This window comes from Psychroflexus planctonicus, assembly GCF_014640195.1.
GTDB lineage: Bacteria > Bacteroidota > Bacteroidia > Flavobacteriales > Flavobacteriaceae > Psychroflexus > Psychroflexus planctonicus.
Genome location: NZ_BMGM01000013.1, coordinates 1 through 98444, shown reverse-complemented (window position 1 = coordinate 98444; position 98444 = coordinate 1). Strand labels below are relative to the sequence as shown.

Annotated in this window: 81 protein-coding genes, 3 tRNA genes and 1 pseudogene; 42 read left to right on the top strand and 43 right to left on the bottom strand. The window is 33.5% G+C overall.

The window, feature by feature from the left end; all coding sequences use genetic code 11:
- Window positions 1–109: 109 nt before the first annotated feature.
- From IEV72_RS13000 to IEV72_RS12960, 9 genes and pseudogenes are all read left to right on the top strand, one after another.
- Window positions 110–1048, top strand: a pseudogene (locus tag IEV72_RS13000) (IS3 family transposase); the annotation flags it as partial.
- Window positions 1049–1312: 264 nt separating this feature from the next.
- On the top strand, window positions 1313–4603 hold the full coding sequence (locus IEV72_RS12995; protein WP_188459554.1) for a helicase-related protein: 3291 nt from the start codon (window positions 1313–1315) through the stop codon (window positions 4601–4603).
- Window positions 4604–4609: 6 nt separating this feature from the next.
- Entirely contained in the window at window positions 4610–7876 is a 3267-nt protein-coding gene (locus tag IEV72_RS12990; RefSeq protein WP_188459553.1) for an Eco57I restriction-modification methylase domain-containing protein, read from the top strand.
- Window positions 7877–7904: 28 nt separating this feature from the next.
- The gene (locus IEV72_RS12985) at window positions 7905–9248 is read left to right on the top strand and encodes an ATP-binding protein (protein WP_188459552.1); all 1344 of its coding nucleotides are present in this window, start codon (window positions 7905–7907) and stop codon (window positions 9246–9248) included.
- A gap of 435 nt (window positions 9249–9683) precedes the next feature.
- Entirely contained in the window at window positions 9684–10328 is a 645-nt protein-coding gene (locus IEV72_RS12980) for a hypothetical protein (RefSeq protein ID WP_188459551.1), read from the top strand.
- A 7-nt stretch (window positions 10329–10335) separates the two neighbouring features.
- On the top strand, window positions 10336–13278 hold the full coding sequence (locus IEV72_RS12975; protein WP_188459550.1) for a DUF8426 domain-containing protein: 2943 nt from the start codon (window positions 10336–10338) through the stop codon (window positions 13276–13278).
- A gap of 6 nt (window positions 13279–13284) precedes the next feature.
- Entirely contained in the window at window positions 13285–14568 is a 1284-nt protein-coding gene (locus tag IEV72_RS12970; RefSeq protein WP_188459549.1) for an McrC family protein, read from the top strand.
- Complete coding sequence (locus IEV72_RS12965; RefSeq protein ID WP_188459548.1) at window positions 14555–14770, top strand: hypothetical protein; 216 nt, start codon at window positions 14555–14557, stop codon at window positions 14768–14770. Before IEV72_RS12970 ends, IEV72_RS12965 begins: the two co-directional genes overlap by 14 nt.
- 238 nt (window positions 14771–15008) lie before the next feature.
- Window positions 15009–15545 carry an HD domain-containing protein gene (locus tag IEV72_RS12960; protein WP_188459547.1) on the top strand — a complete coding sequence of 179 codons (537 nt, stop codon included), beginning with the start codon at window positions 15009–15011 and terminating at the stop codon, window positions 15543–15545.
- A 708-nt stretch (window positions 15546–16253) separates the two neighbouring features.
- Here the strand turns inward: IEV72_RS12960 and IEV72_RS12955 are convergent.
- The 5 genes from IEV72_RS12955 to IEV72_RS12935 form a co-directional block, all read right to left on the bottom strand.
- Window positions 16254–16595: a hypothetical protein gene (locus IEV72_RS12955; RefSeq protein WP_188459546.1), complete on the bottom strand. Its 342-nt coding sequence runs from the start codon at window positions 16593–16595 to the stop codon at window positions 16254–16256.
- A 3-nt stretch (window positions 16596–16598) separates the two neighbouring features.
- Window positions 16599–16901 (bottom strand): helix-turn-helix domain-containing protein, encoded by a 303-nt coding sequence (locus tag IEV72_RS12950; RefSeq protein ID WP_188459545.1) that lies wholly within the window; start codon window positions 16899–16901, stop codon window positions 16599–16601.
- 83 nt (window positions 16902–16984) lie between these two features.
- Window positions 16985–17908, bottom strand: a complete 924-nt coding sequence (locus IEV72_RS12945) for a hypothetical protein (RefSeq protein ID WP_188459544.1) — start codon at window positions 17906–17908, stop codon at window positions 16985–16987.
- A 96-nt stretch (window positions 17909–18004) separates the two neighbouring features.
- A complete protein-coding gene (locus tag IEV72_RS12940; protein WP_188459543.1) occupies window positions 18005–19225 on the bottom strand; it encodes a site-specific integrase in 1221 nt (406 codons plus the stop codon).
- Between the two features lie 261 nt (window positions 19226–19486).
- A tRNA-Ser gene (locus IEV72_RS12935) sits at window positions 19487–19571 on the bottom strand.
- Between the two features lie 177 nt (window positions 19572–19748).
- Here IEV72_RS12935 and IEV72_RS12930 point away from each other — a divergent pair.
- Entirely contained in the window at window positions 19749–20786 is a 1038-nt protein-coding gene (locus IEV72_RS12930) for a M28 family metallopeptidase (RefSeq protein ID WP_188459542.1), read from the top strand.
- Window positions 20787–20869: 83 nt separating this feature from the next.
- On the opposite strand, the gene IEV72_RS12925 is transcribed toward IEV72_RS12930, so the two are convergent.
- From IEV72_RS12925 to IEV72_RS12915, 3 genes are all read right to left on the bottom strand, one after another.
- Entirely contained in the window at window positions 20870–23389 is a 2520-nt protein-coding gene (locus IEV72_RS12925; RefSeq protein WP_188459541.1) for a M14 metallopeptidase family protein, read from the bottom strand.
- A 79-nt stretch (window positions 23390–23468) separates the two neighbouring features.
- Complete coding sequence (locus IEV72_RS12920) at window positions 23469–23849, bottom strand: PUR family DNA/RNA-binding protein (RefSeq protein ID WP_188459540.1); 381 nt, start codon at window positions 23847–23849, stop codon at window positions 23469–23471.
- Window positions 23850–23922: 73 nt separating this feature from the next.
- Window positions 23923–25680, bottom strand: coding sequence for an ABC transporter ATP-binding protein (locus IEV72_RS12915; RefSeq protein ID WP_188459539.1), 1758 nt, complete (start codon window positions 25678–25680; stop codon window positions 23923–23925).
- Between the two features lie 265 nt (window positions 25681–25945).
- Between IEV72_RS12915 and IEV72_RS12910 the strand changes: the two genes are divergently transcribed.
- From IEV72_RS12910 to yajC, 3 genes are read left to right on the top strand one after another with little or no spacing between them, the layout of a single operon-like run.
- A complete protein-coding gene (locus IEV72_RS12910) occupies window positions 25946–26914 on the top strand; it encodes a transcription antitermination protein NusB (protein ID WP_308420179.1) in 969 nt (322 codons plus the stop codon).
- 51 nt (window positions 26915–26965) lie between these two features.
- Window positions 26966–27448, top strand: a complete 483-nt coding sequence (locus tag IEV72_RS12905; protein ID WP_188459538.1) for a DUF1573 domain-containing protein — start codon at window positions 26966–26968, stop codon at window positions 27446–27448.
- A gap of 6 nt (window positions 27449–27454) precedes the next feature.
- Window positions 27455–27757, top strand: a complete 303-nt coding sequence (yajC, locus tag IEV72_RS12900) for a preprotein translocase subunit YajC (RefSeq protein WP_188459537.1) — start codon at window positions 27455–27457, stop codon at window positions 27755–27757.
- 97 nt (window positions 27758–27854) lie between these two features.
- On the opposite strand, the gene IEV72_RS12895 is transcribed toward yajC, so the two are convergent.
- Together IEV72_RS12895 and IEV72_RS12890 are read right to left on the bottom strand one after the other, a co-directional pair.
- Window positions 27855–28859, bottom strand: coding sequence for an alcohol dehydrogenase (locus IEV72_RS12895; RefSeq protein WP_188459536.1), 1005 nt, complete (start codon window positions 28857–28859; stop codon window positions 27855–27857).
- A 210-nt stretch (window positions 28860–29069) separates the two neighbouring features.
- Window positions 29070–36452 carry a fibronectin type III domain-containing protein gene (locus IEV72_RS12890; RefSeq protein WP_188459535.1) on the bottom strand — a complete coding sequence of 2461 codons (7383 nt, stop codon included), beginning with the start codon at window positions 36450–36452 and terminating at the stop codon, window positions 29070–29072.
- A 521-nt stretch (window positions 36453–36973) separates the two neighbouring features.
- On the opposite strand from IEV72_RS12890, the gene rplS reads away from it, so the two are divergent.
- The 8 genes from rplS (at window position 36974) to IEV72_RS12850 (ending at window position 43887) form a co-directional block, all read left to right on the top strand.
- Window positions 36974–37345 (top strand): 50S ribosomal protein L19, encoded by a 372-nt coding sequence (gene rplS, locus IEV72_RS12885; RefSeq protein WP_188459534.1) that lies wholly within the window; start codon window positions 36974–36976, stop codon window positions 37343–37345.
- A 203-nt stretch (window positions 37346–37548) separates the two neighbouring features.
- Window positions 37549–39771 (top strand): NADP-dependent isocitrate dehydrogenase, encoded by a 2223-nt coding sequence (locus IEV72_RS12880; protein ID WP_188459533.1) that lies wholly within the window; start codon window positions 37549–37551, stop codon window positions 39769–39771.
- A 266-nt stretch (window positions 39772–40037) separates the two neighbouring features.
- The gene (locus IEV72_RS12875; protein ID WP_188459532.1) at window positions 40038–40436 is read left to right on the top strand and encodes a VOC family protein; all 399 of its coding nucleotides are present in this window, start codon (window positions 40038–40040) and stop codon (window positions 40434–40436) included.
- Window positions 40437–40531: 95 nt separating this feature from the next.
- Window positions 40532–41458, top strand: a complete 927-nt coding sequence (locus IEV72_RS12870) for a septum formation inhibitor Maf (RefSeq protein ID WP_188459531.1) — start codon at window positions 40532–40534, stop codon at window positions 41456–41458.
- A 2-nt stretch (window positions 41459–41460) separates the two neighbouring features.
- The gene (locus tag IEV72_RS12865) at window positions 41461–41979 is read left to right on the top strand and encodes a mechanosensitive ion channel domain-containing protein (protein ID WP_188459530.1); all 519 of its coding nucleotides are present in this window, start codon (window positions 41461–41463) and stop codon (window positions 41977–41979) included.
- Window positions 41980–42042: 63 nt separating this feature from the next.
- Complete coding sequence (locus tag IEV72_RS12860) at window positions 42043–42252, top strand: membrane or secreted protein (RefSeq protein WP_188459529.1); 210 nt, start codon at window positions 42043–42045, stop codon at window positions 42250–42252.
- A 9-nt stretch (window positions 42253–42261) separates the two neighbouring features.
- Window positions 42262–43353, top strand: a complete 1092-nt coding sequence (locus IEV72_RS12855) for a glycosyltransferase (protein ID WP_188459528.1) — start codon at window positions 42262–42264, stop codon at window positions 43351–43353.
- The gene (locus tag IEV72_RS12850; protein ID WP_188459527.1) at window positions 43354–43887 is read left to right on the top strand and encodes an RNA polymerase sigma factor; all 534 of its coding nucleotides are present in this window, start codon (window positions 43354–43356) and stop codon (window positions 43885–43887) included.
- 15 nt (window positions 43888–43902) lie between these two features.
- Here IEV72_RS12850 and IEV72_RS12845 read toward each other — a convergent pair whose 3' ends face one another.
- Together IEV72_RS12845 and IEV72_RS12840 are read right to left on the bottom strand one after the other, a co-directional pair.
- On the bottom strand, window positions 43903–44655 hold the full coding sequence (locus tag IEV72_RS12845; RefSeq protein ID WP_188459526.1) for a T9SS type A sorting domain-containing protein: 753 nt from the start codon (window positions 44653–44655) through the stop codon (window positions 43903–43905).
- A 112-nt stretch (window positions 44656–44767) separates the two neighbouring features.
- Window positions 44768–47155: a heavy metal translocating P-type ATPase gene (locus IEV72_RS12840; protein WP_188459525.1), complete on the bottom strand. Its 2388-nt coding sequence runs from the start codon at window positions 47153–47155 to the stop codon at window positions 44768–44770.
- Between the two features lie 157 nt (window positions 47156–47312).
- On the opposite strand from IEV72_RS12840, the gene IEV72_RS12835 reads away from it, so the two are divergent.
- The 4 genes from IEV72_RS12835 to IEV72_RS12820 are packed head-to-tail and all read left to right on the top strand — an operon-like array spanning window position 47313 to window position 52536.
- Complete coding sequence (locus tag IEV72_RS12835) at window positions 47313–48551, top strand: M48 family metallopeptidase (RefSeq protein ID WP_188459524.1); 1239 nt, start codon at window positions 47313–47315, stop codon at window positions 48549–48551.
- 18 nt (window positions 48552–48569) lie between these two features.
- Window positions 48570–50783, top strand: coding sequence for a RelA/SpoT family protein (locus IEV72_RS12830; protein WP_188459523.1), 2214 nt, complete (start codon window positions 48570–48572; stop codon window positions 50781–50783).
- A gap of 19 nt (window positions 50784–50802) precedes the next feature.
- The gene (locus IEV72_RS12825) at window positions 50803–51258 is read left to right on the top strand and encodes a Fur family transcriptional regulator (protein ID WP_188459522.1); all 456 of its coding nucleotides are present in this window, start codon (window positions 50803–50805) and stop codon (window positions 51256–51258) included.
- Window positions 51259–51264: 6 nt separating this feature from the next.
- On the top strand, window positions 51265–52536 hold the full coding sequence (locus tag IEV72_RS12820) for an adenylosuccinate synthase (RefSeq protein WP_188459521.1): 1272 nt from the start codon (window positions 51265–51267) through the stop codon (window positions 52534–52536).
- An 82-nt stretch (window positions 52537–52618) separates the two neighbouring features.
- On the opposite strand, the gene IEV72_RS12815 is transcribed toward IEV72_RS12820, so the two are convergent.
- The 14 genes from IEV72_RS12815 to IEV72_RS12750 form a co-directional block, all read right to left on the bottom strand.
- Window positions 52619–53419, bottom strand: coding sequence for a T9SS type A sorting domain-containing protein (locus IEV72_RS12815; protein ID WP_188459520.1), 801 nt, complete (start codon window positions 53417–53419; stop codon window positions 52619–52621).
- A 194-nt stretch (window positions 53420–53613) separates the two neighbouring features.
- Window positions 53614–54843, bottom strand: coding sequence for a T9SS type A sorting domain-containing protein (locus IEV72_RS12810; protein WP_194428407.1), 1230 nt, complete (start codon window positions 54841–54843; stop codon window positions 53614–53616).
- 185 nt (window positions 54844–55028) lie between these two features.
- Complete coding sequence (locus IEV72_RS12805) at window positions 55029–55880, bottom strand: hypothetical protein (RefSeq protein ID WP_194428406.1); 852 nt, start codon at window positions 55878–55880, stop codon at window positions 55029–55031.
- A 6-nt stretch (window positions 55881–55886) separates the two neighbouring features.
- Window positions 55887–56771 carry a hypothetical protein gene (locus IEV72_RS12800; RefSeq protein ID WP_188459517.1) on the bottom strand — a complete coding sequence of 295 codons (885 nt, stop codon included), beginning with the start codon at window positions 56769–56771 and terminating at the stop codon, window positions 55887–55889.
- A 526-nt stretch (window positions 56772–57297) separates the two neighbouring features.
- Window positions 57298–57816 carry a DUF6705 family protein gene (locus IEV72_RS12795; protein WP_188459516.1) on the bottom strand — a complete coding sequence of 173 codons (519 nt, stop codon included), beginning with the start codon at window positions 57814–57816 and terminating at the stop codon, window positions 57298–57300.
- 56 nt (window positions 57817–57872) lie between these two features.
- Window positions 57873–58394 carry a DUF6705 family protein gene (locus tag IEV72_RS12790; protein WP_188459515.1) on the bottom strand — a complete coding sequence of 174 codons (522 nt, stop codon included), beginning with the start codon at window positions 58392–58394 and terminating at the stop codon, window positions 57873–57875.
- A gap of 15 nt (window positions 58395–58409) precedes the next feature.
- Window positions 58410–59768 (bottom strand): hypothetical protein, encoded by a 1359-nt coding sequence (locus IEV72_RS12785; protein WP_188459514.1) that lies wholly within the window; start codon window positions 59766–59768, stop codon window positions 58410–58412.
- 549 nt (window positions 59769–60317) lie between these two features.
- On the bottom strand, window positions 60318–61622 hold the full coding sequence (rimO, locus tag IEV72_RS12780) for a 30S ribosomal protein S12 methylthiotransferase RimO (protein ID WP_188459513.1): 1305 nt from the start codon (window positions 61620–61622) through the stop codon (window positions 60318–60320).
- Window positions 61623–61859: 237 nt separating this feature from the next.
- The gene (locus IEV72_RS12775) at window positions 61860–62183 is read right to left on the bottom strand and encodes a DUF6122 family protein (protein WP_188459512.1); all 324 of its coding nucleotides are present in this window, start codon (window positions 62181–62183) and stop codon (window positions 61860–61862) included.
- A gap of 95 nt (window positions 62184–62278) precedes the next feature.
- Window positions 62279–63607: a TonB-dependent receptor gene (locus IEV72_RS12770; protein ID WP_188459511.1), complete on the bottom strand. Its 1329-nt coding sequence runs from the start codon at window positions 63605–63607 to the stop codon at window positions 62279–62281.
- A 79-nt stretch (window positions 63608–63686) separates the two neighbouring features.
- Window positions 63687–64436 carry a hypothetical protein gene (locus tag IEV72_RS12765; protein ID WP_188459510.1) on the bottom strand — a complete coding sequence of 250 codons (750 nt, stop codon included), beginning with the start codon at window positions 64434–64436 and terminating at the stop codon, window positions 63687–63689.
- Window positions 64420–64989 (bottom strand): RNA polymerase sigma factor, encoded by a 570-nt coding sequence (locus IEV72_RS12760; RefSeq protein ID WP_188459509.1) that lies wholly within the window; start codon window positions 64987–64989, stop codon window positions 64420–64422. Before IEV72_RS12760 ends, IEV72_RS12765 begins: the two co-directional genes overlap by 17 nt.
- Before the next feature lie 124 nt (window positions 64990–65113).
- Window positions 65114–65950: an alpha/beta fold hydrolase gene (locus tag IEV72_RS12755; protein ID WP_188459508.1), complete on the bottom strand. Its 837-nt coding sequence runs from the start codon at window positions 65948–65950 to the stop codon at window positions 65114–65116.
- Between the two features lie 61 nt (window positions 65951–66011).
- A complete protein-coding gene (locus IEV72_RS12750; RefSeq protein WP_188459507.1) occupies window positions 66012–66416 on the bottom strand; it encodes an acyl-CoA thioesterase in 405 nt (134 codons plus the stop codon).
- A gap of 166 nt (window positions 66417–66582) precedes the next feature.
- On the opposite strand from IEV72_RS12750, the gene dnaA reads away from it, so the two are divergent.
- From dnaA to IEV72_RS12715, 7 genes are all read left to right on the top strand, one after another.
- Window positions 66583–68013 (top strand): chromosomal replication initiator protein DnaA, encoded by a 1431-nt coding sequence (gene dnaA / locus IEV72_RS12745; RefSeq protein WP_188459506.1) that lies wholly within the window; start codon window positions 66583–66585, stop codon window positions 68011–68013.
- A complete protein-coding gene (locus IEV72_RS12740; protein ID WP_188459505.1) occupies window positions 68013–68486 on the top strand; it encodes a low molecular weight protein-tyrosine-phosphatase in 474 nt (157 codons plus the stop codon). The genes dnaA and IEV72_RS12740 overlap by 1 nt, the downstream gene beginning before the upstream one ends.
- A complete protein-coding gene (locus IEV72_RS12735) occupies window positions 68473–69201 on the top strand; it encodes an SAM-dependent methyltransferase (protein ID WP_188459504.1) in 729 nt (242 codons plus the stop codon). The genes IEV72_RS12740 and IEV72_RS12735 overlap by 14 nt, the downstream gene beginning before the upstream one ends.
- Before the next feature lie 68 nt (window positions 69202–69269).
- Window positions 69270–71645 carry a TonB-dependent receptor gene (locus IEV72_RS12730; protein ID WP_229731922.1) on the top strand — a complete coding sequence of 792 codons (2376 nt, stop codon included), beginning with the start codon at window positions 69270–69272 and terminating at the stop codon, window positions 71643–71645.
- Between the two features lies 1 nt (window position 71646).
- Window positions 71647–72462 carry a DUF4249 domain-containing protein gene (locus IEV72_RS12725; protein ID WP_188459503.1) on the top strand — a complete coding sequence of 272 codons (816 nt, stop codon included), beginning with the start codon at window positions 71647–71649 and terminating at the stop codon, window positions 72460–72462.
- The gene (murQ, locus tag IEV72_RS12720) at window positions 72462–73271 is read left to right on the top strand and encodes an N-acetylmuramic acid 6-phosphate etherase (RefSeq protein WP_188459502.1); all 810 of its coding nucleotides are present in this window, start codon (window positions 72462–72464) and stop codon (window positions 73269–73271) included. The genes IEV72_RS12725 and murQ overlap by 1 nt, the downstream gene beginning before the upstream one ends.
- Window positions 73264–73485, top strand: coding sequence for a DUF6095 family protein (locus IEV72_RS12715; protein ID WP_188459501.1), 222 nt, complete (start codon window positions 73264–73266; stop codon window positions 73483–73485). Before murQ ends, IEV72_RS12715 begins: the two co-directional genes overlap by 8 nt.
- 109 nt (window positions 73486–73594) lie before the next feature.
- On the opposite strand, the gene IEV72_RS12710 is transcribed toward IEV72_RS12715, so the two are convergent.
- From IEV72_RS12710 to IEV72_RS12700, 3 genes are read right to left on the bottom strand one after another with little or no spacing between them, the layout of a single operon-like run.
- Window positions 73595–74176 carry a DUF6252 domain-containing protein gene (locus IEV72_RS12710; protein WP_194428405.1) on the bottom strand — a complete coding sequence of 194 codons (582 nt, stop codon included), beginning with the start codon at window positions 74174–74176 and terminating at the stop codon, window positions 73595–73597.
- 55 nt (window positions 74177–74231) lie between these two features.
- On the bottom strand, window positions 74232–75554 hold the full coding sequence (locus IEV72_RS12705; RefSeq protein ID WP_188459499.1) for an MFS transporter: 1323 nt from the start codon (window positions 75552–75554) through the stop codon (window positions 74232–74234).
- A gap of 9 nt (window positions 75555–75563) precedes the next feature.
- Window positions 75564–76415: a M48 family metallopeptidase gene (locus tag IEV72_RS12700; RefSeq protein ID WP_188459498.1), complete on the bottom strand. Its 852-nt coding sequence runs from the start codon at window positions 76413–76415 to the stop codon at window positions 75564–75566.
- A gap of 149 nt (window positions 76416–76564) precedes the next feature.
- Here IEV72_RS12700 and msrB (IEV72_RS12695) point away from each other — a divergent pair, with 149 nt between their 5' ends.
- From msrB (IEV72_RS12695) to IEV72_RS12675, 5 genes are all read left to right on the top strand, one after another.
- On the top strand, window positions 76565–77044 hold the full coding sequence (msrB, locus tag IEV72_RS12695; protein WP_188459497.1) for a peptide-methionine (R)-S-oxide reductase MsrB: 480 nt from the start codon (window positions 76565–76567) through the stop codon (window positions 77042–77044).
- Window positions 77045–77050: 6 nt separating this feature from the next.
- Entirely contained in the window at window positions 77051–77434 is a 384-nt protein-coding gene (gene msrB / locus IEV72_RS12690; RefSeq protein WP_188459496.1) for a peptide-methionine (R)-S-oxide reductase MsrB, read from the top strand.
- 4 nt (window positions 77435–77438) lie between these two features.
- A complete protein-coding gene (locus IEV72_RS12685; protein ID WP_188459495.1) occupies window positions 77439–77969 on the top strand; it encodes a hypothetical protein in 531 nt (176 codons plus the stop codon).
- Between the two features lie 116 nt (window positions 77970–78085).
- Window positions 78086–79198, top strand: coding sequence for a PQQ-dependent sugar dehydrogenase (locus IEV72_RS12680; RefSeq protein WP_188459494.1), 1113 nt, complete (start codon window positions 78086–78088; stop codon window positions 79196–79198).
- A gap of 180 nt (window positions 79199–79378) precedes the next feature.
- Entirely contained in the window at window positions 79379–81790 is a 2412-nt protein-coding gene (locus tag IEV72_RS12675; RefSeq protein WP_188459493.1) for an alpha-ketoacid dehydrogenase subunit alpha/beta, read from the top strand.
- 17 nt (window positions 81791–81807) lie between these two features.
- On the opposite strand, the gene IEV72_RS12670 is transcribed toward IEV72_RS12675, so the two are convergent.
- From IEV72_RS12670 to IEV72_RS12645, 6 genes are all read right to left on the bottom strand, one after another.
- On the bottom strand, window positions 81808–83346 hold the full coding sequence (locus IEV72_RS12670; protein WP_188459492.1) for a PH domain-containing protein: 1539 nt from the start codon (window positions 83344–83346) through the stop codon (window positions 81808–81810).
- Complete coding sequence (locus IEV72_RS12665; protein WP_229731921.1) at window positions 83339–83872, bottom strand: PH domain-containing protein; 534 nt, start codon at window positions 83870–83872, stop codon at window positions 83339–83341. The genes IEV72_RS12670 and IEV72_RS12665 overlap by 8 nt, the downstream gene beginning before the upstream one ends.
- A 2-nt stretch (window positions 83873–83874) precedes the next feature.
- Window positions 83875–84462, bottom strand: coding sequence for an SPOR domain-containing protein (locus IEV72_RS12660; protein WP_188459491.1), 588 nt, complete (start codon window positions 84460–84462; stop codon window positions 83875–83877).
- Window positions 84463–84772: 310 nt separating this feature from the next.
- Window positions 84773–86113: a hypothetical protein gene (locus tag IEV72_RS12655; RefSeq protein WP_188459490.1), complete on the bottom strand. Its 1341-nt coding sequence runs from the start codon at window positions 86111–86113 to the stop codon at window positions 84773–84775.
- A gap of 82 nt (window positions 86114–86195) precedes the next feature.
- Window positions 86196–87029, bottom strand: a complete 834-nt coding sequence (locus IEV72_RS12650) for a 1,4-dihydroxy-2-naphthoyl-CoA synthase (RefSeq protein WP_188459489.1) — start codon at window positions 87027–87029, stop codon at window positions 86196–86198.
- A gap of 12 nt (window positions 87030–87041) precedes the next feature.
- Window positions 87042–87563 (bottom strand): cysteine dioxygenase, encoded by a 522-nt coding sequence (locus IEV72_RS12645; protein ID WP_188459488.1) that lies wholly within the window; start codon window positions 87561–87563, stop codon window positions 87042–87044.
- Between the two features lie 89 nt (window positions 87564–87652).
- On the opposite strand from IEV72_RS12645, the gene IEV72_RS12640 reads away from it, so the two are divergent.
- Window positions 87653–89023 carry a pyridoxal phosphate-dependent decarboxylase family protein gene (locus tag IEV72_RS12640; protein ID WP_188459487.1) on the top strand — a complete coding sequence of 457 codons (1371 nt, stop codon included), beginning with the start codon at window positions 87653–87655 and terminating at the stop codon, window positions 89021–89023.
- Here the strand turns inward: IEV72_RS12640 and IEV72_RS12635 are convergent.
- From IEV72_RS12635 to IEV72_RS12605, 7 genes are all read right to left on the bottom strand, one after another.
- A complete protein-coding gene (locus IEV72_RS12635; RefSeq protein ID WP_188459486.1) occupies window positions 89020–89577 on the bottom strand; it encodes a thioredoxin family protein in 558 nt (185 codons plus the stop codon). The genes IEV72_RS12640 and IEV72_RS12635 overlap by 4 nt on opposite strands.
- 48 nt (window positions 89578–89625) lie before the next feature.
- Entirely contained in the window at window positions 89626–90042 is a 417-nt protein-coding gene (locus tag IEV72_RS12630) for an arsenate reductase ArsC (protein WP_188459485.1), read from the bottom strand.
- A gap of 11 nt (window positions 90043–90053) precedes the next feature.
- Entirely contained in the window at window positions 90054–91064 is a 1011-nt protein-coding gene (arsB, locus tag IEV72_RS12625; RefSeq protein ID WP_188459484.1) for an ACR3 family arsenite efflux transporter, read from the bottom strand.
- A gap of 3 nt (window positions 91065–91067) precedes the next feature.
- Window positions 91068–91556 (bottom strand): DUF6428 family protein, encoded by a 489-nt coding sequence (locus IEV72_RS12620; protein WP_188459483.1) that lies wholly within the window; start codon window positions 91554–91556, stop codon window positions 91068–91070.
- An 11-nt stretch (window positions 91557–91567) separates the two neighbouring features.
- A complete protein-coding gene (locus IEV72_RS12615; RefSeq protein WP_188459482.1) occupies window positions 91568–91900 on the bottom strand; it encodes an ArsR/SmtB family transcription factor in 333 nt (110 codons plus the stop codon).
- Window positions 91901–92028: 128 nt separating this feature from the next.
- Complete coding sequence (locus IEV72_RS12610; protein WP_188459481.1) at window positions 92029–93582, bottom strand: OmpP1/FadL family transporter; 1554 nt, start codon at window positions 93580–93582, stop codon at window positions 92029–92031.
- 24 nt (window positions 93583–93606) lie between these two features.
- Window positions 93607–94863, bottom strand: a complete 1257-nt coding sequence (locus IEV72_RS12605) for a hypothetical protein (protein ID WP_188459480.1) — start codon at window positions 94861–94863, stop codon at window positions 93607–93609.
- Window positions 94864–95000: 137 nt separating this feature from the next.
- Here IEV72_RS12605 and proS point away from each other — a divergent pair, with 137 nt between their 5' ends.
- The 4 genes from proS to rpsT all read left to right on the top strand — a co-directional run bounded on the left by proS (window position 95001) and on the right by rpsT (window position 96976).
- Window positions 95001–96479, top strand: coding sequence for a proline--tRNA ligase (gene proS / locus IEV72_RS12600; RefSeq protein WP_188459479.1), 1479 nt, complete (start codon window positions 95001–95003; stop codon window positions 96477–96479).
- Between the two features lie 62 nt (window positions 96480–96541).
- A tRNA-Glu gene (locus IEV72_RS12595) sits at window positions 96542–96613 on the top strand.
- A 22-nt stretch (window positions 96614–96635) separates the two neighbouring features.
- A tRNA-Glu gene (locus tag IEV72_RS12590) sits at window positions 96636–96707 on the top strand.
- 17 nt (window positions 96708–96724) lie between these two features.
- Complete coding sequence (rpsT, locus tag IEV72_RS12585; RefSeq protein ID WP_188459478.1) at window positions 96725–96976, top strand: 30S ribosomal protein S20; 252 nt, start codon at window positions 96725–96727, stop codon at window positions 96974–96976.
- A gap of 630 nt (window positions 96977–97606) precedes the next feature.
- Here the strand turns inward: rpsT and IEV72_RS12580 are convergent.
- Window positions 97607–98444, bottom strand: an 838-nt coding sequence (locus IEV72_RS12580; RefSeq protein WP_229731918.1) for a T9SS type B sorting domain-containing protein, incomplete at its 5' end; no start/stop codon positions are given.

The following is a 98444-nucleotide window of genomic DNA, read 5'->3' as shown; positions in this document are numbered from 1 at the left end:
ATATTGACTATCTAGAAAAGATGATAGAGTTAGCTAAACAGGAATATGATATCGACATCAAAAAAAACTCAAACACCCCACACTCTGGTGGTTCCAAGACCACAAAGAAGAACTAAATTATAGTCTCAATGCGCTTTATCGTTGTTTGAATATTAGTAAGCAAGCTGTTTTTCAAGCAAGACAAAGACAACTAAATTTTGACACCGAACTTATGGAATCAATTAGTCAAGCAGATATAATGCGAAAAGATCACCCAGGTTGTGGGGTAGAGAAAATGTACAAAACACTCAAACCTAAATATATGGGTAGAGACAAGTTTTGCGAGATTTTTATGGACTTAGGTTATCGTATACGAACTATTAAAAACTACAGGAGAACAACTACACCAACACATTTAAAGTATCCAAATTTAATTGAAGGAATGATGGTTACAAGACCCAGTCAAGTACTTCAAAGTGACATTACTTATTTTGATATTGAAGATGAATTTTATTATTTAGTTTTCATAATAGATGTCTACACTAGAGAGATAATAGGCTATAATGTAAGCAATAACATGCGTAAAGAGAGTAACATAAAAGCTTTGAAGATGGCTTTAAAACAGATAAACCCTTCTGATAGAAGGAACATGATTCATCACTCAGACCGTGGTTCTCAATATGGAAGTGATGCTTACAAAAAAATGCTTAAAAATGCTGGTATAAAACTAAGTATGGGATTAATAGCTCAAGATAATGCCTTTGCAGAGCGAGTGAATGGCACTATAAAAAACGAGTATTTAAAGCTATGGCATATCAATAACCTTAAAACTTTAGAAGCTAAAACAAAGAAAGCAGTAGAACACTACAATACCAAAAGACAGCATGATAGTCTAAAAGGAAAAACACCAAAAGAGTTTAAAAATTATTTTTTAAGTTTGAATACCCAAAAAAGACCGAAGGTGATTATTTATGCCGATGGTAATTATAAAGTCAAGGTGGCATTGAGCCACCATGACTTTAACCCAAAAGAAGAGCCTCAGGCTCATAATTGTCCGATAGAATTATGAAAAAAGTAAATTAGTATATTAACCAAAACGGTCAATGCTATTTAGGGAAGTTCAAACAGCCAACAGCTAAATACTAATAGCCAAAAACTAACACCCCAAATTAAATTTCCCCATTTTGCATTAATTTCATACATTTATAAACAAAACTAGTCCAACAAACAAATTAAATTTTATGAACAGTCAGATCATAACACAATTTGTCCTTTAATGAGCATAATTCCAATCACATAATTATATCTTTATTTAAAACAACCAACACCATACATGTCCACAAAATTTTTCACCAACCAAGATAAAAATACACTATTTAATAAGTTTAAAGGCGTATTTGATAACAACAAAGATATTGAGTACTTCGATGCTTTGGTGGGCTACTTTAGAGCATCAGGTTACTTCAAAATTAGACCACTTTTAAACGATGTACCAAATATTAGAATCTTAGTCGGAATTAATGTTGATCAAATTTTAGCTAAATATCAATCCAAAGGTTTGCTATTTCAAGGGGACGCTAACCAAACCTTAAAAGAGTTTCTCGCTGAAACTAAAAAGGACATTCAGCAATCTCAATATTCAGCTGACATTGAAAATGGTATTCTTCAATTTATCGAAGACATCTGTACCAAGAAAATTGAAGTAAAGGCACACCCTTCAAAAAAGTTGCACGCCAAAATATATATATTCAAACCAGAAAATTGGAGCGAGCACAAAACGGGTTCGGTTATTACAGGTTCATCGAACCTGACTGATGCTGGTTTAGGTAGTGGTAATGAAGCTGACTTCAACTACGAGTTTAATGTTAAACTACAAGATTATGAAGACGTAAAGTTTGCTAGTGAAGAGTTTGAAAGGCTTTGGATGGAAGGAATCAGTATTTTACCAGTCGAAATTCAACGCATCAAAAAAGAAACTTATCTAAATGATGAATTTACTCCTTTCGAAATCTACATGAAGTTTCTAATTGAGTATTTTGGTAAAAGCGTTGAATTCGACCCGAATTCTATTACTGATTTACCGGATGGCTTCAAGCGTTTATCTTATCAAGTAGATGCGGTTAATCAAGGTTTTCAACTTTTACAAGACCACAACGGTTTCTTCTTGAGCGATGTGGTTGGTTTAGGAAAGACAGTAGTAGGTACGCTTATTGCTAAAAAGTTCTTTTATGCTAACGATTTTCCAAGTCATATTTCAAATATACTTGTAATAGTACCACCAGCTTTAAAACCGAACTGGGTAGAAACCTTAGATAAATTCGGTTTACAGAATTACAAAATCATTACCAACGGTAGTTTACACAAACTCACCAATGCCAAAAAATACGATTTAATTATTGTAGATGAAGCACATAAATTTAGAAACGACAGTGCAGAAGCTTATAACGAGCTTCAAAAAATCTGTAAAACATCCACAAACAGAAGGCTAACCAATGGCGGTTATGCCCGTAAAAAAGTAATGCTGATTTCGGCTACGCCACTAAACAATCGACCTGCGGATATCGCCAACCAAATTTATCTTTTTCAAGATTCAAAAGACAGTACCCTAGAAGTTTCTAACCTACAGCACTTCTTCAGAAAACGCATCGATGTGTACGATAAGCTGAAAAAGGAAACTGACATTAAACTCGTACAAGAAAAAGTAAAAGAAATCTACGCAGATATTAGAGAAAAAGTCATTAAACCACTTACCATTAGGCGTACACGTACCGACTTAAAAGTACATGACATGTACGCCGAAGATTTAAAGCAACAAGACATCGTTTTTCCTGACATCGAAAAACCGAGAAAAATATTCTATAAGCTCGACGAGCAGTTAGATGAATTGTACGACCAAACCATGCACTTACTAAGTCATAAAACAGAAGGCATTCAGTACTACCGATACCAAGCTATTAAATACCTAAAACAACCGAAACGAAGCAAATATAAAAACGCAGATGTGGCTTCTTCAGCCTTAAAAAAGTTGATGCGAACGCTTTTGGTAAAACGAATAGACAGTAGCTTTTATGCTTTTAAAAAGTCATTACAACGCTTTACAGATGCTACCGAAGTCATGTTGAAAATGTTTGAAAATGAACGGATTTACATTGCTCCAAACATCAATGTAAACGAATTGCTCATGGATGATAGAGAAGATGAACTCATCGAAAAAATATCCAACCTTAAGCTAACCGACCCAAGCATCACCATTTGTGAACCTGATGATTTTGAAGATGAATACTTAGAAGGTTTAAAAGCAGATTTTGCCATTTTAAAATCGCTAAATCAACAATGGCAAAAAGTAGAACAAGACCCTAAATTTGATGAGTTTTTGTATCGCTTACAAAAGGAATTATTCGATAAAAAAATCAATCACAGCAAGAAATTAGTGGTTTTCTCTGAAGCCAAAGACACTACAGATTATATCAAAGCAAAATTAGACGAAGCGGGAATTAAGGATGTACTAGAAGTAACTAGTAAAAACAGAGACAAGGTGGAAGGCATTGTTAAAGAAAATTTTGATGCCAACATCCCTAGAAACGAATACAAAAGCAAGTACAACATTATTATTGCAACCGAAGTACTGGCTGAAGGCATCAACCTTCACCGCTCTAATGTGATTGTCAACTACGATACGCCGTGGAACTCAACTCGATTAATGCAACGCATTGGTAGAGTAAATAGGATTGGTTCGGTAGCATCGCATATTTATATCTACAATTTTTATCCTACCCTAAAGGTGAATGATGATATTGAATTGGAAAAAAGAGCCATCATGAAGCTTCAGGCTTTTCACTCGGCTTTGGGCGAAGACAGCGAAATCTATTCACCAGATGAAGAAACTCAAACCTTTGGTTTGTTTGATCAAGATGTCGATGAGCAAAAAGATGAAAAACTCGCTTTTTTAATGGAACTTAGAAAGTTTAAAGCAGAAAGCCCGGAAGAGTTTAGGCGCATCAAAAATATGCCGATAAGAGCACGTGTAGGCAGGAACAGAAAAATACTAAGCCATACCAGTATTTGTTTTATGCGAAACCACAGAAGAGATGCTTTTTATTGGGTAAAACCAGACCTAAAGATTGAAGAATTATCCTTTGTAGAAACTGCTCACGAATTTAAAACCGACCCACCCGAAAAAGCAATCAATTTGCCAGAATTCCATCATGAACACGTGCAGTTGGCCCACAAAGATTTTGAAGAGCAAATCATGAAAGACATTACCGCCGCTCAAGTAGTTGACACAACGCAAGGTCCCAACGAAAAAAGAGCCTTGGCTTACCTTGATAAATTTATGGTCATCCCTTTTGTTACTGATGCCGAAAAAGAAAAAATAAAAGCTGCCAAAACGGCCATTAAAATGGGAAAATTCCAAAAACTTCAACGGGAAGTCAACAAACTTAAACGCGACACCAACAAAGTGAAATTAAAACCGGTGGAGTTGGTAGATGCACTTTTAAGAATTATTGATAATTATCCATTAGCCAGCCTGATGCAAGAAAATAATCCCGCCATAAGTGTCAAATCATTTGACCATTATAAGCCGGAAATCATTATCTCCCAATCCTTCGACTATAAAAAATAAAATCCTATGGAAATTAAAGAACTGAAAAAGCTACTTCAACAGCCGTATAAAACAGATAACTGGAAAGAATTACTTTCGCATGTCTTTGATCATGTTCAATTTTTAAGCGTTCCCCAAATTGTACCTAATGATGACGACCGTATAAAAGAACTAAAACAATACGGTACCGTTCAATTATCTGATAATAAAAACCTGGCGCTATTTGAGCTAACATTGAACGATAACGTTAACTTAATTCGCAACCGAGTAGGTCTAAACGAAGTGGTGAAAAAGTACATCGATCAGGATAGCTTCCATGGTATTTTATCGGTTTTTGAACAAGGTAAAGAAGACTATAGGTTTACCTTCACTGCACGCGACACAGAATTTGATGAAGACGAAGGCTTTATTGATAAAGACACCGACACCAAACGCTTTACCTATATTTTGGGTAAAAATGAAAGCTGTAGAACGGCTGCAGAACGCTTTGACCAACTCAGTAAAATTGAAGAGAAAAACTTAAAAGCAGTTGAAGATGCCTTTAACGTAGAAAAACTCAGCAAAAGCTTTTTTAACGACTATGTCAAGGAATTTGACAAACTCGTGGCTTATATCAAAAGTAAACCTACCTACTATCAAGCCGTATTTGAAAAAGAAGAAAGCGCCGCTAGAAATTACGTAAAAAAATTCATGGGGCGATTGGTGTTCCTTAAGTTTATTCAGAAAAAAGGCTGGTTAGGCGTTCCTGTGGAAGAAAAAGGCTGGAAAAATGGCGACTTTAATTTCCTAGAAAATCAATACAAAAATTGTGAAACCAAAAGCTTGTTTGTAAGCCAGTTTTTAAATCCACTCTTTTATGAAGCTTTAAATGTTGGCAACAGAAAAAATGACGAATTCCAGCAACGTGGCTACAAAATACCTTACTTAAGCGGTGGCTTATTTGAAAATGAAAACCCAAAAGACAACCGAGTTGATTTTGATGAACAAGAGCTCAATAGTTTATTCGATTTTTTTGAACGTTATAATTTTACCATCGATGAAAACGATGTTAACGACAAAGAAGTAGGAATTGACCCTGAAATGCTGGGCCATATTTTTGAAAACCTACTAGAAGATAACAAAGACAAAGGCGCGTTTTATACCCCAAAGGAAATTGTACGCTACATGTGCCAAGAATCCTTAAAAGAGTACCTAAAAACCTATTTAGAGAAAGCCAAACAATGGCCGGAAGATACCCAACAAGCAGAAGAACTCCACAACCAACTTAGCGCTTTTGTAGAAAAAAAAGAGACGGCTAAAATGTCGCGTTACGATGTGGCCATGGCCACCGCTTTACGAGATGTAAAAATTTGCGACCCTGCCATTGGCTCCGGAGCTTTCCCTATGGGTTTACTCAACGAAATTTTTATGTTGATCAAGGAGCTTCACCACGAAAGCCCCGACACCGTTGGCGACATTTGGAAGATGAAAGGCAAAACCTTTGAAGCCAATACCGTAAAGCTAAACATCATTCAAAACTCCATTTATGGAGTAGATATAGAGCCGGGTGCTGTAGATATAGCACGATTGCGTTTTTGGCTTTCCTTGATTATTGAAGAAGACGAACCCAAACCCTTGCCCCACTTAGATTATAAAATTGTAGTGGGCAACTCACTGGTAAGCAAACTAGACGATACCATTATAGACATTGATTGGGAGCTAACCGAAAACACGTCACAAACCAATATATTTGGTAACGAACACCTAGAAAGACGCAAAGAAATTCTCAACCAAATTACCGCTAAACAAAAAGAAGTTTTTAAACCCAATAGCCAAGAAGAGCAACTCAGCCTAGAAATACGAAACTTAAAAATAGACCTGATTAGCAACCAATTGGAATTGATGATAAAAACCGACGGCTTAGAAACCCCACCCAACCCAAGAGATAAAAAACAAAAACAACGCACCGAAAAATGGTTACAAACCAAAGCTTGGAAAAACCAAATTAACAAACTCACTCGGCTTAAAAAAACAGAAAACGACTTAGACTTTTTTGATTGGAAACTAGACTTTCCAGAAGTTATGAATCCTGAAATTAACGCTGAACCAGGTTTTGATATTGTGATAGGAAATCCGCCGTATATTGATTCTGAATCAATGATTAATTCAGGAATGGAATCTGATAGATCTTTTTTAACTGAAAAACTTGAATCTTGCAAGGGTAATTGGGATATCTACATTGCTTTTTTTGATATTGCTTTTAATATGCTTAACAGAAATGGTAATTTAATATATATAACTCCTGATAAATGGCTCTCAAGAACTTTCGGTAGCTCTTTAAGACAAAATTTGTTGAATAATTTTTTAAGTGTTTTAGAGTCAGGTAGAAAAGTTTTTAAAACAGCAAAAGTTGACAGCATAATAACACATGTTTCAAAATTATCAACACAATATTTGGTACTTAAAGGATATGAAAATAAAAAATTTGTTATCAAAAACACTTTTTCAAAAGATAAAATAAGTAAACCTTATGCATTGGACTGGTTGTTTTCAAATCAACTAAATATCATTTACAAGCTTGAGAGACCAAACTTTAAGATGTCTGATTTTTTTGAAATCGAAAGTGCTTGTGCAACATCGGATGCTTATTTATTGAAAGAGATTTTATTTGATTTAGATTTAGAATCTGATTTTGATTCAACAAAACATTATAAGGTAATTAATACAGGTACATGTGATAAATATCTATATAAATGGGGAGTTAAAGAAATGAAATATCTTAAAGATAAATATTTATACCCCGTTGTATTAAAAGATGATTTCAATAAAATTTTTAAAAATTCATATTTAGACAAAACAGGAAAAACTAAGTTAATTACAAAAGGGTTGACACTTTTAGATACAAGTTATGATAAAGAAGGTAATATCATACCAGGAAAAAGTACAATTGTAACTTCATGCAAAAATGAATCTGAATCTAAAATTGAATTTGCATTAGGCTTATTAAACAGTAAAGTCGCACTTTTTTACATAAAAGAAAAGTATAGTGGCTCTAGTTACAATACGGGAATAAATTTTAATAAAGTTATGTTTCAAAATTTATTTGTACCGGACTGTATTAATCATGATAAGGTAATTAATGAAGTGAATTTAGTTTTAAATACATGTATTGACAGTGTAAGTGAAGAATATTTGAATAAAATTGATGATATTTTTTACAAACTTTACGACCTAACCTATGAAGAAGCCTTAATTGTAGAGCCTGAGTTGGCGGAGCGTTTAAGCAAAGAAGCGTATAATGCCCTAGAGATTTAAGCTTATAAGCAAAAGCAACTTAAACTAAATGACCAAAGAAGCCCAAAACATAGAGTGGAAAGAAACCTGGCATAATTCATATTTGAAGTGGATATGTGGTTTTGCTAATGCGCAAGGCGGTACCTTGTGTATTGGCAAAGATGATGATGGCTATATAAAGCACGTGGCAAAAGCCAAGAAACTTTTGGAAGATATTCCTAATCAGGTAAGAGACCTTTTAGGCTTGATGGTAGATGTGAATCTACATACGGAAGATGGAAAGGATTATTTAGAAATTGTGGTAGAACCCTATCCTTTCCCAATAAGTTTGAGAGGCAAATACTATTACCGCTCCGGGAGCACACTACAAGAATTGAAGGGAGCTGCTTTAGCAAAATTTTTGTTGCAGCGCCAAGGTAAAAAATGGGATGGCGTACCGGTGCCTTATCTTACCGCAGAAGACCTTAAAAATAGCAGCTTTGATTTTTTCCGCAAAAAAGCCGCTAAAAGCAAACGATTAGAACCTGAAGATTTAGAAGGTACCAACCAAGAATTGTTAGAAAGTTTGCAACTGTATCTGGAAGATGAAAAAATGATGAAACGTGCTGCCGTTTTGCTTTTTCACCCGAAACCAGAAAAGTATGTGACAGGCGCTTTTATTAAAATCGGTTTTTTTGAAAACGAAGCAGATTTGATGTATCAAGATGAAGCTCACGGCAATGTGTTTGAGCAGATAGAACAAACCATGGATTTGCTTTTTACCAAATACATCAAAGCCATAATTACCTATGAAGGCATTTCACGAGTAGAAACTTACGAATATCCTAAAGAAGCCATAAGAGAAGCTTTACTTAATGCAATAGCTCATAAAGATTATTCGGGGGGCGCGCCTATACAAATCAAGGTGTACAAAGACCGAATACTGATTTGGAACGATGGGCAATTACCCGAAAATTGGACGGTAAATAATTTATTAAAGAAACACGCTTCAAAGCCTTATAACCCAGATATTGCTAACACCCTATTCAGGAGCGGTTATATTGAATCTTGGGGAAGAGGCATTGAGAAAATGATGAATTACTGTTTGGAAGCTGGAATTCCCGCACCCACCTATTTCTTTGAAGCTTCTGACTTTTTGGTTGAGTTTAGAAAGGATATTTACAATGAAGAAAATTTGATGAGTTTGGGTTTAAATAAAAGGCAGGTTAAAGCAATGCTTTACACAAAAGAAAAGGGGAAAATTACAAACAGCGATTATCAAGAGTTGAATGCGATATCAAAATCTACCTCAACTAGAGATTTATCAAATTTAGTAGATAAAGGGCTGATTAAAGTTAAAGGTAGTGGTAAAAGAGATATTCATTATGTATTGAACCATAAAAACCTTAAATGAGTTCTAATTGAACCAAATGAACCAAAAATGAACCAAAATTTTTTAAAAAATATTCGTTTACAAAACTAACAATGGTAAATTACTGAAGTGTAAAAGAAAATAGAAAAAGACATTTATTAAGTAATCAAATCCTAAATGTCGTACAAATTTTTGTTTGACTTAAATAAATAGATTAATGGACGCACAAAGGGCTCAAATATGCCAAAGTAAACATACGGAAAGCTGTAATTACTATGTTTATAAGTATATTATGGTTTTTATAAAGGACTCACAAAGGGCTCAATGATGTTTAAAAGTTAAGACTTAATAATTTGATAAATGCAATACTTGGCAATAAAGAACCTAATAAAAGAAACACACAAGTAAGATTATCCTACTTAGAATGAAATGATTTAGTGTATTACTGCTATCCATTGAAAGCAATAACATGAACAGATGAAAAATTACGAAATTACATTTAAAAATGGCTTAATAATAGATAAAAAAACAGGCAAGCGTCTTCATCTAAAACCTTTTGAAACCTACTATCTCCAAGGTGATGATGATAGTTTTCTTTTGGATGATTATGTAAAAGATGATTATGAACCACTCAATAGTGAAGAAAAATTAGAGTTTCTTCAAAATAAATACAAGAAATTTGAGCTAGCACCTTTAGCACCAAATGGTACAAAACTTATATTCAGAATTGGTCTAGGGAAGAGAAGCCAGGAAGATACTGCAAGTGAATATCTTTTTGAAGCCATTATACAGGAAGATTTATATATTAAAAATAAATTTAAAAGTAACTCATGGTCTTTGTGCGATTGTGTATGTAAATGCACAGAATTATTAGAAGGTGATTTGGGTTTTCCTTTTCAGGCTATTGAAGCTAACTCTTTAAGCGAATTATTTGCCAATGTAGTGAGCACCTATTTCAACAAGAAACGCTCTACAGCCTGCAATGCTTTTAAAACTTATTACATATTGCCTAAAGACAAAGCACCTTCATTAGCCTGGTATAAAAATGCGAAAGGTTCAAATCTCGATACAAAAAGAAAAGCCATTAAAATAAAGCAAAAACTTAATACGATAAGAAAATAAACACAGCATGGTATTTCAACCCGATAAAATCAAAAGAGAACACATTCTTAAAGCCATAAAAAGTATTAAGGACGGAAACCAAAATGTCAAAGCTTCAACAAAATATGATATAATTTTTGAAGGGAACACCTACCCGCCAAAAGAAGTAATGCGATTAGCACATCAATTTGCAACTGGCGAATACGTATGGAAAAAAAGCGGTGGTGAACCAACTAATAGTTACATCAGAGCACTTGGATTTGAAGTTATAAACAAAGGAAAAGAAGAAAAACAAAACACCAACTACTGGATTTTTCAAGGCAATCCCGAAATATTTGATTTTGAAACTGCATTATCAGAAAACTCTTTAAATAACTTTACAGTCTCTGCCCATAAGAATAACATTAAAATTGGTAATAAAGTCATCATCTGGTTATCTGGTAAAAATGCAGGTTGTTATGCATTGGCTGAAGTAACATCAGAACCATCCGTAAATCAAGATAGCAAAGATGATGTACATTGGAAGGTAGAAAACAAAAACCAGCTAAAAGCAGGCATACAAGTAACCCATAACCTAATCAACAGCCCTGTGTTATGGGAAAGCATAAAAAAACATCCTGATTTTACGGCATTTAAAGCAGGAAACCAAGGTTCAAACTTTCGTGCAACCCAAAAAGAATACAACAGCATCCTAGTTATGGCAAATCAAAATCAATATACCTGGGTACAAACCCATAAAGACATAGTACAGTTTTTAAAAACACAAAAAGAGAACCAACTCGGCTTAATCGACCTATTACAATCAATAGGTATTGATCCATTTAACGACCAAGATGTGGGCGGGAAACAAATACCGTTGCAGGAAATAGACCCCTTTACTTTTTTTGCTTACATCTACAAATATGGGGGTGTAAAACGATTAAAGCTACTGCAAAAATTAGCTGAAAAGTTAAGCGCTCATTACCCTACAGATGAAAAAGGAATTCCATCGGCTAATGCACAGAAAGTATGGTTTTTCCCTTATAAAGACATTCGCCAAAACAACGAAGTTGAAAAATTATGGGAGTTCTTTTTTAGCGCATTAGATCATTCCATTACCAATGAATTATTTGCTGAGGTTCTACAAATTAAAAATGTAGGGCTAACGAAAATAACAGAAGGTCTGTTTTACATCATGCCAGAAGAGTACTTTCCTGTGAATGGTCCTACTCGCCCTTTTTTAGAACATAAGTTTAGCATTGATCCAAAATTCAAAAACTACACAGAATACAAAGCCATTTTAGAGCAACTTAAAGCAAAATCAAACAAGCCATTTTACCAATTATCCTACGAAGCATGGCATTGGAATGATCATTTTCAGAATTCAGAAGTTTCACCTAATAATACAAACACTATGCAAACACCACTTAATCAGTTGTTTTTTGGCCCACCGGGTACTGGAAAAACCTATTCAACCATTGCTGAAGCCGTAAAAATTATAGACCAAGCTTTTTATGAAGCAAATAAAAATGACAGAGATGCTTTAGTAAAAAGATATAGAGAGTCTATCATTACCGATTGGGAGAATACCAAAGGCCAAATTGCCTTTTGCACCTTTCATCAATCCTTTACTTACGAAGATTTTGTAGAAGGCATAAAACCAAAAACCACACAAGAGAAAAACATTTATTACGATGTAGAACCAGGAATCTTCAAACGCATTTGCGACTTAGCCCAGAGCAGTAAAAGTTCTAACAAAGTAAAAACCGAAGGAAAATTCAATTGGTCTCACAGTGATTTTAGAAATGCATTTTTCTATAAAATTAGTTTAGGAGAAGCCAACAATCCACAAGACAAAGAGATTTTTGAATTCTGTAAAGAAAATGGATACATAGCCATTGGTTTTGGTGGTGCAATAGATTATGTGGGCAAATCAGAATCAGAAATTAAAGAACTCTGTAAGGATAACGACCCCAACGATTCTGCTGGAAGTCAATTGAGTGCATTTATTCATGGGTTATCCGTTGGTGATTATGTAATTGTAAGCAAAGGAAATTCTTATGTTAGAGCCATTGGAAAAGTGGTAGGAGAATATGAATATCATGACGATTTTCCTATCGATTACAACCATTTTAGAAAAGTAGAATGGGTTATGATAGATAATGTGATTCCCGTAAAAGATTTGTATTACAAAAAATTTAGCCAACGTAGCATCTACAAACTTAACCACAATGAAATACGAGAAGACTTCTTTGTGCAAGAAAATGATACGCTGCTGTATAAAGAAGACATAGAAGAAAACATAAAGCCTTATGTCATTATTATTGATGAAATAAATCGTGGGAATGTGTCTTCCATTTTTGGAGAATTAATTACGCTTATAGAGCCAGACAAAAGAGCTGGAGCAAGTGAAGAGTTAAAAGTTATTTTACCCTACTCTAAAGAAGAGTTTAGTGTACCAGATAATGTGTACATCATTGGCACTATGAACACCGCAGACCGTTCTATAGAAGCGTTAGACAGTGCGTTAAGAAGAAGATTCAATTTTAAGGAAATTAATCCTAAACCCAATAAAATAGATGAACTTCTGGAAGATAAAGCTACTTGGAAATCAATTCGTCTCTCAGATGTTTTAACAAAAATAAACAACCGAATAACCTTGCTAATTGATAAAGACCATCAAATAGGTCATTCCTATTTTCTTAAATTAAAAGATACCACTAGTGCAGATTATGTAGCAGTTTTAAAAAATATTTTCAAATCTAATATCATACCCTTATTACAAGAATACTTCTTTAACGACTACATTAAAATTGGTATGGTTTTAGGTACAGGGTTCATTCAAATTAAAGACCAAGAAGAAAGCCCATTTGCAGAAATAGAAAATACTTTAGAAGACGACTACAGCGACACTAAAGATTTCATGTTTATAGATTTAGATCAATTAAACGACGAAGAATTTGAAGAAGCCTTGATGCGTTTGTTAAACTAAAAAATAATGAGCAATTCCTTACGTTTTTTTGAATTTCAGAAAATTGCCTATAAAGGGAAATGGCAAAATACGTTGTTTACAGAAGACCTTCATAAAGCTTTTGAAGCTTATTATACCAAAAATCCAGACACTCCTTTTTTTGAATTGATTCCGTATGGAGTAAGATTCAAACAATATGTAGGAGCCATCCAAATAGGTAAAACTACCATTGAAGTACTTCCAAAAATAGGTAAAGAAGGGAATGAAGAAACCTGGCAAAAAGTATTGATAGACATGCTAAAAACCTGTCACTTACTAACTGCAAAACAAACAGGAGATGCACACCTAAAATTAAAATCAAATTCCATTTTAGATTTGTACTTCGAAATGTACATTCTTGAATTAGAAAACCTATTGCACAAAGGTTTAATTAAAAAATACAAACCCAATAGCGGTCAACAAAAAGCTTTAAAAGGAGCTTTAAAATTCTCTAAGCATCTGAGTAAGAATATAGTTCATAAAGAACGTTTCTACTTAAATTATACTGAATATACCAAAAATCATTTATTGCATCAAATTCTTTTTGTAGCCCTAAAAGTAGTTAACCATATCTCATCAAGCCCTTTGCTAAAGGATAGAATTGGTAGAATTCAATTGCTATTCCCAGAAGTAAATTCATTAAAAACAAATAAAAATCACTTTACCAAAATAGCCAATTCAAGAAAGCATAAACCCTATGAAAAAGCCATTAGCATAGCGGAGCTAATTCTATTGAACTACAGACCCGACATCAAATCAGGCAATCGAGATTTACTCGCACTAATGTTTGATATGAATATGTTATGGGAAGAATATGTGTTTAGATTGTTAAAGAAAATACACTCCAAAGAATACAGAATTCTAAGTCAACAAAAAAAATTGTTTTGGCATAAAAATCAGAAAATAAAACCAGATATAGTTATGGTGGAAAAATCATCAAACAAAACCTTTGTTATTGATACAAAATGGAAAGTTCTTCAAAAAAACAGACCGAGTGACGATGATTTAAAACAAATGTACGTGTACAACCATCATTGGTCAGCATACAAAAGTATTCTTCTGTATCCTAAATCAAAGCTACAGCAATCTGTAGAAGGTAATTTTGCCTTACCAATGCAGAATCAAACCCACACATGTCAATTACTATTTGTGGATGTGTTAGAAAATAATCAACTAAATAAAAACATAACCAATCAAGTTATTGAAGCTCTAGAAATAGAAGATAAAAGTCAAACTAAATTACCTAAGAAAAACTATAATGAAAGAATTTAAAAAAGGAGAATTTGAAAGCTTTGCATTTAATGGGCTTTTTGAATCTAATAACAAAACATACCTTAGTCTATCTAAATATGATAAGCATACGTTTAGAGCTACAGCCTATGATTATCAATCAGAATGGGAAGAATCCAACTTGCCAGAAATAGTTAAATGTTACGTAGCAGATGTAGATTATAGGGGGTTACCACGCTGTTAGAATAATATACGATGGCTTTGAAGATGTAAACCTATTTGAAATCGAAAAAGAGTATTACATCCTATCACAAAAGCTTCAAGAAATCAAAATACAAAAAAACCTTTTGAAAAGTATGTTTCTATTTCATCAAAAAAATAATGAAGTAGAAGATGTACTTCAGCAATTAAGGTAAATTGAAAAAAGAATAAATAAAATTCAAGGTGTTGCTATTAAAGACGCTTAACTTTAAAATTTTACTATGACTCAAGAATTATATCAAAAAGCGATAAAATTCGCTGGTATAAAACACAAGCATCAAAAAGTACCAGGAACAGAAGCAAACTATTTATTGCACATATCAAATGTGACCATGGAAGTAATAATTGCCAATAAGCAGAATAATGACTTCGATTTAAATTATGCTGTTCAATTAGCCCTACTCCATGATACCTTAGAAGATACCGACACCACTTTTTCAGAAATTGAAGAAATTTTTGGAAAAAAAATAGCACTTGGTGTAAATGCATTGACTAAAAATGAAGACTTCGCATCAAAAGAAGAAAAAATGATAGATAGTTTAAATCGGATCAATGCATTAGAAAAAGAAGTGGGTATAGTAAAACTAGCAGATCGCATCACAAATTTGCAAAAACCACCACAAAATTGGTCAATCCAAAAAATTAATAATTACCTATCTGAATCTAAATTATTAAGTGAAAAGCTTAAAAATAAAAACACATACCTAAACAAAAGGCTCTTAGATAAAATTCAGGACTATCAAAAATATAGTGCATAATATTCCTTAACTGAATATTTAAAAAAGCTGGAGTCAACCTATAATTACAACACACGTATTTCTCAGTTTGTACGTACCTAATCCAACAATAAGAAATAACAACAATTTAATCTATCACTAAGGTGTTATTCTACCAATACGTCTAAAATACGATAGGATATAATCAAGAAGTGAGAAAAGATTGCATTTTGATAAAAATAGTTTGATAACATGATAAAAGCTAAAAAATCAATTTAATCCCCGAATGCATTAATTGTTTTTAAATATTGATGTGCGCTAAAAAGCCAGAATTGAAAATTTTTTAGTGTATTTTATCTTTGGAAAGTTATTTATAAAAACAAACATTATTTCTAAAAATAATTATTGGATTAAGAAATAACTTTAAGTCAATCAATAATCATTTCTTTAGAATTGATAATCTTAATTTAAGACATAGAGCTAGTAAGCTTAAGCCACATAAAATTAATAGGTTTTACAATAATTAAACTGTTTACATACACAGACTTTCAATAAGCTTACATAATAATTGTCTATTTCTCCTGTAAATGGCTATCTTCTGTATCACGATTATAATAGTATAAAACACCAAAGCCTACAATCACAATAGCTGAAAGCAAAATTATGGTGTTTAAGTTTCTTAAATCATTATTCTCATTAATCAGTGATGCCTTGTTTGATGTCTCATTGACCATATTATATAAGCTAGGATCAATTATTTCGTATGATTTTGACATAAGATTCTGTATAGGTTAATATAAAGTTATAAATGCAATAGCCTCTATTAGTTTCAACTTCGCATAGACCAGTATAAATTTTAAAATCATAGCCCTTGCCTCTTAGAAATTCTTTGTGAAATTCGGCTTTTTTTTTGCCTTTCATGATATCATTTAAAATCTTGAAGTTGGTGTTCAATGGCTTATCTACCGAAGCCTTTTCTCTTCTTAGTTTATTTGCCTTCATGTTATGATAATCTATTCTATTTTTAGAATTTGCAAATCGTTGATTTTTACGTTTTGGCTCAAATTCTTCGTTTGTAAATGGATCTTTCATGTTTTAAAGATTTACCGAATTTTCTTTTAAGATAGAATTGATTTTTTTCTTTTCATAAAGAAAGATCTCTCCAATCTTAGTGTAGGGTAAGAGTCCTATTTCCCTATATTTAATTATGGTATTGCTTGAAAATCCAAATAACTTTTTCAAGTCACTATTTCTATAATATTTGGACTCTGAAGAAGTTGTAGAATTGCTTGTAATTACAGAGTCTAAATGATCTAATTTTTTTACAATTGGATCAAGCAAATATTTAATCGTTTTGACTGTTGGAATTCTTAATTCCTCTTTATTATCTAATGACATATGTATATTTTTTAATTTATATGCCACTAAGTAAGGAATTAATTAACTAAAAAAAGTAAGTTATTAGCGAATTCGGAGCGAGATTAATCCTTGATATTTTTTTTTCTCATTTGAAGTTTTAAAATTAATTTATCAATGAAATCTCTATGTAGTTTTGGACCTGGTCTTGATTTATAGATAACTTCAGAATACTCCCTATTAAAAGTTTTAATCCTAATTCTTTCTTTTTTATGATTTCGAAAAGTAAAATTAGCCTCAACAAATTTTTTCATTTCGAGTTCGTTTTTGTTATCGCTCGTTTCATCAAAAACTAAATAATCTTCTTCCAATAAGATTCTAAAAAAATGCGCCACATCTTTTTTGCTAAGATTAAAGTGACCAAGACGATTTTTATTCTTTTTGACCGCAGATCTCACTTGATCTTCAATGTTTATGTTTTTAAAATCTATAAAATCAACATTATTCAAAATTTCAGAAATATATCCATGCAAATCCCATAGGGCACTTTTGTAGTTGTTTAACGCATACAACAACAAGCCTTTTTCAAAATCTTCCTTAGTTTTTAATCCGTTTAGTTTATTTGAAAAGTGATTAAGGTAACCAATCAGAACTGGATTTTTTTCATAAGCGAGCTCATTTTCATTTGAATAGTTTTCGAATAACGATGCATTAGAAGCTGGCTTTTCCTCAGAATCATCCTTAGTGAAGGTGATATTAGGATATGTTTCAAAAAAATTTAATGAGTTAAGGTCATAATTTTTTAGCCTATCGTATTTATTATATATTCTACGGGATAAGTCTTCTAAAAATTCTTTTTGCTTAAGTCCATACTTTAATTGTTTAGCGATCAAATTTTTAATACTGCCTATCTTATCTTCATAGAAATATTCGTCAATTTCATTCACCCAAGTATCATTAAGCATATAAGTTTCATAAGTTTCATTATACTTAATTTTTAATTTTAAGAGTTTAGTTAGGTTTAAGTCTACTTGATACTTATAATTCATAATTTGAGTAGTTTAACACAAATATACTACAGACTAAACAGAAATTGCAAATGGTCGAAAAAAGTAGAATTATTTACTTAAAATTCCAACATTTTTTTATTTATAAATAGCTTTCAATTTGTCCATATCATCATTTACACTAGAATCCAAAACTTTAGCATAGTGTTGCGTTTGTTTAATGTTGGAATGTCCCATCATTGCTGATAAATTTTCAATTTTGATACCATTACCAAGCGTAACTGTTGTAGCAAATGTATGTCTCGCTGTGTACCATGTCAGCTTTTTGTGAATGCGACAGAGGTCAGCTATTTCCTTTAGATATGCATTCATTTTTTGATTAGATAACTTTGGGATTAATCCTTCTTGTAAACCATCATATTTTTTGATTATTCTTAAAGTAATAGGAAGAACAGGAACGTTGGCTCTTATCCCAGTTTTTTTTCTTTCAGTCACAATCCAAAAGTCGCCTTCATTATTCTTAATGAGGTTCTTTTTGGTTAAGGCTTGAGCGTCAACAGGTGCGTAGCCTGTATAGCAACTAAACAGAAATATGTTTTTAACTCTTTCTAATCTTTCTATGCGAAATGTTTTCTCTTCAATTCTGTTAAGTTCATCGGCGGTGAGATAAACAGCGTCTTTAACTTTTAGCTTTCCGTCGTATTTTCTAAAAGGATTTTTAGAGATGATGTCTAACTTCATAGCATAATTACAAACAGTTTTAAAATTTTTAAAATATTTTACAACTGAATTATTTTTAATGCCAACTTTACCCTTGTAAACACTTTCATACTTTAGGTAAGATTCAAGATTATAGATAAATGTTCCGTCTACTGAGTTTATAGATATGTTATCTTTGCTGTATTGTTTCTTAATAAACGCTTCAATAAGAGACTTACATCTTTTATATTTTTGTAAAGATGCAGATGAACGCTCACCAGCATCTACTTTTCTTTCAAATGATTTATTGTGAATATCAAAAACATCTAAGAGCCCTATTTCTTTCTTTTTCTTCTTTGGTTTCCCGATGATTTCTTTTCTAATATCATGTAAATCAACTATTGCATTTGCTCTTATTAATTGATTTATTTTTCGCTCAAAATTTAGATCCAAAGCATCAAGAGAAGCTTTAATAACTTTTTCTTTTTCGAGCTTCAATGGATTTCTTAGCTTATTAGTGAAGTTCCAGCGTTTTGCCGTTATACTTTGCTTAGTACTCATGGTGATGCGCTGCTGCTGGTATTTAATTTTTGCATAAATAGGACACTCACCATTTTTCTTGGTCTTGTCAGACTTGATAAAATAGATAATTTGTAGCATTTTTTTGTTTTTAAATTAACTCAAAATTGATTTAAAAACATCTTGAATCCTAGTGATATCAGCGAATTCGCAGCGAATACTTTAGATTTAGTTACCCTATTTATTGGAATCGAACCTAAATTGCAATAGGGTAACTCATAGGGTAACTAAACTATGATATTTTATGTTTCTTTTGAAAGTATTGAAAAAAAGAAAAACCCTTTAAAGACTGACTTTAAAGGGTTTTTTGATCGATTAAGTTTCTTTTGAAACTCCAAAAAGCGGAGAAAGAGGGATTCGAACCCCCGGAGGTGTGACCCTCAACAGTTTTCAAGACTGCCGCATTCGACCACTCTGCCATTTCTCCAGACAAAACCTATTGGCATTTGCGGTTGCAAATATACATCCCTTTTTTAATTTACAAAACAAATTTACTGAGTTTAATTTTTTGTTTTTTACTAGGTAGATTTTTTACTAATTCTTGTTCTACTTTTTACAAAAACCCATTACTTTAGTCCAAACATTTACAACAAAAATATTTTTCATGAAAAAACTAGGTTTATTAATCTTTTCTATTAGCCTATTTATGGCTTGTAGCAGTCAGCCCAAGACACAAAGCGATGCACAAGAAACTCCAGTTTCTCCCCTTGCATACGCAGAGAGTATAAGTACAGAAGAATTACAGAATTATTTATACGAATTTTCTTCTGACGAATACGAAGGAAGAGATACAGGAGAAGAAGGACAAAAAAAAGCAGCTGACTATTTAGTTAATTACTACACAGAAAATGGTATTTCGCCAGGAAATTCAAATTCGTACTTACAAGAAATCCCAAGTAGCTATTTTGATGATCGTTTTAACGATTCTGAAAATGTTTTGGCTTTTATTGAAGGAAGTGAAAAACCAAACGAAATTGTAGTTCTAACCGCGCATTACGATCACGTTGGTATAGACGATGAAGGAAACATATACAACGGTGCAGACGACGATGGCTCTGGAACAGTAGCTTTAATGGAAATTGCTGAAGCTTTTCAGTTAGCTAAAAATGAAGGAAATGGCCCTAAACGAAGCATTTTAATTTTACATGTAACTGCAGAAGAAAAAGGTTTATTAGGCTCAAAATTTTATGCAGAAAATCCTGTTTACCCTTTAGAAAATACAATTAATAACTTAAATATAGACATGATTGGTCGAGTAGATACCAACTACGCAACTAAGCCTGAAGACGAGCAAGAATACATTTACCTGATTGGTGCAGACCGTTTAAGTACAGAATTGCACGAAATTGCAGTTACACAAAATGAACTTTTTACCAACTTAGACTTAGACTTCACTTATAATGCAGAAGATGAACCGATGCGTTTATACTACCGAAGCGATCACTATAACTTTGCCAAAAATGGTATTCCATCAATCTTTTTCTTTAGCGGTTTACATGAAGATTACCATAAACCAACCGATACCGCAGATAAAATTAATTACGAATTATTGCAAAAAAGAACTCAATTGGTTTTTCATATCGCTTGGGAAGTAGCCAACCGAGATGAGCGATTAGTGGTAGATGTTTCAGAAGAAGAATAGCAAGAATTAAATTGATAAAAAAATCTCCAATTCATGATGTAATGAGTTGGAGATTTTTTTAATTTTATTAACCTGAGTTCAATTTACATCTCTCCACTAAAGAAAATAGCATTCATCATCAATTTTGTGGTGCCTAACCAAAATGCTCTAAAGTTGGGGTTATCTGTAAAATAAAATACTTTGCCCCTTCCAAAACCTGCTGTTTTAAAGGCTGAAGTTTCTTGAAGTAATTCTAAATTCTCATCACTGATGTAACCACTTAACAAAGGATTGGATGTGTATTGCATAGGATTGTTGAAGCTATTTTTATCTGGTTCAACAAACTGAGTTGTGTTTCTAAAAACTGCCATTGTAGAATTCATATATCCGTAAGCAATGGGGTGAGAACGATCTAATTCTACTTCAAAAATAGCGCCGCCAATCCGTTGAGCTCCATAGTAGTTTCTACGGTTTTCAAAATCTATATTTTTTGCTACTTGATTTTCCGATTTTCGGAATTCAACATTCAACAAATCATTAGTATTTAACCAATTAATCGTATTTCTAAAGCTGATTAAATGACCTCCGCTCCTAACCCATTCTTTAATTTTATCTGAATTAGCGCTTAAAGCACTTCCATACGCATTTGGAATAATTAAGTGAGTATATTTAGACAAATCTACTCTGGAAAAATTGCGTGTATCTAATTTTGTTACAGGAATTTCATAGCGGAAATCTAATAAATGCCAAATTTCGCCTGCGTCTCCAACACTAACGCCATCGCCAAGCATCAGGGCAATTTTAGGTTGTTTTAAGGTGCCAAAACTCGGACTTCCCAAATTTACACCTTCGGTTAATCCAGTTTGCAAAGGAGTAATATGCACTGCGTTTTCTTCAACAAGATTTACTAAAATTGAATGAATTTCAGCGGAAGATAATTCTTGGTTTTGCACGGGAATTAAGATACTCCCGTAATCAAATTCATTTGAAGCTGCTTGAAATTGTTTAGTAGCTACTCTTGGCCTAAGGCCTTTTTCTAAAAGCTGATAAAGGACTTTTGGTGAATTAAAATCAGACCAACGCAATACATAGGCATATTCGCTTTTTTCTAATTTTGGTAATCTAGGAACTGAAAAATCTTCAACAGGATCACCCAATTTTTTTGCTGAAAAATCAGCATTAACTTCAACTCCAAAAGAATGTTTAAAGCTGAAGGCAGAAACATCGTAAAATAAAGAGTCTTTAAACTGAGTTCGATCTTCAAACATAGCTTCTAGCAACTTGGACTGAGTTTGCTTTTTAGGAACCACAAAAGCTTCATTTTTAGCTATACTTTTTCCGTTGAAACTTACGTCATTTTTAGGTCTATAAACTTCAATTTGGTGCTGATGTAAAATTTTCCCTAGTTCATTCAACAAAAACGGATCCTTTTCTTTGGTAATTAAATACGCATTATCATCTGCGTTTTTAAAAGATTCTTGATAAAACTGACGTTGAAAATTAAGTAGTTCATCTTTTAACTCCACACTTGCTTTTAAAGTAGAAAGCGAAGTAAGAAACTGATTTTTTATGGTAAATGGAAAACTCAAATTACCAAAATCTGTTTCCTGGAGATGACCACGCGAGCTGGCTTGTTCAAACAAAATTCCAACGCTTCCATTAATGTCTGGAAAAGTGGAACCTTTACCATAATAAAAATCATCAAAACTTTCTTTGCTATAGTAAAACGAACCTGCATCGTCTAAAATATCTGCATGGTAGTTTGCAATTTTCTGAGTAAGCTCTTGATTTTTTGGAGGCGTTAACGGATGCGTTCTTTCTGGAATTCCTGGTTGAAAAAAGAAAGTAGAGTTACTTCCCATTTCATGATGATCTGTGAGCACATTGGGCTGCCAATCATGAAAAGTGACAATTTTTGCTTTAGATGAAGGATGCTGAACGGGCAACCAATCTCGATTTAAATCGAACCAATAATGATTTGTCCTTCCTCGTGGCCAGGTTTCTGAAAATTCTCTATCGTTGGGGTCAGGATTTAAATTTTCACTTTTATTGGTATTTACCCAATTAGCAAAGCGTTGTAAACCATCAGGGTTGAAACTAGGATCCAATAAAATAACCGCTTCATTTAGGTATTTATCTATTTCTGCTCCTTCGGCTGCTGCCAAATAATAAGCATAAATTAATGCGGAGTTGCTTCCGCTTGCTTCGTTTCCGTGTACTGAATATCCTTGATTAACTACAACCGCAAGATTTTCGGTTGAAGATGACTTGCTTTTCAAGAAATTCTTACGTTCACTTTTTATTTCGTCTAGCTTCTTATGATTTTCATCTGAAGTGATTGTGAGTAAAATAAGCGGTCTATTTTCATAAGTGAAGCCTCTATTTTCTATTTTAATCCTTGGTGAAGATTCCGCTAGAGCGTACATGTACTGCAATAAACGATCGTGACTTACATGTTGATTACCAGGTGTAAAATGAAGAATTTTTTCTGGTTTGGGAATTTCAGGGTTGTACGAAACATCTGTTGGCAAGTAGTACGCTAAGTTAACATTGGTTTGCGCAAAAATTGAATTGCTGATCGTTAAAAACAAAAAAAGACTAAGAACGCGTATTTGTATTTTCATTGAATATATTTTAGGCTAAAAATAAAGAAACCGTTTCTAATTAAAGAAACGGCTTATGCATTTACGAAAAGTTTAATCTTTATATGTCTTCAAAACTAAGGTCTGTAAACTTATCTTTAGCAGTTGTGTGGTTATCTGAAACTAAATCTGCTTCTTTTTCTGTATTGTAATCAGGTTGGTGGCGGTCGCTTATTACTTCTTCTCCTTTTTCACTTACAATAAAGTTGGTAGCTTCATCTAGTGCGTTTTGAAAGTTTTCAAAATCTTCTTTGTACAAGTAAATTTTATGTTTTCGGTAAAAAAAAGAACCATCATCGTTGGTAAATTTCTTGCTTTCGGTAATGGTTAAGTAGTAGTCGTCTGCTTTTGTAGAGCGAACATCGAAAAAATAAGTTCTTCTTCCAGCTCGAATTACCTTTGCAAAAATTTCGTCATTCTTCATCGTTCCATTATCACTCATGATATCATGTTTAGGTTATATGTGTTTACTGTCTTCAAAAAAAACAAAAAACTAAACAATTACCAAAGAATATTTAATTTTCTTTTTGACTGAGCTGCTTATAGTACAATTCTTTATAGTAACCATTCTTTTTCATAAGTGTGTCATGATTACCTTGTTCTAAGATTTCGCCATCTTCTAAGATAATAATATGGTTAGCATTTTTCACAGAAGAAACTCGATGACTAACAACCACAGCAGTTTTATTTGCTGAAATTTCCTGAAGTTTTCTAAAAATTTCTTCTTCGGTTTCAGTATCAACTGCAGAAAGGCAATCGTCAAAAAGTACGATTTTAGGATTTTTAATAATAGCCCTAGCAATAGAAACTCTTTGTTTTTGTCCACCAGAAAGGGTAATTCCGCGTTCACCTAAAACGGTATCATATTGTTTAGGAAATTCCATTATATTATTATGTACAGCTGCGTTTTTTGCTGCTTCAACTACTTCTTCCTGGGTTGCTTCTGCTCTACCAAATCGAATGTTATCTACAATAGATTCGCTAAATAAGAATGCGTCTTGTGGTACGTAACCCGTGCTGTTTCGTAAACTTTCTAAATGAATAGCATCAGCTGGTTTTCCATCGATCAAAACTTGTCCACTAGTTGGATCGTATAATCTTCCTATTAATTCTAAAATAGTAGACTTACCGCTTCCTGTTTTCCCTAAAATAGCAAGTGTTTCTCCTGGATTTACTTCAAAAGAAATATTTTTAAGCGCTGTAATGTTGGTGTCTTCATAAGTAAAAGTTACATTCTTAAAAGCAATCCCGCCTTTAATTTCTTCTTTTACATTGGAGTGGTTTTGAACACTAGGTTCTTGGTCTAAAAATTCATTAATTCTTTTTTGTGAAGCAGCCGACTGTTGCACCATAGATGTAATCCAACCTACCGAAGCAACTGGCCAAGTTAGCATATTTACATAAAGTAAAAATTCAACAATTACACCTAAAGATTCTATTTCTCCATCAATATAACGAGTTCCGCCAATATAAATCACCAACAAATTACTAACCCCAATTAACAATGCCATTAAGGGAAAAAAGAAAGCTTGTACTTTTACTAAGTCTATGTTTTTTTGTCTGCTTTCTTCAGATAAATTTTCGAAATCTGAAGCTACCATGGGTTCCATTCCGTAAGATTTAATTACACTTACACCACTAAAACTTTCCTGAGTAAAGGTGTTTAAATTAGATAACACACGCTGAACAATAGTACTACGGTGATTAATGGCAACACTTAATTTATATATGGCTACAGATAGAATAGGAAGTGGAATTAATGTATAAAGCGTTAAAACTGGTGCGGTTGAAACCATGTAGGAAATTACCACTACAAAGAGTGTAAAAGTCATAACGCCATACATTAAAGCTGGACCAACATACATGCGTACTTTAGAAACATCTTCACTAATGCGGTTCATTAAATCTCCGGTTCTATTTTTTTTATAAAAATTGAGAGAAAGACGTTGGTATTGATCGTAAATTTCATTTTTAAGGTCGTACTCAATCTTTCTTGAAACCACAATAAAAGTCTGGCGCATAAAAAAAGTAAGTATAGCTGAAATAGCCGCTGCACCAATAATTACGCCTATATTAAAAAGTAATTCTGATTTTGCCGCTGCAGGATCAGTAATTTCGCCATCAGTCCAGGCCTTAATTATGTCTGTAGATTTACCAATGAATCGCGGTGTAAATAAAGTAAATATTCTTGCACCAACAGTAATTACAAAGCCAAGAATGAGTTGCCATTTATACTTAACAAAAAATTTATTTAAATACTTTAATTCTTTCATTTATGGCTTTTGAAATGCAGGCGCAAAGGTAAACTAAAATAAAAAAGGCTAAAGCATGATAACATTTATTTAGAAGCTTCGGCCTTACACTAAAAAAAACTAATCAAATTATGCTTAATGTCAATATTCAAAAAATCTAATTTGAGTGAAGTATAAGCTGATTATCAAGCTGCAAAGAAACGGTGCTCATCAATCTTGCCATAAGTATTTCAAAAAATGAAAAAAATAAAATTTCCTACATCGTTTGTTGTTTAAAATGCTAATTTTGCCAGCTAAAATTTACGTTCTATACATGTTAACTAGAAGACATATACGCGCAAAAGTAATGCAATCTATTTATGCTTTTAAGCAGAGTAAAAGCGAACAATTAAACCAAGAAGAAAAGTTTTTGAAAAAGAGTATGGAAGACATGTACGATCTTTTCCTGCTCAATCTTCAACTCCTTGTAGAAATACAAAACAAAGCTGAAAAATACCTAGAAATTGTTCAAAAAAAGCACCTAGCTACTGCTGAAGAACGAAATCCAAACTTAAAATTTTTGAGCAACTTGGTAATTGAAAAGCTGAAAGATTCTGATGCGCTTATCAATGAATTAGAAAAAAGAAAATTGAAGCATTGGCATTTAGATGATGAATACCCCGCTGCCATCTGGGATAGTTTAAGAACATCTGAAATATACGAAAGCTACGTTCAAACCCATACTAACGATTTTAAGGAAGACAAAGAATTTGTTGTCCAATTTTTTAAAAAAATAGTAGCACCTACTGATCGACTATACGACTATTATGAAGATCAAAAACTGACTTGGGTAGACGATTTGCCAATTGTGAATACGAGCATTTTGAAATTTTTACAAAAAATAAAAGCAAATGATGAAAATTTAAGCATTCCTAGTCTTTTTAAAAATTTTGATGATGAACAATTTGGGAAGCAGCTGTTTCAAAAAACCATGCTTAATGAAGATGAATATTTAGCAGACGTAAAAGGAAAGACTCCAGGTTGGGATCAAGACCGTTATGCTGAGTTAGACCGTGTGCTAATTACTATGGGATTATGTGAGTTTGTGAAATTCCCAAGCATTCCTGTAAAAGTAACTATTAATGAATATCTAGAATTGGCTAAAGAATATTCAACACCAAGAAGTAGTATTTTTATAAACGGTGTCTTAGATAAGTTAGCAAAAGAATATAAAGCTTCGGGCAAAATTAATAAAATAGGTCGTGGACTTATGTAGTCCTTAAAATATTATTACTTTTGCGAATAATTTAAATTAAAATTTAAACTCATGAAAAAGTTATTGTTAATTGGTGTTGCCATCGCAACCTTTTCGTTTACCGCCTGCCAAGAAGAAGCAGCAAAAAAAGTTGATGAAGAAAAAGTAGCAGAAGCATCTGAGCGCGACGCTCAGCAAGCAAAATTTCCAACCATGGAATTTGAAGAAAAAGAACATGATTTTGGAAATGTAGAAGAAGGTGATGTTGTAGAGCACGTTTTTAAATTTACTAATAACGGAGACGCTCCTTTAATTATTACAGATGCAAAAGCTTCTTGTGGTTGTACTGTACCAAGCTACCCTAAAAACGAGCCAATCGCAGCAGGTGAAACTGGTGAGATGACTGTAAAATTTAATACTAGAGGTAAACCAAATCAGCAAATGAAGCAAGTACGTATTACTGCTAATACTGAATCTGGAAGAGAAGCAATTAGAATTAAAGCTTTTGTAAACCCTAAAGGTGGTAATAAAGCGACTGGATCTCCAGTACAATAAATTTATATGGAAGGAATACAAAGTTTATTGCCGTTTGTTTTAATTTTTGCGGTTGTCTATTTCTTTATGATTAGACCGCAAATGAAACGCCAGAAGCAAGAAAAAAAGTTTGCAGAAGAACTTAAAAAAGGTGATAAAGTAATCACAAAAAGCGGATTGCACGGCAAAGTTGCAGATTTTAGCGAAAAGTTAAACGCTGTTATTATTGAAACAGGAGCAGGTAAAATGACTTTTGATAAGTCTTCTATCTCTCACGAACTTTCGGCTAAATTAAATGCACCTAAAAAAGAAAAAGAAGATAAAAAGTAATTTATTTTATACTTCAAAATTTAAAGCCATCTCAAATTGAGATGGCTTTTTTAGTTAAAATACATTAGGATTTTAATATTTGAATGGTATCAAAGCATTATGGCTTAAGTACCACACGAAATCTTGATTTGTTGTTAATCATTCTTTCGTAAGCTTCATTTACGTCTTCTAATTTATATTCTTCGATCATGGTTTTGGTTTTGAACAAGGCACTAAAATTCAGTGTATCTTCAGAATCAGTTGGAGTTCCACTTGGCCAGCCCGCTACCGATTTTCTTCCCATTAGCATTTGCATAGGATTTACTTCTACAGGTTCGGGTGTTGCACCTACCATTAGTAATTTCCCGTCAATGCCAAGACCACCTAGCACCGAAGTCATTGCTTTTCCACTAGGTGCAGTACCTAATATTAATTTAGCACCACCTAGTTCTTTCAATTTTTCTGCTGCATCAACCGATTTAGCATTGATAAAATGATGAGCGCCAAGTTGAGTAGCTAATTCTTTTTTATCGTCGCTGGTAGAAATGGCAACTGTTCTCATTCCCATTTTATTGGCATATTGAATAGCCAAATGTCCTAAACCACCTATTCCTTGTATGGCAACTAAATCTCCTGCCGTAATTCCAGCGTTTCTAAGCGCATTAAAAACTGTTATTCCTGCGCAAAGCAATGGAGCAGCTTCTTCAGGTTTCAAATCATCTGGCACAGCTACTAAAGCTTCTTGTGGTGCACACATGTATTCTGCATAACCGCCATCATAAGAAATACCGCTTACTTTAGCATTTTCACAAGAAATGAAATCACCTCTTCTGCAAGGTTCACATTCAAAACAATGCCCACCATGCCAACCAACTCCTACGCGTTGATTTTTAGTCCAAATATTTACATTTTCTCCAACATCTTCAACGGTACCAATAACTTCGTGACCTGGCACTCTTGGGTATTCAATACCTGGAAATGTACCGTCTTTTACAAATGCATCGGAATGGCAAATGCCACAGGCTTGTACTTTAATTAAAACTTCGTTAGCTTTTGGAGAAGGTTTATCTATATCTACTACTTGAAATTCTCCTCCTGCTTCTTTGATTTGAGCTGCTTTCATTGTTGTTAAATTTTAAATTAATATAAAGCAAATGATTTTTAGCTCTCATTTTAATAGATTGTAAAACTTGGTGAAATCTATTTTTCAAATTCTAGAAATAAAAAACAGTTCTAAAAATCACTTTGTTGATTTCTCAATGTATGATTTTTAGAACTGTTTTTAGTTAATAAGTCTTTAAAGTCTAAGAATTATAAAAGCTTAGCGACTAAACTATTTTTTTATAAATGCTTCAACATAAGTTTTACCGTCAATTGTCACTTTTGCAAAATATTGACCACTCTCTAGATTACTAACAGGAACAGCTACTGAATTTTGGTTGTGTTTTTGTTTGTAAACTTGTTGACCTAACATATTGTAAATAATGATATCTTCAATGCTTTCCGGTGCTTCAACATTAAGCATATGGCTAGCCGGGTTTGGGTATAGGCTAATTTGAAGCTTATTGAAATCTTGATTAGAGAAATTGCTATCTAAAAATATTTCAAAAGTACCTTCAACTGAAGCATCAAAATTGACTTGTACGTAATAGGTTTCACCTTGGGTTAAACCTATTGGTGAAACTATGCTTTCTCCATTAGTTCCTGTTCCTACTCCACAAGCTACTTCAATTAAACTGGTTAAATCTGTACAATCATCCGGCTCTTCATAAACAGCAACATCTGCTGTACCTGAATTGTTGATACTTTGTATAACTATATCCGTATCATTTGACGAAGGAGCTACATAAGAAAACCAAACGGTGCTTTCTACATCTGCTTCAAAACAACTTGGAGTTGGCTCGTTGGTTTGCACTGTAGCATTTGTATTATCTCCAATTATAGTTGAGAATTCTGGAATAAAAGTTGGATTACATATATCATCATTAGGTGGCAATTCTGAAGTATCTAGAGTAGTAAATGCAAAACTATCTCCAGGAATTGTAAACTGTGTCCCACAATCGGTTACCACATTTGCTAAATAGCTAGTGTTGGGTTCTAAACCATCTATTGCAATTTCAGTTATAGAAGGGTCTACATCATCTGTTGCATAAATTGGAAATCCAGTTACGGTTTCACGTATCTCCCATGTGTATTCAACAACAGGAGAATCTGATGGCGGATCCCAACTCAAAAAGATAGATGTTTGACTAATATTACTAGCAATTATATTTTCTGCTGGCTGACAAGCATTCAATGCATCGGTTGTGCTAAATGAAAATGGAGCAGATAAGTTGCTATTGCCAGTATCGCAGTTAGCTTGTACATAAGCTTCGTAATCTGTTTCAGGATTTAAGTTATCTAGATCTACACTCGTTTCTTCTGTCGTGCCTGTAAAAGCAGGTGTATCAACTCCTGGCATGTCTCCTGCATTGTAAATAAACCAAGTATACCCACCAAATGTTAAGTTTTCTGTGTCATCAGTGATGGCTTCCCAACTAAGTGTTGCACTTGTATCGGTGACCAAAGAAACTTCAAAATTGTCTGGCGTTTCGCAAGCTAAATTCTCAGTTGTGAATACAATTGGTTCAGAAAATTCACTAAAATTAACTGAACAATCACTTTCTAACACCACTTGGTAAGTAGTGTTTTCGGTAAGCCCATCTATAATTACACTTGTTTCACCAGAATCTACACTTCCAAGGTCTAGAGCAGAACCTTCTTCAGGTATATCAGTTTCATCAAAAATATACCAAAAATATCCATTTGTTGCTAGTTCAACTTCACTCCAAGATAAGGTGATTTGATCAGGGCCAATGTTTGTAATAGTAATATCTGATGGTGCTTCACATTCAGGGTCTAAAGTGGTAAAAGTAAATGGACCAACAAAGTCACTAAATCCAAACGAACAATTGTTACGGATGTATACATCATAGGTAGTACTAGGATCTAAATCATCTGAAAAACCACTTGGAGTTGCTGTACCCCAACTTGTTACCGCATTAGAATAATCTGGACCTTCGCCTTGATTATGCACAACATACGAATAAAAACCTGGATCATCAGGAGATGTAGACCAACTAAATAATACAGATGTTTGTGTAATTTCATCAAATTGAAAGTCATCTCCACTTGGCTCAGAACAATCTCCAGTTGTACTAAAGGCAACTGCTAAAACAAAATCGCTTTCTACAATATCACAGTCTGATTGAATGTAAAAATTATAATCCGTTAACTCCGTTAAACCTGTTACGGTTACAGAAGTTTCTCCAACACCTAGACTTCCACTAGAAACGGGGTTATCTTCATCTGGATTTTGGTTAGCTTCATAAACTTCCCAGTTATAACCATTCAATGCATTAGAAAAATCGTCCCAGCTGAATGAAGCTTCAGTTATTAAAACTTCATCTGCTACTACATTTTGTGGTGCTTCACAAGTTCCAAAAGTGGTGAAATCTACAGGAAGCGTAAGTTCACTTTCACTAAATTCACATTCGGCTTGAACATAAACTTGATAAGCTGTATCTAAAGTTAAATCAGAAACTGTAACAGACAATTCGCCAGCTTGAGTCGTGCCTTCTACCAATGGGTTGTCTACTTCTGGATTGTCTCCTGCTAAAAATACAAACCAATTGTAACTTAATTGGGTAGCATCTGTTTCTTCCCATGAAATGTTAGCTGTAGTTTGTGTAACATCTGAGACTTCAACATTTGTAGGATCTGGGCAAATTGGTGGTGTACAATTAGAAGTAAAACTGAAAAGCGTTTCACCAGGGTTAATACTTTCACTTGAAGAATTGTAAATTTCTTCGTTGAATGGGTCGGTTATACTAATGTTTACATCTGCTGAAACACTTCCAGCTTCATTCCAAACTAACTCCGTATTTACATCTTGACACAAGTTGATGACTTCATCAAACTCAGCTCCTGTATTGAAGCTTTCGCCTAAGGTAGCTACTAAAATTCCATCTTGGAAAACTTGCATTGTTGCACCATTCCATCCGTTTCCAGAATCGCTTGATAAAGAGTAAGTGTAAGCACATTTATCTTCTTCTTCACACACTTCGGTAGAAAAGGTAACCGGAATTGAAAGTTCGCTAATTTCACTATTTAAGCAACTGGATTGTACGTACACATCGTAAGTTGTTGCAGGGCTTAAATTATCTAAAGCAACATTAAGATTACTTGAAGAATTTCCCGAAATAATGGCATTATCTGTTTCTGGATCGCCACCATTTAAATACACAAACCAATCGTATCCGTTAATTGCAGACTCATCTTCGTCATAAGATAGTAAGGCAGAATCGGTTTGAACATTTGAAACATTTAAGTTTAACGGTGCATTACAGACTGGTAATTCGTCTACACGTAAATCGTCTATTGCAAAAAAGATTGAGCTACCAGCACTTCTAGTGGCTACAAAACGAATATTTACAGTTTGGTTTTCAAAAGCAGCTAAATCAAATACTTCGCGTTCAAAATCATCTGATAAATTATTTTGTTCTTCTTCTGTATAAGTTTTAAGATTAGTCCAATTATCTGAAGAGACTTCTTTAATTTCTACATCGTAGGTGCCTACATTATTTCCTGTAAGTAAATAAAAGTAATTTAAACTAGGGTCTTCTAGATTTGATAAATCTAAGACTGGCAATTCAATAATAGCCTGATCTCCAGAATTTCCAAACTGATTGGTTATTATAATGAAGTTATCGCCAACGGGATTATTAATAAAATTATCTGAAAAAGCAAGCCAAGAATAAGTACCTAACTCAAATTCTGGATTTCTACTCCAGCAATCACCAATACTTTCATCACCTGAATTTTGTGGTGACCAATCGCTGCTTTCAAAATCTACTAAATAGGGAGTATCTAAAGGATTACATGGGGTTTTAAAAAACAAAGGATCGGATGCTGAACTAACACCTGTAAAACCACAATCTGAACGAATAAAAGCTTTGTAATCTGTATTTTCTGCTAAGCCAGATACAAGAACTGAATTCACTTCAAAATTTGTGCTTCCATTAGCTACTGGCGATGTGTTTTGCGGATTATCGGCTGCATTAAATATAAACCAGTTATAACCACTTATTGCACTACCAATATTATCCCAAGATAATTCTACCGAGTCGGTCGTAACTTCTACTAAATCAAAATTTAAAGGAGGAAAACAACCGTCGGGTGAATCACAATCTGAGGTAAAAGTTGTCAATGATGTATTTTGACTTCCTTCTCCAGGGTCTTTTTCATAAACTTCTTCATCAAATGGGTTTAGGATTGTTACACCAACTTCGTTTGCAAAAGAACCACCCGAGTTCCAAAACAATTCAATATCGGCATCATTACATAAATTAACCGTTTCTGTGAAATTATTTCCTGAAGTAAAACCTTCTCCCAATACGGCAACTTCAACTCCATTTTGAAGAACGGACATGGTATTTCCATTCCAACCATCGCCAAATGAATCGAATAACTCAAAGGTGTATTCACAGGTTTCACTAGCATCACAAACTAATGTACTAAAAGTTAAAGGAATTGAACGATTTGAAAATTCATCTTCATCACACTCAGCAATTACATAAGCCTGATAAGTAGTATCTGCATCTAAGCCTGTGATTACAGCAGTTGTTGTGTTAGAAGGAGTAGTGCCTTCTGCTACCGGAGTAGCATTTTCAGGATCGGTTCCATCTAAATATATTTCCCAGATAAAACCATTTGCATTGGCATCTGCGGGTGTCCAAGAAAGTTCAGCACCATCTATGTCAATATTATCGATTTCTAAATCTTTTGGGCGCAAACAAGGGTTTACTTCTGCTACTTCTATTGCATCTAACGCGATATCTGATGAAAAAGAATTGCCACGGGTAGCTACAAATCGATACTCGATAACTTCGCCTTGGAAAGCATTTAGTGAAACCACTACTTCTTCCCAATTATCGTCGACATCAGTTTGTTGAGCACCAACTATATTTTCTAGCTCAACCCAATTGGAACTATTTACAGATTTAACTTCAATAGCTAATTCTCCTATAGTATTACCGCGCATGAAATAGAAAAAAGTTATGCCTGGGTTAGTTAAGCTTGCTAAATCGATTTGAGGTGAAGTAATAGTAGCGGTTTGACCGTTATTTCCACTTGGGCCAACTGCATAAATGTAATTTTCACCTAAAAAAGCAGAGTTAGGTCCCGATGAAGTTCCACCTGTTGCTCCAGTTCTAGCGCCCCAGAAGTAGCCACTTGTTTCTCGACCCCAACATTGGTTAATTTCGTCTCCGGTGTTAAAAAACCCAGTTCCAGAAACCCATTCAGAACTACTAAAATCTTCTAAATAAGGAGCAGTAATGGTTCCACATGCAGTATTAAATGAAACTACATCTGAAAAATCACTATCATCATCCGTTGCACAATTGGCTACCACATAGGCGTCGTATGCTTGTGCAGATGTAAGTCCAGTAATATTAACGCTATTAATAGATTGGTCTACACTTTCAGAAAAAACAGGGCTAGCTACTTGCGGATTTGCTCCTGCATTAAAAATATACCAAGTATAACCAAGATTGGCTTCTGGCTCAGCATTCCAATTTAACTGCGCTGCATCATCTACAACGTTGGTAACTTGCACATTTGTTACTTTAGGACACGAAGGAGGTGTACATGCTGATGTAAAACTGAAAATTGTATCTCCTCGTTCATCTTCAGAATCAAATCCGAGTTCAAAAATTTCTTCATCAAAAGGATTAACCACATTTAAACCAACTTCATCTGCAAAACTTCCTTGGTTTAACCAAATCAATTCAATAGAACTGCCTGTACATAAATTATAGGTTTCTGTAAAATTATCACCATCTTCAAAATCAGCACCTAGATTAGCAACTAGCTGTCCATCTTGGCGTAATTCAACAATATTTCCATTCCATCCGTCCCCAAAATCATCTAACAAATTAAAGGTATACTCACATTGTTCATTAACTGAACAAGCAGCTGTTGTAAATTCTACTGGACCTGTTAGCTGACTCAAACCATCGTCGTCACAATTACTTTGTAGGTAAACATCGTAAGTGGTGTTGGAAGATAAACCTATAACTTGATCATTGTTAGCCGATAGGCTTTCGCTGCTTTGTTGAGTAGGAGTAGCCGTTTCTGGGTTGGCTCCTGATGTGTACACAAACCAATCTACAGGATTAGATTGTGTGTTCCAATTAATTTGTGCAGATGTATCGCCTATTTGAGTTATATTAAGGTTAGTTGGTTTTAAACATGTAGTAGCTTCTCTAACTTCTATTAAGTCAAGTGCCACTACTGAGTTAAAATTGCTACCTCGAGTAGCAATAAAACGCAACTGAATTTTTTTATTTTCCAAACCTGCAAGCTCAATCTCCTCTTCTAACCAATCATCATCTTCAGAAGTCTGTTGTTGTCCGTTGATGGTAATTAAATTTGTCCAAGATTCTGTTCCAAATTCTTGTACTTCTACAGAAAAGCTATCAATACCAAAACCATACATGAAATAATAAAAACTTAATGCTGGAGAATCTAAACCGTTAGTATTTATAACAGGAGATGTAAAAACAGCTTCAGCTCCAGGGCTTCCTGATTGTTTTGTATATATAAATTTAGTACCTTGAAAAGCACTTGAAGGTCCTGAGTTGAATAAGTTTGAGTTACTGTTTCCAGTTCCCCAAGCGTACACATTGTCTATATTATCTGGTGTTCTTGTCCAACATTCATCTATGCTATCTCCCGAGTTTTGAAATCCAGAACCAGCTTGCCACTCACTTCCAGAAAAATCTTCGGTAAAAGGAGTTGAAAATGAAACGCACTCACCTTGAAAAGGCAACTCTATTAAATCTCCACCTTCAGGTTGTGCTAGCCATAAACCAAATTCAGGTCCATTTTGATTGGCTTCGACATCTACAAACCCACTAGTTAATAAAGTAACTGCTTTGTTCTGTAAATTAAGATCTGATAATGGTAAATCGTATATTTCAAACTCTTCTTGTGTGCTTGTTAAAACAGGTTGAATTGAGTATAAGTTAGTAGCAATTTGAACATAATTTTGAAAATTAGTATAAGCCAGATCACTTACAAAATTTGGAATTGGAACGGTGATTTCGTCTAGATCAAAGTTAGCTAAGTCTGTGGCTCCATGGTGAATTAATATATCTGTATTCCCTGCTACTGCAACTGCTACTTCTCGAGCTCCAGGAAAAACATCTAAGTTAAAAGCTATCGATGGATTTGCAGATGTATCAAATAAGTTCGGCTGTTGAACCCCATTGGCAACTACTACGTATTTTTCATCTGCAGTTAAATTTAAAGTGGTATTAAAAAATGCAGAAGCAGAAGATGTACTTCCTCCAATTGCAATAGCAATGTCTAAATCTTCACCTGCAGGTAAAGTTAAAAAAGCGGTAGCGGTTCTAAAGCTAAAATTTGATTCAATTAATTCGTCATTAACGTAAATGTCGACTTCGCTTAAAGCTGGATCAGGTGCATTGTGTATCAATTGTACTTCAGCAACACCTTCTACAAAAAAAGGTAAATAAGGTTTTACTGGATTATCATTAATTTTCTCATCAAATGTTAATGAAATGCTATTTACATTAGCATTAGCATTAAATCCAATTAAGAATAATACTAATAAAGAGCAAACAAACTTAGGTAAGTAATTTTGTATCATGATGTTTGGGTTTTTTCCAAATATATTTATTTGAAAGTTAAAATACGTCTAAATTTTATAAAATATTTAATATAACTTTACAATATAACAATGACATAATGTAAAATCCTACTTTAGCTATCATTTTTAACATCTTTGATGTAGTTTTGAACCAACTGATATAGCCTTAAATATTTATTTTAAAACCCTTCGAACACATAAAAGTAACTTTTTTTAAATTTAGCGTTTATTCCATGTAAACATTGTATTGCTTAGTGTTCGTTATATGATTTCATTTGAATACAACTTCATTTTAATTATTTATAAAACAGAATTTTACACACCATAAATCCTAATCATTTTTGATGAAAAATGTAGCTTAACTGTTACTTCAAAACCAGTTTCAAATCATCATTACAGGCTTAAAAATATTTTAGAAATATGTTTCCAGTATAAAATATTAAATTGTAAATTTGCAAACCGTAAAATAACCGCTGGCGAAAATCGTGAATGTTGCTTTACTTAATTCAAATATTGAAAACATGGATTTAGTTAAATTTGTAGAAAGCGAATTTATTGAGAAAAAAGACTTTCCTGAATTTAAAGCTGGTGATACCATAACAGCTTATTACGAAATCAAGGAAGGACAAAAAACACGTACACAGTTTTTTAAAGGAACTGTTATACAAGTTAAAGGTAGTGGTGCTACAAAAACTTTCACCGTAAGAAAAATGAGCGGTACAGTTGGTGTAGAACGTATTTTCCCTATCAACATGCCTGCACTTCAGAAAATTGAAGTAAACAAACAAGGTAGTGTAAGAAGAGCAAGAATTTACTACTTTAGAGAACTTACTGGTAAAAGAGCAAGAATTAAAGAAAAAATGACAGCTCAAACACCTAAGAAGAAAGCCTAATCAAATTGATTTTGATTTTACTAAATCCCTTTAATTAGGGATTTTTTTTTGAATATATTTTTATTCTCCAAGTTTGTGACTTCTAGCAACAAATGATGCGCTGCTTGGTTTCTTCAAATAAGTCATTTTCACTATATTTGGCATGCTTTTAATGTAATGCTCATTTTTGGGCATTTTCAATTTCATATTAAACTTAACAACCTATGGATATTAAACACAATAAAATTGTTTACACCAAAACAGATGAAGCACCTGCTTTAGCAACCTATTCATTTTTACCTATTGTAAGAAAATTTACAGATGCAGCTAAAATAGAAGTAGCATCAAGCGATATTTCTCTTGCAGCGCGAATTTTAGCTAATTTCTCAGATTATTTAGACGAAAACCAAAAAGTGGAAGATACCTTAGCTGCTTTGGGAGAATTAGCAAAAAAACCAGAAGCAAACATCATTAAATTACCCAATATAAGTGCCTCTATTCCTCAATTAACTGAAGCCATTGCAGAACTTCAAAACAAAGGATATGCAGTGCCAGATTACCCTAAAGAAGTAAATACAGACCAAGAAAAAGAAATACAAAAAAGATATGCAAAAGTATTGGGCTCTGCTGTAAACCCCGTATTAAGAGAAGGAAACTCAGACCGTAGAGTTGCTGCTCCGGTTAAAGAATACGCTAAAAACAATCCTCACAGGATGGGAGATTGGAGTAGCGATTCTAAATCTCATGTTGCACATATGGAATCTGGAGACTTCTACGAAAGCGAAATGTCTGTTGTCATGCCAAAAGCCAGTCATGTACAAATTAAACACACATCAACTTCAGGAACAGAAAAAATACTCAAAGAAAATTTAGCACTACAAGAAGATGAAGTAATCGATGCTTCAACCTTAAGTGTTGGAAAGCTAAGAGCATTTCTAAAAGAATGTATAAAAGATGCAAAAGCAAAAAACGTACTTTTCTCCATTCACTTGAAAGCTACCATGATGAAGGTTTCCGACCCGATTATTTTTGGTCATGCAGTAGAAGTGTATTACGAAGAAATCTTTGAAAAGTATGCCGAAGAATTTGAACAAATTGGTGTAAATACTAGAAACGGACTTGGTGATGTATACGGTAAAATCTCAGATTTACCTGAAGCAAAAGCAAAAGAAATAACCAAAGCTATTGATGAATTATACGCTATAAAGCCAGATATGGCGATGGTAGATTCAGATAAAGGCATTACTAATTTACACGTGCCAAGTAATGTAATTATTGACGCTTCTATGCCAGCTGCTATTAGAACTTCTGGTAAAATGTGGAATTGGGATGGGCAACTACAAGATATGAAAGCCATAATTCCGGATCGGAGTTATGCCAAAATGTACCAAGAAATCATTTCATTTTGTAAAGAAAATGGTGCATTTGATCCTACAACTATGGGAAGTGTTTCCAATGTTGGTCTTATGGCAAAAAAAGCTGAAGAATATGGATCTCATGATAAAACTTTTGAAATTCAAGCAGATGGAAAAGTTGAAGTGATTGATGCAGACGGAAAAGTCCTGATGCAACATGAAGTTAACAAAGGAGATATTTGGAGAATGTGCCAAACAAAAGATTTACCGATTAAAGACTGGGTGAAATTGGCCGTAAATCGTGCAAAAGCAACTAACAATCCAGCCATTTTTTGGTTAGATGAAAATCGCGCTCACGACAGAAACTTAATTGAAAAAGTAAATTTATATTTAAAGGATTTTGATACCAATCAATTGGAAATTAAAATCATGAATCCTGTTGAAGCAATGCAATATACCTGCAAAAGAGTAAAAGCAGGAAAAGATACCATTTCGGTTACAGGAAATGTTTTACGTGATTATTTAACCGATTTATTTCCTATTTTAGAGTTAGGAACAAGTGCCAAGATGTTGTCTATTGTACCACTTTTAGCTGGTGGTGGTTTATATGAAACCGGTGCTGGTGGATCTGCGCCTAAACATGTTCAACAATTTGTAGAAGAAGGACACTTACGCTGGGATTCTCTTGGCGAATTTTTAGCCTTGGCCGTATCAATAGAAGATATTGCAGAGAAAGACAATAATAAAAAAGCTGCAGTAATTGCAAGTGCTTTAAACAAAGCCAACTCAAAGTATTTACGCAACAACAATTCGCCTTCAAGAAAAGTAAATGAAATTGATAATCGTGGTACTCATTTTTACCTTGCATTGTATTGGGCAGAAGCTTTAGCATCACAAAATGATGATGCCGAATTAAAAGCATATTTTAAAGATGTGTCAGAAAAATTAGAGCATCATAAAGGTCAAATCTTGAAAGATTTACTAGATGCACAAGGCGAAAAAATGGAAATTAACGGATATTATTTCCCAGATGAAGATTTAGTAAGTGAAAAAATGAGACCTAGTAAAACTCTCAATTCTATAATAGACTAAACTATTCATTGTAATTATTTTAAAAATGCTGTTTCATAAGAAGCAGCATTTTTTTTTGGAACACCAATATGATTATAAAATGTAGCTAAGAAAATATAAAGGAAAAATGAATGAGTCTAACTGAGGCTGAGTTCAAAACCTGAGTTTTCGAAAGAAATAAAAATTCTATTTCAAATAAATTTAATTCAATTTGAAGTTTTAGGATACATTTAAACAAATTGGTACTACAAATCATTATTTTAAGGTGAATTCAAAAAATTAATACTATGAAAATTCAAGCATATTTATCGTTTAACGGTCAATGTCAACAAGCATTTGATTTTTACCAATCCCTATTTGGTGGTGAAATTATCAACAGACAGACTTATGAAAATCAAAAAATAGATATTCCTGAACAGTATAGAAACAAACTGCAACACGCTGAACTGAAAGGAAAAGGATTTCACATTATGGGCTATGACGCTTCACCAGATACGCCGATAACCAATGGCACAAATGTACAGATGAGTATTGATTTTGATAATCATGAAAAGGCAAAAGAAATATTTAAACATTTAGCTGCATCTGGAAAAATTCAAACTGATTTTCAGAAAACAAGTTGGGGTGCGCATTTTGGAAGAATTACAGACCAATTTGGAATTGGATGGATGATTAATGCAAAATAATCTAAGCTTTTTAGCTAGTTATTTAAGCTGTTTCTTTATTGAAGCAGCTTTTTTGTAAATCAAATTTCTTGAGTTTTATTTAGTAATTTTGCAACATGAAAAATAACAAAATGAAGCCGCATACTTTCAATTTATTTCTTACATGCATTTGGAGCATTTTAGTCTTTTCATGTGATACTACAACCGACACTTCTATTGCAAAACAGAAAGAGAAAACATCTGAAAACATAATGCTTTCAGAAGAAACAAAAAACTATTGGTATAGTGGTTTAGCTGAAATTTCTAGTTATAATTTGGTACAACAACGTTATGGTGAAGAAAGAAAAGGCAAAGCAGTTCTTGTTTATGTAACCGAAGATTTTGATGAAAATCAACTGGTGAAAACCGACCAAAAAAGCAAAGGTGATTTTTCTGTTTTGAAATTGAACTCAACAAAAACCTTCAATACAGGAATTTATCCTTATCACATTATGCAAAGTTCTTTTTTACCGATGGAAAACAATAATCAAGTAGCTAAAATATCGGCTAGTATTCAAGAATGGTGTGGCCAAAGTTTTATAATGCTAGAAAATAGAGATGAAATGGAAGTTCAAGTAAATTCCTATTTTCAAAAAATTGGTAACCAAAATTTAGCTTTGTCAAAAACACAAACAGAAAATGGACTATGGAATAAACTAAGGATATTTCCTCGAGAAATTGACACAACGCAAACCGAAATCTTACCTAGTTTTGAATATTTAAGGCTCAACAATATAAATGTAAAAGCATACAAAGTAAGAATTAGTCAAACTGAAGAAAATGAACTTCTAAAAACCAAAATCCACTACCCTAGTTTAAATCGAAATTTAGAAATAACTCAAGAATTAAAAGCTCCATACGCCATTTTGAGTTGGGAAGAATCAACAACAAAAAATGATAGTACATACATTACAAAAGCTATTAAAGTAGCTGAAATGAGAATTGATTATTGGAATAAAAATCAAAGTAACCACAGCTTTTTAAGAGATTCATTAAAACTTTAAAAATGTTAGAAAACTTTTTTTCTGGTCTAACCAAAGAGATCATTATTAGTGTGATACTGATTATTGCATTAATTATTTGGAGGTTTACTTTAAAAAAATCAGCAAACCGAATTGCTAGAATTGGAGATTTCAACATTGGTAGAACCAAGCTAATGTTTAAATACATAAACGTGTTGGTTTCCTTTATAATGATATTTGCGCTTATGTTTACTTGGGGTGTTCAAGCAGAAGATTTGGTTTGGATTTTCTCATCGGTTTTTGCTGTAATTGGAATTGGTTTATTTGCCATTTGGTCTATTTTAAGCAATATTACTTCTGGTGTAATTATGTTTTTTTCTTGTCCGTTTAAAATTGGAGACGACATAAAAATTCATGATAAAGAACATCCAATTGAAGCCAAAATAGAAGACATAAGAGCTTTTCAAATGCATCTAAGAACTAGTGATGGAGAATTAATTGTATATCCTAACAATATGGTTTTACAAAAACCCATATCGTTGATTAAAAAAGAAGGAGCTTAATTTTATGTAAGATAAGCTTGTTAAAGCATCACTTAAAAACAGGAAAATCTATATATTTGTAATATGAAATTATTATTGATTAGCATAGCATTATTAGCCTTAGCATTTGCAGGTATCGCCATTAAAATCTGGGGTAAAAAAGACGGAAAATTCGCTGGAACTTGTGCAAGCCAAAGTCCTTTTTTAAATAAAGATGGAGAATCTTGCAGTTTTTGTGGTAAAATGCCAGATGAGCAAGATTGCAAAAAAGACCAAGTGAGTAAAGTGTCCTAAATGAATTTCTTGGCTGTATTAGAATGGATTTTTTTTACAGCTTCAAGTTTATACTTTATTTATCTATTGAGCTTTTTAAAGCTTCTATTTTATAACTCAACCAACTCTACTCCTTCTACAAAAGACTCCCAGTTTGTTTCTGTATTGATTTGTGCAAAAAACGAAGCTAAAAATCTACAGCTCCACCTTCCTATTATTTTAAAACAAAATCATCCGCATTTCGAAGTAGTTGTGGTCAATGACCAATCTTCAGATAATACGCTGCAAGTTTTAGAGTCCTTTCAAAAAAATTACGCTCACCTGAAAGTTTTTACAACAACAGAAAAATCAAGTAAAAAAAAAGCACTTGCTTTGGCTAAAAAAAAAGCCCAAGGAAGCGTTTATGTCTTAACAGATGCAGATTGTCTAGTAAATTCAACTACTTGGTTAACTATTATGGTTTCTGAGATTCAAAAAGAATCTCAAGTTGTTTTAGGATATGCTCCACATTTCACTAAATCTTATTTTCTAAATAAACTACAGCGTTTTGAAACCCTAACTACGGCACTTCAGTATTTTACAGCTGCACTTTATAATGCTCCATATATGGGTGTAGGAAGAAATTTAGCTTACACAAAACAATTGGATAAAGAAATTAAATTCTCAAAAGCAGAAAAAAAATTGCTTTCTGGTGATGATGATTTGTGGATTCAGAAAGCAAAACAGCTAACTCAAATTAAAATTCAACTAGCTAAACATAGTTTTGCTTATAGCCATGCAGAGCCAAGTTTAAAATCATGGTGGAAACAAAAAAGCAGACACATAAGTACAGCTGCTCACTATCAATTTAAAGATCAGTTTATATTATCTGGGATTTTCATTACCAAGTTTGCTTTTTGGATGAGTTTCATCGCAATGACATTCCTTTCAAATTCAGAAAGTTTTTGGATGGTTTTTAGTATGCTATGCGTAATATTACTTCTGATTTATAAACTTGCTTCAACAAAACTAAATGAAGCTAAACTGTGGTACCTAAGTCCTATTTTAGATTTTAGCTTAATTTGTTTTCAGTTTTGCTTATTTATATCGAATTTAGTTTCACCCTTTAGGAAATGGAAATAAATGACAGAAAAAGAAATTAAACACATTGAACTTGCTAAGTCAGGAAACCAGCTTGGGTTTAATTTTCTGGTTGAACACTATTGGAATTATGTATATCATTTTATTCTGAAACAAACTCAAAATGCATATTTAAGTGAAGAAGTTTGTATTGAAAGTTTCGCTAAAGCCTTTGATAAAATCGAACAGTTTAATCCGAAATATGAATTCAAAACCTGGCTTGTTCAAATTGCGAAAAACGGTTTGATAGATGAATACAGGAAAAAGAAATTAGACACACAAGAAATTAATAATTACAGTTTAAAAATTGCTGAAGACACATCTATAGGTGAAGATATTCAAGAAAACAATACCAATGAAGAAATTGTAATTAGCGAACTGAAAAAGCTTCAAAAAGACTACCAAATCGTGCTTCAAAAATATTACTTAGAGTGTAAAAGCTTCAAAGAAATTTCAGAAGAGTTACAAATTCCGATAAATAATTTAAAAGTTAAGGCGCACAGAGCAAAACAAAAACTTCATAAAAAATTAAAATAAAATTCGATTAAATTACTAGTGCTTGATCATCTTTTTAGTAAGCTGATGCTTACCACTTTGAATTTTCACCAAGTATACACCACTATTAAGATTCAAATTATTTAGGCTTAAGTCTCCATTAGATGGAAAAGTTGTAGTTTTTTTAAATACTAATTTCCCTACTTGATTAAAGATTTGAACATTTACTTTTTCATTTATAAAAGAAGAAGATTTAATATGTATTACATCGCTAACTACCGGATTTGGTGAAATTGAAAAATCTGGAGAATTATTAAAAGAATTTACACTCATCGTTTCTTGGTTCAATTGAATGGAAAAACGATTAAAAGAAGTGCTTGCGTTTATAGATGGATTAACACTAAAACTGTAAATAAAACTATCTTCTTCTACTTGAAATGTGGTGTCTTCGTAATTATCGTTTAAAACCACATTAAAGTCTTCAAAGTTTTCAATCTGAAATTTATACACATAATTGGTAGTAGAATATTGATTGATGAACAAAGGTAAAATTTCTCCATCGAAGGGCTGTTCTCTATTTTCTATAGTAAGTAATGAACTTCCTAGCAAACGGGCTAAGTTTTCATCTAAATTGTCCATCTTTTCAACATCACGATTATCATACTCATTAGAGCCATCGTCTGTAAATTCAATTCGAATAGCATCTGAAGAAGTAGATTGTTGATCAAAAGAGTTTTGCGTGTAAATTTGTAACCTTATGATGCGTTTGTTTTGGTCATCTTCTTGAGAAAAACCTAGACTAGCAGACATAATTATAATTGCCGCTAAGAAAGTTTTAAGGTATTTTATCAAAAATTCCATAACACAAATATAACCAATTTTATACAAAATCAACTTACTTGTCTATGCATCAGTTTTTAAACTAAAAGCTTAACTTTTTACTCACCAACTTACTAGCCAAACTAGTAAACGCCACAATACTAATGGAGCTCAATGGCATTAAAATAGCAGCAATAATGGGCGTTAATTGACCAGTGACCGCAAAGTACAGTCCAACCACATTGTATAAAAAAGAAAAGAAAAATGCCCACTTAATAATTTTCTTTCCACTTTTAGCCACATCGATATATTGATTGAGCTTAGTTAGTTTTTTAGCATCGATTATCCCATCGCATGCAGGTGTAAAAACATTGATGTTTTCGGCTACTGCAATGCCTACATTGCTTTGCTTTAAAGCACCTGCATCGTTTAGCCCGTCGCCAATCATGGCAACGCTTAACTTTTTATCTTGCAGTGCTTTTACACGTTCAAGTTTGTTTTTTGGCTGCTGATTGAAATACATTTCTTTTACTTTAGGCAGCATGGATTTTAAATACTGCTCCTCAGCTTGATTGTCACCCGAAACAATTTGAATTTGGTATTCGTCTGCCAATGCATTCATCAAATCCCAAATGCCATCGCGATACTGAGCAGAAAATGTGAATTTCCCGCGATAGGCTTCATCTTCAGAAAAATAAACCGCCGTTTCATTTACTTGACTATCAACAGGAACATTTACAAATTGAGACGAACCTAATTTGATTTCCTTGCTGTTGATTTTCGCTTTTATTCCTTTTCCTACTTCTTCTTCAAATTCATCTAAGGTATCGATGTTTTGCGATTTCAAATAGGCATACAGCTTTCTACTCAACGGATGATTAGAATTTCTGAGCGTTGTTCTTAACAAAGAATAATCTTCTTCTGTAAGGTTTTCACCTTGGTAGGCAATTTCTTCACCCACCGAGCTACTCAAAGTTCCTGTTTTGTCGAACACAAAAGCATCAAGGCTCGCCAATTGTTCTAAGGTTTCGGTGTTTTTCAAATAAAATCCACGTTTACCGAAAATGCGCAAAAGATTCCCTAAGGTAAAAGGAGTAGCCAAAGCAATAGCACAGGGGCAAGCGATAATCAATACTGCAGTGAGCACATTCAATGCCAGGCTAGCATCGTAAATCAACCAAAAAGTAGTAGACACAAAAGCAATACTTAAAACCGCCCAAGTAAAATGTTTACTGATTTGATCAATTAAACTTTGGAAAGGAAGTTCGTTGTTTTTGGTAAATGCATCTTGGCTCCAAAGTTGAGTTAGGTAGCTCTGCTCTACTTCTTTTTCGGCAATAACTTCAATAGCGCCTAATTGTTGTTTGCCGCCAGCGTATAATTTTTCGCCTTTGTTTTTATGCACCGTCCTTGCTTCACCAGTAACAAAACTGTAATCTATTTTTGCATCACCTTCCACTAAAATTCCATCTACGGGAATGAGTTCACCACTTCTAATCAAAATTCGATCTCCTTTTTTAATTTCATAAATAGGAATATTTTCTTCTTCCTTTACATCATCGTGATTCAATTTGGTAACTGCAATTGGGAAATAAGATTTGTAATCCCGCTCAAAAGATAAAAAGGTGTATGTTTTTTGTTGAACTAATTTTCCAAGCAATAAAAAGAAAACCAAACCGGTTAAACTATCAAAAAAACCAGTGCCCAAATCGGCCATGATTTCGATGCTGCTTCTGATGAATAAAACGCTAATTCCCAAAGCAATAGGCACATCAATATTCAAGATTTTGGTTTTGATGCCTTTGTAAGCCGAAACAAAATAGCCTGCTCCAGAATAAAAAACTACGGGAAGCGAGAAGAAAAACATCAACCAGCGGAAAATGGGTTTGTACTGTTCCAACCAATATTCCGAAACTTCAAAATACTCAGGAAAGGACAAAAACATCACGTTTCCAAAAGCAAAACCTGCGATGCCAATTTTATAAATCAAACTGCGGTCTACATCGGTTTTCTTTCTATCCATGGTTTCCAAACTCAAATAAGGTTCGTAACCGATGGAAGCCAAAAGTGTTACCAAATCCTTCAAATTAAATGAAGCGGTTTTGTAGGTAACATGTATTTTTTTCTCTGGAAAATTGACTTGAGAAGAGATGATTTGAGGATTCAGTTTGTTCAAATTTTCCAAAATCCAAATGCAAGAAGAACAGTGAATATGCGGAATAAAGAGTTGAATAGACTCCACTCCATCATCGCTAAAATCAACTAATTTCTGTTGAATTTCAGTATTGTCTAAATAATCGAATTTCCCTTTCAGTTCAGGGGGTGTGGCGCCGGGATTTTGTTGAAAATCATAATAACAAGTCAAATCGTTTTCAGAGAAAATCTCAAAAACCGTTTTGCAACCTGAACAGCAAAAGCTTTTCTCTTCCGAAGTAATTTCACCTTCGGTACAAGCATCTCCGCAGTGATAGCATTTAACTTGAACAGCCATTGTTTTTTTTGTAGCAAAGATGCCTGATTTACAAGTTTATAAAAATGACAAACATCAGTTTGATTGGAAAAATAAACCTAAAACCGGATTCTTCACAAAGTCAATATGATGCATTATTTTAGCTTAAAAAATGTATTTTTGTCGCTAATTTTAGCTTATGACCGCCAACATTCTATTTTGGATCATCATTGCCATTTTGGTAATTGAGTTTATTCTGGATAAAGTTTTAGACCAACTCAACACTTCGTATTTCAACAAACCCATCCCATCTAATTTATCCGATGTGTTTGAAAAAGATGAATACCAAAAATCGCAAGCCTACAAAAAAGAACAACAAAAATTTAGTCGCTTAAGCGGAAGTTTGATGTTTTTACTGACCTTAATTTTCCTTTTTTTGGATGGTTTTGCTTATGTAGATAACTTAGCAAGAAGTTGGTTCGAAAATGAAATTTACATTGGTTTAAGCTTTTTCGGAATATTGTTTTTTGCATCCAGCATCATCGGAATTCCATTTTCCTATTATCACACTTTTGTAATTGAAGAGAAATACGGTTTCAACAAAACTACAAAAGCAACCTTTTTTACAGACCTTTTGAAATCTTGGGGAATGGGCATTGTGTTAGGCGGTGGAATTTTAGCTTTATTAATGTGGTTTTTTGAACTAGCCGGAAGCAATTTTTGGTGGTATGCTTGGGCTTTAATCACTGTTTTCACTTTGTTTATGAATATGTTTTACGCAAAGTTGATTGTTCCGTTGTTCAACAAACAAACACCATTAGAAGAAGGCAGTTTACGCGATAAAATCGAAGCTTACGCCAAAGAAGTTGGATTTGAATTACAAAACATTTACGTGATTGATGGTTCCAAAAGAAGCACCAAAGCCAATGCCTATTTTTCGGGTTTTGGAAAAGAAAAACGCATTACGTTGTACGATACCTTAATTGAAGATTTATCGGATGAAGAAGTAGTTGCTGTGTTAGCGCATGAAGTAGGACACTACAAAAAGAAACATATAGTGTTTAATCTTTCCGTTTCCATTTTAACAACCGGTTTTACACTTTGGATTTTTTCACTTTTGGTAAATGAACCCATGCTTGCTGAAGCCTTAGGAACTTCGCAAAACAGTTTTCACTTGAGTTTGGTGGCTTTTGGTTTGTTGTACAGTCCTATTTCTACCCTAACCGGATTATTGATGAACAAAGTTTCTCGAAAATTTGAATACCAGGCAGACAATTTTGCTAAAAACACCTACATAGCAAAATATTTAATTTCTAGTTTAAAGAAATTAAGCAGTAAAAGCCTAAGTAACCTAACTCCACATCCTGCTTATGTGTTCTTTAACTATTCGCATCCGCCTTTGCAAAAAAGAGTAGAAAACTTAAATTTGAAATCTTAGTTTTGTTATCTTAGTAATATGGAGTTAACGCAGGAATACCTCGACAAAGAGAACAAAAAAATTGCAAAGCAATACAAAGAGTTGCTTCGCATAAGCTATCGAACGCTCTCTGATGAAGACAAAGTCATGATCAGAAAAGCTTTTGAAACTGCCGTTGAAGCCCACAAAAACCAACGCAGAAAATCTGGTGAAGCATACATTTTTCATCCCATTGCCGTGGCTAAAATTGTAGCTTCTGAAATTGGACTAGACGCCACTTCCATCACTGCTGCTTTACTCCATGATGTAGTTGAAGACACCGAATACAGTTTAGCAGATATCGAACAAATGTTTGGTGAAACTGTTGCTCGAATAGTTGATGGTTTGACTAAAATCTCTAGTCTTAAGAAAGATGGAAATATTTCGCTTCAAGCAGAAAACTTCAGAAAAATGCTGCTTACCTTAAGCGATGATGTTCGGGTAATCATCATCAAAATTGCAGATCGTTTGCACAATATGCAAACCATGGACGCTATGCGAGATGATAAGCAAGTTAAAATTGCTAGCGAAACATTATATATTTACGCTCCGCTTGCTCACAGAATTGGTTTATACAACATTAAAACTGAACTCGAAGATTTAAGTTTAAAGTATACAGAACCAGATGTCTATCAAGACATCAAAAGTAAAATACAAGATAGCAAAGAAGAACAAGATGCCTATATTACCGATTTTTCGAAGGTAATTAGTGATGCTATTGTAAAAGAAGACATTGAATTTGAAATAAAAGGAAGGTCTAAATCTATTTATTCCATTCGTAAAAAAATCATTAACCAAAATGTTACTTACGATGAAATCTACGATAAATTCGCCATCCGAATTGTTTATAAAAGTGAACCACAAAACGAAAAATTCTTAGCGTGGAAAATTTACTCTATTGTAACCGATTTCTTCAGGCCTAACCCAACCCGTTTGCGCGATTGGATTTCTTCACCAAAATCTACAGGTTACGAAGCTTTGCATATTACCGTGATGGGACCAAAAGGCAGATGGGTTGAAGTGCAAATTAGAAGCGACCGAATGAACGAAATAGCCGAAAAAGGCTACGCTGCACACTACAAATACAAACACGGAGTAGATCAAGAAGATCAAGGCATTGAAGTTTGGCTCAACCGTTTACAAGAAGCACTAGAAAATCAAGAAATGAATGCGGTAGATTTTGTAGAGCAATTCAAATTGAATTTATATGCAAAAGAAATTTTTGTATTTACTCCACAAGGAGATTTAAAATCTTTACCCAAAGGTGCAACCGCCTTAGACTTTGCCTTCCATATCCATACCGATGTGGGAACACAAACCCGTGGGGTGAAGGTAAATGGAAAATTGAGACCGCTTAGTCACGTTTTAAAAAGTGGCGATCAAGTAGAAGTAATTACTTCTAATTCTGCCAAACCCACTAATAACTGGCTAGATTTTGCCACTACAGCTAAAGCACGTTCTAAAATTAAAACGGCCTTAAAAGTCAAGAAAAAAGAAATTGCGGAAGAAGGAAAAGAAGTTTTAATAAGAAAATTACGCTCACAGAAAATTCAATTAAACGAACGAACTGTCAACGAATTGGTTAATTATTTTAAACTTAAAACCAGTTTAGATCTTTTTTATCGTGTAGGATTAGGTACCATAGACAATGCGCAAATTAAGAAGTTTGCTTCGTATAAAAACAATGCTTTTGTTTCCTTCTTCAAAAATAAAATTAGAAGGAGTCCAGTAAAAAATGAAGTTAAGGAAGATGAGATCACTGAAAATTACGACCAACTTGTTTTTGGAGACGATGAGCAAAAACTAAATTACCAAATGGCCAACTGTTGTAATCCCATTCCTGGCGATAAGGTTTTTGGATTTTTAACCGTAAGCGATGGTATGAAAGTGCATAAAAAAGATTGCCCCAATGCCATACAATTGCAAAGTAACTTTGCCTACCGAATTTATAAAGCCAAATGGATAGATTCTTCTCAAGAAGAATTTAATGCGGAATTAAAATTAACTGGGATAGATGATATTGGCTTGATAAATCAAATAACTTCAGTAATTTCTAAAAACCTGAGCGTTAATATGAAAAAAATAGCTTTTAACAGTCAGGATGGTGTTTTTATAGGAAACATTACGGTTTCAGTTAAGAATAAAAGCATTTTAAAACGTTTGACAGATCAGCTTAAAAAAATTGAAGGCATAGATAAGATTAGCCGTGAATAAAAGCTTAAATTTGTAGCTTATGACTAAAGACACAAAAATAAAAGACCAACTTGTAGTTAAAAAGGTTTTTACCCAATTTTTAGAAGATAAAGGTCACCGTAAAACTCCAGAGCGCTTTGCTATTTTACAGGAAATATACGATAGCGAAGAACATTTTGATATTGAGTCGCTTTATATTACCATGAAAAACAAGAACTATCGCGTAAGTAGAGCAACGCTTTACAATACCATAGATTTGTTGATGGATTGCGGCTTAGTTAGAAAACATCAGTTTGGTAAAAATCAAGCTCAGTACGAAAAATCGTATTTTGATAGACAACACGATCATGTTATTTTAACCGATACCAGTGAAGTGATTGAATTTTGTGACCCACGCATAGAAAGCATCAAAAAAACCATAGAAGAAGTTTTCGATATTACTATAGATCGACATTCACTTTACTTCTACGGAACCAAAAACAAACCTAAACAATAAATTTTTATGGCAGTCGATTTGCTATTAGGTCTTCAATGGGGAGACGAAGGAAAAGGAAAAATTGTTGATTACCTTACTGAAAAATACGATATTATTGCGCGATTTCAAGGTGGACCAAATGCGGGACACACTTTAGAATTTGATGGAATTAAACATGTTTTACACACCATTCCTTCAGGAATTTTTCACGAAGGAACCATAAATTTAGTTGGTAATGGCGTAGTCATCGATCCTGTGATTTTTAAACGGGAATTAGATAACCTAGCTAAATTCAATTTAGACCTGCATAAAAAACTTGTCATTTCCAGAAAAGCACATTTAATCTTACCTACACATCGTTTGTTAGATGCCGCTTCTGAAGCTGCTAAAGGAAAAGCCAAAATTGGTTCCACTTTAAAAGGTATTGGACCAACGTATATGGACAAAACCGGTAGAAACGGAATTCGCGTTGGCGATTTAGAAATGAATGACTGGCAAGAAAAATACCGAACGCTAGCCGATAAGCACGAAGCCATGATTAGCTTCTATAATGTTGATGTACAATACAATTTAAAAGAATTAGAAGAAGAGTTTTTTGCTGCTATTGAAGTATTAAAGTCTTTAAAATTTATAGACTCCGAAGAATATTTACACCAAGCACAACAAGATAACAAAAGTATTTTAGCCGAAGGCGCGCAAGGTTCTTTGTTAGACATTGACTTTGGAACTTATCCGTTTGTTACTTCATCTAATACCACCGCAGCTGGAGCTTGTACAGGTTTAGGCATTGCACCCAACAAAATTAAAAAGGTTTTTGGTATTTTTAAAGCATACACGACTCGCGTAGGAAGCGGTCCTTTTCCTACTGAATTATTTGATGAAGACGGAGCCAAAATGGCAAAAGTTGGAAACGAATTTGGTGCCACCACCGGACGCCCAAGACGTTGTGGATGGTTAGACTTAGTTGCGCTAAAATATGCCGTTCAAGTAAATGGAGTAACCGAATTAATTATGATGAAAGGCGACGTACTTAGCGGCTTTAAAACCTTAAAAGTTTGCACTGCTTATAAGTACAAAGGCGAAAAAATCACACATTTACCCTACAATATTGAAGAAGAAAATATTGAACCTATCTACACTGAATTAAAAGGATGGAAGGAAGATTTAACTAAAATGAAAGACATCAATAAACTTCCTGAAGAGTTAAATGAATACATTCAATTTATTGAAGATGAAGTTGGAGTGCCCATCAAAATTGTATCGGTTGGTCCAGATCGAACGCAGACGATTATTCGGTAAATGTACATCAAATCTTAAAATAGCAAACCTCACAGCTCTTGAAGACCTGTGAGGTTTTTAATTCATTTTCAAATTGAAACCGCTAGTCTTTAATTAACTTCTTCGTTAAACTTCCATTTTCAGTTTTCACTTTCACCAAATACATACCTTTGGCTAAGTTACTTATATCTATAGGTTGATTTTCATTGTAAGTTGAATTCAAAACTTGCTTCCCGTTTAGGTTATAGATTGTAATTTGCTCTATCTTATTTTTTTGGCTTTCCATATGCAACAAATCTTTCGCTGGATTCGGATAAATGGAAAACTCGATTTCTTCAAAATTTTCATTACTTAACGTACTTGCCCAAAAAGTAGCGACATCGCCTTCACTATTAGTTATATCTAGGTGAATTAAATCGCCTTCTTCAGTAAAAGTATAACTAAATGGCTGATAGGGATTTGAAAAATTATTTAAATCTTCAAATAAAAATTCTTCAAATAGAAAAAACTCACGAGATAATATTTCAGGCATATTGCAATCACCTAGTGGCATTGTTGTTTCTGAAATAACAAAACTTTGGTTTTGATTATCAAAATCTACTAACGATTCTAGTAATTGACAATAACCAAGAGATAACGAGAAATTGTTGTTACCAAAATCAAAAAAATCAGCTAAAATAATCATGTCGTTTGGAACTACTAAAGTAGAATCAGCTGTAACCACTTGTTCTAATTTCCAATTATGGTCTAAAATAGGTTCATTTTGAGCATTTAATTGAAATGATATTAATATAATGCAGGTTATTAAAAAAAAAATACAATTCTTGGTGTTGCGGTGTTGCGGTGTTGCGATGTTGCGATGTTGCGATGTTGCGATGTTGCGATGTTGCGATGTTGTTTTCATAATAGTAAATTTTAATTATTGCTTGAAATTACATAAATTTTTATTAATAATTAAGTTTAATCACAAATAAATTGTTAAATAATTCGGGTAATTGAATTTCAACTTAAGCATCATATCAATATAGTAGGATAAAAAGGGATCTACCAAGTCTTGAAGACCTGTGATGTTTTTAATTCATTCTCAAATTGAAACCGCTAATCTTTAATTAACTTCTTCGTTAAACTTCCGTTTTCTGTTTGCACTTTTACCAAATACATACCTTTGGCTAAGTTACTTACATCTATAGGTTGATTTTCATTGTAAGTTGAATTCAAAACTTGCTTCCCGTTTAGGTTATAGATTACAATTTGATCTATCTTATTTTGTTGGCTTTCCATATGCAACAAATCTTTCGCTGGATTGGGATAAAATGTAAACTCATTAAAATAATTATCCGAAACTGAAAATGCGCAATTGGTTGTGGATACTTCAACATTTTCAGCAACATAATAACTTTCAGCCAAAGCTACTTCTTCTCCTTCATCAATACAAACAAATGCAAGCGCTGGCAAATTAGAGAAATCAAAACTAAAATATGGCATACTATCTGGCGAAGAGTAAGATATGGCTCCGTTTTTCATATTGATATAGTTCAAATTGGGATTTGATGGACAATATAGCTCAGTGAAGTTCGGGTTTTGAGTACCGTCAATATTTTCGATTAAGTTACCACCGATATGCAATGCAAACAGAGCATCTAAACCACTTAAGTCAATAGTGGTCAATTCATTATTTGAAATATAAAAATTCATTAAATCTGCTAAATGATTTACGTCCACTTCACTTAAGTTATTGTAGCTTAAATCTATATCAGTTAAGTTTTGTGTTTGAGAAAAATCTATTGTAGAAAGTTGGTTGTTCCCGAAATATAAAGCTTCTAAACTGATTAAATCTGATAGATCTAAATCTTCTATGAAATTATTATTAAGCCAAATAAACCACATATTAGTTAATCCTGATAAATCGATTTCAGTTAATTGATTTGAATATGCCCAAATCCGTTCTAACTGGCTTAAACCATCAACTTGTATAGAAGAAAGTTGATTGTTTTGACACAACAAAGATTCCAATTGCGTTAAACTAGTTACATCTAGAGTGGTAAGCGCATTTCCTTGGCAATGCAAAGATGATAAGTTAATAAAATACTGTATGCCTTCTAAACTTTGAATTTTGTTAGGGTCAGGAACAGAAGTCGAAACACTTAAACTACTGATTGCTTCAGCTTCAGATTGTTGGATAACACCATCTCCATTGGTATCCACTCCTACTTCAATAAGTCGATTTAAAAAAATAGGATCGGGAATGCTAACAGTTTGAGCATTCATTGAAATAAAAGATGCAAAAAATAGAACTACTAAACCTATTTTGAAAAAAAGCGGTTTCAAATAAAAATTTTTAGAAAAGACACTTTGATTTGTAGTAGTTTTCATAATACTTTGAATTATTGATGTTTAAATTTATATAAATTATGGCAAACACCACAGAATCAGCAGAAATATTTTAAAGTGAATTCATTTTTTGGATAGTTAGTAAATAAAATAAACCTTTTACAAAATATAATCAAAAGGTTTTATTTCACTCGTTCTAGTTGTAATCTAACTTTTACAACAAATTCAAGCTCTTCTACATTAACCCTGTAAAACCTATGTTCTATATTACCATCAACTTTTTTCGAAATAATACCAGTTACATTCATAGCAGAAGGATTATTTTTAGCATCACCCGTTTTAAAATGTGTATCTCCAGAAAACCGATTCAATCTAACTACGATATAATGAGCCTGCTCATTTCTAACTTCATAATTTAAGTTACTTAAGTCAATTTGTAATTTATGTGAGCCTCTCTTTTTTACTTGATAGATTAAATCTTCTTCGTTTATTTTTCTAATTATTTTTAAACCATCATCTACTTCATAAAGCCTCACAAGAAATTTACTTTTATAGCTCGAGCTATGAAATAAAATTCTTCCTTTAATGGGAATTTCCAAAGCATAAATTTTAACTGGTTTCAGACTATCTATGCCAATAGCAACGGCAACACCTATACCAATTCCCATTGGCAGCTTATTTCCCTTTTCTGCTCCAATCCAAAAAAGATTTTTTTTATCCGTTAATACAACTTCGTCTAGGTCTTGACTGAGCTCTACTTCAATTATATTGGAATTAAAACTGGCCTTTGAAATTTTCATTTTCTGAAAATTAGCATTCAATTGTATGGAGTCAGATGCTAGTATCAATTTCTTATCCAAACTTACTTTGGCTTCATCATCTGCATAAAAATGATTGGTCTTACTCTTGCTAAAAATAGTGATGTAATAATCTTCTAAAAGTGCTGCATTGGTTTGGTTATAAAATTGATATTCTTGGTTTTGAGCAAAGCAACTAAAGCTTAATAAAAAAACTAAACACCTAAATAAAATCATATCCATTTATTCATCTAAATCTTCAAAAATAAGTTGTACTAAAGGTAAACCAGTTTCATCAAACCATTTTCTTTCAATTTTTAGTGATTCTTCTCCATGCAAGGAGTAAATACTATGTAGAGATGGCTTCTCATTTAATAAATCTTCTTTACTTCGTTGATACTGTTGCATTAAAATACCATTATCTAAAGCTTCAAAACCAAAAACTAAAAAATTAAAGTCTTTATAGTTTATATCAAACTCTCGTAAATCTACTTCAAACCATTTAGGTATTTTATTTGGAATTTTAAAAATTAATTCTTTGCCTAATAAATTATCAATTCGCTTGTTTTTTCTATCTTTTTGATATCCCTTTAGAAACACCTTAAACCGTTTGCCTTTACTAGAATATCCATGAACTAACTTATTTCCTTTTCTAAACTGATAACGAATTCCTACTAATTTTAAGTCTTCAGGTAAACGATGCGTTGGCAAATCTAATAAAGCTGATTGCCCTTTTGCGTATCTGTGAGGAACTTCGTTCTTTTGATTTGGACCTACATATACGTGTTTTTTGGTTTTTACCACAACCTCGTCTAGTCCTAACCCACTTTTTAAAGCAATGGTTTTATTTTCAAAATCAGCTTTTTCTAAAAAGATTTTATAAAACGAAAAGGAAGCAGTAATAGAGTCAGCTTCAATAATAAAATCTTCTGGAATAAAAAGCTTAGAATTTGTTGTCACTAATTTTTGTTGTTTTTCTTCTAAATAAAAACGCAATATAATTTCTTCATCTCCAAATTCTTTTGGATACACAAATCTATATTCCTGCTGTGCTAAACAAGAATAAGTCATAAAAGTTAAAAACATAGGTATTAACCAATTGGCTATACCTATGCTTATCTTGTACATGTTATATAACATTATAATTTATTGATAACCATCATTAACCCAATCTGAATAGGTGCATGGTATATTATTCCAAGTATCAGTACCCCAAGAAATCCAAATCCTTCTTATCTTAATAGTTGCTGAAAAAGAGAATCCAATTACGCTGTGTGTGTGTGTGTGTGTGTGTGTAAAAAACTCATACTTCATAACTTACATTAATTATGAAACAACTTTACACATTATATTTTTAAATTTTTGCAGAAAATCTGCAAAAATTGACCAATTATTTTTCGTATGGTAGAACTACAATTTGAGTTAAAGTTTTGTTAACAAGCAAAAAAGGGTTATATAAACAATTAAAAAAATATCCTTCGATGGGAAACCTGCAAGGTCTCTGAGACCTTGCAGGTTTATTTCATTTTGTTAGCATAAAAAATAAAATTTTGTTAATGAAAAAACAATCGCATCATACCAATGGATTTTTTAAAATCTTTCTTCAACAAAAACCCTGCAAGCGTTTTGAACGCTTGCAGGGTAGACTTTTTGCTTACTCCTTTAATTTAGTTAATACCATCTCGGTGACGGTAAAACCTTTTTGATCATTGTTAGGATTGTAGCCTTCTTTAAGCTTCCATTGGGCTTGGTTTTCGCCAATAAGCTCAAAATATAATGAGCCATACTTTTGATAAGTATAATCCCAAAATCTAAATCTAATTTTTCCTGTAGACAAAACTTCTAGTCTTGATTCTTTAGCATAACACATAATCATACCATCATTGTTATACACATCTGTTATCTCTCCTAAATAGTACTCACCAACTAATTTATCAATATATAATCCATTAATTGCTGTTTTCTTTTTAGAGATAATAAACTTAAACTGCTTCCCGTTTATTTCATAAACCCAAGTCCCTATGTATTTATTGATTAAGCTTGGGTCGGTTTTATAGTAAGTTCCTTTTTCTACGTTTTGTATTTTTTTGCCTTGTTTTAAAATTACTTCTTGGGCATTCATCAAAGCTATATTAGCAAAGATACTCAGTACTACGATTAATATTTTTTTCATCTTGTTTTGTAGAAAACCTGCAAGGATTTTGATTCCTTGCAGGTTAAAATGTTAATTTACTCCTTTAATTTAGTTAATACCATCTCGGTGGGTACAGTAAAACCTTTTTGGTCTGTAAATGCATTATAAGTTTCTTTAAGCTTCCATTGGGCTTGGTTTTCGCCAATAAGCTCAAAATATAATGAACCATACTTTTGGTAAGTATAATCCCAAAATCTAAATCTGAGCTTGCCTGTAGCAAGTACTTCTAGACCATACTCTTTAGCATGGCATTCATAAACATCAGGATCATTATATACATCTGTTATTTTTTCCAAATGGTACTCTGCTACTAAACGGTCTATAAAAACGCCTCCTACTGCTGTTTTCTTTTTAGAGATAATAAATTTAAATTGCTCTCCATTTACTTCATAAACCCAGGTGCCTATATACTTATTCATTAAGCTTGGGTCGGTTTTATAGTAAGTGCCTTTTTCTACATTTTGTACTTTTTTGCCTTGTTTTAAAATTACTTCCTGAGCATTCATTAATGCTACATTAGCAATAATACTTAGTACTACGATTAATATTTTTTTCATCTTTTTTATATTTTATTAATTACAATCTACCTCAACGGTTTCGGTGTTGGCTTTGTTTCTTTTAATTTCCTTCCAATCATCAAAATTTTCGTTTCCTTTAAATAAACTTAACCCAGAATTTTCTATTGCCTGTAAAACTGACAGTTCCCTTGCAGTAATTGAATCTATACCATATACTTCATTTAATAAATAATATTGAGCACCAATCTGCAAATCAAAATCATTATACGCGTTTAGTAATGTGCTTTGTCCAAACTGTGCAAAAGTTACAGGATCATTAATCATGAGCGTATAGGATGTTCCGTGAGCCGTAACAACCATCATTATAAATGTACTTGTGTTATTAATGTGTCCATCATTATAAAGTTGAAACAAAGCTAATATATCATCTGGTGAAAAAATAGAACTTCCGTTAGGCAAAACATGCGTATGCATAAATCCATCAATAGAACCATTGACGCTGAAGTTAATTTCATCTGCGTTTGGTTCTCCTTCAATAGAATCAAAAGCCACACCATCATGATTAATTAAATAGCCTGTTTCACGGTCTAAACTAGTGTTGTTTTGCATTTCAACTAATTTTTCTTTGAGTTCATTATCATTCTCCATACTATTCATCTCATCACATGGGTCTTGATCATCGTCGGCATCATCGTTTTCATCGTTGTTTGGATTGTTAGCGCTACCACTACCTCCGCCGCCGTAGTTCCAGTCATTACTACTATCGCCATCACCACCTCCATCAATAGGATAAAGTATAGTTATTGATACGTATTTTATAGGTGGTGTAGGCGTAACAACTACTTCGTCTAATTGACACCATGAGCACACCGTGAAAACACAATCTTCACAGCCATCATTTTCATTGATAGATTTATTAAAGCTTTTGCTACTTATACTTTTATTGACATAGTTTAAGTATTCTGATACTAATATATCATTTTCAATTTTAAAAGCTTTAATAAAGTTACCGTCTAAATCTGTAATTAACATATCTCCAGAAAATACATTTTGGTCTGTATTATCATTTAGTGATAGAGTAACTACAACATTCTCAAGCACTCCATTCACTTCCAACAAAAGCACTCTACTGTAAGAATCAGGAAGCAGAGTGTTGACATTAATTACTGCAAGTTCTTCATCGCTATTGGTAATTTCTTCATAATCGATTTCAGAATCATATGAAGTTATAAAACTATCATTAGTTTTGGCCGTCTTTTCATTTTGTTTTTCCAAAAAATTAAACACTTTATCGCTTGGCGCAGTGTTGAAATTTGATTTTTCAAAATTATTAAATTCATCTTTTTCACAAGAATAAGATAGAAATATAAGTATTAAAATTAAAGCTTTAATACCACTAGAATTATGTTTCATTATATTGAATGATTTTAGTTAATTAAAAAAATTATTTAGCCTACCTAAAGAAGTATTATTAAGTAAATATCTTCTAAAGATTTATCCCATAAATAATTTATTAAGTAAAATCGCGACAACGCAAATACTGAAAAATCCAGTTACGCTGTGTGTGTGTGTGTGTGTGTGTGTGTAAAAAACTCATATTCCATAACTTACATTAATTATGAAACAACTTTACACATTATATTTTTAAATTTTTGCAGAAAATCTGCAAAAATTAACCAACTTTTTTTCGTATGGCAGAGCCGTAATTTGAGTTAAATTTTTGTTAACAACGAAAAAAGGGTTATATAAACAATTAAAAAAATATCCTTCGATGGGAAACCTGCAAGGTCTCAGAGACCTTGCAGGTTTATTTCATTTTGTTAGCATAAAAAATAAAATTTTGTTAATGAAAAAACAATCGCATCATACCAATGGATTTTTTAAATTCTTTCTTCAACAAAAACCCTGCAAGCGTTTTGAACGCTTGCAGGGTTTTTTATATTGTTAGAATTAAAATAATACCTAAACCACCGGCTCCGCATACAAATCAAAGTCGGCTGCATCTGTGATTTTTACCTGGGTAAAATCGCCTACTTTTATATAATGTTTAGACGCATCAACCAAAACTTCGTTGTCTACGTCAGGCGAATCAAATTCGGTTCTGCCTACAAAATAATTACCTTCTTTTCTATCGAAAACGCAGGTAAACTCCTTGCCTATTTTTTCTTGGTTTTGTTCCCAAGAAATTTGCGATTGAATTTCCATGATTTCATTGGCGCGTTGCATTTTTACTTCCTCAGGAACATCGTCTACTAAATTGTAAGCATGCGTATTTTCTTCATGCGAATAGGTAAAACAACCCAAGCGCTCAAAACGCATTTCTTGCACCCAAGCTTTCAATTCCTGAAAATCTGCTTCGGTTTCACCTGGATAACCCACAATTAAAGTGGTTCTAATCGCCATTCCTGGCACTTTTTCTCGAAACTTATACAGTAAATCGGTTGTTTTTTTGTGGTTGGTTCCACGTCGCATCGATTTCAATAACTTATCAGAAATATGCTGTAACGGAATATCGATATAATTACACACTTTTGGCTCTTCTCGAATTACATCCAACACATCTTCTGGAAAACCTGTTGGAAAAGCATAATGCAAACGAATCCATTCAATGCCATCTACTTTCACCAAGTTTTGTAGCAACTCGGCTAAGTTTCGTTTTTTGTATAAATCAAGACCGTAATAGGTTAAATCTTGTGCGATTAAAATGAGCTCTTTTACACCATTGGCGGCTAATTTTTTAGCTTCTTCAACCAATTCTTCAATGGGTTTAGACTTGTGTCCACCACGCATTAACGGTATAGCACAAAACGAACACGGACGGTCGCAACCTTCTGCAATTTTTAAATAGGCATAATTTTTCGGAGTGGTCGTTAATCGTTCGCCGATGAGTTCGTGTTTGTAATCGGCACCCAAAGCTTTCAATAAAGCTGGTAATTCTGTTGTGCCAAAATACTGGTCTACACTTGGTATTTCCTTTTGCAAATCGGGCTTGTAGCGTTCTGACAAACATCCGGTTACAAAAACTTTATCTACTAAACCATCTTCTTTTTGCTGTACAAAATCTAGAATGGTATTTACCGATTCTTCCTTGGCGTTATCAATAAAACCGCAGGTGTTAATCACCACCACGTTGCCTTCCTGCTCGTGAACAACTTCTTTGTTATTGGCTTTCAGTTGGCCCATCAATACTTCAGAATCGTAGATGTTTTTACTGCAACCCAAGGTTACCACATTAATTTTATTTTTCTTTAAAGACTTTGTACGCATAGCAAAATTTTGGTTTGCAAAGATACAATCTAAACTTCAATTAAAATCTTAATTACTAGTGGATTATTTGGGCGTTCCCTTGCCACAAAAGCAAGGTCAGGCTTTCACGCCAAGTACGCAGCCAAAGCCAAGTTTTATGGTACCACAATAGCTTCGTAAAGTCGCTTGTGTAGTACACAACAACTATTGGCTTTTGCTTTGCGGGCTTTCTGTTCAATCCTTAACGCAATCCGTAGGTTACAGGTAAGCATTCCACAAACAATCCAACCCATCGGTAAACATGTGGAAAAGTAAACCGATAAAAATTAAACGTAAAATAGCATGTTTTACAAAAATAGCTCCTAAGAAATAAACCGCAATCATTGGATACGAATGAAAAGTATGAAAGCCAATACTACATCTATCAGGATCAAAAATAGGATTTGCCCACAGATGATCTACATCTACTAACATCGTTGCAAATAAAATTAAATAAGCCTTAAACCATTTTTTGGGCCAGTACACATAAGCAATAATACCAATGGCCCCAAAATGCAGGAGGTAATGTATAAAGGTTTGCAAAAGAACAAATTTATAAAGCACAAAAATACACTTACTTTGTTTTTAAAAACAAAAAAGCGCCCTTTTAAAAAGGACGCTTTACAGATTGATAAAGGCTAATTTAAATCAAAACGTACTCCAAATTGAATGTTGTGCGTATCTACAATATTGTCTGTAAACATGGGGTTTAAGTTATATTGTGCATAAAATGAAAATTCATCCCAACCCACATACGCACTTAAACCATAAAGCAGATTGGTGGTATTAAAGTCGTCACGAATTCGTTCTTTTATGCGTTGACCATTTTCATTAGTATATTTCAGTTTATTGGTGTTTAGCAAGTTAAGCCCAACAAAGCCACCCAAACCAACTTTAAAATCATGATCAGAATAATAACGAGCTCCTTTGCTGTTGGTTTTTATTCCGTTACTGCCTAGTTGCAAATGCAGTGGAAAAATTAAATTGTCCATTCTAAATTTGTTTTTTCGCAAGTTAAAATCGAATTCTTCTATATTGGTTTGGTCTCCGTTTACAGCAAACACATTATTACCTTCTGGTTTTAAACCATTAAACTGAAATGAAAATCCGTATTTTACACTTAACCAACCCACATTTTTAAAAACACGGCTTTCTCTTGCATAACCAATTTCAAATGTTCTGCTACCACCAAATCGAATTCCAGAATCATCCAAAGAGCCGCCATCAGTTAATGCATTATTAAATCCCAAAGCAAGTACCAACCCATCTGTGCTGCGTGAGCCTTTTACCTTACTCACATCTGTTTGTTCTAAATTTTCTGGTGTTGGTGGTGAGTTTGGGTCTTCTGGATTTGGTGGTGTTGGTGGAGTTGGCGCAGTGGTAATTTTATATTTTCTTTCTTCATATTGTTTTTTGCGCATTGCTTTCATTTCTTCTCTAGCTTCAAGCAATTCTTCTCTTTTTGCTTCTACTTCCTTTCGCTTTGCTTTCAAGGCTGCATATTCTTCATGATCGCTAAGTTGTAAATCTTCAAATACATTACCTAATACTTCTAAAACTTCAAATAATCCTTCAAGATCTTCGGTAGGCAAATCTAATTCTAGTTCGTCAAGATCAATTTCCGAAAAATCTAAGGGATAATCGTTTCGCTTCAGATAAAGCGTGTATGAATCGACAATTTGGGTTAAATCGCTGATGTTCTGCGCTGCTATTTCTGAAGCTTCAATTTTTAGTTGTTGAGCTGTTTTCTCATCGATTTCACCTGTTTCAACTTGAGCATTAATGTTTTCAATTTTTTGTTTTAAAACTTCTTTTTCAAAGGTCTCAATACGTTCTAGTAAAGCTTGATAATCTGCTTTTTCGGTCTCGGTAAATGCATACTCTTCAGTTACCTGAGCGAAGGAAGTTGCACAATTCAGTGAAAAAAGAACAATTAAAAATGAGATAATTAGTAATTTGGGTTTCATGATTTTTAGTTTAAAATTAGAAATAGTTTAGTTTGTAGATGCTTGCATCTAATTGGAAATAGTACGTAATAATTGAATTTTATTTTAGGCTTACTAAAGCAGATTCAAGGTTTTCATAATTTGCTTTTACAAAATGCCACACTCGTTTTTTCAGGTTATCTTTAGAAAGGTCTTCTTCAACTTCAGCCAGCAAATCGCTTGCTTGTGCAAATTCATAAAGTTGATTGTATTCTACTTCCTGAATAATTTGTTTTGCTTCGGCTAACAATAAGTCAGCTTCGTCTTTTGCGCTAAGATTTAAGCTTGTTGAAGAACTAGCGGCTAACTCTGCTTCCACTTCAGTTAATAGTTCCTTTGCTTTTAGATTAACATCCGTATTTGTATTGGTTTCTAGTTGGTTTTGTGTTTCATTTTTTGTAGAAACCATTTGTGTTGTTTTTCTATTTAAAGTTTGTTTTGAAACAGATTTTTTAGGACTTAATATAGATTCCTGTTCATCTATATCTTGCTTAACCGGTTCAGTTTCTTTAAGGCTTAAAGTCGATTCAGATTCTAAAAACAAGGCTGCTGGGAAAACGGATTCTTCCTGAGATGAATCAAAATTTTCCGTTGCAGTAGCTTGGCTTTGATGTTGTATTGAAGTAGTTGGTAAGCTTACAAAAACTACAAAACCAATTAAACTTGCTGCTACCAGACTAAAAATAAATTTCTTTTTTAGTTTGTTTTTACTTTTGCTTTCTAAACCTGACTCGATGGCTAGCCATGCTTCATCAGACGGAGTAATGCTTCGGTTGCGAAGTTCATTTCTCCAATTATTCTGCTCTTTCATTTGCTTTCTTTTTAGTTTGTATGGCTTCAGCTATACATTTTCTTGCCTTAAACAACTGCGATTTTGAAGTGCTTTCTGCTATAGAAAGTAAGTCTGCAATCTCTTTGTGACGGTATCCTTCTACTTCATACATCACGAAAATCATTTTATATCCTGATGGTAATTGATCGATTAATTCTTGCGCTTCTTCTACTCTACTTAAATCTTCAATTGCTTCAACTTCGCTTGGCTTTTCATGAATGCGAAAATCGTCTATCGGAAATTCTACTTTTTTCTGGCTTCGTAAAAAATCGATACTTTCTCTTACCATAATTTTTCGAAGCCAGCCTTCAAAACTTCCCTGAAATTTGAAGTTTTTGAGTTGTGCAAAAGCTTTTAAAAAACCTTTAGACATCACATCTTCTGCGTACTGTAAATCTTTAACGTACATTCTGCAAACGCTCAGCATTTTACCAGAAAATTCTTTATACAATTGAAATTGTGCTTTTCTGTTGTTTTGAATGCAAGCTTTTATGCATTTTTTGTGTTGATGATGTAAGTCTATTATTTTCATTTTCTGAATGACATCTATTACATAGACGAGAGTTAATTGAAAAAGGTTGCCTGAATTTTATAAAAATTAAAAAACCTGACCAAAAACAGCCAGGCTTAACATTTATAAAGCTAATTTTCAAGGATTAATCTCCAATAAATTTTTCTAAAATTGAATTTAACTCTTGATGATGTGTAAAAGTTACTCCATGAGGTGCTCCTTTCAGCACTTCAAATTGTGCTCCTTTAATTATTTCAGCTGCTTTTTTACCCGAAACTTCTACAGGTACAATAGCATCATCATCTCCGTGTACAATAAGTGTGGGCACATCAAATTTCTTACAATCTGCTCTAAAATCTGTCTTTCCAAATGCATCTACACAATCTAAGGTTGCTTTTCTTGAAGCTGAACAAGCTACATACCAATTGTAATCTACTTGCGCCTGACTAACGCTGTCTTTATTTTTTTCTAAGTTAACAAAGTTTTTACCAAAATCTTTAAAAAAGGCAGGTCTATCTTTGGCAATACCTTCTTTCATGCCTTCAAAAACAGAAATATCTACTGCATTAGGATTATCATCGGTTTCTAACATAAAAGGCACTACAGAAGAAATTAAAACAGCTTTTGCAATTCGTTTGGTTCCATATTTGCCGATGTAGCGAGCAACTTCTCCGCCTCCCATAGAAAAACCAGCTAAGATTACGTTATCGAGCTCTAGATCTTCAATTAAATCGTTTACGTCTTTGGCTAAATCATTATAAGTATAGCCATTCCAAGGTTTAGAGCTATCTCCAAATCCGCGTCTATCGTATGTAATTACTCGGTAACCTGCGTTAACTAGAAAAGGAACTTGATGTTCCCACATAGCATGACTTAGGGGCCAACCATGAATTAAAATAATGGGTTGTCCTTGACCATAATCTTGATAAGCTAATTGCACTGCAGAACCTTTTTCTATACTGGTTGTTTTTAAGTAATTCATGTTGTCATTATATTTATAAATTCACTTTAAAATTAAAAAAAATAGTGGAACAAAACTTTAATTAATACCCAAATTTCTTGAGTAAAAATGCTGGGCATCGCATTGGTTTTTTGGTTTTAGCGTCAACAAAAACTAAGGTGGTAGAAGCTTCAATAAGCAATTGTTTATTTTGGTTGTTAAAAATTTTATACAAAAAAGTGATTCTCACTTTGGGTTGTTCTTTTAGTTGTGTTTCAACTTCTAAAACATCTCCAAATTTAGCTGAAGCTAAATAAGAAATTTGCAAATTGTATACAGGCAGTAAAATACCTTGATCTTCCATTTTTTGATAATGTAAACCAAATTGATGCAACCAACTTACTCTCCCTAATTCTAAATATTGTGGGTAAACTCCATGATGAACAACCCCCATTTGGTCTGTTTCTGCATACCTAACTTCTATTTCTGTACTTGAAATTTTTTTCATTTTTATCAATGTTAAAATTTTGTGAAAACTTTTTTTGTAGTATCCGAAAAAAAAAGGAGAAATTCAATAGCAAATTAATTTTTTATTACATTATTTGTTCACATATTTGTGCTTGCAAAATAAGAGATTCACTTATTCACTTTTTAACAAAACAAGATTCATTAATATGGCTAAAACTGCGGAAACGGTATGGAACAATTGTCTAAAATTTATCGAGGACAATATTTCTCCGCAAGCCTACAAAACTTGGTTTGAGCCGGTTTTGGCTGTTAAATTGCAAGATCAATCTCTTAGTATTCAAGTTCCGTCTAAGTTTTTTTACGAATGGTTAGAAGAGCATTATTTTAATTTATTAAAGGTTGCTTTAACAAAAGAAATTGGCAAAGGCGCCAAACTTTTGTATATCATTAAGATGGAAAATAGAGCAGGCAGTAGTCAATCTTTTACTGAAAAAATACCGAGTTCGCATCGCGGAAAAGTTTCTTCACAAGATGTTAATATGAAGGTAACTTCTAAAAGTCCAGAATTAAAAAATCCATTTGTAATTCCTGGAATTAGAAATTTAAAAATAGACTCACAGCTCAACGCCAATTATAATTTTGATAACTTTTTAGAAGGAGAATCCAACCGTTTAGCTCGATCTGCTGGAAAAGCAATTGCCAATAAACCGGGAGGAACTTCATTCAATCCATTATTGGTTTTTGGTGGAAGCGGTTTAGGAAAAACACATTTAGCTCATGCTATTGGTGTTGATATTAAAGAGAAATACCCAGACAAAACTGTTCTTTATATTTCGGCAGAAAAATTTACGCAACAATACATCGATTCTGCTATAAAGAGAAAAAACTTAAACGATTTTATTCATTTTTATCAATTAATAGATGTTTTAATTGTTGACGATATACAGTTGTTATCTGGAAAAATGAAAACCCAAGAAGCATTTTTCCATATTTTTAACCATTTGCATCAAAATGGAAAACAGGTAATTTTAACTAGCGACAAAGCTCCTGTAGACATGCAAGAAATTGAACAGCGCTTGCTTTCAAGGTTTAAATGGGGTTTATCTGCAGAATTACAAGTGCCAGATTATTACACACGTAGAAAAATTATTGAAAGTAAATTGTATCGTGATGGCGTTGAAATGCCTGAAGACATTATAGACTACGTTGCTAAAAACATTAAAAGTAACATACGCGAATTAGAAGGTGCAATTATTTCGTTAATCGCACATTCTTCGTTCAGCAAAACTGAAGTAGATATTGAACTTGCTCAAAAAATAGTTTCTAATTTTGTAAGAAAAACAAAGAAGGACGTTTCTATAGATCAAATTCAAAAAACTGTAAGCGAATACTTCAATATGGATATTGAAACGCTTCAATCTAAAACTAGAAAAAGACACATTGTTCAAGCTAGACAAATTGCAATGTATTTTGCTAAGAAAATGACAAAATCTTCTTTAGCAAGCATTGGAAAACAAATTGGCAGCAGAGACCATGCAACTGTACTTCATGCCTGTAAAACGGTAGATAACTTACAAAGTACAGATAAAGAATTTAAAAAATACGTAGAAGATTTAACTTCTAAACTCAAAAACTAATGGCTAAAACCAAAGTTTTAATGGTTTGCTTAGGGAATATTTGTCGATCTCCTTTAGCTGAAGGTATTTTAAAAAATAAAGTAAACCCAGATTTAGTTGATGTTGATTCTGCTGGAACTTCGGCAGAACACGCAGGAGAATTGCCAGACCCTCGCTCTATTAATGTAGCTCAAGTAAACGGACTAGATATTACAGACCAACGTTCTAGGCAATTCATCAAATCAGATTTTGATAAATTTGATTTTATTTATGTAATGGACCAACAAAATTTCAAAAATGTAATGCAACTTAGTCCTTCTAGAGAATCATCTAAAAAAGTGAATTTAATTTTAAATAGCATCGCTCCAAATACCAATGCTGAAGTGCCCGACCCATATTATGGTGGAGAAAATGGTTTTAAAAATGTTTACAAGATGTTAGACGAAGCCTGCGACCAAATAGCTAAAGAATTGAATACAAATGCCAACGCATAAACAAGAATTTGAAAAGGGAAAACTATTTTTAATTCCATCTAGATTAGGTGAACAACCTCCTTTGGAAGTCTTACCGCTTTCTATCCGAAAAAAAATAAATGACATTGATACCTATATTGCTGAAAACGAAAAAGTAACTCGCGCTTTCATCAAAAAAATTGTTCCTGGAAAGCCCCAAAGCGATTTAACTTTTTTTCTTTTAAATAAATTCACAAAAGATATAGAAATTCCTGCATTTTTAGATCCTTGTAAAAACGGTAAAGATGTAGGCATGGTATCTGATGCAGGCTGTCCAGGTATTGCAGACCCAGGTTCTCAAATAGTAAATTTAGCACACCAATACAACATTAAAGTAGTTCCTTTAGTTGGTCCATCTTCCATATTACTCGCCTTAATGGCAAGTGGCATGAATGGACAGAACTTTGCGTTTAATGGTTACCTACCTATTGATAAAAGCGAATGCAAAAGCAAAATTAAACAACTAGAAAAACGATCGATCAAAGAAAACCAATCGCAAGTTTTTATCGAAACTCCATATCGCAACGATCAAATGTTTGAACTTTTGCTTAAAACGCTTCAACCTAACACCAAACTTTGTATAGGATGTGAATTAACACTATCTACAGAATACATTCAAACAAAAAGTGTGAGCGAATGGCAAAACATAAAATTAGATTTGCATAAAAAACCTTGCATCTTTATAATTCAACAATAATTTAGGAAATTATTAATTTCTAATTCAACCACAAAGTTTGAAGGTCTGCTATATTTGTCAAAAAAAACTTGACACTCAAGCAACTTCTATTTTTTACATCCATTACCTTGTTTTGTTCACTTACAGCTGTATCTCAAAATGTTCAGTTAAGCGGTACTGTTTACAACCAAGAAGAAAAACAGCCTATTTTAGGAGTAAATGTTCAGGTTAAGGAAACTAAATTTGGAAATGTTTCTGATTTTGATGGAAAATTTGAAATTAACTTACCAAAAGGGACCTATAACATAGCTTTTTCATATTTAGGTTTTGAAGAACAAATACGAGAGATTGACCTTAAGGAAGATACCGAATTGGAAATATATTTAGTCCCTCAAGATGAACAACTAGATGAAGTGCTTGTACAAGAAAATATTGAAAAAACTGAAATTAGAAGTGCTAGCATGAGCACAAATCGGTTAACAGCAGAAACCATTAAACAAATTCCTGTTGTGCTTGGTGAAGCAGATGTAATTCGGTCTTTAATACAACTGCCAGGAATATCAAACACTGGAGAAGGTTCTTCTGGATTTAATGTACGAGGTGGAAACGCAGGACAAAATTTAGTTTTGGTAGACAATGCTACCATTTTCAACTCTTCTCACCTATTTGGATTATTTTCAATTTTTAATCCCGATGCCATAAAAGATTTAAGTTTGTATAAAGGCGGTATACCTTCCAATTTTGGCGGTCGGGTTGCTTCTGTATTAGATATTGAACAACGACGCGGAAATACTCAAGAATTTAAGGGCGAAGCTAACTTAGGAATAGTTTCTAGTAAATTATTGTTAGAAGGACCCATTCAAAAAGACAAAAGTTCTTTTTTAGTGAGTGGAAGAAGTTCTTATGCGCACTTATTTCTTCAATTAGCAGACAATCCGAATTCGGCCTATTTTTATGATGTAAATGCCAAATTCAACTTCATTCTAAATGAAAAAAACAACATTTCTGCTTCTGCTTATTATGGAAGAGATGTTTTCGACATAAGTGATAATTTCATCAACATATTTGGGAGCTCATTTATTTCAACTCGATGGAACCATACTTTTAATGATAATATTTTCAGTAATTTAAGCTTCATTGTAAACGATTATGTTTATGATTTAGAAATAGACACCGCTGGTTTTGTTTTTGAAACTGGACTTAGTAACATCAATTTAAAATACGATTTTAATCATCAATTAAACAACAATATTAATTTAACTTACGGTATAGATACATTTTTACACGAATTTAATCCAGGAATAATAAAACCCAACAATCCTTTTTCTAATATAAATCGAAGAGTTCTTGATAAGAAATTTGCTTGGGAAAATGCAATATACATAGGAGCAAATCAAAATTTAAATGAACAAATTCAGCTTCAATATGGATTGCGAATTAGTAGTTTTTATAGACTAGGACAAAATGGTTTTGCTAATTACGAAAACAATCAGCCCGTTTTGTATAATTCAGATATCGGTATTTATGAAGAAGCACCCATTTTAGAAAGCGAAGACATTTCCAGAAGCCAATCAATACAAAGTTACCATAATTTAGAACCTAGATTTTCTATGTCTTACAGCTTTAATGACAATCAATCTGTAAAATTAGGTTACCATAGAATGGTGCAAAATTTACATTTAATTTCGAATACCTCAGCTCCTACTCCATTTGATATTTGGGCACCTAGCGGACCCTATTTAAAGCCACAAAAAGCAGATCAAATAGCTTTAGGTTATTTTCAAAATTTTAAAGATGAAGCCTTTTCTTTAGAAACAGAAGTGTACTATAAAGAAGTTCAAAACAGTTTCGACTTTATAAATGGGGCCAACTTAATTGCAAATAACAACATTGAACGAGTATTACTAAATGGTGAAGGAAGAGCTTTTGGCTGGGAATTCTTATTGAAAAAAAATACAGGAAAACTCACAGGATGGCTAGCTTATACTTTGTCTAGAACAGAACAGCGAACTCCAGGAAGAACAGCTGATGAACCTGGAATTAATAATGGAAATTGGTATTTAAACAATTTTGATAAAACACACGATTTATCACTGGTAGCCAATTATCAGTACAATAAAAAATGGTCTTTTAATGCTAATTTTGTTGTGCAAACCGGCTTACCGGTTAATTTTCCTGTAGGACAATATCAGTTTCAAGACTTAACAATTCCAGTATACGAAGGCAGAAACCTAAACCGTTTGCCTACATTCCATCGATTAGATATTTCGGCTACCTTAGTGCCAACTAAAAATGAAAATAGAGATTGGAAAACATCCTGGTCTTTTGGAATTTACAACGTATATAACAGAATGAATGCAGCAGCAATAAACTTTAGACAAAACCAAGAAACGGGTGCCAACGAAGCAGTTAGATTATCTATATTTGGAGCAGTACCTTCAGTTTCTTACAATATTAAGTTTTAAAATGAAACATGTACATCATTTATTAATTTGCATGAGCCTCTTGATTTTTACTTCTTGCTTAGACGTAGTAGAAGTAGATTTAGAAGAAGCCACACCACGCGTAGTTTTTGATGCTAGTATGAAATGGGAAAATGGTGAAGCAGCAAATGAACAGACTATTCAAGTTAGCCGAACGCGAAACTTTTTTGAAGATGAAATTGATTGGGTAAGCGGTGCAAACATTCAAATTGTAGATCCTAACAACACTATTGTTAATTTTGAAGAAGTTGAACCAGGACAATATAAAACCGATGCTTTTTTGGCTGAAATTGATGAAGAATATCAACTTGAAATTGAATTAGAAGGAAAGTCTTACCAAGCTAATGAAGCTTTTGTAAATAGAACAGTTATAGATACTATTGTACAAGGCGAAGATGGAGGATTTACAGGCGGTGAAAAAGAAGTTATTGTTTACTTCATGGATAATGTAGAGGAAGAAAATTATTATTTAACCCGTTTCAATACAGACTTTCTTGCTTTTCCAGAAGTAGATTTGCAGTCTGACGAATTTAGTAATGGAAACCGAATGTCTTCTAGCTTTTCTGATGAAGATTTAGAAAGTGGTGACCTTGTAGAAATTGAATTTTACAGCATTAGCAAAGCCTATTACGATTTTTTATTTAAATTATTATTGCAAACGGGTTCAGCTGGTGGTCCGTTTCAAGCACAACCAGCTACTGTGAGAGGAAACATTATTAATATTAATGATTTTGATGATTATCCTTTTGGATACTTTAGTTTATCAACTTTTGAAAAAGTAAGTTTTACAATTGAATAATGGAAGATTTTGAAAAAACAACAGAGCAAGACTCACTTTACAATAACCTCGAGCAGATGGAAGTGAGCGAATGCTTGCAGGCCATTAATCAAGAAGACCAAAAAGTTGCTATAGCTGTTAAAAAAGTAATCCCACAAATTGAAGCTTTGCTAAAAGCAGCTGTAAAACAATTAAAACTTGGCGGAAGATTATTTTACATAGGTGCTGGAACTAGCGGAAGACTTGGAATTTTAGATGCTAGTGAATGCCCGCCTACCTTTGGTGTTCCAGCCGAATTGGTAACTGGAATTATAGCTGGTGGCGATCAAGCCATTAGAAAAGCTGTAGAAAAAGCAGAAGACAATCAGCAACAAGCTTGGAAAGACTTAACCACACATCAAATTTCTGAAAAAGACGTAGTAATTGGTATTGCTGCATCGGGAACTACACCCTATGTTGTCGGTGGAATAAAAGATGCTAAAAAACATGGAATAATTACAGGATGTATTACTTGCAACCTAAACAGTCCTTTAGCTAATGCAGCGCAATTTCCTATTGAAGTAAATGTAGGACCTGAATTTGTAACTGGAAGCTCCAGAATGAAAGCAGGAACTGCTCAAAAAATGATTTTGAATATGATTAGCACTACAGCTATGGTTCAATTGGGAAAAGTGAAAGGGAACAAAATGGTAGACATGCAGTTGAGCAATGAAAAACTGAACAAACGAGCAATTGAAATGCTGGTTAATTTGAAAAATGTAGATGCACAAGAAGCTAAAAATTTACTCCAAAAGCACGGAAGTGTAAGAAAAGCATTAGAAAATGAGTAATAAAAAAGAAGTGCTTGGTAAAGGAATTCGGTATTTAGCCGTATCCTTACCATTGTGTTTTTTAGGTCCTTCTATTTTATATAGTTCGTTTAATAACCAGGATAAATTTTTATTTATACCCGTTTTAATTTTAGGCCTTTTAATAACTTTTGCGGCGGGTTACTGCATTTTTAAGGGAATAAAAACGCTAATGAAAGCCTTATTTGATTACTAAAAACCTATTCTCAGAGAAAAGACTAAAAATCATCTAACTTTAAATCTAGGTTGCTTTAGTGAGAATTAAAACTAAAGGTAACCAACTCAAAAAAAAATAATAAAGTAGATTATTCTTCACCGTCTTCGCCACCACCTTCGCCGTCGCCAGGACCTTCTTCACCATCGCCAGGTTCACCGTTTCCAGGAACTTCAACTTCTGTAACTTCAACAAAACGAATTTCGTCTAAAATACCGTTTGTCATCTCTATGTCTTCAGCAAGACCAACAAATTCAGAAAGTATTCCTTCAAAATTACCAGAAATTAGTCCAATTTCTTCATTGTAGTTTGTAATGGTTAATTCTCCAGAAGTTGCTGTATAAAAAGGCTGACTAACATTTCGGTTGGCGGTATACGTAACAAAAATATTCTCACTAGAATTGGATAGTTCATAATTTCCTGTAGCTGGTTCAGCAATAGTAATACTAAATTCTTGATTTCCATTTCTGCCAGAAATTAATAACCCATCTTCGTCTAAAATTGCTGTAATATCTTCACCTACATAAAGTGTTTCATCTAAATTAACTTCAAAAGTTGCATTTTCATTTGGGTCTTCAACATCATTGCCAGCTTCTCCAAAATCGCCTTCCAAAGGTTCGTTATCACAACTTATAATTGATAATGAAAAACATATCACTAAAAATGAATACATGTATTTATACATAAGCTAAAACTTCTAATTTGGTGGTAAACTTAATTAATTTAATTTAAATACGAGCAAGCTTGGGTATGCGTATCAGTAAAAAAATACCTATTCCAAAAAATACAGCTAAAAAAATCACTGAATTACGCATGCTATCGGTAAGTTGACTAATTATACCAAAAATAGACATGCTAAAAACAATTCCAATTTTTTCGGTTACATCATAAAAACTGAAAAAAGAAGTTGTCTCTTTGGTTTCTGGTAAAAGTTTAGCATAGGTAGACCGAGAAAGTGATTGAATGGCACCCATAACCAAACCAACAAAAAACGCAGCGATGTAAAAATCGGTGGGTGTTTTCATAAAAAAAGCATAGACACAAATACAAACCCAAATTGAATTGATGTAGATCAAAACTAAAATATTTCCAAATTGCGTGGCTAACCTAGCGGCTATATAAGCGCCTGCTATTGCTACTAACTGAATAAGTAAGATACTAATTATTAAACCCGTTGTTTCATCTTGGCCTGACCAGTTAATTTCTTCAATTCCAAAATAAGTAGCAACCAGCATGATAGTTTGTACCGCCATACTATACACAAAAAAAGCACCCAAATATTGATGTAAAGTAGGAATGCTTTTTATCTGGTTAAATACTTGTTTAATTTCTTTAAAACCGTTGAAGAAAATTTCTTTAGAATATGTGTTTTTCTTAAAACTCTTTGGTAAGTAAACATAAGAGTATTGGCTAAAGCCAATCCACCAAATTCCTGTTAGCACAAAGGAAAGTCGTGTGGGTTGAGCGGTATCTTCAAAACCAAAAGTTTCGTAATTCATAATCATTGCAAGACATAATAACAAAAGTAAAACGCTTCCTATATAACCTAAACTAAAGCCTAAAGCACTTGCTTTGTCTTGTTGATTTTTATAAGCTATATCGGGTAAATATGAATTATAAAACACAATACTTCCCCAAAAACCAATTAGTCCAAAAAAGTAAAATGTTAAGCCAATTTCTATATTTTCTAAGTTAAACCAGTTCAAACCAATACAGGAAAACGCTCCTAAGTAATTGAAAAACTTCATGTATACACGTTTGTTCCCAATATAATCTGCTATTCCAGAAAGCAAAGGACTTAAGATAGAAATACAGACAAAAGCAAAGGCGGTTACATAACTTATAAGAGAATCGTTATTTATACTAAAACCTAAAAATTCAACTTGATCATCAATCACTTGACCTTTTTCATTTTTTACTAGAGTCAGAGCTCCATAAAAAATTGGAAAAATAGCAGATGAAATAACAAGACTGTAAACAGAATTTGCCCAGTCGTAAAAAGCCCAGGCGCGTATTAACTTAGAATGTCCTTTCGGAAGTGGTTTTGCCATACTAGAATTCTATTGCTCACCTACAGGAACATTTTCTTTAAAATTAGTCACACCGAATTTTTCAGCTTCATTTTTAGCAACGCTAGACAATTTATTTAAATTATCAATTCTGTTCTCTGTTGAAGGGTGAGTACTTAGAAACTCAGGTGGATTATTTCCGCCAGAAGCTTTATCCATTCGTTTCCAAAGTTCAGCTCCTTCCTCCGGGTTATAACCTGCAATAGCCATTAATGTTAAACCAATTTCGTCTGCTTCGGTTTCGTGTTTTCTACTAAAAGGAAGCATTCCTAAGTATTGAGATCCTAAACCATATGCTAGATTAAAATATTCTTGTTGTTGCTGATCTTCAGAAAAAATAGCGCCGCCAACCATGCCTAAGCTTTGTTGAACTGCACCTGCACTCATTCGTTGCTGCCCATGATTAGCCAAAGCGTGTGCTACTTCGTGACCCATAATAGTTGCAATACCATTTTCATTAGCTGCTACGGGCAAAATACCAGTGTAAAAGGCAACCTTACCACCAGGCATTGCCCAAGCATTTACTACGTTTTCATCAATTAATGAAAATTCCCATTTGTAATTTTCAGTATAGTTTTTATAACCATTGGCATCAAGCCATTTTTCGGCTGCACTAGCAATATCGTTCCCAATACGTTTGATCATTTCAGAATTATCAGTATTTTTAATAATGGTACTTTCTTCTTTAACTTGCTCATATTGTTGAAAAGACATGGGTAAAATTTGATTATTTGGCACCAAAGCCATGGTCTTTTTTCCAGTAAAAGGATTGGTAGCACAATTGGAAACCAACATAAATACAATAAACGTTAAGAAAAATTTAGTTGAAAACGATTTAAACATAGCATTAAATTTTAAACAAAGTTAAGCGATTCTATACTTCATGCATAATTTCATATATTATAATTCAACATTTAAATTACTTTTTAGAATTGACCTCCAATAAATAACTATTTTTACAAATAGGCATACTTTTTGAAAACAACATAAATATGAAAAAATTATACTTACTTTTTACACTCGTTATTTTGGCTTGCAATACTTCTGCACAGCAAGAAACAAAATCTGATCAGGACTTCGAAATATCTAAGACCGAAGAAGAATGGAAAGCAGAATTATCTGAACTGGAATTTTACGTATTGCGTAAAGCAGGAACAGAAGAAGCATTTACAAGTTCGTTAAACAATATAAAAGAAGCTGGAACATTTGTTTGTGCTGCTTGTAGCAATCCACTTTACAAAACCAAACATAAATTTGATAGCGGCACAGGCTGGCCTAGCTTTGACAGAGCAATTGAAGGTAGCCTAGCCTACTCTGCAGATCGAAAACTTGGCTATAAACGCGATGAAGCTTTATGTGGAAAATGTGGAGGTCATTTGGGTCATATTTTTAACGATGGACCCAGAGAAACTACAGGAGAACGGCACTGCATAAATGGTGCTGCTTTAGATTTTATACCCGATGAAAAATAAAAAAGAATGAAAAAACAAGAACAAGAATGGAAAGAAAAACTTTCTGAAGAGCAATATAAAATTTTAAGAGAAGCGGGTACGGAACGGCCTTTTACAGGTGAATATAATATGCATTTTGAAGATGGAACGTACAAGTGTGCAGGCTGTAACACTCCCTTATTTACAAGCAATACTAAATTTGATAGCGGTTGTGGCTGGCCTAGTTTTGATGAAGCCATTAAAGGAAGCATAGAATATAAACAAGACAGAACACTGGGAATGTTACGTACCGAAATAGTATGCGCCAATTGCGGTGGTCATCTAGGTCATGTTTTTGATGACGGACCAACAGAAACCGGTAAAAGATACTGCGTTAATTCGCTAAGCTTAAATTTTAACTCTAAAACCTAACATCATGAAAAAAATTGGAACATTAATCTTAAGTGTAATATTATTCGTTGCTTGTACTGGCGACACTGGACCTCCAGGACCTCAAGGACCAAATGGAATTAATATTTTAGGAAGTGTGTTTGAAGTTACCGTAAATTTCACTCCACAGAATAATTATTCAGCTCTAATTGATTTCCCACAAGAAATAGAAGTTTTTGAATCTGATGTAGTTTTGGTTTACCGTTTAGAAAATGTAATTCCAGATTCTACAGGACCAATAGACGTATGGTCACTTTTGCCAAGAACTTTTTATCTTGATAACGGTTCGCAAGTAGCCTATAATTTCAATAATACATTTTTAGATGTAGAATTGTTTTTAGAAGGGAATACAAATTTTTCGAACTTAGACACTTTTTATACTTTAGATCAAACTTTTAGAATTGCAGTATTACCAGCTGATTTTGCAAGTAATCCGGATCTAGATTTACACGATATTGAACAAGTCATACAAAGTTTAGAAATGCAACAAGATAATTTTAGCATACAAAAGCTTTAAGCATTTTAGTTTTCAAAACCGTTTCAGCTCAAAGTTTGAAACGGTTTTTTTGTATATTTTTTATTTCATTAACGTATATAAACTCATCTATTTGTAATTTGCTAAAAAATAAAAACATGCGTACATTATACTTAAGCTTGCCCATTTTCCTTTTTACTTTTTTTGCTTGTGCACAAAAAGACGAAGAAATTATAGATGTAGAAGAAGATTACGAATATGAAATAGTTACCGACCAACTGGAAATTGCATGGGGTATCGATTTTTTTGAGGATGGAAGCTTCTTAGCTACAGAAAAAGAAGGTAATTTATACTATCATAAAAATGGTGAATTAAAAGAAATTGGTAATGTACCAGCCATTTTATTAAAGGGTCAAGGTGGATTAATGGATGTGAAAATTCATCCCGATTTTAAAAACAATCAATTTATCTATTTAAGTTTTGCTGATGAAGGGGAAAATGATGGCGAAGGAAACACAAAGATTATTCGTGCTAAATTTGATGGGAATCAGCTAAAAAATATAACTGAAATTTATAAAGCCGAACCCAACACAAGTAAACCCTATCATTTTGGAAGCCGAATAGAATTTGATGATGAAGGTTATTTATATTTTTCTGTTGGAGACCGCGGTAATAGAGACGTAAACCCACAAAGTATTGAACGTGATGGTGGTAAAATTTATCGCCTTCATGATGATGGTAGCATTCCAACCGATAATCCATTTGTAAATGAAAGTGGAGCCAAAAAAGCAGTTTTCTCCTATGGACATAGAAATCCACAAGGCATGGAAAAGAATCCTATGACAGGCAAAATATGGGTTCATGAACACGGACCAAAAGGTGGAGATGAAATTAATATTATTGAAGCAGGAAAAAATTATGGTTGGCCTGTAATTAGTTACGGTATAAATTACGATGGAACAAGTTTTACAGACGAAACATCAAAACCTGGTATGGAACAACCTATTCACTATTGGGTGCCTTCTATAGCGCCAAGCGGAATGACTTTTGTGACTTCTGATAAATATCCCGAATTGAAGGGAAATTTATTGGTGGGCTCGTTGAAATTTCTGTATTTAGAGCATTGTGTATTAGAAGGCAATACAGTTGTAAAAAGAGAGCGTTTGCTTAAAAATTCTGGAAGATTAAGAAGTGTAAAACAAAGTCCTGATGGATACATTTACGCCGGAATTGAAGGTGTTGGTATTGTAAAGATTCTTCCTAAATCTTAATGCATTCAATTTATTTACTAATTCCATAATATTTTCATTTTAAATAGAGAATATTTTAAGTATATTCAACTAAATGCATTTTTTTTATCGAAAATGCATTTTTTTATGCTTACATCTTATTTCAAGTATTGAATATGTGAGTTAAAAATCGTACTTTCGCAAGACCTTAAAATTGACGTTATGCCAGATATTTCCACAAAAAAAGACGAACTTTCCTTTGAAGATTTCAAAAAAGAAGTCCTTCAAGACTATAAAATAGCAGTTACAAGCAGAGAATGTAGTTTGCTAGGTAGACGCGAAGTACTAACTGGCAAAGCCAAGTTTGGAATATTTGGAGACGGTAAAGAAGTACCTCAACTTGCGTGGGCAAAATCTTTTAAAGATGGAGATTTTAGATCGGGTTACTACCGCGATCAAACCTTTATGATGGCTATTGGTAAATTAAGTATAGAAGAGTTTTTTGCTGGTTTATATGCCAATACAGATATTGAACAAGAACCCATGTCAGCAGGTAGACAAATGGGCGGTCATTTTATGACGCATTCGTTAAACGAAGACGGCAGCTGGAAAAACCTTACCAAACAAAAAAATTCGAGTGCAGATATTTCTCCAACAGCTGGACAAATGCCAAGACTATTAGGCTTGGCGCAAGCTTCAAAAGTATATCGCGCTGAAAAAAATATCGATAGCGAGTTGTTTTCAAAAAATGGAAATGAAATTGCTTGGGGAACTATTGGTAATGCAAGTACAAGTGAAGGTTTGTTTTGGGAAACCATCAATGCAGCTGGCGTTTTACAAGTACCAATGGTAATTAATGTTTGGGATGACGATTACGGAATTTCAGTTCATGCTAGACACCAAACTACCAAAGAAAATATTTCTGAAATCTTAAAAGGTTTTCAACGTGAAGAAGGAACCAATGGATACGAAATTTTAAAAGTGAATGGCTGGGATTATCCTGCACTAATTGAAATCTACCAAAAAGCAGAAAAATTTGCTCGAGAAGAACATGTTCCTGTATTAATTCATGTGGTAGAGTTAACTCAACCGCAAGGTCATTCTACTTCTGGATCGCATGAAAGATATAAAAGCAAAGAGCGATTAGAATGGGAAAAAGAAAACGATTGTAATTTAAAAATGCGTCTATGGATGCTAGAAAATGGATTTGCAACCGAAGAAGAACTAAACCAACTAGAAAAAGACATTAAGAAACAAGTTCGCGATGGTAAAAAAGCGGCTTGGACAGCTTTTGGCAAACAAGCCAAACAAGAAAACAAAGATGCCATTGCTTTACTTACAGACTTAGCAAATGCTAGCGAAAACAAAGCCTTTATCCAACCACTTGTAAATGAATTAAAAGAAAACAGCGAACCTTTAAAATCAGTTGTTATTGCTACAGCTAGAAAAGCTCTGCGTTTTGTTAGAAATGAAAATTTTGAAGCAAAAACAAAGCTAATTAATTGGATGAAGGACTTTAAAACTCGCATTCAACCACAATACAGTAGTCATTTACAAAGTGAAAGCCAGTGGCAAGCAACCCAAATTGAAGCTGTAGATCCAACTTACGATGCAGATGCAAAAGAAGTAGATGCGCGTGTTATTTTACGAGACAACTTTGATAAGATTTTTGAAAATAAACCTGAAACGCTAATCTTTGGGGAAGATTCTGGAGAAATTGGAGATGTTAATCAAGGCCTAGAAGGTTTACAAGAAAAATATGGTGCAACGCGAGTTTCAGATACAGGAATTAGAGAAGCAACTATATTAGGTCAAGGAATTGGAATGGCTTTACGAGGCTTGCGCCCCATTGCTGAAATTCAGTACTTAGATTATATTTTATATGCACTGCAAATCATGAGTGATGATTTAGCAACCACAACGTATAGAACAGCTGGGAAGCAAAAAGCACCGCTAATTGTGCGTACGCGTGGTCACCGATTAGAAGGAATTTGGCATTCAGGATCGCCAATGGGTGGAGTTTTAAATTTAATTCGTGGTGTGCATGTTCTAGTACCTAGAAACATGACTAAAGCAGCAGGTTTTTACAATACACTTCTAGCAAGCGATGAGCCTGGATTAATTGTGGAATGTTTAAATGGATACCGTTTAAAAGAAAAAATGCCATCTAATTTAGGTGAATTTAATACGGCTATAGGTCAAGTTGAAACCATTAAAGAAGGAAGCGACATTACTTTGGTTTCATACGGTTCAACTTTACGAATTATTATGCAAGCTGCTAAGGAACTTCAAGAATTAGGTATTGATGCAGAAGTAATTGATGTACAATCTTTAGTTCCATTTGATTTAAACCATGATATTGTAAAAAGTGTTGCTAAAACCAATCGTTTACTTGTCATCGACGAAGATGTTCCAGGTGGAGCTTCTGCTTATATTTTACAAAAAATTGTAGACGAGCAAAATGCATATATGCATTTAGATAGTAAACCACAATGTTTGTCTGCAAAAGCACATCGACCACCTTACGGAACCGATGGAGACTACTTTTCTAAACCATCAGCAGAAGATGTATTTGAACAAGTTTACGCTATTATGCACGAATGTAAACCAAATGAATTTCCGAAGTTAATGTAGGTAGTTTTTAAAATCTTTTAAATCCAACCTAGTTTTGAAGATTCAACTTTGTATAACATAAAGTTGAAAAGTTCTACAGCTTCATTATAATTAATATAAGGAATACTTTGGCTTCCAGAAGCCGTATATATAATTAAGTCTGCATGACCATTAATACGTTGAAAAATACTTCGTTTGAGTTGAACAGACTGAATTTTATACAGCGCTACAAACTCACTCTTTGTATTGATTGAACCTGAGCCAATTTTAAGCAAATGTTCATTTAATCCAACATGGCTTTTAGAAACTATTTTATAATTCAAGAAAGTAAAGCCAATCAGTCCTAAAAATGCAAAAACAAAGCCTGCAATGGGGTTTATAAAAAAATATCCTGCAATACCAAAACCAACCCAGATTACAATTTGTTTCCAAAATAAAACAATCATATACCTAAAGCTTGTTTGTGTTTTTGCAAATTTTTGTTGAAAGGGCAAATCGAATATAGCTTCAAAAAATTCTTCAAATTGAAGCGAAGTTATTCCCACTAAACCAATTTTTTGCTTTTCAGTTATTTCTGAAGCAGAAGCTTGACTTACAAACACATTATTAATTCCGAATAAACGCAAGATTGGATTATACTCAAAACTAACAACTTGAGTTTTATTCTTTTTTATAACTTGATTAATTCGTTTCAATAAGCCATAAGACACTTCAAAGTTGTCTTTAATGCGAATCACTTTTAAATTGAAATATTTAATAACTTGTAGTGAAACGGTAAGTAAAAAAGCAAGCATTGTAAAAATGAAAACTACCAATGCTAAAAAACTTAATGTTTCTGGTACACGATGCACTAAATCTTCTTCAAAATCAACTTCAATAAAATTACTCAAAACATCATTTACAAAATTGCCAATACCACCAATAAAAAGCGCAAGCAACCCAAAGCCTTTTAAGTAATTTGAACTTAAACCCACTTTCAACAATCTGCCAAAAGAGAGATGCAACAAAGTAGATGCTTCTTTCTCTTGCGTTAAATCTTCTTGTAAAGATGAATTTTGTGGCGATGAATCTTCTATTGAAGAAATTGTTTCATCGCTGTGCACAACTTCTTTCACTTCATCCAACAAAGCTTCCTTTAATGCGTTTGCAGTTGCAGAATCTAAAGCTTTAATTTTAATTTCGGATGCGCTTTCGCCAGCTGTTTCAATCTGAAAACCAACTACCCCAAAAATTTGCTGAAGGATATTTTGTTGAATATTGATATTCTGAATACGGTGAAAAGGAATTTCTACAACACTTCTTTTAATCACTCCTTTTTGAACAATAAAAGCACTTTTATGAATTTGAAACTGATATTTTAAATAGGACAAATAGGAAAAAACAAATTGAATAATAACCAAGACAATTATGCCAGCAATTAAATATTCTTGGTAATTATTTCTGAAGTTTTCGCTTAAAAAAGGAGCAAAAATGGCATAAAAAAACCGTTTGAATTGCTTGGCGATATCAGCAAAAAAAATGAGAAAAATTCCGTTGAAGGATTGGCGCTGTAAAACTGAAAAATCGATATTACTCATCTTCGTCTTCAGTTACTTGTAGAACTTTAGCCTTTAGTTTTTCAGCAACATTTAAATGCAAGCCACTAATAACCAGATCTCCAGTTGAAGCTCCTGCAGTATAAAGTTTAAGAGAATATAAATTAAGAAGCCTGAGCACAGGTCCTTGTTTAATTTCCACATGTTGAATTCGCTTAAAGGGAATTACGGTTTCCTTGAAAAAGAAAAATCCCTTTTGAAAAATAATGTCTAACTCTCGAATACCAAATTTGCGTTTTGGAAAACCCTTACCTATCTCAATAGCACTAAAAACAATAATTAAAGAGAAAACTATAGCAGCAATTTTTAAAATAATTCTTGGGAAATCTTCTATGAAATAATACAGACCTGAAATTAATCCGGCAAAAAAAAGACTTAATAGAACTAGATTTAACCACAGTAAAATCTGATACTTTTTGGCAATAGGTTCTAATTTTGCATCTTTAAAATCAGGAAGCTCATCTACTGATATAGATAAATTTGAAAACTCGATAGACTTATTATTCATATTTAAAATTCAGCGTCAATACGTTCACCATCTTTATATTTTCCGACAAATGCATCTCTAAAATTTAACTGACGTACAATTTTTCGTAGTTGTTCAGCATCAGCTTCGGTTTCAAAAACACCTAGGGTAAATAAATTAAAATCTTTATAATTTGCATTTCGAACAATACTAAAACTATCTGAACTCAATCGCGTATTAAACTTTTTAAAAGCACCTAACTGAACAGCATAAAACTCATTTAAATCTAACGGATGATTATTATTTTGTTGTGCTAACTCTTGTTCCAATTGGGATATTGAAGTTTGGTAAGTTTCAATTTCAGATTTTTTCACTACCACTTCATCCGATGCAATTTCAGTACCTTGTTCTATTCCCAATATATCGGGTGCTCCAAATGCAATTGCCAAACATGCTATGAGTAAAATAAGGCAAATTAAAAATCCGACTAAAAAGCCTTTCTTTTTGTTGTTGGCTTCTTCTACTTCATTTTGCAGACGTTTTTGATTAGCCTGAGTGGTTTTTAAATTTTTTTCAGCTAAAGCGGCTTTATCTTTAAGGCTTTGTAATTCTTCTTCGGTTAAAACTGGCATGATTAATATTTTTTATAATTCTAGAAAGTAAAGTTAGTAAATATTTTAAGTTATTGAATAATACAGCAATAACATCTCAGCTAAATTAATATTGTGGTGCACCGGCTAACTAATTATTATTTAGCCCAATTTTTGTTGTTTAGATTTTGTCGTATAGTTTTATTCAGATATTAAAAATAATTCTACAACAAAAAATAACGAAAACTGTAAATTATGTTCCTTTAAAAATTTCAGTTTTTTGTAAGTTATAAATTTTTGCAAGAAGCTATACATTAATAACTTAAAATAAGTTTTGATTATTACATGAAAGCTAAAAATCCTTCGGGAACCTTCTAAACTTAACTAAACCGTAGTGACTTGCTCCTGTAAAACCATATTCATCAAACATATTTATTGTATTTCCGTAACCTTGTTTATTAGAATAAAATATTATTTCCCAGCTATTACCATTATCAGTACTAATATATTTAGATTTCCAATCAATTGAAGATTTAAATCTATATCTATGTAGTATGAATTGGTCTTCTCCTAAATATTCAATGGCAATACGTCCATCCCCATCAAATGGGAAATTAACATCATAAGTCGTCCAAGTTTCGCCATAATCATTGCTTTTATATATTTTTTGTTCTGACTCTAGATAAAATCCTGCATTATTATTAATAAATGCAGGCTTAGCCCTAGTTGTGTTTAAATGGTATCCTGCTGTATGATTCAAATTTCCATTAAAAGCGTTGAAAACAACTTCTCCATTTTTTATTTTATATATACCATTAGTTTGCAGAATTAAAATTGAACCATCATTTAAAAGTTGAAAACCATTTGTCCAATATTCTTCAGATAAATAAGGAGTATTGTTTAATTCAGGGTATAAGTCTAGAAAAGCAGTTGCTGTACCATTTAATATTTGAAACATTTCATCTTCTACATTCATAAAATATGCTAAACTATCAGATACAAACTTAAAGTCCTTTATATAATCACCGGTACCCAAATTTAAATCAGTACGGTTTATAGCATACTCAAAATTTGTACTATTTGTATCGTCATTAAAAGAGTGTATGTGAATATCATTATGCCACCTGTTTATTATATATCCACTGTATTCATTAACATAGTAATAATTCGAATAATCTCCATAATATGAATACTCGTCAAAGTTATACATAGGCAAACTTCTATAGTTACTGAAGTTATCAGTAAGTTTAAATCTCTTATTAGATGGATTATCATAACAAAAAGCAATATCATCATTTAAAATTTGCTTTACTTCAGCTGATCTATAAATAGTGCCATTGTAAAAACTACTATAAGGTATATAGCCATATAACTCCACATCAATAGGGTCTGTTAATGAACTAAAATAAATGGTTGCCTTTTCATGAGGTAATTCAGGCACTATAAACCTGATTTCTGTTTCTGTTTTTGAAATAATTTCAGCTGTATTACTAGTATTTCTATCCGATTCTTGATTTCTAAACACAATAGTGCCTATTCGGTTTAAATTTTTTCCTGTCAAGAAAAGTGTATCTCCTATAAAAGTTTGTGTTGAAGACAAAGAATTAACAGTTAAAGTTGGTTGATCATCATCCGAGCAACCAAATATGAAAAACAGGATTAATAATTTTGAACAAAATCTAAAAATTTTCATTACTTGTGTTTAATAATAATTTATTTAAAGAAAAGTTATTTATGTATATTCAATAAAAAAATACAGATGCTCAATCACAAAATTACGGTATCCACTTAATTTTACTAAAATCGGGCTTCCGTTTTTCTAAAAATGCATTTCTACCTTCTTTGGCTTCATCTGTCATATAAGCTAAACGCGTGGCTTCACCAGCAAAAACTTGTTGACCAACCATACCATCGTCAGTAGCATTGAAAGCAAATTTCAACATTTTTATGGAAGTTGGCGACTTAGCTAAAATTTCCATTGCCCATTCGTAAGCGGTTTCTTCTAATTTTTCATGTGGAATTACTGCATTGACCATTCCCATCTCAAAAGCATCTTGAGCAGAATAATTTCTGCCTAAGAAAAAGATTTCTCTAGCACGCTTCTGCCCTACCATTTTAGCTAAATAAGCCGAACCATAACCACCATCAAAACTAGTTACATCGGCATCGGTTTGTTTAAAAATAGCATGTTCTTTACTCGCCAAAGTTAAATCGCAAACCGTGTGTAAAGAATGTCCACCACCTACAGCCCAACCGGGTACAACAGCAATAACTACTTTAGGCATAAATCGAATTAAGCGTTGCACTTCCAAAATATTTAGTCTAGGCATGCCATCCTCATCTACATAACCTTGAAAACCACGCGCATTTTGGTCGCCACCACTACAAAACGAATACACGCCATCTTTAGGCGAAGGACCTTCCGCAGAAAGCAGTACAACGCCAATGTTTACATCTTCTCTTGCATCTAACAAAGCTTCAAAAAGTTCGCCTACTGTTTTAGGACGAAAAGCATTTCTTACTTCAGGGCGATTAAAAGCAATTCTTGCCACACCTCCCGATTTCTTGTAGGTAATATCTTGGTATTCTTTAACGGTTTTCCAGTTCATATTGAAGTTGAATTAATTTTTTGTAAGTGAATTTTCTGTATCGTAACTCAAAGATTTGGCTATAAATTCATCATCATCTTCGTCGTAAATCGTGCATTCATCAATCGGACCCACATACAAATGTAGCGACATGCTCCTGCCTTCTGCAATATTATGAAGCGAATGGTAACCCAATTCGTCATTCATATAGGATAAACCTTCTTTTTCCATTTTAAATTCATTTTTAAAAGAAAGTTCATCTTGATAAGTAAAGCGCTTTTCGTGCAATTTTCCTTTAGCGAGATACACCCAACATTCTTCGCCACCATGGCAATGAATATCGGTTTCTTGGCCTTCTTCCCAACACAACAAAATCAATTCATAATCATCGGTCCGGTCGATGCAATTTCGGGTGTAAGCAGAAGAATCCCATGTAGCAAACTCCATCAATTCTTGAGCAGGAATCTGCAAATGTTGGGCAATATTTTTATAATCTTTGCCTTTGCAATTAGGCAAAAGGTGTAATAAATCTGAAAGTGAATCTATGGTTTGCAAAACAATAAGCTTTTTAAAATGATGCTAAAATCGGGACTTAAGCCCAATAAATTCTATATTTTCGTAAATATAAATTCATTACCAAAGTTATGCAAGAAGACTTACGCTTATTTCATCAAATCGCAGAAAAATTATTCCAAGAAGAAGAAAATAATCCAGTGGTAAAACCCATTCCTGCAGACCAAGTTTATGATGAATTTAATTTGCATTTAAATGAAGAAGGCATCTCGCAGGATGAATTTGCTGAATTAATTGAAAAAGTGGTATTAAATACTCCACGAACTTCATCAAAATTATTTTTTAATCAATTGTTTGGCGGCAGAAATACCAAAGCAACTTTAGGCGAATTGTTAGCAGTTTTGTTGAATACTAGTATGTATACCTACAAAGTTGGCGGACCACAAGTAGGCATTGAAAAAGCCATTTTACAGGAAATTTGCAAACTGATTAACTATCCTGAAAATGCAGGTGGAACTTTTGCTCCTGGTGGAAGTATGAGCAACTTCATGGCCTTATTGATGGCTAGAGATGTAGCCGACCAACACATCAAAAAAGAAGGAGTTAGCAAAAAAATGACTTTATATACCTCAGCTGAATCGCATTATTCTACTCAAAAAAATGCGAGTTTTGCTGGTATTGGCACACAACAAATCAGAAACATCGCTACCGATGAACTAGGTAAAATGATTCCAGCTGAATTTGAAAAACAAGTACAACAAGACATAGCAAACGGATACACTCCTTTTTTTGTGAACATTACAGCAGGAACAACCGTACTTGGTGCTTTTGATGAAATTAAAGCACTAGACAAAATCGCCAAAAAATATAAAATTTGGAGCCATGTGGACGGTGCCTATTGTGGAGCAGTTTTGTTTAGCGAAAAATACAAGCACTTGATCAAAGGTGTGGAAAATGTAGATTCGTTTAGTTTTAATGCACACAAAATGCTGAATACGCCGTTGAGCAGTTCCATCATAGTAACCAAAAACAGATTCAATTTACATCACTCTTTTGCCTGCGATGCGAATTACTTATATCAAACCGATGGAGATGATTTCAATTTAGGGAAAACTTCTTTGCAATGCGGCAGAAGAAACGATGCTTTAAAATTCTGGAGTCTCTGGAAATCGGTTGGCACTAAAGGGCTGGAAAAAATGGTAGACCATCAATTTGATTTAGCGGAAACAGCGAGAAACTACATCAAAAACAACGAAGATTATACTTTATATAGCTATGATGAATCTGTTTCAGTTTGCTTCAACTATAAAGATTTAGACCCTAAAGTCTTGTGCAATTTACTTTATGAAGAAGCCAAACTCATGGTAGGCTACGGAAACTTTAAAGGAACCGATTTTGTGCGATTAGTTACGATTAACAGCAACAATTCTGATGAAGAAATAGTGAATTTCTTTAAAGTGCTAGAGAAATTTGCTGTGCAATTGGAAGCGGAACAAGTCTAACTCTTCCACTTGATGTTACACCCCATACTAGGCTTTTGAATTTTTGGTGGAGCTTGATTGTTTCGAATAGCATCAAGTGCTTCGCGAATATTTCTACCTGAAATAGGAATACCGTTTTTAGGACGAGAATCGTCTAATTGTCCACGGTAAAACAATTCATCTGCATCATCAAATACATAAAAATCGGGTGTGCAAGCTGCTTGATAAGCTTTGGCCACTTCTTGATGTTCATCGTATAAATAAGGAAAAGGATAGTTCAACTTTCGGGCATATTCGAACATTTTGTCAGGATGGTCTTCTGGGTAATTGTCCACATCATTGCTAGAAATAGCGACAAAGCCAAAACCTAGAATGCGGTAATCGTTGGCTAGGCGAACAATTTCTTCGTTAACGTGCTTTACATAAGGGCAATGGTTGCAAATAAACATCACCACCGTTCCGTTTTTGCCTTTTACATTTTCAAAAGTAAACTTCTCTCTACTAATCGAATCTGTTAAATGAAATTCGGGAGCTTTCGTTCCCAAAGCTAACATGGTGGAAGGAGTTAATGCCATTTGTTTTTTTAGCTAATTTACATGAATATCTAAAAAAACGAACAATAATTAAACAAATTTTGATGCAGTAAAATCCAAGCTGTATTGCTTAATCATATCCCGAACTTTTCTGAATTCGTTCATGATTTCTTCATCGCTTCCTGTTGCTTTGGCTGGATCGGGGAAATTGTAATGCAAACGCTCTCCTTTTCCGATAAATAAAGGACATTTTTCTTTAGCATGGTCGCAAACAGTGATGATGTAATCGAACTCAACGTTGTTGTATTCATCTACGTGATTGGAAGTATGCGAAGATAAATCGATGTTTTCTTCCTTCATCACTTCAATGGCTTTTGGATTTACTCCATGCGTTTCTACACCTGCGCTGAATACTTCTGCTGTTCCTTCTAAAAAGGTTTTCAAAAAACCATGGGCAATTTGGCTTCTACAGCTGTTGCCTGTACATAAAATTAATACTTTCTTCATTTTAAAAATATTTAATACCGCCATTTATTCGCAATGGCTACTAAGGATAACATTACGGGAACTTCGATTAAAACGCCGACTACAGTGGCTAAAGATGCACCAGAATTCAGTCCAAATAAGGAAATAGCAACGGCTACAGCTAATTCAAAGAAATTGCTAGCACCAATCATGGCTGAAGGTGCACAAACACTGTGTCTCAACTTGATGTACCTTCCTATAAACCAAGTGATAAAAAATATAAAATAAGTTTGAATGGTCAACGGCACTGCAATCAGCAAAATATGGAAAGGATTATTCAATATTTTGTCTCCTTGAAAAGCAAAAAGCAACACCAAAGTGGTAATTAAAGCTACCATAGACACTGGCTTCAACTTAGCGATAAACACCGTGGTAAACCACTCCTTTCCTTTAGATTTGATTAAAAATGTACTGGACAAGTAACCTGCCAGCAAAGGAATGACCACAAAAATTAAAACCGAATACAATAAGGTATCATAAGGAATTTCGATGTTAGTAACACCTAATAAAAATCGCACAATCGGAATGAATAAAACCAATAAAATCAAATCGTTTAAAGAAACTTGCACTAAAGTATAATTGGCATCTCCTTTGGTTAAATACGACCAAACAAAAACCATGGCCGTACAAGGTGCAGCACCTAAAATAATAGCACCAGCTATGTATTGTTCAGCTTCTTCTGGATGGAGATAAGCTTCAAAAATCTGATCGAAAAACAACCAGGCAAAAAATGCCATGGTAAAGGGTTTCACCAACCAATTGATAAAGATGGTTAGCCCTAAACCTTTGGAATTTTGCTTGATGTTTTTTAAAGATGAAAAATCAATTTGAACCATCATCGGGTAAATCATCATCCAAACTAAAATAGCTACAGGAATGTTTACTTTAGCAACTTCCAATTCGCTTAAAAACTGAATGGAATCGCCTGCTATACTTCCTAAGCCAATTCCAGCTAAAATTCCTAGTGCTACCCAAAGACTTAGGTATTTTTCGAATTTTCCCATGACTTAGCAACATCCTGAATTAGGTGCACAAGCTTGCATTTTTTCTTGCAATTCCGAAAGCTTCATTTTGGGTTTCTTATTGGGTAACTGTTGCTCTGGAATACCACAGCTATCTTTTGCCAAACAATCCGTTAAGGTGCTTATTAAGTGAAACTTTCCATCTGCAAAATCCAAATGATATTTTCCAATGGTATCGCCTTGGTATTCTACTTCCACTTCTAAATCTTCACTAATTCCAAGTTTTTCTTCTGAAAGTGAAATGATGTTTTTCAATTTTTTTGGCTCTAAACGGTGGTCGATATCTTCGGCTGTCCACAATTGAAAATTGACTGTTTTTTCATTACGAATAGTACCGCCACAATCGATAAAATCACGTTGTACCAAACCTACTTCTGTTACATGAAAATGCAAAGGCACATTTTCGCCATCAGGCAAGTTGAAGATTAAGGATTCTAGATTTTCTAATTGTTGTTTGACTTCTTTTAATTTCATGATATGTATTTTTAACAGCACATTGATTTAAGTGCTACTTCTTGATGAATAAAATTTCCTAAACTATTTTTTAATTCGTTCCATTTTTCTGGATTCAAACAATAACAAGTAGATGGACCTTGAACGGTGCCTTGAATGATTCCTGCTTTTTTTAATGCCAATAAATGTTGGCTAACCGTTGACTGTGCTAGGCCTAAATCTTCTACAAAATCGCCACAAACACAAGTTTCAGTTTGCAACAATCGATTAATGATAGTAATTCGTGCTGGATGTGCAATTGCTCTAGCAAAGTTGGCAATGGCATTGGCTTCTTCAGTAAAAAGTCTTGTTTTTGTTGTACCCATAACTATATTTTGGACAAATATAGTAATTCATCGTAATATTACGATGAATTAAATCAATAAAAAAAGCCTGAATTAATTTCAGGCTTTTTTCAAAACAATCATAAAAATCAAACAAACAACAATTTATTTTAGAATTGAAATGCTAAACTCAGCATCAAATTATTAATCGTATTTTCTACATAAGCTCTACTCTGAAGTCCAGTTTGAACAAAATTATCATTTCGTTCAAGATAAGTCCTTCTCCAAGCGATATCTAAAGTTGTGCTACCAAAGTTATAGCCTAAGCCTAAAGAAAAACCATTTGTATCACCAATTGTCATTCCTTGGTAATTAGTGCCTGTAAGGTTTCCACTAGAATTATTAGAAACAGGAGCCGAATAAGGACTTTCTGCAAAATGATAGCCACTTCTAAAACTATATTTTCCTAATCTATATTCTCCTCCAATATTAAAATTATGTGTAGCTTGAAAAACATTATCTATTTGAAAGTTTAAGTCTTCAAAGCCTCTTGAAGTAAACCGCTGATTACTATAATCTTGATATGTGTAATCCATACTAAGAAGTCCATTTTTACCAAATATATAAGCAAAACTAAAGGTAGTTTTCATCGGGCTACGAAAATCATATGCTGGGAAAAGAACTACAACATCAGGAAATGCGGTGATATACTCATTTTGAGCTTGAGAAAATGTCTCTATACCTTGAACTATTTCGTCTTCAATCCTGAACCAAGTAGGAGATTGATAAGATAAACCTATTCTAACTTGTTCAACAGGTTTATAAATTGCTCCAAATTGTAATGAAAATCCAGAGCCTCGGGTTCGTAGGTCGTTTTCATAATAAACTTCACGAATATCACCAGGCCCATCATTAGTCTCTAAATAGGAAGAAAACCGATCGTAATTTATAAAGTGAAAATTAAGATTCATCCCTAAATAAAGCTTTTCATAAAGTTGAGTACCAAGATTGAATGCTACATGACCATTCAAACCACTTTCTCGAGTTATTATATCGTTGTTGTAAAGTGAAGAATTTGTGTTGGAAATAAAAGTAGAATTATCTTGAGCGCTTGGGTCTATTAAAAAAGACTCGTAAGCCAAATAAGCTTCTTGAGCAGCGAAGCCAAAATTCTGACCTAGATTTCTGTAAAAGTTTGAGAAATTCTGATTATTAGGCGTAAAATCATTAACGGTAAAACCATTGGCTCTCTCTACAAAATAATTTCCAATAGTCTCTTCTGTAGAACCGAATGAAGAAAAACGAGCATCATGATTAAATGTTCTATCGTAATTGATTCCAAATGTAATTTTATTTACTGGTGAACCTTGATCATTGTTTCTAAAAACAAAAACAAGTCCAGCTTGTGACATATCAAAATTTCTTCTTCGAGTTTCATCAGTCTGGGCTGAAAGCGTTCCAAATCTAGTGCTTACATTATTAAAATTTTGATCTAGACTAAATGCAGCATGATTTGTTAAAAATACAGCAGAACCTGCTGGATTAATTTTTAATGAAGACAAATCACCACCTAAAGCGCCAAAAGCCCCGCTCATTCCAACAAATCTTGCAGTACCGGTTAACTCTTGCCTAGAAAAACGGTAAGCATCATTTAAGTCTTGAGCAGCTGCGTCAATAGACACAGCGCTCAAAATACTTAGTAATATAATTTTTATGAGTTTCATATATTTTAATTTGTAAGAAAACAATTATCTTCTTCTACCTCCTGATCTGCTTCCACCGCCGCTTGATCTTCCGCTGCTACTTCCACTACTTCTTACGCTTCCGCCACTACTTCTTGAAGTAGATGTTCTTGTACTCGAACGTGTATTAGTGCGAGTTGATCTAGTATTTGCTCTAGTATTGCTACTATTACTACTTCTAGCATTACTACGAGATGTAGAATATGCTCTGCTATTAGCTCTAGCATTTACACCATTAGAGTTTCTCACTCTACTCATGTTACTTCGTGTTCTCGCAGTATTTCCTCTAGAACTTCTTGCAGTACCACGTGTATTAGACGTTCTCACATTACCACGAGTAGACCTAACATTTCTAGAACTAGAGATACCACGAACATTTGCACTACTTCTAGAATTTCTGCCTCGAATATTTCTATTACTTCTTACATTATTACTACTGCTCCGTACATTATTATTACTTCTAACTCCTGAAACATTTCTATTGCTTCGACTGTTATTAGCGTATGCACCACGGTTATTGTTAAATCCAGCATTTCTGTAACCTCTATTGTAAACATATGGATTATATAAACCAGCGTAACCCCAGCCTGGACCATAAAAACCGCCGCCCCAGCCCCAGCCTGGACCGTAAAACCCACCCCAGCCAGCACCCAAGCCGTAACCGAAGCCCCATCTAGGACCATAAAAACCGCCCCAACCCCATCTTGAGCCGTAGAAACCACTACCCCAACCTGGGCCGTAAAATCCACCCCAAGGTGAGAAAAAAGGATCATAAAAACCAGCGCCCCAGCCTACACCCCAATTGCCTCCACCATAAAAGTTGATGTTAACATTAGAAGGATTGCTACCCCATCCTGCATTTGCCTGAGATTGACTTGCGTAAGTAACATAATCTGTACCATCATCATAGTAATAATTATCATCTTGTTGGGCAGCAGATTTTGTAGATGAATAATTATCTACATCGGTAACAATATCCGAAGATGTAACTCCTCTAGCTTGTTCAATTTCTTCACCTTGTTGTCTAAAATAATTTGAATAATCTGTATTTGTAGTGCTAGAATTTTGCTTAGCTACTTTATTCTCTGCAGCTTCATTAGCTTTAGGTTGAGCAGTTCGTTGATTCGATATGCCTGCTCGAGATTCATTAACTGAATTACTGGTTCCACCATAAATACCATCACTTGGAGTACTTACATTCTGAAAAGAACCGCAAGAAGACATAAAAACCACTGCCAATACACTCCATCCGAGTGTTTTCATTTGAAATTTAAGATTGTTGACTTGCATAACTTGTGGTTTTAAATGTTTAACTTATTACAAATTTACTTAGTTTTGCTTCCAAAACCTAAGCATTAGTATTAAAACAATATTTGTGCCAAAAACATCAAACACCAATAATGAGTAAAAGCTTAACAAAACGTTCAGAAGATTATTCCAAGTGGTATAACGAGTTGGTAGTTAAAGCCGATTTAGCTGAAAATTCAGCAGTCCGCGGTTCTATGGTAATCAAACCTTATGGTTATGCTATTTGGGAAAAAGTTCAAGCCCAATTAGATAAAAGATTTAAAGAAACAGGACATCAAAATGCATATTTCCCCCTGTTTGTACCCAAGAGTTTATTTGAAGCTGAAGAAAAAAATGCAGAAGGATTTGCTAAAGAATGTGCTATTGTAACTCATTATCGTCTAAAAACTGACCCTGAAGACACAAGTAAATTAATAGTTGACCCTGAAGCTAAATTAGAAGAAGAGTTAATTGTAAGACCAACTTCTGAAGCTATTATTTGGAGCACATATAAAAATTGGATTCAATCCTATCGTGATTTACCTATACTAATCAATCAATGGGCAAATGTGGTTCGTTGGGAAATGCGTACAAGATTATTCCTACGTACAGCAGAATTTCTTTGGCAAGAAGGACATACCGCTCACGCAACTCGTCAAGAAGCTATTGAAGAAACAGTAAAGATGAACAACATCTATGCTGAATTTGCAGAAGAATTTATGGCAATACCAGTCATTAAAGGTAGAAAATCTGAAAGTGAAAAATTTGCTGGTGCTGAAGAAACTTATTGCATTGAAGCATTAATGCAGGACGGAAAAGCACTTCAGGCTGGAACATCTCACTTTTTAGGACAAAATTTCGCCAAAGCATTCGATGTGAAGTTTACAAATCAAGAAGGCAAACAAGAATTGGTTTGGGCAACAAGTTGGGGTGTTTCAACCCGATTAATGGGAGCGCTAATTATGACACATAGTGATGATAAAGGCTTGGTTTTACCTCCCAAACTTGCTCCACAACAAGTTGTTATTGTACCTATTTATAGGTCTAACGAGCAATTTGAAGAAGTTAGTAAAGTAGCAAAAGAAATTCAGACGAAGCTTCAAAATGCTGGAATCAGTGTAAAATTTGATGATCGAGACACCCATAAACCTGGCTGGAAGTTTGCTCAATACGAATTACAAGGAGTACCATTACGTATAGCCATTGGTCCCAAAGATATAGAAAATGGAACAGTTGAACTTGCAAGAAGAGACACGCTAACTAAAGAGTTTGTAGCGCAGGAAGAACTAACCATCAAAATACAAAATCTATTAGTAGAAATTCAAGATAGCTTATTCTTTAAAGCAAAAGCATTTAGAGACGCAAACATTACTGAAGTTGACACTTTTGATGATTTCAAAAAAACCTTGAAAAATAAGGGAGGTTTTATATCTGCTCACTGGGATGGCACCACAGAAACAGAGCAAAAAATAAAAGAACTTACAAAGGCTACCATTAGATGTATACCTGAAAACACTAAAAATGAGTTAGGGAAATGTGTATTTACAGGAGCTGCATCACAGCAAAGAGTTTTATTTGCTAAAGCTTATTAATTTTTTTGTGTAAAGTCTTTGTAAATACTAAAAAAGGATTATTTTTGCATCCGCAAATTAATGGTCCGTTCGTCTAGTGGTTAGGACGCCAGGTTTTCATCCTGGTAACAGGGGTTCGATTCCCCTACGGACTACAATAAATAAATAAAAACAACTGGTCCGTTCGTCTAGTGGTTAGGACGCCAGGTTTTCATCCTGGTAACAGGGGTTCGATTCCCCTACGGACTACAATAAATCAAATAAAAATGGCAAATCACAAGTCAGCATTAAAGAGAATTAGAAGCAACGAAGCTAAACGTTTACGAAACCGTTATCAACATAAAACGACTCGTAACGCAATTAGAAAGTTGAAAGCTGCAGAATCTAAAGATGAAGCAAATAAGCAACTTCCAATGGTTATTTCTATGATAGATAAACTAGCTAAGAAAAATATTATCCACGATAATAAAGCTGGAAATCTTAAATCTCAATTAATGAAGCACGTAGAAGCTTTATAAATTGCTGAATCTTCATAATAAAGTTAGCTCCAATTTTTGGGGCTTTTTTTGTTTATATCAATTCAAGAATCTGTAGTTGCATTTTATACTACGTTTCAACAATTGCCACTTTTTAAGCTGAAACCTTCCATATTCATTAAATATTACTCAAAACTAGTTTTCGGTTTGCTAATTAGTTTAACTACGTTTATTAAATAAAATAATTTAACTAAATGAATTAAAAAAGCTAATTAATCTTAAGGCAGCATTAACCCGCTTTTCGTTTTTACGCTTCCCTCTTCAGCATTATTTTTATGCAATTTGCTAGAGCTTCTAAAGTCGCTCTACAAAATGCTAAAAATATAAGCTTCAGCTGTGCAGGGTAATCACTACAATCGGTAGCTGAAATCTAGTAACCAGATTTTTTGTAATCTGTGAAACAAAACGGTGAGCTCGCGGATTTGTGAGTTCGCGGATTTGCAATCCGTGAAAAAAAAACATCACCCAAAACGTGAGTTCGCGGATTTGCAATCCGTGAAACCGATATACGGCATCTGTTTGTGTTTAGTTCTGCGGTTGCTTAATACAATAATTCTATTTCTCAGGCATGAGATACCACATCAAGTGTGGTATGACAGTTAATTTTGTAATTTATCTTTTTAAAGTAAAATTCGCTTTAAACTCTTTTCTAACTCCACTTGATGGTTCTTCATACTGAACACTGAACCAATAATCGTTTCCTGGTAAGGCTTTTCCGTTATAGGTGCCATCCCATCCTGGACTACTTGGACTGAGTTGTTTCAGCAATTTACCATAGCGGTCAAATATATAAATTTTAGCATTACTTTGATTGGCTAATCCAATAATATTCCATCGGTCGTTGTAACCGTCTTCATTTGGAGTGAAGAATTGGGGGTAATCAATCAACGAAACAGGGATTGTTACTTCTCCACAACCGCCTACATCTCTTCCGCGTACTACTCGGTCGCCTGCTTCTAAATCAGTGAAGATAATGCTTTGTTCTCCTTCGGATAAACTTCTCCAAGGTCCGTTGTCTATCGAAAACTCATAATTGCCATCGTCTTGAATGTTGGTTACCTCTACACTATGGCTCCCATCAAAGGCTTGACTCAATACATTCACTTCAAAATCCGGTCCATTGCTTTGAATGATTTCGGCTGTGCTTGATGCTTGACAGCTCGTCAAGTTGTTGGTTAAATCGGTTACCGTTACAGTGTATACTCCTGGTGCTTGTACTGCGTAAGCTGGGCCTGTAAAAGCAATTGGGTTTCCGTTGAGTGTCCATTCAAAAGCGTAATCTTCTTCACTGAGTTCGGTGTCTAGTATCGGTGGTGAGAAATCCGTTTCAATCACTTCACCAGTTTGGGGGTCAATACATACAATCGCTCCATCCATGTCTGTAATGTCTACTAGTGGTATTGGATTGACTCTGATTTCAAAGCTTTGCTGTTCAGCTGAGCTACAGAAG

Excerpts from the sequence above, each read along its gene's own strand:
- IEV72_RS12995 (WP_188459554.1), top strand. The coding sequence starts at position 1,313 with ATGTCCACAAAATTTTTCACCAACCAAGATAAAAATACACTATTTAAT.
- IEV72_RS12990 (WP_188459553.1), top strand. The coding sequence starts at position 4,610 with ATGGAAATTAAAGAACTGAAAAAGCTACTTCAACAGCCGTATAAAACA.
- IEV72_RS12985 (WP_188459552.1), top strand. The coding sequence starts at position 7,905 with ATGACCAAAGAAGCCCAAAACATAGAGTGGAAAGAAACCTGGCATAAT.
- IEV72_RS12980 (WP_188459551.1), top strand. The coding sequence starts at position 9,684 with ATGAAAAATTACGAAATTACATTTAAAAATGGCTTAATAATAGATAAA.
- IEV72_RS12975 (WP_188459550.1), top strand. The coding sequence starts at position 10,336 with ATGGTATTTCAACCCGATAAAATCAAAAGAGAACACATTCTTAAAGCC.
- IEV72_RS12970 (WP_188459549.1), top strand. The coding sequence starts at position 13,285 with ATGAGCAATTCCTTACGTTTTTTTGAATTTCAGAAAATTGCCTATAAA.
- IEV72_RS12965 (WP_188459548.1), top strand. The coding sequence starts at position 14,555 with ATGAAAGAATTTAAAAAAGGAGAATTTGAAAGCTTTGCATTTAATGGG.
- IEV72_RS12960 (WP_188459547.1), top strand. The coding sequence starts at position 15,009 with ATGACTCAAGAATTATATCAAAAAGCGATAAAATTCGCTGGTATAAAA.
- IEV72_RS12955 (WP_188459546.1), bottom strand. The coding sequence starts at position 16,595 with ATGAAAGATCCATTTACAAACGAAGAATTTGAGCCAAAACGTAAAAAT.
- IEV72_RS12950 (WP_188459545.1), bottom strand. The coding sequence starts at position 16,901 with ATGTCATTAGATAATAAAGAGGAATTAAGAATTCCAACAGTCAAAACG.
- IEV72_RS12945 (WP_188459544.1), bottom strand. The coding sequence starts at position 17,908 with ATGAATTATAAGTATCAAGTAGACTTAAACCTAACTAAACTCTTAAAA.
- IEV72_RS12940 (WP_188459543.1), bottom strand. The coding sequence starts at position 19,225 with ATGCTACAAATTATCTATTTTATCAAGTCTGACAAGACCAAGAAAAAT.
- IEV72_RS12930 (WP_188459542.1), top strand. The coding sequence starts at position 19,749 with ATGAAAAAACTAGGTTTATTAATCTTTTCTATTAGCCTATTTATGGCT.
- IEV72_RS12925 (WP_188459541.1), bottom strand. The coding sequence starts at position 23,389 with ATGAAAATACAAATACGCGTTCTTAGTCTTTTTTTGTTTTTAACGATC.
- IEV72_RS12920 (WP_188459540.1), bottom strand. The coding sequence starts at position 23,849 with ATGAGTGATAATGGAACGATGAAGAATGACGAAATTTTTGCAAAGGTA.
- IEV72_RS12915 (WP_188459539.1), bottom strand. The coding sequence starts at position 25,680 with ATGAAAGAATTAAAGTATTTAAATAAATTTTTTGTTAAGTATAAATGG.
- IEV72_RS12905 (WP_188459538.1), top strand. The coding sequence starts at position 26,966 with ATGAAAAAGTTATTGTTAATTGGTGTTGCCATCGCAACCTTTTCGTTT.
- yajC (WP_188459537.1), top strand. The coding sequence starts at position 27,455 with ATGGAAGGAATACAAAGTTTATTGCCGTTTGTTTTAATTTTTGCGGTT.
- IEV72_RS12895 (WP_188459536.1), bottom strand. The coding sequence starts at position 28,859 with ATGAAAGCAGCTCAAATCAAAGAAGCAGGAGGAGAATTTCAAGTAGTA.
- IEV72_RS12890 (WP_188459535.1), bottom strand. The coding sequence starts at position 36,452 with ATGATACAAAATTACTTACCTAAGTTTGTTTGCTCTTTATTAGTATTA.
- rplS (WP_188459534.1), top strand. The coding sequence starts at position 36,974 with ATGGATTTAGTTAAATTTGTAGAAAGCGAATTTATTGAGAAAAAAGAC.
- IEV72_RS12880 (WP_188459533.1), top strand. The coding sequence starts at position 37,549 with ATGGATATTAAACACAATAAAATTGTTTACACCAAAACAGATGAAGCA.
- IEV72_RS12875 (WP_188459532.1), top strand. The coding sequence starts at position 40,038 with ATGAAAATTCAAGCATATTTATCGTTTAACGGTCAATGTCAACAAGCA.
- IEV72_RS12870 (WP_188459531.1), top strand. The coding sequence starts at position 40,532 with ATGAAAAATAACAAAATGAAGCCGCATACTTTCAATTTATTTCTTACA.
- IEV72_RS12865 (WP_188459530.1), top strand. The coding sequence starts at position 41,461 with ATGTTAGAAAACTTTTTTTCTGGTCTAACCAAAGAGATCATTATTAGT.
- IEV72_RS12860 (WP_188459529.1), top strand. The coding sequence starts at position 42,043 with ATGAAATTATTATTGATTAGCATAGCATTATTAGCCTTAGCATTTGCA.
- IEV72_RS12850 (WP_188459527.1), top strand. The coding sequence starts at position 43,354 with ATGACAGAAAAAGAAATTAAACACATTGAACTTGCTAAGTCAGGAAAC.
- IEV72_RS12845 (WP_188459526.1), bottom strand. The coding sequence starts at position 44,655 with ATGTCTGCTAGTCTAGGTTTTTCTCAAGAAGATGACCAAAACAAACGC.
- IEV72_RS12840 (WP_188459525.1), bottom strand. The coding sequence starts at position 47,155 with ATGGCTGTTCAAGTTAAATGCTATCACTGCGGAGATGCTTGTACCGAA.
- IEV72_RS12835 (WP_188459524.1), top strand. The coding sequence starts at position 47,313 with ATGACCGCCAACATTCTATTTTGGATCATCATTGCCATTTTGGTAATT.
- IEV72_RS12830 (WP_188459523.1), top strand. The coding sequence starts at position 48,570 with ATGGAGTTAACGCAGGAATACCTCGACAAAGAGAACAAAAAAATTGCA.
- IEV72_RS12825 (WP_188459522.1), top strand. The coding sequence starts at position 50,803 with ATGACTAAAGACACAAAAATAAAAGACCAACTTGTAGTTAAAAAGGTT.
- IEV72_RS12820 (WP_188459521.1), top strand. The coding sequence starts at position 51,265 with ATGGCAGTCGATTTGCTATTAGGTCTTCAATGGGGAGACGAAGGAAAA.
- IEV72_RS12815 (WP_188459520.1), bottom strand. The coding sequence starts at position 53,419 with ATGAAAACAACATCGCAACATCGCAACATCGCAACATCGCAACATCGC.
- IEV72_RS12805 (WP_194428406.1), bottom strand. The coding sequence starts at position 55,880 with ATGATTTTATTTAGGTGTTTAGTTTTTTTATTAAGCTTTAGTTGCTTT.
- IEV72_RS12800 (WP_188459517.1), bottom strand. The coding sequence starts at position 56,771 with ATGTACAAGATAAGCATAGGTATAGCCAATTGGTTAATACCTATGTTT.
- IEV72_RS12795 (WP_188459516.1), bottom strand. The coding sequence starts at position 57,816 with ATGAAAAAAATATTAATCGTAGTACTGAGTATCTTTGCTAATATAGCT.
- IEV72_RS12790 (WP_188459515.1), bottom strand. The coding sequence starts at position 58,394 with ATGAAAAAAATATTAATCGTAGTACTAAGTATTATTGCTAATGTAGCA.
- IEV72_RS12785 (WP_188459514.1), bottom strand. The coding sequence starts at position 59,768 with ATGAAACATAATTCTAGTGGTATTAAAGCTTTAATTTTAATACTTATA.
- rimO (WP_188459513.1), bottom strand. The coding sequence starts at position 61,622 with ATGCGTACAAAGTCTTTAAAGAAAAATAAAATTAATGTGGTAACCTTG.
- IEV72_RS12770 (WP_188459511.1), bottom strand. The coding sequence starts at position 63,607 with ATGAAACCCAAATTACTAATTATCTCATTTTTAATTGTTCTTTTTTCA.
- IEV72_RS12765 (WP_188459510.1), bottom strand. The coding sequence starts at position 64,436 with ATGAAAGAGCAGAATAATTGGAGAAATGAACTTCGCAACCGAAGCATT.
- IEV72_RS12760 (WP_188459509.1), bottom strand. The coding sequence starts at position 64,989 with ATGAAAATAATAGACTTACATCATCAACACAAAAAATGCATAAAAGCT.
- IEV72_RS12755 (WP_188459508.1), bottom strand. The coding sequence starts at position 65,950 with ATGAATTACTTAAAAACAACCAGTATAGAAAAAGGTTCTGCAGTGCAA.
- IEV72_RS12750 (WP_188459507.1), bottom strand. The coding sequence starts at position 66,416 with ATGAAAAAAATTTCAAGTACAGAAATAGAAGTTAGGTATGCAGAAACA.
- dnaA (WP_188459506.1), top strand. The coding sequence starts at position 66,583 with ATGGCTAAAACTGCGGAAACGGTATGGAACAATTGTCTAAAATTTATC.
- IEV72_RS12740 (WP_188459505.1), top strand. The coding sequence starts at position 68,013 with ATGGCTAAAACCAAAGTTTTAATGGTTTGCTTAGGGAATATTTGTCGA.
- IEV72_RS12735 (WP_188459504.1), top strand. The coding sequence starts at position 68,473 with ATGCCAACGCATAAACAAGAATTTGAAAAGGGAAAACTATTTTTAATT.
- IEV72_RS12725 (WP_188459503.1), top strand. The coding sequence starts at position 71,647 with ATGAAACATGTACATCATTTATTAATTTGCATGAGCCTCTTGATTTTT.
- murQ (WP_188459502.1), top strand. The coding sequence starts at position 72,462 with ATGGAAGATTTTGAAAAAACAACAGAGCAAGACTCACTTTACAATAAC.
- IEV72_RS12715 (WP_188459501.1), top strand. The coding sequence starts at position 73,264 with ATGAGTAATAAAAAAGAAGTGCTTGGTAAAGGAATTCGGTATTTAGCC.
- IEV72_RS12710 (WP_194428405.1), bottom strand. The coding sequence starts at position 74,176 with ATGTATTCATTTTTAGTGATATGTTTTTCATTATCAATTATAAGTTGT.
- IEV72_RS12705 (WP_188459499.1), bottom strand. The coding sequence starts at position 75,554 with ATGGCAAAACCACTTCCGAAAGGACATTCTAAGTTAATACGCGCCTGG.
- IEV72_RS12700 (WP_188459498.1), bottom strand. The coding sequence starts at position 76,415 with ATGTTTAAATCGTTTTCAACTAAATTTTTCTTAACGTTTATTGTATTT.
- msrB (WP_188459497.1), top strand. The coding sequence starts at position 76,565 with ATGAAAAAATTATACTTACTTTTTACACTCGTTATTTTGGCTTGCAAT.
- msrB (WP_188459496.1), top strand. The coding sequence starts at position 77,051 with ATGAAAAAACAAGAACAAGAATGGAAAGAAAAACTTTCTGAAGAGCAA.
- IEV72_RS12685 (WP_188459495.1), top strand. The coding sequence starts at position 77,439 with ATGAAAAAAATTGGAACATTAATCTTAAGTGTAATATTATTCGTTGCT.
- IEV72_RS12680 (WP_188459494.1), top strand. The coding sequence starts at position 78,086 with ATGCGTACATTATACTTAAGCTTGCCCATTTTCCTTTTTACTTTTTTT.
- IEV72_RS12675 (WP_188459493.1), top strand. The coding sequence starts at position 79,379 with ATGCCAGATATTTCCACAAAAAAAGACGAACTTTCCTTTGAAGATTTC.
- IEV72_RS12670 (WP_188459492.1), bottom strand. The coding sequence starts at position 83,346 with ATGAGTAATATCGATTTTTCAGTTTTACAGCGCCAATCCTTCAACGGA.
- IEV72_RS12665 (WP_229731921.1), bottom strand. The coding sequence starts at position 83,872 with ATGAATAATAAGTCTATCGAGTTTTCAAATTTATCTATATCAGTAGAT.
- IEV72_RS12660 (WP_188459491.1), bottom strand. The coding sequence starts at position 84,462 with ATGCCAGTTTTAACCGAAGAAGAATTACAAAGCCTTAAAGATAAAGCC.
- IEV72_RS12655 (WP_188459490.1), bottom strand. The coding sequence starts at position 86,113 with ATGAAAATTTTTAGATTTTGTTCAAAATTATTAATCCTGTTTTTCATA.
- IEV72_RS12650 (WP_188459489.1), bottom strand. The coding sequence starts at position 87,029 with ATGAACTGGAAAACCGTTAAAGAATACCAAGATATTACCTACAAGAAA.
- IEV72_RS12640 (WP_188459487.1), top strand. The coding sequence starts at position 87,653 with ATGCAAGAAGACTTACGCTTATTTCATCAAATCGCAGAAAAATTATTC.
- IEV72_RS12635 (WP_188459486.1), bottom strand. The coding sequence starts at position 89,577 with ATGGCATTAACTCCTTCCACCATGTTAGCTTTGGGAACGAAAGCTCCC.
- IEV72_RS12630 (WP_188459485.1), bottom strand. The coding sequence starts at position 90,042 with ATGAAGAAAGTATTAATTTTATGTACAGGCAACAGCTGTAGAAGCCAA.
- arsB (WP_188459484.1), bottom strand. The coding sequence starts at position 91,064 with ATGGGAAAATTCGAAAAATACCTAAGTCTTTGGGTAGCACTAGGAATT.
- IEV72_RS12620 (WP_188459483.1), bottom strand. The coding sequence starts at position 91,556 with ATGAAATTAAAAGAAGTCAAACAACAATTAGAAAATCTAGAATCCTTA.
- IEV72_RS12615 (WP_188459482.1), bottom strand. The coding sequence starts at position 91,900 with ATGGGTACAACAAAAACAAGACTTTTTACTGAAGAAGCCAATGCCATT.
- IEV72_RS12610 (WP_188459481.1), bottom strand. The coding sequence starts at position 93,582 with ATGAAACTCATAAAAATTATATTACTAAGTATTTTGAGCGCTGTGTCT.
- IEV72_RS12605 (WP_188459480.1), bottom strand. The coding sequence starts at position 94,863 with ATGAAAACACTCGGATGGAGTGTATTGGCAGTGGTTTTTATGTCTTCT.
- proS (WP_188459479.1), top strand. The coding sequence starts at position 95,001 with ATGAGTAAAAGCTTAACAAAACGTTCAGAAGATTATTCCAAGTGGTAT.
- rpsT (WP_188459478.1), top strand. The coding sequence starts at position 96,725 with ATGGCAAATCACAAGTCAGCATTAAAGAGAATTAGAAGCAACGAAGCT.